102 protein-coding genes, 5 tRNA genes and 1 pseudogene (1 of these 108 only partly in view) are annotated in these 113,712 nt (G+C 68.0%); 63 read left to right on the top strand and 45 right to left on the bottom strand.

The features are described 5' to 3' along the window. Positions 1–202: 202 nt before the first annotated feature. Complete coding sequence (locus ML01_RS08775; protein ID WP_058555032.1) at positions 203–2,359, bottom strand: ATP-binding protein; 2,157 nt, start codon at positions 2,357–2,359, stop codon at positions 203–205. Positions 2,360–2,591: 232 nt separating this feature from the next. On the opposite strand from ML01_RS08775, the gene ML01_RS08780 reads away from it, so the two are divergent. From ML01_RS08780 to ML01_RS08850, 15 genes are all read left to right on the top strand, one after another. Continuing rightward, a complete protein-coding gene (locus tag ML01_RS08780) occupies positions 2,592–3,482 on the top strand; it encodes a phosphoribulokinase (protein ID WP_058555033.1) in 891 nt (296 codons plus the stop codon). Between the two features lie 271 nt (positions 3,483–3,753). Next, complete coding sequence (locus ML01_RS30145) at positions 3,754–4,128, top strand: hypothetical protein (protein ID WP_216819144.1); 375 nt, start codon at positions 3,754–3,756, stop codon at positions 4,126–4,128. Positions 4,129–4,641: 513 nt separating this feature from the next. After that, positions 4,642–5,160 carry a Na+/H+ antiporter subunit E gene (locus ML01_RS08790; protein WP_216819145.1) on the top strand — a complete coding sequence of 173 codons (519 nt, stop codon included), beginning with the start codon at positions 4,642–4,644 and terminating at the stop codon, positions 5,158–5,160. Then, the gene (locus tag ML01_RS08795; RefSeq protein ID WP_058555035.1) at positions 5,153–5,413 is read left to right on the top strand and encodes a monovalent cation/H+ antiporter complex subunit F; all 261 of its coding nucleotides are present in this window, start codon (positions 5,153–5,155) and stop codon (positions 5,411–5,413) included. Before ML01_RS08790 ends, ML01_RS08795 begins: the two co-directional genes overlap by 8 nt. Then, on the top strand, positions 5,413–5,766 hold the full coding sequence (mnhG, locus tag ML01_RS08800) for a monovalent cation/H(+) antiporter subunit G (RefSeq protein ID WP_058555036.1): 354 nt from the start codon (positions 5,413–5,415) through the stop codon (positions 5,764–5,766). Before ML01_RS08795 ends, mnhG begins: the two co-directional genes overlap by 1 nt. Beyond that, positions 5,763–6,020, top strand: a complete 258-nt coding sequence (locus ML01_RS08805; RefSeq protein ID WP_216819146.1) for a hydrogenase subunit MbhD domain-containing protein — start codon at positions 5,763–5,765, stop codon at positions 6,018–6,020. The genes mnhG and ML01_RS08805 overlap by 4 nt, the downstream gene beginning before the upstream one ends. Then, positions 6,013–6,714: a hydrogen gas-evolving membrane-bound hydrogenase subunit E gene (gene mbhE / locus ML01_RS08810; RefSeq protein ID WP_058555151.1), complete on the top strand. Its 702-nt coding sequence runs from the start codon at positions 6,013–6,015 to the stop codon at positions 6,712–6,714. The genes ML01_RS08805 and mbhE overlap by 8 nt, the downstream gene beginning before the upstream one ends. Then, positions 6,714–7,082 (top strand): sodium:proton antiporter, encoded by a 369-nt coding sequence (locus ML01_RS08815; RefSeq protein WP_058555037.1) that lies wholly within the window; start codon positions 6,714–6,716, stop codon positions 7,080–7,082. The genes mbhE and ML01_RS08815 overlap by 1 nt, the downstream gene beginning before the upstream one ends. Further along, positions 7,076–10,201, top strand: a complete 3,126-nt coding sequence (locus ML01_RS08820) for a proton-conducting transporter membrane subunit (RefSeq protein WP_058555038.1) — start codon at positions 7,076–7,078, stop codon at positions 10,199–10,201. The genes ML01_RS08815 and ML01_RS08820 overlap by 7 nt, the downstream gene beginning before the upstream one ends. A gap of 2 nt (positions 10,202–10,203) precedes the next feature. Then, positions 10,204–11,109: a respiratory chain complex I subunit 1 family protein gene (locus ML01_RS08825; RefSeq protein WP_058555039.1), complete on the top strand. Its 906-nt coding sequence runs from the start codon at positions 10,204–10,206 to the stop codon at positions 11,107–11,109. A 4-nt stretch (positions 11,110–11,113) separates the two neighbouring features. Further along, complete coding sequence (nuoB, locus tag ML01_RS08830) at positions 11,114–11,782, top strand: NADH-quinone oxidoreductase subunit NuoB (RefSeq protein WP_082674085.1); 669 nt, start codon at positions 11,114–11,116, stop codon at positions 11,780–11,782. Positions 11,783–11,795: 13 nt separating this feature from the next. Next, complete coding sequence (locus tag ML01_RS08835; RefSeq protein ID WP_058555040.1) at positions 11,796–12,326, top strand: NADH-quinone oxidoreductase subunit C; 531 nt, start codon at positions 11,796–11,798, stop codon at positions 12,324–12,326. Between the two features lies 1 nt (position 12,327). Then, entirely contained in the window at positions 12,328–13,503 is a 1,176-nt protein-coding gene (locus ML01_RS08840; RefSeq protein ID WP_058555041.1) for an NADH dehydrogenase subunit D, read from the top strand. Further along, complete coding sequence (locus tag ML01_RS08845; RefSeq protein ID WP_058555042.1) at positions 13,500–15,308, top strand: FAD-dependent oxidoreductase; 1,809 nt, start codon at positions 13,500–13,502, stop codon at positions 15,306–15,308. Before ML01_RS08840 ends, ML01_RS08845 begins: the two co-directional genes overlap by 4 nt. After that, positions 15,305–15,808: a ferritin family protein gene (locus tag ML01_RS08850; protein ID WP_058555043.1), complete on the top strand. Its 504-nt coding sequence runs from the start codon at positions 15,305–15,307 to the stop codon at positions 15,806–15,808. The genes ML01_RS08845 and ML01_RS08850 overlap by 4 nt, the downstream gene beginning before the upstream one ends. 445 nt (positions 15,809–16,253) lie before the next feature. On the opposite strand, the gene ML01_RS08855 is transcribed toward ML01_RS08850, so the two are convergent. From ML01_RS08855 to miaB, 11 genes are all read right to left on the bottom strand, one after another. Next, entirely contained in the window at positions 16,254–16,646 is a 393-nt protein-coding gene (locus ML01_RS08855) for a type II toxin-antitoxin system VapC family toxin (RefSeq protein ID WP_082674105.1), read from the bottom strand. A gap of 5 nt (positions 16,647–16,651) precedes the next feature. Further along, positions 16,652–16,867, bottom strand: coding sequence for an AbrB/MazE/SpoVT family DNA-binding domain-containing protein (locus ML01_RS08860; protein WP_058555045.1), 216 nt, complete (start codon positions 16,865–16,867; stop codon positions 16,652–16,654). 426 nt (positions 16,868–17,293) lie between these two features. Next, entirely contained in the window at positions 17,294–17,434 is a 141-nt protein-coding gene (locus ML01_RS31300) for a PEP-CTERM sorting domain-containing protein (protein ID WP_371258200.1), read from the bottom strand. 28 nt (positions 17,435–17,462) lie between these two features. Further along, the gene (locus ML01_RS31025; protein ID WP_256363629.1) at positions 17,463–17,591 is read right to left on the bottom strand and encodes a hypothetical protein; all 129 of its coding nucleotides are present in this window, start codon (positions 17,589–17,591) and stop codon (positions 17,463–17,465) included. A gap of 63 nt (positions 17,592–17,654) precedes the next feature. Then, a complete protein-coding gene (locus ML01_RS08865) occupies positions 17,655–18,158 on the bottom strand; it encodes a PIN domain-containing protein (RefSeq protein WP_058555046.1) in 504 nt (167 codons plus the stop codon). A 5-nt stretch (positions 18,159–18,163) separates the two neighbouring features. Then, positions 18,164–20,653 carry a class I SAM-dependent DNA methyltransferase gene (locus tag ML01_RS08870; protein WP_058555047.1) on the bottom strand — a complete coding sequence of 830 codons (2,490 nt, stop codon included), beginning with the start codon at positions 20,651–20,653 and terminating at the stop codon, positions 18,164–18,166. After that, complete coding sequence (locus ML01_RS28520) at positions 20,650–21,171, bottom strand: hypothetical protein (RefSeq protein WP_156427615.1); 522 nt, start codon at positions 21,169–21,171, stop codon at positions 20,650–20,652. The genes ML01_RS08870 and ML01_RS28520 overlap by 4 nt, the downstream gene beginning before the upstream one ends. An 869-nt stretch (positions 21,172–22,040) precedes the next feature. Beyond that, the gene (locus tag ML01_RS08880) at positions 22,041–22,898 is read right to left on the bottom strand and encodes an HlyC/CorC family transporter (protein ID WP_058555049.1); all 858 of its coding nucleotides are present in this window, start codon (positions 22,896–22,898) and stop codon (positions 22,041–22,043) included. Beyond that, positions 22,888–23,412 carry an rRNA maturation RNase YbeY gene (gene ybeY, locus ML01_RS08885; protein WP_058555050.1) on the bottom strand — a complete coding sequence of 175 codons (525 nt, stop codon included), beginning with the start codon at positions 23,410–23,412 and terminating at the stop codon, positions 22,888–22,890. Before ybeY ends, ML01_RS08880 begins: the two co-directional genes overlap by 11 nt. Positions 23,413–23,474: 62 nt before the next feature. Then, positions 23,475–24,467: a PhoH family protein gene (locus ML01_RS08890; protein WP_058555051.1), complete on the bottom strand. Its 993-nt coding sequence runs from the start codon at positions 24,465–24,467 to the stop codon at positions 23,475–23,477. Next, entirely contained in the window at positions 24,464–25,846 is a 1,383-nt protein-coding gene (miaB, locus tag ML01_RS08895) for a tRNA (N6-isopentenyl adenosine(37)-C2)-methylthiotransferase MiaB (RefSeq protein WP_058555052.1), read from the bottom strand. The genes ML01_RS08890 and miaB overlap by 4 nt, the downstream gene beginning before the upstream one ends. A 532-nt stretch (positions 25,847–26,378) precedes the next feature. Between miaB and ML01_RS08900 the strand changes: the two genes are divergently transcribed. After that, positions 26,379–27,089 (top strand): DUF3800 domain-containing protein, encoded by a 711-nt coding sequence (locus ML01_RS08900; protein WP_058555053.1) that lies wholly within the window; start codon positions 26,379–26,381, stop codon positions 27,087–27,089. Positions 27,090–27,465: 376 nt separating this feature from the next. Here the strand turns inward: ML01_RS08900 and ML01_RS08905 are convergent, their stop codons facing one another. Genes ML01_RS08905 through ML01_RS08915 form a run of 3 tightly spaced genes read right to left on the bottom strand, consistent with a single transcriptional unit; the run spans position 27,466 to position 30,528 of the window. Further along, positions 27,466–28,506, bottom strand: a complete 1,041-nt coding sequence (locus ML01_RS08905; RefSeq protein ID WP_058555054.1) for an MlaD family protein — start codon at positions 28,504–28,506, stop codon at positions 27,466–27,468. Positions 28,507–28,555: 49 nt separating this feature from the next. After that, complete coding sequence (locus ML01_RS08910) at positions 28,556–29,386, bottom strand: ABC transporter ATP-binding protein (RefSeq protein ID WP_082674088.1); 831 nt, start codon at positions 29,384–29,386, stop codon at positions 28,556–28,558. Then, complete coding sequence (locus ML01_RS08915; protein WP_058555055.1) at positions 29,383–30,528, bottom strand: ABC transporter permease; 1,146 nt, start codon at positions 30,526–30,528, stop codon at positions 29,383–29,385. The genes ML01_RS08910 and ML01_RS08915 overlap by 4 nt, the downstream gene beginning before the upstream one ends. Before the next feature lie 850 nt (positions 30,529–31,378). Between ML01_RS08915 and ML01_RS08920 the strand changes: the two genes are divergently transcribed. Beyond that, complete coding sequence (locus tag ML01_RS08920; protein ID WP_058555056.1) at positions 31,379–31,609, top strand: DUF1902 domain-containing protein; 231 nt, start codon at positions 31,379–31,381, stop codon at positions 31,607–31,609. Between the two features lie 1,753 nt (positions 31,610–33,362). On the opposite strand, the gene ML01_RS08925 is transcribed toward ML01_RS08920, so the two are convergent. The 6 genes from ML01_RS08925 to blaOXA all read right to left on the bottom strand — a co-directional run bounded on the left by ML01_RS08925 (position 33,363) and on the right by blaOXA (position 38,765). Further along, positions 33,363–33,731 (bottom strand): hypothetical protein, encoded by a 369-nt coding sequence (locus tag ML01_RS08925; protein ID WP_058555057.1) that lies wholly within the window; start codon positions 33,729–33,731, stop codon positions 33,363–33,365. After that, positions 33,728–34,672, bottom strand: a complete 945-nt coding sequence (locus ML01_RS08930) for an alpha/beta fold hydrolase (RefSeq protein ID WP_058555058.1) — start codon at positions 34,670–34,672, stop codon at positions 33,728–33,730. The genes ML01_RS08925 and ML01_RS08930 overlap by 4 nt, the downstream gene beginning before the upstream one ends. A 98-nt stretch (positions 34,673–34,770) precedes the next feature. Next, complete coding sequence (gene nhaR / locus ML01_RS08935; RefSeq protein ID WP_082674090.1) at positions 34,771–35,736, bottom strand: transcriptional activator NhaR; 966 nt, start codon at positions 35,734–35,736, stop codon at positions 34,771–34,773. A gap of 240 nt (positions 35,737–35,976) precedes the next feature. Further along, positions 35,977–36,690 (bottom strand): phosphoribosylglycinamide formyltransferase, encoded by a 714-nt coding sequence (gene purN, locus ML01_RS08940; protein WP_058555060.1) that lies wholly within the window; start codon positions 36,688–36,690, stop codon positions 35,977–35,979. Continuing rightward, a complete protein-coding gene (purM, locus tag ML01_RS08945; RefSeq protein WP_058555061.1) occupies positions 36,687–37,742 on the bottom strand; it encodes a phosphoribosylformylglycinamidine cyclo-ligase in 1,056 nt (351 codons plus the stop codon). The genes purN and purM overlap by 4 nt, the downstream gene beginning before the upstream one ends. Positions 37,743–37,967: 225 nt before the next feature. Beyond that, positions 37,968–38,765 carry a class D beta-lactamase gene (gene blaOXA, locus ML01_RS08950; protein ID WP_058555062.1) on the bottom strand — a complete coding sequence of 266 codons (798 nt, stop codon included), beginning with the start codon at positions 38,763–38,765 and terminating at the stop codon, positions 37,968–37,970. A gap of 90 nt (positions 38,766–38,855) precedes the next feature. Between blaOXA and ML01_RS08955 the strand changes: the two genes are divergently transcribed. After that, positions 38,856–39,113: a hypothetical protein gene (locus ML01_RS08955; RefSeq protein WP_058555063.1), complete on the top strand. Its 258-nt coding sequence runs from the start codon at positions 38,856–38,858 to the stop codon at positions 39,111–39,113. Positions 39,114–39,134: 21 nt separating this feature from the next. Continuing rightward, complete coding sequence (purL, locus tag ML01_RS08960) at positions 39,135–43,067, top strand: phosphoribosylformylglycinamidine synthase (RefSeq protein WP_058555064.1); 3,933 nt, start codon at positions 39,135–39,137, stop codon at positions 43,065–43,067. Between the two features lie 123 nt (positions 43,068–43,190). Here purL and ML01_RS08965 read toward each other — a convergent pair whose 3' ends face one another. Continuing rightward, on the bottom strand, positions 43,191–44,714 hold the full coding sequence (locus ML01_RS08965; protein ID WP_058555065.1) for a YdiU family protein: 1,524 nt from the start codon (positions 44,712–44,714) through the stop codon (positions 43,191–43,193). A 241-nt stretch (positions 44,715–44,955) separates the two neighbouring features. On the opposite strand from ML01_RS08965, the gene ML01_RS08970 reads away from it, so the two are divergent. The 3 genes from ML01_RS08970 to ML01_RS08980 all read left to right on the top strand — a co-directional run bounded on the left by ML01_RS08970 (position 44,956) and on the right by ML01_RS08980 (position 47,194). Beyond that, entirely contained in the window at positions 44,956–45,654 is a 699-nt protein-coding gene (locus ML01_RS08970; RefSeq protein ID WP_058555154.1) for a pirin family protein, read from the top strand. Positions 45,655–45,796: 142 nt separating this feature from the next. Then, the gene (locus ML01_RS08975) at positions 45,797–46,447 is read left to right on the top strand and encodes a CDGSH iron-sulfur domain-containing protein (protein ID WP_058555066.1); all 651 of its coding nucleotides are present in this window, start codon (positions 45,797–45,799) and stop codon (positions 46,445–46,447) included. Positions 46,448–46,663: 216 nt separating this feature from the next. Continuing rightward, positions 46,664–47,194 (top strand): hypothetical protein, encoded by a 531-nt coding sequence (locus ML01_RS08980; RefSeq protein WP_156427616.1) that lies wholly within the window; start codon positions 46,664–46,666, stop codon positions 47,192–47,194. On the opposite strand, the gene mtaB is transcribed toward ML01_RS08980, so the two are convergent. Genes mtaB through ML01_RS09000 form a run of 4 tightly spaced genes read right to left on the bottom strand, consistent with a single transcriptional unit; the run spans position 47,188 to position 50,165 of the window. Beyond that, a complete protein-coding gene (gene mtaB / locus ML01_RS08985; protein WP_254045183.1) occupies positions 47,188–48,561 on the bottom strand; it encodes a tRNA (N(6)-L-threonylcarbamoyladenosine(37)-C(2))-methylthiotransferase MtaB in 1,374 nt (457 codons plus the stop codon). The two genes, ML01_RS08980 and mtaB, sit on opposite strands and share 7 nt — an antisense overlap. Before the next feature lie 3 nt (positions 48,562–48,564). Beyond that, complete coding sequence (locus tag ML01_RS08990; RefSeq protein WP_058555068.1) at positions 48,565–48,960, bottom strand: nuclear transport factor 2 family protein; 396 nt, start codon at positions 48,958–48,960, stop codon at positions 48,565–48,567. Beyond that, entirely contained in the window at positions 48,957–49,631 is a 675-nt protein-coding gene (locus ML01_RS08995; RefSeq protein WP_058555069.1) for an Hsp20/alpha crystallin family protein, read from the bottom strand. Before ML01_RS08995 ends, ML01_RS08990 begins: the two co-directional genes overlap by 4 nt. Before the next feature lie 57 nt (positions 49,632–49,688). Continuing rightward, positions 49,689–50,165, bottom strand: coding sequence for a hypothetical protein (locus tag ML01_RS09000; RefSeq protein ID WP_058555070.1), 477 nt, complete (start codon positions 50,163–50,165; stop codon positions 49,689–49,691). 243 nt (positions 50,166–50,408) lie between these two features. Here ML01_RS09000 and ML01_RS09005 point away from each other — a divergent pair, with 243 nt between their 5' ends. The 10 genes from ML01_RS09005 (at position 50,409) to tsaB (ending at position 64,494) form a co-directional block, all read left to right on the top strand. Further along, positions 50,409–51,488, top strand: a complete 1,080-nt coding sequence (locus ML01_RS09005; protein ID WP_156427618.1) for a hypothetical protein — start codon at positions 50,409–50,411, stop codon at positions 51,486–51,488. Positions 51,489–51,592: 104 nt separating this feature from the next. Further along, entirely contained in the window at positions 51,593–54,436 is a 2,844-nt protein-coding gene (gene prsT, locus ML01_RS09010; protein ID WP_082674091.1) for an XrtA/PEP-CTERM system TPR-repeat protein PrsT, read from the top strand. Between the two features lie 207 nt (positions 54,437–54,643). Further along, positions 54,644–55,030, top strand: coding sequence for a hypothetical protein (locus ML01_RS09015; protein WP_058555073.1), 387 nt, complete (start codon positions 54,644–54,646; stop codon positions 55,028–55,030). A 184-nt stretch (positions 55,031–55,214) separates the two neighbouring features. Further along, positions 55,215–56,159, top strand: coding sequence for an ABC transporter ATP-binding protein (locus ML01_RS09020; protein WP_058555074.1), 945 nt, complete (start codon positions 55,215–55,217; stop codon positions 56,157–56,159). Then, the gene (locus ML01_RS09025) at positions 56,156–56,956 is read left to right on the top strand and encodes an ABC transporter permease (RefSeq protein ID WP_058555075.1); all 801 of its coding nucleotides are present in this window, start codon (positions 56,156–56,158) and stop codon (positions 56,954–56,956) included. The genes ML01_RS09020 and ML01_RS09025 overlap by 4 nt, the downstream gene beginning before the upstream one ends. Positions 56,957–57,116: 160 nt before the next feature. After that, on the top strand, positions 57,117–59,546 hold the full coding sequence (gene mrcB, locus ML01_RS09030; RefSeq protein ID WP_058555076.1) for a penicillin-binding protein 1B: 2,430 nt from the start codon (positions 57,117–57,119) through the stop codon (positions 59,544–59,546). A gap of 3 nt (positions 59,547–59,549) precedes the next feature. After that, the gene (locus ML01_RS09035) at positions 59,550–60,491 is read left to right on the top strand and encodes a tetratricopeptide repeat protein (protein ID WP_082674092.1); all 942 of its coding nucleotides are present in this window, start codon (positions 59,550–59,552) and stop codon (positions 60,489–60,491) included. 25 nt (positions 60,492–60,516) lie between these two features. Next, positions 60,517–62,490: an ATP-dependent DNA helicase gene (locus ML01_RS09040; RefSeq protein WP_058555078.1), complete on the top strand. Its 1,974-nt coding sequence runs from the start codon at positions 60,517–60,519 to the stop codon at positions 62,488–62,490. A 362-nt stretch (positions 62,491–62,852) separates the two neighbouring features. Then, entirely contained in the window at positions 62,853–63,806 is a 954-nt protein-coding gene (locus ML01_RS09045; RefSeq protein ID WP_058555079.1) for a hypothetical protein, read from the top strand. Between the two features lie 13 nt (positions 63,807–63,819). Further along, on the top strand, positions 63,820–64,494 hold the full coding sequence (tsaB, locus tag ML01_RS09050; protein WP_058555156.1) for a tRNA (adenosine(37)-N6)-threonylcarbamoyltransferase complex dimerization subunit type 1 TsaB: 675 nt from the start codon (positions 63,820–63,822) through the stop codon (positions 64,492–64,494). A 231-nt stretch (positions 64,495–64,725) separates the two neighbouring features. On the opposite strand, the gene ML01_RS09055 is transcribed toward tsaB, so the two are convergent. Then, positions 64,726–64,980 (bottom strand): hypothetical protein, encoded by a 255-nt coding sequence (locus ML01_RS09055; RefSeq protein ID WP_058555080.1) that lies wholly within the window; start codon positions 64,978–64,980, stop codon positions 64,726–64,728. A gap of 205 nt (positions 64,981–65,185) precedes the next feature. On the opposite strand from ML01_RS09055, the gene ML01_RS09060 reads away from it, so the two are divergent. After that, positions 65,186–65,992: a ferritin-like domain-containing protein gene (locus ML01_RS09060; protein WP_058555081.1), complete on the top strand. Its 807-nt coding sequence runs from the start codon at positions 65,186–65,188 to the stop codon at positions 65,990–65,992. Positions 65,993–66,218: 226 nt separating this feature from the next. Here the strand turns inward: ML01_RS09060 and ML01_RS09065 are convergent, their stop codons facing one another. Together ML01_RS09065 and ML01_RS09070 are read right to left on the bottom strand one after the other, a co-directional pair. Then, positions 66,219–66,983: a UDP-2,3-diacylglucosamine diphosphatase gene (locus tag ML01_RS09065; protein WP_058555157.1), complete on the bottom strand. Its 765-nt coding sequence runs from the start codon at positions 66,981–66,983 to the stop codon at positions 66,219–66,221. Positions 66,984–67,045: 62 nt separating this feature from the next. Beyond that, positions 67,046–67,537 (bottom strand): peptidylprolyl isomerase, encoded by a 492-nt coding sequence (locus ML01_RS09070; protein WP_058555082.1) that lies wholly within the window; start codon positions 67,535–67,537, stop codon positions 67,046–67,048. Between the two features lie 263 nt (positions 67,538–67,800). Between ML01_RS09070 and cysS the strand changes: the two genes are divergently transcribed. Then, a complete protein-coding gene (gene cysS / locus ML01_RS09075) occupies positions 67,801–69,192 on the top strand; it encodes a cysteine--tRNA ligase (RefSeq protein WP_058555083.1) in 1,392 nt (463 codons plus the stop codon). Between the two features lie 4 nt (positions 69,193–69,196). After that, positions 69,197–70,273 (top strand): SGNH/GDSL hydrolase family protein, encoded by a 1,077-nt coding sequence (locus ML01_RS09080; RefSeq protein WP_058555084.1) that lies wholly within the window; start codon positions 69,197–69,199, stop codon positions 70,271–70,273. A gap of 36 nt (positions 70,274–70,309) precedes the next feature. On the opposite strand, the gene folD is transcribed toward ML01_RS09080, so the two are convergent. Continuing rightward, positions 70,310–71,158, bottom strand: coding sequence for a bifunctional methylenetetrahydrofolate dehydrogenase/methenyltetrahydrofolate cyclohydrolase FolD (gene folD / locus ML01_RS09085; protein ID WP_058555085.1), 849 nt, complete (start codon positions 71,156–71,158; stop codon positions 70,310–70,312). Positions 71,159–72,053: 895 nt separating this feature from the next. Here folD and ML01_RS09090 point away from each other — a divergent pair. The 3 genes from ML01_RS09090 (at position 72,054) to ML01_RS09100 (ending at position 73,969) form a co-directional block, all read left to right on the top strand. Then, positions 72,054–72,512 (top strand): hypothetical protein, encoded by a 459-nt coding sequence (locus ML01_RS09090; RefSeq protein WP_058555086.1) that lies wholly within the window; start codon positions 72,054–72,056, stop codon positions 72,510–72,512. 245 nt (positions 72,513–72,757) lie between these two features. Next, complete coding sequence (locus ML01_RS09095) at positions 72,758–73,273, top strand: hypothetical protein (protein ID WP_156427620.1); 516 nt, start codon at positions 72,758–72,760, stop codon at positions 73,271–73,273. Positions 73,274–73,501: 228 nt separating this feature from the next. Further along, complete coding sequence (locus ML01_RS09100) at positions 73,502–73,969, top strand: hypothetical protein (RefSeq protein ID WP_058555088.1); 468 nt, start codon at positions 73,502–73,504, stop codon at positions 73,967–73,969. A 227-nt stretch (positions 73,970–74,196) separates the two neighbouring features. Here ML01_RS09100 and ML01_RS31030 read toward each other — a convergent pair whose 3' ends face one another. Continuing rightward, entirely contained in the window at positions 74,197–74,331 is a 135-nt protein-coding gene (locus ML01_RS31030) for a hypothetical protein (RefSeq protein ID WP_256363631.1), read from the bottom strand. A 516-nt stretch (positions 74,332–74,847) separates the two neighbouring features. Between ML01_RS31030 and ML01_RS09105 the strand changes: the two genes are divergently transcribed. Together ML01_RS09105 and ML01_RS09110 are read left to right on the top strand one after the other, a co-directional pair. After that, positions 74,848–75,489, top strand: a complete 642-nt coding sequence (locus ML01_RS09105) for a C39 family peptidase (RefSeq protein WP_254045184.1) — start codon at positions 74,848–74,850, stop codon at positions 75,487–75,489. Positions 75,490–75,603: 114 nt separating this feature from the next. Then, positions 75,604–76,749 (top strand): transporter, encoded by a 1,146-nt coding sequence (locus tag ML01_RS09110; RefSeq protein ID WP_156427621.1) that lies wholly within the window; start codon positions 75,604–75,606, stop codon positions 76,747–76,749. A gap of 234 nt (positions 76,750–76,983) precedes the next feature. On the opposite strand, the gene ML01_RS09115 is transcribed toward ML01_RS09110, so the two are convergent. After that, on the bottom strand, positions 76,984–78,591 hold the full coding sequence (locus tag ML01_RS09115; protein WP_156427622.1) for a hypothetical protein: 1,608 nt from the start codon (positions 78,589–78,591) through the stop codon (positions 76,984–76,986). A gap of 442 nt (positions 78,592–79,033) precedes the next feature. Between ML01_RS09115 and ML01_RS09120 the strand changes: the two genes are divergently transcribed. From ML01_RS09120 to ML01_RS09140, 5 genes are all read left to right on the top strand, one after another. Beyond that, positions 79,034–79,110 (top strand) — tRNA-Pro (locus tag ML01_RS09120). 132 nt (positions 79,111–79,242) lie between these two features. Continuing rightward, a tRNA-Arg gene (locus ML01_RS09125) sits at positions 79,243–79,319 on the top strand. Positions 79,320–79,420: 101 nt separating this feature from the next. Beyond that, positions 79,421–79,496 (top strand) — tRNA-His (locus ML01_RS09130). A 31-nt stretch (positions 79,497–79,527) separates the two neighbouring features. Further along, positions 79,528–79,603: transfer RNA gene (locus ML01_RS09135), tRNA-Lys, on the top strand. A 329-nt stretch (positions 79,604–79,932) separates the two neighbouring features. Beyond that, positions 79,933–80,439, top strand: a complete 507-nt coding sequence (locus tag ML01_RS09140) for a hypothetical protein (RefSeq protein ID WP_254045185.1) — start codon at positions 79,933–79,935, stop codon at positions 80,437–80,439. 553 nt (positions 80,440–80,992) lie between these two features. On the opposite strand, the gene ML01_RS09145 is transcribed toward ML01_RS09140, so the two are convergent. The 6 genes from ML01_RS09145 to pqqB all read right to left on the bottom strand — a co-directional run bounded on the left by ML01_RS09145 (position 80,993) and on the right by pqqB (position 88,448). Beyond that, positions 80,993–81,307, bottom strand: a complete 315-nt coding sequence (locus tag ML01_RS09145) for a hypothetical protein (RefSeq protein WP_058555091.1) — start codon at positions 81,305–81,307, stop codon at positions 80,993–80,995. 196 nt (positions 81,308–81,503) lie between these two features. Beyond that, positions 81,504–82,472: an Rpn family recombination-promoting nuclease/putative transposase gene (locus tag ML01_RS09150; RefSeq protein WP_156427623.1), complete on the bottom strand. Its 969-nt coding sequence runs from the start codon at positions 82,470–82,472 to the stop codon at positions 81,504–81,506. A 2-nt stretch (positions 82,473–82,474) separates the two neighbouring features. Continuing rightward, positions 82,475–85,885 carry a helicase-related protein gene (locus tag ML01_RS31165; protein WP_216819147.1) on the bottom strand — a complete coding sequence of 1,137 codons (3,411 nt, stop codon included), beginning with the start codon at positions 85,883–85,885 and terminating at the stop codon, positions 82,475–82,477. 588 nt (positions 85,886–86,473) lie between these two features. After that, a complete protein-coding gene (pqqD, locus tag ML01_RS09165; protein WP_058555094.1) occupies positions 86,474–86,764 on the bottom strand; it encodes a pyrroloquinoline quinone biosynthesis peptide chaperone PqqD in 291 nt (96 codons plus the stop codon). Then, positions 86,764–87,522 carry a pyrroloquinoline-quinone synthase PqqC gene (pqqC, locus tag ML01_RS09170; RefSeq protein WP_058555095.1) on the bottom strand — a complete coding sequence of 253 codons (759 nt, stop codon included), beginning with the start codon at positions 87,520–87,522 and terminating at the stop codon, positions 86,764–86,766. The genes pqqD and pqqC overlap by 1 nt, the downstream gene beginning before the upstream one ends. Continuing rightward, on the bottom strand, positions 87,519–88,448 hold the full coding sequence (gene pqqB / locus ML01_RS09175) for a pyrroloquinoline quinone biosynthesis protein PqqB (RefSeq protein ID WP_058555096.1): 930 nt from the start codon (positions 88,446–88,448) through the stop codon (positions 87,519–87,521). Before pqqB ends, pqqC begins: the two co-directional genes overlap by 4 nt. Positions 88,449–89,029: 581 nt before the next feature. Between pqqB and ML01_RS09185 the strand changes: the two are divergent. Then, a pseudogene (locus tag ML01_RS09185) lies at positions 89,030–89,841 on the top strand (alpha/beta fold hydrolase). Between the two features lie 27 nt (positions 89,842–89,868). On the opposite strand, the gene ML01_RS09190 reads toward ML01_RS09185, so the two are convergent. Next, positions 89,869–90,807 (bottom strand): DNA ligase, encoded by a 939-nt coding sequence (locus ML01_RS09190; protein ID WP_082674095.1) that lies wholly within the window; start codon positions 90,805–90,807, stop codon positions 89,869–89,871. A 301-nt stretch (positions 90,808–91,108) separates the two neighbouring features. Between ML01_RS09190 and ML01_RS09195 the strand changes: the two genes are divergently transcribed. The 3 genes from ML01_RS09195 to ML01_RS28525 are packed head-to-tail and all read left to right on the top strand — an operon-like array spanning position 91,109 to position 93,144. Further along, positions 91,109–91,615, top strand: coding sequence for a hypothetical protein (locus ML01_RS09195; protein ID WP_058555099.1), 507 nt, complete (start codon positions 91,109–91,111; stop codon positions 91,613–91,615). Beyond that, complete coding sequence (locus ML01_RS09200) at positions 91,612–92,934, top strand: hypothetical protein (RefSeq protein ID WP_058555100.1); 1,323 nt, start codon at positions 91,612–91,614, stop codon at positions 92,932–92,934. Before ML01_RS09195 ends, ML01_RS09200 begins: the two co-directional genes overlap by 4 nt. A gap of 36 nt (positions 92,935–92,970) precedes the next feature. Then, complete coding sequence (locus ML01_RS28525; RefSeq protein ID WP_156427624.1) at positions 92,971–93,144, top strand: hypothetical protein; 174 nt, start codon at positions 92,971–92,973, stop codon at positions 93,142–93,144. 636 nt (positions 93,145–93,780) lie between these two features. Here ML01_RS28525 and ML01_RS30510 read toward each other — a convergent pair. Together ML01_RS30510 and ML01_RS09205 are read right to left on the bottom strand one after the other, a co-directional pair. Beyond that, a complete protein-coding gene (locus tag ML01_RS30510) occupies positions 93,781–93,894 on the bottom strand; it encodes a DUF4160 domain-containing protein (RefSeq protein WP_371258199.1) in 114 nt (37 codons plus the stop codon). Between the two features lie 767 nt (positions 93,895–94,661). After that, a complete protein-coding gene (locus ML01_RS09205) occupies positions 94,662–95,495 on the bottom strand; it encodes a Uma2 family endonuclease (protein WP_082674108.1) in 834 nt (277 codons plus the stop codon). A gap of 463 nt (positions 95,496–95,958) precedes the next feature. Here ML01_RS09205 and ML01_RS09210 point away from each other — a divergent pair, with 463 nt between their 5' ends. The 5 genes from ML01_RS09210 to ML01_RS09230 all read left to right on the top strand — a co-directional run bounded on the left by ML01_RS09210 (position 95,959) and on the right by ML01_RS09230 (position 102,404). After that, positions 95,959–97,293, top strand: coding sequence for a (Fe-S)-binding protein (locus ML01_RS09210; protein WP_058555102.1), 1,335 nt, complete (start codon positions 95,959–95,961; stop codon positions 97,291–97,293). 35 nt (positions 97,294–97,328) lie between these two features. Next, on the top strand, positions 97,329–97,910 hold the full coding sequence (locus ML01_RS09215; protein WP_058555103.1) for a DUF3501 family protein: 582 nt from the start codon (positions 97,329–97,331) through the stop codon (positions 97,908–97,910). Positions 97,911–98,002: 92 nt separating this feature from the next. Then, positions 98,003–98,809, top strand: a complete 807-nt coding sequence (locus ML01_RS09220; RefSeq protein WP_082674109.1) for an HAD-IIA family hydrolase — start codon at positions 98,003–98,005, stop codon at positions 98,807–98,809. Positions 98,810–99,230: 421 nt separating this feature from the next. Then, positions 99,231–101,246 (top strand): ExeA family protein, encoded by a 2,016-nt coding sequence (locus ML01_RS09225; protein WP_058555104.1) that lies wholly within the window; start codon positions 99,231–99,233, stop codon positions 101,244–101,246. A 33-nt stretch (positions 101,247–101,279) separates the two neighbouring features. Further along, positions 101,280–102,404 (top strand): general secretion pathway protein GspB, encoded by a 1,125-nt coding sequence (locus ML01_RS09230; protein ID WP_058555105.1) that lies wholly within the window; start codon positions 101,280–101,282, stop codon positions 102,402–102,404. A gap of 63 nt (positions 102,405–102,467) precedes the next feature. On the opposite strand, the gene ML01_RS09235 is transcribed toward ML01_RS09230, so the two are convergent. Further along, a complete protein-coding gene (locus tag ML01_RS09235) occupies positions 102,468–102,653 on the bottom strand; it encodes a hypothetical protein (protein WP_058555106.1) in 186 nt (61 codons plus the stop codon). 105 nt (positions 102,654–102,758) lie between these two features. After that, positions 102,759–103,424, bottom strand: a complete 666-nt coding sequence (locus ML01_RS09240) for a Bax inhibitor-1/YccA family protein (RefSeq protein ID WP_058555107.1) — start codon at positions 103,422–103,424, stop codon at positions 102,759–102,761. A 289-nt stretch (positions 103,425–103,713) separates the two neighbouring features. Here ML01_RS09240 and ML01_RS09245 point away from each other — a divergent pair. The 5 genes from ML01_RS09245 (at position 103,714) to ML01_RS09265 (ending at position 107,604) form a co-directional block, all read left to right on the top strand. Continuing rightward, positions 103,714–103,801: transfer RNA gene (locus ML01_RS09245), tRNA-Ser, on the top strand. 232 nt (positions 103,802–104,033) lie between these two features. Next, positions 104,034–105,299 carry a serine hydroxymethyltransferase gene (glyA, locus tag ML01_RS09250; RefSeq protein WP_058555108.1) on the top strand — a complete coding sequence of 422 codons (1,266 nt, stop codon included), beginning with the start codon at positions 104,034–104,036 and terminating at the stop codon, positions 105,297–105,299. 36 nt (positions 105,300–105,335) lie between these two features. Then, positions 105,336–105,866: a transcriptional regulator NrdR gene (gene nrdR, locus ML01_RS09255; protein ID WP_058555109.1), complete on the top strand. Its 531-nt coding sequence runs from the start codon at positions 105,336–105,338 to the stop codon at positions 105,864–105,866. Positions 105,867–105,892: 26 nt separating this feature from the next. Further along, complete coding sequence (gene ribD, locus ML01_RS09260) at positions 105,893–107,029, top strand: bifunctional diaminohydroxyphosphoribosylaminopyrimidine deaminase/5-amino-6-(5-phosphoribosylamino)uracil reductase RibD (RefSeq protein ID WP_082674110.1); 1,137 nt, start codon at positions 105,893–105,895, stop codon at positions 107,027–107,029. A gap of 239 nt (positions 107,030–107,268) precedes the next feature. Beyond that, on the top strand, positions 107,269–107,604 hold the full coding sequence (locus ML01_RS09265; RefSeq protein WP_058555110.1) for a DUF1244 domain-containing protein: 336 nt from the start codon (positions 107,269–107,271) through the stop codon (positions 107,602–107,604). Positions 107,605–107,613: 9 nt separating this feature from the next. Here ML01_RS09265 and ML01_RS09270 read toward each other — a convergent pair whose 3' ends face one another. Continuing rightward, positions 107,614–108,177, bottom strand: coding sequence for a Uma2 family endonuclease (locus tag ML01_RS09270; protein WP_082674096.1), 564 nt, complete (start codon positions 108,175–108,177; stop codon positions 107,614–107,616). Positions 108,178–108,399: 222 nt separating this feature from the next. Between ML01_RS09270 and ML01_RS09275 the strand changes: the two genes are divergently transcribed. Both ML01_RS09275 and ML01_RS09280 read left to right on the top strand, forming a co-directional pair. After that, complete coding sequence (locus ML01_RS09275; RefSeq protein ID WP_058555112.1) at positions 108,400–108,744, top strand: hypothetical protein; 345 nt, start codon at positions 108,400–108,402, stop codon at positions 108,742–108,744. Positions 108,745–109,114: 370 nt separating this feature from the next. Then, positions 109,115–110,041 carry a porin gene (locus ML01_RS09280; RefSeq protein WP_254045186.1) on the top strand — a complete coding sequence of 309 codons (927 nt, stop codon included), beginning with the start codon at positions 109,115–109,117 and terminating at the stop codon, positions 110,039–110,041. Between the two features lie 12 nt (positions 110,042–110,053). Here ML01_RS09280 and ML01_RS09285 read toward each other — a convergent pair whose 3' ends face one another. Beyond that, positions 110,054–111,826, bottom strand: coding sequence for a cation:proton antiporter (locus tag ML01_RS09285; protein WP_058555113.1), 1,773 nt, complete (start codon positions 111,824–111,826; stop codon positions 110,054–110,056). 755 nt (positions 111,827–112,581) lie between these two features. Between ML01_RS09285 and ML01_RS09290 the strand changes: the two genes are divergently transcribed. Further along, positions 112,582–112,833, top strand: a complete 252-nt coding sequence (locus tag ML01_RS09290) for a TMEM165/GDT1 family protein (RefSeq protein WP_254045187.1) — start codon at positions 112,582–112,584, stop codon at positions 112,831–112,833. 239 nt (positions 112,834–113,072) lie between these two features. Further along, positions 113,073–113,712, top strand: partial view of a class II glutamine amidotransferase gene (locus ML01_RS09295; RefSeq protein WP_082674097.1) — the 5' portion only. Its footprint extends 245 nt past the window's final position; the window shows 640 of its 885 coding nt (coding positions 1–640); the start codon lies at positions 113,073–113,075; the stop codon falls past the right edge of the window.

The following is a 113,712-nucleotide window of genomic DNA, read 5'->3' on the forward strand; positions in this document are numbered from 1 at the left end:
AGTTGCTTCAAGGACTCTAGCGAGGCTTCGCCTCAGACCGACGAGTCGTGTTCATCGCTATCGAAATCGCTATCGGGATCGGTTGGCACTCCGTTCGATTTCGATCCCGATCCCGATCACCGATCCCGACGCACCGCGCGAGTCCGACGCCCCGTCGAAACCTGACTCATCTGCACGCATTCGGCGCCGTCACGGCGACGCCCTAGCGCGACACGAACTTCGCCACGGCGCGCGCCAGCGCGTCGGGCGCCACCGGCTTGGTCAGGAAGGCGTCCATCCCCGCCGCGAGACAGCGCTCCTTCACGTCTTCGGCGGCGTTCGCGGTCAGCGCGACAATCGGTAGCCGCCGCTCGGCGTCCTCCTTATCGCGCACCCGGCGGGTGAACTCGATGCCGTCGATCTTCGGCATGCGCAGATCGATGAAGGCAAGGTCAAAATCCGCCCGCCGCACCGCGTCCAGGGCCTGCTGGCCATCGGCGACCAGCGTCACGGCCACGGCTTGTTCCCTGAGCAGGGTGGCGATCACCGTCGCGGCGATGTCGTTGTCCTCGGCGACCAGCACCCGTGGCGCGTCCGGGGCCGGCTGTGGCATTGGGAGCGCCGATACGCTGTCGGCGTCCGCGTCGCTCGGCCGCGGTGCCGCCGCTGCATCCTCTAAGTCCGCTGCATCCTCTGCATTCTCTGTCGTCGCCACGCATCCTTCGTGCGCAGCCCGCCGGCTTGCCAATGCCGTTGCCACCGCATCGATGAGATCCTCGCGCAGGAAAGGCTTGGTCAGGCAATATCGGCAATGCGCGGCTAGGGCGTCGCGGCGCTGGCCGTAGATCAGGAGCAGGTAAGGAATGCCCGGGCGCAGCAGGCGGTGGAAGCTCTCAAGCAGCTCGGGCAAATTGATGGGCTCGGGGCTGTCCGCGACAATGAGCAGATCGATGTCGCCGGCGCGCTGCATCAGGGCGCCGAGGCGGCCGATGTCGCGCTCCGCGAAGCACTGCATGCCGAGGTCGCGACAGGTGGCGTGGATGATCTCCCGTTGCGCCGCGTTGCGCTCGTAGATCAGCACCCGGCAGCCATCGAAGCGCGGTCGTGGCGCCGGCGACGGGGCCGGGCAGTCCTGGCCCAGCAGCGGCAGCCAGACGCGAAAGCAGGTGCCGCGGCCGGGCTCGCTGTCCACGGCGATGTCGCCCTGCATGAGGCGGATCAGGTCCCGGGCGATGGTGGTGCCGAGGCCGGTGCCGCCGTAGCGGCGCGTGGTGGAGTCGTCCGCTTGGCGGAAGCTCTCGAAGATGAGATCGAGCTTGTCCCGCGAGATACCGATGCCCGTATCCGCCACCTCCAGCAGCACGCCGACGCGCCCGTCCGGTGCCGGTGTTGCGGCGACGCTGGCGCGCACGACGACCTCGCCGCGCTCGGTGAACTTGACGGCGTTGCCGATCAGGTTGAACAGGACCTGGCGCAGGCGCAGGGCATCGCCGACGACCCGTGCCGGGATGTCCGGGGAGACGTCGCAGACGAGGTCGAGCCCCTTTGCCAGGGCCTGCGTGTGTATGATCTCGCAGACCTCCATCACGGGCTCACGCAGATCGAAGGTACTGTGCTCCAGCAGGAGCTTGTTCGCGTCGATTTTGGATAGGTCCAGGATGTCCCCGATCAGCGCCTGCAGCATGCTCGCGGAGCTCGCGATGGCGTCCAGGTACTCGCGCTGCTGCGTGTCGAGCCGGGTGCGGCGCAGCAGGTTCGCCATGCCGAGCACGCCCGTCAGCGGCGTGCGCAGCTCGTGGGTCATGTTGGCGAGGAAGGCGCCCTTCGCCTGGTCGGCACGCTCGGCCGCATTGCGCGCCTCGCGCAGCTTGACCAGCAGGGAGTCCTGGTACAGCGGCAGCAGCACCAGGACGAGGAGCCGAAACACCGCGTCCGTGGGGCTCTGCGTCCAGCCGCCGAGCACCGCCAGCGTCACGTTGTAGGACACGACAGCGGCCCCCGCGGCGACGGCCAAGTGCAGGCGCCCGTAACGCGTGCCGGCGGAGATGAAGATCCAGATGTAGACGAGATAAAACGGGCTGCCCGGATCGCCCGTGAGGAAGATCGCGAGGCTGACGGCAAGGGTGTCGAAAAAGAGCGTTGCGAAGCGCCGCGCTTCCCAGACCGGGCGGACCAGAACGCTCAGCAGGATGCTGGCATACAGAACCAGATAGACCGAGAACAGCGACAGAAAGGCGGCATAGTCGACCGCGAACACGTCCAACTGTGCAGCGATGCCGATGTAGAGCAGCCCGAACAGCCAGAGGCCGATGCGCACAACGGCGGACTGGAACTCGGGGTTGGCCCGCAGCGCGGGCGGGATGCGGCGGATCTGGAACATGGCGGGCTCCCTTCGTGCGGTCGGCCGGTGGCGGCCGGCGTCAAGGTCCAACGGCCTGGATGCCGTGATATATTAGAACTCCTGCATTTTTTCAGCGCTTCGACACCGGCCCCGTGCGCTTGAGCTTAGACACAAGTCCCCAGGTGGGGCTGGTGCTGCGCTGGTGTCGCGTGATAACCGCAGACCGGCCCGAGCGCCGGCGCCACACCTCATAAGACGGGGAGCCCACACAATGTCAAAGAAGCATCCTGTCGTTGCCGTCACCGGTTCCTCCGGCGCCGGCACGACCACGGTCAAGCGCGCCTTCGAGCACATTTTCTATCGCGACGGCATCAATTCCGCGGTTATCGAGGGCGACAGCTTCCACCGCTACGACCGCCAGGAAATGAAGGCCGAGATGGCGCGCGGCGCCGACGAGCATCAGAATCTGAGCCATTTCGGGCCGGAGGCCAACCGCTTCGATCTGCTGGCAGAGCTCTTCGCGACCTACGGCGAGTCCGGCGGCGGCAAGAAGCGCTACTACATCCACAGCCAGGCCGAGGCCGATCACCACAACGCGCGCCTAGGCACCAGCTTGGAGCCCGGCCAGTTTACGCCCTGGGAAGATGTGCCCGCGGGCACCGATCTGCTCTTCTACGAGGGCCTGCACGGGCTCGTCGTCACCGAAGAGGTGGATGTCGCCCGGCACGTTGACCTCGGCGTCGGCGTCGTGCCCATTGTGAACCTGGAGTGGATTCAGAAAATCCACCGCGACAACCTTGAGCGCGGCTACTCCGCCGAGGCCATCGTCGACACCATCATGCGCCGGATGCCGGACTACATCCGCCACATCACGCCCCAGTTCTCGCTGACCGACATCAACTTTCAGCGCGTGCCGACAGTTGACACGTCCAACCCGTTCATCGCCCGCGACATCCCGACCCCGGACGAGAGCTTCGTCATCATCCGCTTCAAGGAGCCCGAGGCGCTGGATGTAGACTTCCCGTACCTGCTCAGCATGATCCACGACTCCTTCATGTCGCGCCGCAACACCATGGTGGTGCCCGGCGGCAAGATGGGCTTCGCGATGGAGGTCATCCTCCAGCCCATCATTGAGCGCATGATGGATGCTCGCCACGTCTGAACCCGCGTCGCCGCCGCCGCGGGCCAGCCGGCCCGCGGCGCTCACCGGTCCAATCGGGACCGTTCTCGGCATTTCCCCCCAAGGCTGCACGGTCTGCCGACGCCGTTCGCCTTATGCCGTCAGTAAACTGATGCAGATCACTGCGAGGAACGGTTCATTAACAAGTTACTCGTCGGCCCCCACCTGAAATCTCCGCTATCTGCGCTAACTCTATGATTTGGTAACCGGCTAGCGCGAGTATCTCGGCTGACGATCGCGGAGGGGTGACAGGATGGGTACGTTTGCAGGCTACGGTGCGGAGCACGAAAAGACGATGCGTTTGTACTGCGCGTCGCTGCCGGAGGACCACCGCCGACGCTATGCCGCGATTGAAGCACTGAAGATCGGGCGCGGCGGCATCATGTATGTCGCGACCGTCTTGGGCATGAGTCGGCGCACCATTTACACCGGCATCCGCGAGCTGGCGGCGATGGACCTGGGCGACGGCTCGCCGCCGCAGCGCCCGAGCGGTGACCCGCAGCGCATTCGCCGCCGCGGCGGCGGGCGGCCGAAGGCCGGCGCGCGCCAGCCGGGCCTGAAATCGGCCTGCGAGCCGATCCCGGAGGCGCACGGCACCGGCAATCCGACCGATCCGGATGTGGCTTGAACCCACCTCAGGCCGATGTACTTGGCGGCCGAGTTGGTGCGGTGCGGTTGAATGGAACTGCCTCGTCGACGCCCGCGACGTCAATCCGTGATGGGTGTAGCTCGTTTGGGCGTGTTACCGGGCTTCTTCGCCTCGGCGGTCTGAGCTGCTGTCACTCCTTGCTCCTTCATACCTGTGCTCGGATGAGCGGATCGTTCAGCGATTGGAGTGTGTTGCTGCTTAGGTGGCGGCATTGCTCCTTGGTTTGGGTCTTCAAGCTCTCCGCGCCAGCGTCCTAGAGCTTGCCGGCACTGAACACGGCGTTCAGCACAGTCGGCGCGTGCGGACTTTTCTGCCAGCGCTGGCCGACCGAGGTCGGCAGCCCACCCATCTTTGACCGGGCGCATGGCATCCCGCGGCGCGAAACGCTAGCTTGGCAGTGCCTGCTGGGCTGGCCGCGTTTCGACCGATAGCGCCAGTTGAAAGAAACGAGCGCTAAGAGCTCGATGCAAGGCATTTACCATGGAGACACCGGTGGAAGCAAAAGTCCGAGCCATGGCGCGAACGAGAAGCACGGCTGTGATGTTCGCGACCCTCCTGCTGTTCTGGCTCATGTTGATAGGCAACCTGACGCTCGATGCCCTCATCGTCGGTGTCCTCGCCTCCCTGGTCATCGCGGTTCTGTACCCCAACGGCATCTCTTTCTTTACCGAGCTGCGCGCGACGCCCGAGGCCTTCGTGGCGGGCTTGCGATACTACGGTTACTTTTTCAAAGAGCTGGTGAAGTCCAACCTCAGGCTCACCGCCATCGTTCTGTCCCCATCGCTGCCGATCAGGCCAGGCATTGTCAAGGTGCGCACGCGCCTGAGGAGCCGGATGGGACGCCTGATGCTCGCCAACTCGATCACCCTTACGCCGGGCACCCTGACCGTCGAGATGGACAGCGAGTGGTTGTATGTCCATTGGACCAACGTCGAATCCGACGACATTGAGGCGGCGACCGGCGCGATTGTCGCCGGGTTCGAGCGCTATCTTGAGGTCATTTATGGCTGACGTTCTGGTCTATCTCGCCGCGACGCTGGCGGGGGTGGCGTTCGTGCTCGCGTTGATCCGCTTCATCCTCGGCCCGAGCTCTGCCGACCGCATCATCGCCTTCGACTCCCTGACCATCATCAGCATAACCGGAATCGTCCTGGTGGCGTTGGCCGAGGGACGGGGCATTTATCTCGATGTCGCTCTGGTCTACGCGCTGCTGTCCTTCCTCGGGGTGATCGTCGTCGCCCGCTACATCGAACGGGGGTTTTGATGTCGTCGCTGCTTGCCGTCGTCGGCGGCATCCTGCTGGTTGGCGGCACGGCCTTCCTGCTGTTCGGCGCGATCGGGCTGGTGCGCATGCCCGACGCCTACAACCGGCTCCAGGCTGGAACCAAGACGACGACGCTTGGCACCCTGCTGAGCCTCGCCGGGGTGGCCTGCCTGCACCCGGAATGGGCCTTGAAGCTGCTGCTGATCGGCATCTTCCTGCTCTTCACCAACCCACTGTCGTCGCAGGTCCTCGCCCGCGCGGCCCACCGCATCGGCGTGAAGAAGGCCCCGCAGACCGTCGTCGATCGGCTTGAGGAAGACCTGGCCGAAAAAGATCTAGGAGCAAGACCATGACCCCAATGCTGATCGGGATGTCGCTGCTCCTGGCCGTGACCATGGTGGTTGCGGGGGTGCTCGCGACGCGGCCGAGCCAAGCCTTGTCGATCTCGATTCTGGCTGCCGGCCTCGTGAGCCTGCTGGCCTCGGTCCAGTTCCTGCTGCTGGCCGCCCCGGATGTGGCGATGACCGAGGCGGCGATCGGCAGCGGACTCACCACCTTCCTGTTCTTCTTCGTCCTCGGACGGATCCGCGGAGGTGATCGTGATTAGGCGCCTGTTCGTCATCCTGCTGCTGCTGGGGCTCGGCGGCGTCTTCGCCGGGCTGGTCGCTGGCTACAGCCCCGATGACACACTCAATCTCACAGCGCGTTATTACGCCGATCACACCGCTCAGGACATCGGCGCGGCGAACATCGTCACCGCCATCATCGTCACCTACCGTGGGCTCGATACCCTGGGCGAGGTCACCGTTCTATTCCTGACCGCGGCCATCGTCGGGCTGGTACTGGCCCAGAGCCGCCGCAAGGCCGATGCGCCCCAGCGGCCGCTGCCACCCTCAGGAGAACTGCTGACCACGGGCACACGCCTGCTGGTGCCGCTGATCCTTCTGCTCGGCGTCTACGTCTTCGTCAACGGCCACCTGACCCCGGGCGGCGGATTCCAAGGTGGGGCCATCCTGGCCTCAGCCGTCTTGATGCTGCTACTGACTGATCCGCTGCTGCGGATCGGCCACGGCCTCATCGCTGCCATCGAGTCCACGGCGGGGCTGCTCTTCGTCGGCATCGGCGTGCTCGGCATCGTCCTCGCCGGCGGATTCTTGGACAACCGCATCCTGCCCATAGGCGACCTCGGCAACCTTTTCTCGGCCGGGGCGATTCCAATCATCTACTCCATCATCGGACTCAAGGTCGGTGCGGAGTTCTCGTCGATGTTGGCGACCCTCGCCGAGACTGAGGATCTCTGATGGCACCTCTGATGGCCTATATCGCGCTCACCACGGGCTTCGTCCTGATCCTGATCGGGCTCTACGGGGCTCTGACCAACCGCAACATCCTGCGCATGATCGTCGCCTTCACGGTGGCGAACACCGGCGTCAACCTGGTCATGGTCGCCATCGGCTATCTGCACGGGCGCACGGCGCCGATCCTGGACGCGGCGGTCCCGGTGGAACAGGCGGCCGCCCTGATCATCGATCCATTGCCCCAGGCCCTGGTGCTGACCGCCATTGTCATCGGCGTCGGCGTGACCGCCCTGATGCTCGCCTATGCCTACCGGCTCTACGAGACCAAGCGCACGCTGGACATCTCCCAATACACGGAACTGAAATGGTAAGCGCCATTTACATCATTGCGGTCGGCCTGGGCGCCGCGTTCCTGCTGGGATTGCTGCGCGACGACTGGCGGGCCGCCGCCTATGGGCTGACCAATGCGGCCCTCGTCTGCATGGGCTTGGTGTCCGCCGGCTGGGTCTGGGGCTTGGCCTCCGGGAATCTGGCGCCGGTCGAGATCATCACCGCCGGGACGCAGCCGCCGTTCGCCATCGCGCTGCGCATGGGGCTCGCCGAGGCGGTGCTAACCTTATTGATCAACCTGACCGGCCTGCTGTCGGCGATCTATCTTCGCGACACCATGCACAAGCACGGCCGCCGGGCCATGGCCGTGCTGTTGATCTTCACGATGGCCGCCTGCGGCATCGTGCTGACCCGGGATCTCTTCAACCTGTTTGTCTTCTTTGAGCTGGTCGCCATCGCCACCGGCGGCCTGATCCTGCTGTCGCGGGACCAGCGCGCCCTCGGCGCCGGCTTCAAGTACCTGGTTGCCTCGCAGGTGATCACGATCCTGATGCTGGTGGGCATTATCTTCACCTACCACGCGGCCGGCACCTTGAGCATCGACGGCCTCGCCGAGCTTTCACCGGTGGTGCTGAGCGGCGGTGCGCTGGCCTTCTTCCTGATGTTCATCGCCGTGATCATCGAGCTCAAGCCCTTCCCCGCCAATGGCTGGGCACTGGACGTATACGAGTCGGCGCACCCGGCGTTCTCGGCGATGCTCTCGGCGGCGGCGGGGTCGGCGGCACTGTTCGCGACGGACAAGCTGCTGCTGATCGGCGGTCCTGAGTGGCTCCCGGCAGCGACCGGGATTGGCATCCTCGGCTTCGTCGGTGCCAATCTGTTCGCCTTGGCCCAGGACAACGATCGCCGGCTGCTGGGCTACTCCTCGGTGGCACAGATCGGGCTAGTCCTGGCCGTCATCGGCCAGCGCGATATCCTCGGCGAGGACTATCTATTCATCGCCGGCGGCATCCTGCTCGCCCATGCCGTCGCCAAGGCCGGGCTCTTCTGGCTGTCGGGGCTGGTCGAAGGACGCCAGTTGACCGCCTGGACTGCGCTGCAAGGTCATCCGATCCTGGTCTTCGCCTTCGCCAGCCTCATTGCGCTGCTGATCGGCTTGCCGCCGTTTCCCGGCTTTTATGCCAAGTGGGAGCTGTTGCATGCCCTGGCGGGCGAGGGTCGACTGGCGCTGCTGTGGCTGATCCTGTTCGGTGCACTGCTTGAGGCCGGTTATCTATTCCGCTGGTTCGGCTCTGCGATCAAGCGCGAGCCCTCGTCGGCGCCCGTCGCGACTTCGCCGTTCAAGCGGTTGGTCATTCTGGCCGCCGTCGCGGCCGGATGGGGGCTCGGTTATGTTTGGGGCGGGCTCTCGCCGAACGGCAACCTGCTCCTTGCCGTGCCGCTGCTGTTCGCCCTCGGGTTCCTGTTCCTTGAATGGCTGCCTGTCTGGGCCAAGAACAGCATTGCCATTGCCGGCATGGTCTTCTGGTTCTTGCTGAGCCTCCCCGGCTACGATCCGCTACAGCTCATTTTCGCCGCCGTCATGCTGATCGGCGGCCCCCTGATCCTGCTCGCGAGCTACCAGATCCGGGGCCGCCGCATCGGCTTCTACCCGTCGGCGATGCTGATGTATGCGGGCCTGGCGATGCTCATCGTGGCCGAAGACTCCTTCAGCTTCTTCGCCGCGTGGGAATCCCTAACCGTCGGCTCCTACTTTTTGATCCTGCGCGGCAAGCATTCAGAGCCCCACGCCCTCTCCTACATCGTCTTCTCCCTCGGCGGCGCGTTTCTGATCCTGGCCGGCTTCGCCCTGGCCGCCGGCGGTGACCCGCTGTTCCAGCTTGCGGGCCTGGGGCAGGTCGCCGCGCCGCTAGCCCCTTGGGTGTTCCTGCTCCTGGCCATTGGCTTCATGACCAAGACCGCCGCCGTTGGCCTGCATATCTGGCTGCCGGGTGCCCACGCCGAAGCCGAGACCGATGTCTCGCCGATGGTGTCCGGCATCCTGCTCAAGGCCGGCTTGTTCGGGCTCTTCGTGCTGTGCATGGCGATGGGCAAGCAGCAGCTCTACGGCGTCGAGCTAACCCACCTGCTGCTGTGGATCGGCGCCCTGTCGGCGCTGATCGGCAATCTGATGGCGGTGTTCCAGGAAGATGCCAAGCGCCTGCTGGCCTACTCGTCGATTGGGCAAATGGGCTATGCGCTGTTTGGTATCGCGATGATGAACCACCTCGGCTGGCTCATGGCGCTGATGTTTGTCATCAACCACTACATCTACAAGTCGATGCTGTTCCTGTCGGTCGGCGGCATCGCCAAGCGCACCGGTACCCGCGACATGTATCGAATGGGTGGGCTGATCACCCTGATGCCCTTGTCGTTCATCGCGGTGCTGATCGGCATCATTGCGATGTCCGGCGTGCCGCCGCTGTCGGGCTTCGGTGGGCGTTGGATCTTCTATAACGCCATCATGACCGCCGATTATCGCCTGCCGATGATCCTGATCTTCATCTCCGGGCCGATCGCTTTCCTCTATCTCTTCCGGCTGATCCACACGATCTTTCTGGGGCAGATGAAGGACGAGCACCGGCGCGTCAAGGAGGCCCCGTTCTGGCTGGTCCTACCGCAGATGATCTTCGTCGCCTGCCTGATGGTCTTCGCGCTAGTCCCGGGTCTCGCCCTGCGTCGCGTCGATGCCTACATCAGCGAGTTCTTCCCCGCTGGCGCGCTCGGCTGGGAGGGGCTCACGATCACGAGTGACTTCGGCTATTGGAGCCCGATCTCCATTATGATCGTCGTCGGCGTGATCTTCGCAACCCTGTTCGCCTGGCTGGTGTTCGTGAACCGCAAGGCGCAGAAGGTCAAGCAGTTCAACATCGCCTTCGCGGGTGAACGGCCGTATCGCCCGGAGACCACGCATTTTGGGTGGAATTTCTTTGCGCCCTATCGCAAGGCGCTGGGCTTCATGACCGAGCCCGTGGTCGAGCGCTTCTGGTCGTCCATCATCGATGTCCTGCACGCCGGCGCCGACCTGCTGCGCCGGTTCTACACGGGAAATGGGCAAACCTATGCGATCCAACTGCTCGCATTCGTCGTCGTCGTCTACCTGCTAAGCTCGGGGCTTTGATCATGCAGTTCGAGTGGATCAAAATCCCGTATTCGCTGCTGACCCTGTTCATCGTCGCGAACTATGGCTTCCTGCTCACCGCGGTCATGGCCAAGATTGCGGCGCGGGTCGGGCGCCGGCACGGGATACCGGTGTGGCAGAACTATATCGATCTGCTCAAAAACTACGGGCTGCGCAGCTCCATTACCCACGGGGTCATGTACTATTTGGGCCCCGTGTTTCGGCTCACCGGCGGCGTCGGCTTGCTGCTGTTCGTGCCGACGATCTACGGCACGGAGATGTTCTCGAATATGTCCTTCGCCGGCGACCTGATCCTGGCGCTGTATTTCGTCTTCTTCGGCTCGCTCGGCATGGCCCTTGGTGCCGGCGAGAGCGGGCACCCCTACGCGGCGATTGGCGTTTCTCGGGGACTGTCGCTGGTGACGGCGGCCGAGCTGCCGTTTGCCCTTGCCGTATACGCGGTGGCGGTCCAGTACCAGACCCTCTCCGTCACCGAGATCGTTGCCGCGCAGCAAGGCGGCATTCTGAACTGGACACTGTTCACCAACCCCATCGCGGTCGCCGCGGCCATGCTGTCTTTCTTGGGCTCGATGATGCGCCCGCCGTTCGATGTCGTGCTGGCCCCGCAGGAGATCCCGATCGGGCCGCCGACCGAGTATCACTCGTCCTATCTCGCGCTGATGCAGACCAATCGCGCCATCTTCCCCATCGCGAAGATTGTGATCTACATGAATCTCTTCTTCGGCGGAGCGGCGAGTTGGCCGGTCTTCTTCCTCAAGGTCTTCCTGATCTACCTGGTGTCGGTCATCGTGGGTGTAGCCTTCCCGCGCTTCCGGGTGGAGCAGTCGATCCGCTGGTTCCTGGTCTGGGCGGTGCCGCTCGGCGTTGTTGCCATCCTAATGGTGTAAGCCCATGAAAGACGATTTTCCAAAGCCGCCCGTCAGGGTCGAGCTGAGAAAGCGCGTCGTCGAGACGCCCGACGGCCAGACGATCGAGATCGATCCGCTGCAGGACTATTTCTGCCAGTCCGCCCCCACGGTCATGCCGGCGGCCTACAGCAAGATCGTCGAGGGCCTGTTCAACTGGGCGCGGGCCGAATCCCTCTGGATCCTCGGCTTCGGCACCGGCTGCGGGGCAATCGAGATGCGCCCGCTGATGACGCCGCGCTTCGACGCCTATCGCTTCGGCATCCAGTGGCGGCCGACGCCGCGCCAGTCGAACCTGTTCGTGATCTCCGGATACCTCTCGGTAAAGACCCTGAAGCGGGTGATCCGCTGCTACGAGCAGATGCAAAACCCCAAGTACGTGGTGGGCTTGGGCTCCTGCACCATCAATGGCGGCATGTACTTCGACTCGTACAACACGATCACGCGCCTGGACCAATACCTGCCGGTGGATCTTTATATCGCCGGCTGCATGCCCCGTCCGGAGGCGCTATTGGCCGGCTTCGAGGAGCTGAAACGGATCATCCGGGCGGGCCAGGCAGAGGGGGCCAACCAGTACGCCGAGAATTTCGATTGGTACAAGGCCAACCAGAAGCGGGTGATCCACGACTGGGATATGCCGGACTACAACTGGTGAGCGGCCGCTAGCCATGCGCGATCTGTACGAAAGACTGAGCAGAATCTTCCCGCTGGGGGAGCTGACCGAGCAGCGGCCGGACTTGACGTTCGTCACCGTGCCCAAGGCGCAGCTCCACTCGCTGTTGCTGCATCTGCGCGACCGGGAGGGCTTCACGCATCTGGTGATCCTCACCGCGGTGGACTGGCTGGAAGATGGCACCTTCCAGCTCACCTATCTCATGAACAACCGCCTTGCATGTCGCGATTTGGGCGTGCGCGTGATGCTGCCGCGGGACGCGGCGTCCATGGACAGCATCCATGACCTGTGGCCCACCGCCGCCACCTACCAGCGCGAGCTGCGGGAAATGTTCGGCATCGACTTCCCGGGAAGCCCCGGGGTGGACGAGGACTTCATCCTCGAAGGCTGGATCAGAACCCCGCCCTACCGGCGCGACTTCGACACCCTGAGGTTCTCGGACGAGGTGTTCGCGCCGCGCCCCGGACGCGAGTCGAGCGATCCCGCCCAGGTCATGAAGAAACAGCTCTACCCGGACGGGACCTGAGATGCCGTATCAACCAGACCGCAGTCAATACCCGTCCAGGAGGCCCGATGGCAGCCTGGACATCGACCTCGCCTCGGGCAAATACCTCAAGCTTTGGCAGGGGCCGCAGCATCCGGGCATCACCGGCAACATGTCGGTGGAGCTGACCGTCTGCGGCGACGAGGTGGTGGAGGGCAAGACCCACGTCGGCTATCTGCACCGCGGCTTCGAGAAGCTGATGGAGCGGCGCACCTTCATCCAGTGCTTCCCCATTGTCTGTCGGATCTGCGTCCCGGAGCCCGACTTCAACGAGTACTGCTACGCCGCCGCCGTGGAGGAGCTTGCCGGTTTGGAGGTCCCGGAGCGGGCCAACTGGATCCGCACCCTGATCCTCGAGATGGGGCGCGTCAACAGCTACCTGATGTATCTCGGCGGCCAGGCCGGCGCCCTGGGTCAGGGGGTGATCGGGCAGTGGACCACCTACGTGCGCGACCTGATGCTCGACCGTTTCGAGGAGCTGACCGGGGCGCGCATCTACCACATGTTCATCCTCCCTGGCGGGGTGCGCGATGTGCTGCCCGACGGCTTCGAGCAGCGCATGGAGGAGACCCTGCGGGAGATCGAATCCACGCTGGCCGATGTCCGCGACGTCATGTTCAAGAACGCCGTGTTCAAGAAGCGCACGGTGGGGCTCGGCTACATCGACCCGGCCATCGTCGATGCGTACGGCGTCACCGGCCCAACCGCCCGCGCCGCCGGCGTGGCCAAGGACGTGCGCAAGGACCAGCCCTATCTGGTCTACCCCGAGCTCGACTTTGCGCCGGTGGTGGGCAAGGACTCCGACGTCTACACGCGGGCCGACGTGCGCCGTCGCGATCTCCTGATGTCGGTGGACCTGATCCGCCAGATTCTCGCCAAGATGCCGCGGACGGGTCCGGTGATGACGCCGCTGCCGAACGTCCTGCACTGGAAGATTCCGCGCGGGGAGACCTATATCCGCGGCGAGTGCTCGCGCGGCGAATACGGCTACTACCTGGTGACCGACGGCAGCGGTTATCCGCGCCGGGTCAATGTCCGCGGGCCGTCCTACACGCACGCGATGGCGCTCCTAGAGCGGTTGATCGTCAACTGCAACATCGCAGATGTGGCGGCGCTGATGGTCTCGCTGCATACCTACCCGCCCGAGATCGAGCGATGAGCATGATCGACGTCCTCTCCCCGTTCACGGCCTGGAAGAACCTCTTCCGGGACCCGGTCACGATCCGCGATCCGCTCAACGATCGCCCCGGTGCACCGCGCTACCGCGGCTTCCACCAGAACGACATCGAGAAGTGCATCGGCTGTGGCACCTGCGAGGCGATCTGCCAGAATGCGGCCATCGATATGGTCCCGGTGGAGGGGCTGGCCGCCAAGGACGGCGACTCGGGCCTACGCCCGCGCATCGATTACGGGCGCTGCTGCTGGTGCGCCCTATGCGTGGACGTGTGCATGACGAGCTCGCTCGGCATGTCCAACGAGTACAAATGGGTGGACCATGACCCGGATGTCTTCTGCTTCACCCCCGGTGTGGACATCAAGTCATGGGATGGCGCTGAGCTCGGCTATCGTCGCCCGGAGGGGCATCGGCTCACCGGCGCCGAGCGGGTGGCCATGGGCGAGCTGGAGCCCGGAGTCCGCCGCGACTCCTTTGCCGAAATCGTCGCCGGTTACAGTGTCGAGCAGGCCAGGGCCGAGGCCGACCGCTGCGTCGCCTGCGGTCTCTGTGTCGCCACCTGCCCGACCCATATGGCGGTCCCGGCGTACATCGCCGCCATCCGCGACGGGGACTACGAGCAGGGGGTGAGACTCCTCTACCAGACCAACCCGTTCTCGCATATCTGCGGCCGGGTCTGCACACACAGGTGCGAGAGCAGTTGCGCCGCCCGCCATGAAGGGGACCCCATCGCCATCCGTTGGCTGAAGCGCCACATCATCGACCAAGTGCCCCACGCGCGGGTCCGGGAGATTGCCGCCGAAGGGAAGGCGAGCTCGCCGAGCGGCAAGCGAGTTGCGATCGTCGGTGCCGGCCCGGCCGGCCTCACCGCCGCATACGACCTTGCCAAGGCGGGTCACGAGGTGCGGGTGTTCGAGGCCATGTCCGCCGCCGGCGGTATGACGCGCTATGGCATCCCCTATTACCGCCTGCCCGCGGACAAGCTCGATGAGGACGTCGACGTCATCACGTCGCTCGGCGTCGACATCCGCTACGAGACGCGCATCGGCACCGACATCGCCATGCAGCAGTTGCGCAATGACTACGACGCCGTGCTCATCGCGGTCGGGTTGTGGGTGGGCCGCTCCACCCGCATCCAGGGCAGCGATGCCGACGGCGTGCATCGGGCCGTGGACCTGCTGCGCGACGTCGCGGACGGCAAGACCATCCCGGTGCCGGAACGTGCTGTCGTCATCGGCGGCGGCAATGTCGCCATGGACATCGCCCGCACCCTGGCCCGCTTGCAGAAGCAGACGCAGGGCCAGGTGGCGGTCACCGTCACCGCGCTGGAGGATATCGACCATTTTCTCGCCGATCCGGACGAGATCAGCGAGGCCCGTGAAGAAGGCGTCGTCATCCTTGACGCCCGGGGCCCGCAGGAGGTCTTGCTCGGCGACCAGGGCCGCGCCGTCGGCTTGCGTACCCTGCATGTCCGCTCCATCTTCGACGAGCAGGGCCGGTTCGCCCCCAAGTACGATGAAGCCGACGAGTTGATCCACGACGCAGACATGGTGGTTGAGGCCATCGGACAGGCCGCCGACACGAGCCTGCTCGGCGAGGCGCTGACCGAGGAGCTGGCATGGAACCGAGGTCGCCTCGCGGTGGACGGCCAACTGCGCACCTCCGCGGACTGGCTGTGGGCGGCCGGCGACGCGGTACGCGGGCCGGACGTGGTCTCCGCGGTGGCCGACGGGCATCGCGCCGCCGCCAGCATCAGCGAGCATCTGTCCATTCAGGAACAAGTCCCATGAAAGAAGGCGAGTCTTCGAGCTACGAAAAGATCCGGTCCATGACCACGCTGAAGGACGTGCTCGCGGTGGCCACATCCTTCGAGGAGAGCGCGCGCGACTTCTACACGGCCCTTATCCCGAAGGTCAGCAAGAAATTCCGCTGGCTGGTGGAAGAGCTTGCCCAGGAGGAGCAGGGCCACTACCGGCTTTTCACCGACCTTGCGGAGCGCGGTGACATCGCAGACGCCATTCACGCCGAGATCGAGCGCCCGGTCACCGACGGCAAGTTCGCCGATGCCGTCATGACGCCGGACCTGGGCGAGGCCCCTGATGACCAGTCCGTACTGCAATACGCGATGGGTCGCGAGCACCTCGCCATGACCCACTATCGCTCGCTGGCCGACAACACCGGGCCCGGGCCGATTCACGACCTCTTTGAGTACCTCGCCAACGAGGAGACCAAGCACAAAGAGGCCTTGGAGAAGCTGTACTACGAGACGATTCACAGCGGCGGCGTCTAACGCCCACCGGCATTTCTCCTTTGCCCCTTAGATCGTAAGCAGACGAACGCTCGGATCAGCGTCCGGACAGATGGACAGAATGGTCGTGTCGAGTAGGTAACCAGCCATCGGGACTAGTCCACATAGTCGCGGAACAGCGCGATCTGATCTTCGGGTAAGGGCCGGAAGACCTCCCAGAGGCAATTTCATCGCCTCCGGTGTCTCGGCTTCGCCCCCTGTTGCGGTTACAGTCCTACAAGGTGGAGGCGACAACTAGCCTGATACAGGGGTAAGCACTCGGTCGGCCTTAAGGCGATTTCTGTCAAAAAACATACCGCCTGGCTTGTCTTTTCGCCCGCCTTCTGCGTCGCGGCAGCGGGTGCATAGTTCAACGATGCACCCGCTGCCGCTCCTTGAAGGCAGACGAAAATCCTGCGCCATTCGGTACGTTTTTTCCGGCAATCGCCTAAGCGCCGCGCTTGACCTTGACCTTGGGAAAATACCGCACGCCCGGCAGGTCGCGAAAATCCTCGTCCTGAGTCCAGACGATCGCGCCGCGGGACTGGGCCGAGGCGTAGACGATGCTGTCGGCGGTGGGCAGACGATGGTTTCGAGCCGCTCGCGCCGAAGCGATGGCGAGATCGGAGTCCAGATCGATGACGATCCCGGTCTGCATGGTCGCCATGGACCGGCTCGCGGCCGACTCCCCGCCTTCACGGTCGGCCCACCGGTAGACCTCGTGCAGCACGATGGTCGGTACCAGCAGACTCGAAGTGTCGTCCACGACGGGGGCGAACCGCTCCGCGTTGGGGCCCTCGGCGAAGTACTCGATCCAGCCTGAGGAATCCAGCAAGCTCAATTGGCTCATACCCGCTCGTCTCGCTCGCGGATGTCGTCCATGTCTGTGTCCGCCCCCGCCAGGAAGCCGCGCAGGGCGTTCGGCGGCGCGCAGGGCACCAGCTCGATCCCGTGCTCGCTCGGTCTCACCAGAAAGCGTTGGCCGGGCTTCAGGCCCAGGGGCTCGCGGATCGATTTGGGCAGGACGAGCTGGTACTTGCTTGAGAGGGTGGTGGTTTCCATCGTTGGTCCTTGCGGGGCAATCGATTCACCGAGGTAAGTCGCAGTCTAGTCGATGTCAGGGGCTAGGCGAAACCTGGCCGCGACCAGGTGCCTGTCGCGGCAGTTCCGCGTCCTACGTGGGCGGGCGTTGCCAGCCCGTCAGCCCATTTTGCCGGTGCCTGCCGGCGGTTCTGTCCCGCCGGTGCCCCGTTTTACATCGTCTGGGCAACGTTTCAACCCGAAAACCGTGGTCTGTCCCGAATGGCGGTCCGAATGGCGGTCCGAATGGCGGTCCCGAATGGCGCGGAATGGCGCGCTGCGGGCGGCGCAACCCGAAAAAGGTAGCCTGTCCCGGACGGCGCTGCGAGTGGCGCTGCGAGTGGCGCTCAAATGGCGCTCAAATGGCGCTGCGAGTGGGCGGCGGCGGGGCGACCGGGTGCGCCAGCGTCAGCCGGTCGTGGCGGGCGGCCTGGCCACGCTCCGGCGCGCCGCCGCCGCCAGTCCGAGCCCAAGCAGCAGACAGGCCAGGGTGCCGGGTTCAGGGATGCCGGATGGGACCTGCTGAAAATCGGCGTCGGTCAGCGAAATGGGACCGACCCCGCCCGGCGCGCCGCCATTACCGGCAAAAAGTGCCCATGTCGCCGAAGCCGAACCCCGCGGCGAGCTCGATACTGTCCGAATTGTGCGCTCCCTGATACTGGATGCCGAGGAACTCCAGATCGCCGGAGTCGTAGAGCCAGGCCAAGGCGCTGGTCGTATCGGCGAGTTTGTCCGCGTCTCGGATAGGCAGCCCGGAAGCGGATGCGCGTTAGATCGTAAGCAGACGAACGCGGGGATCAGCGTCCGGGATGCGTTGCATACGCCGGTCGGCGGTCACGACGACAAGATCTCGCTCCTTGGCCTGCGCGCACATCCAGAGGTCGTTTTCGTCGATGCCGAGCTTCCGTCCGGTCGCCTTGTCGACCCATTCCTCGATGTATTTGGGACGGTCCTTGCGTAAGGTGTTGGCCAAGTACTTCAGGGCAATATTCGCCTTGAGCTCCGCGTAGACCGACGCCGTGTGGTGCGTGATGTCCAGGACTGCATAGGATCTGGCCTGGACCAGCATCGCTTCGAGGTCGGGCAGCTTTGCCTTTGCCAGTGCCGACGCGAGTCGAACACCGAAGTCCAGTTCGGCGAGCGCAACCGCGGAAACATACTCTGTTCTGTCGGCAGGAAGGGTGTCGAGCGACTTGCCCTTTTCGGCGTGATGGGGGTGCGTAGGGTCCAGATAGATGGACAGAATGGTTGTGTCGAGTAGGTATCCATCCATTGCGACTAATCCACATAGTCGCGGAACAATGCGATCTGATCTTCGGGTAAGGGTTGGAAGACCTTTCTAACCCAGTCTCCAGCAGGATTGAAGCGGCCGGATAGGCGCTCTGCGAGGTTAAGGCCCGATACGGGATATTGAATGTCCCAATGCTCCCAGGGATGGGCAACGGGGCGTTCGGCACCTTCGAAGAAGGCTAGGAGCTGGCGTTCCAGTCGGAAGGGAAGATCATAGGCCTCCAGAACGGCAGCATCGATTTCCGCCAGGATGCGTGCCAACCGCGCCTCGGTGTCTCCCCACATGGGCGGCGTGTGCAGAAGCTCCGTGTAACGACCGGCCAATTCCGCAAGCTTAGGAGGCAGTTGTGTCGGGATCGGGATGTCGCCGACCACTGACGCCCGGAGTCCTCTCTTCGGGGAGTTGACCGCGAGAAACGCGTTGGCGACCGGTCCGTTGAGGACTGTGCAGATCGCGGCAAGCTGGTCCAAGTCCAGCGGGACTACCGGCCGAAGCCCGAAGAACTGCTGGGAGCACAGCAAACCCTCGGGGTCGACAAAAGCCCCGATGCACCACGGGCCCCGTCTCAGCCGAATGGCACTCGCAATAAGCTTCGGTTGGATCCAGTCGTGCCCTCGGCCGCAGCGGAGATGGTCGGGCCGGAAGTCCAGCCACAAGGGCCGGGGGGCAAGGTATTGCTTGAGATGCCGAGAATTCAGGAATCCCAGCCGATACCCTGGTTCGGCGACATCACTGGTTGCTTGAGTTTGGCTGTAGGTCCATTCCAGACCGCGCTTTGGCTCAAGCACCGAGCCGAGTCTTGGGGAGCTGCGGAGATAGTCCCACAGCGCGTTCAACTCCGGTATCCACAAGCGTCCATCCGGGGGATTTTCCACCGTCTTGGTGGAATCGCGGTGAACGGTCGTCCGCCCGGTCGTGAGAAAGGATGAGCGGTCGCGCTCGGCGACTTCGCTCGAACGCAGCTTGATCGAGCCGATCGCCGGGGGCCGCGGATCACGGGCGATGAGCGCGGAAGTCTCGACGTCCGAGGCGCCAAAGATTCCGTCGGGAAGTTTGAGGATCTCGACCGAACCGTAGAGACGTTCGATGCGACGCCGCTGCACGGAAAATTGGCGATCGAGGACGAAAGATCGCGGCAGGACGAAGCCCAGAGCCAGCGGCTCTGCGTCGAGAGCCGCATTCAGTGCGGCGATCGCTTTGGAATGCGTTTCGCCGGCAACGGCATGGCGATCCTTGCCAGCGTGGTCGAAGGCTTCGAACGGCGGATTGCATAGGATCACATTGTTCGCGGCCATCCGGCGAGCCAGCGTGTCATCCGCGAAGAGATCCGCCTCGTCGATATGCCAGCCGTTGTGATTGGGATAGTCGGCGAGGATAAGCGATAGGGTCGCAACCTCGCAGGCGAAAGGATCGATCTCGTCACCTGAGATGTGTCGGATGAGGAAGTCATGTCGCTGCTGGTCCGACCAATCTACGGGAAGCAGGTCGCGTAAATGACGCAGCGCTGATACCAGGAATACGCCGGACCCGGCAAACGGCTCGTAGACTCTGATGTCCTCGGGCCTGTGCTCGTGCAGCGCGAGCCGCTGAACGACGTATTCCGCCACTTGGCGGGGCGTGCTGTGCGTGCCGAATAGTTTTCGCGTCTCGGGTGTGACCAGGGTGTTCTCGTAGACGAAGGCGAGATCGTCGGACGAGATATTCGAGAAGCTGATCCCACTGCGCAGATGACGCCACGCCGCATCGAAGACCGTCGTCAGCGGGGTGTTGCCATGGCCGCCGAGCTGTCCGAGCGAGTAATAGGTTTCGATGCCGGCGAGCACGGCTGCGAGATCGTCTGCGTCCCATCTCTCCGCATAGGGGTGACGCCGGTCCTGTAGGACCTTGGCGGCGAGCAGGCGAAAAAGCACGCGAAACAAGACGCGCGGGTCAAGCCTGTCGCCACCGGGCGACTTGCGAGACATTTCGAGGGTCTCGACGAGTAGGCGGTCGAGTTTGATGTGGATCTCCCCCTCGATCGCCGGCAGCAATCCAACATCGACGAAATCGAGCTGGTAGCCAGTCCCTGTGGTGCCGAGCGACTTGGCCCGATGGATTGCGTCGGGATGCCACTGGGAACGGTTGCGCGCGAACAGATCGAGAACGTCGGCAAGCTTGGCCTTGTCGATTGCTCGCGGCGGGGCGTCGCTCCGGACCTGCCAGACGGTCACTTCGTCAATCTCGATAACGAAGAGGACAGGGGCGCCCAAGGCGCGGTGCTTTTTCACAAGGTTGAGGGCACAGCGACCCTTGCCATTCACGACGGCCAGCGCCGCCGACCGGTACGATGGAGGCGTGCGCGTGAAGGCGGCGAGCTGGACGGTCCTGGTCGGATTGGCGTCGGCCAGTACGTCCGCGAAGGCGTAATCGCACACCACGGCTTCGGAGCGATACCCCGTGTCGCGGAAGGCCTGAGCAAGACGCTCGACGGCGTTCATTGGCGGCCTCCGCGAGCGATGGCCGGCGCACCGCCGACTGGCAACGGAGGGAAACGAAGCGAAGTCTGCTCACGGCTGTCGCTTTCAGCGAGCAGTTGCTCGCGAAGTTCGGCCATGATCGATCTCAAGGGGATTGTGATCGATGGCCTGTCGCTTAGGGTCTCCGTCAGCTCGGGGCTGAGCTCAAGTCGCGCACCGGGAAGATCGACAATCAGTTTGCTGCGTTCCAGGATGGGCCATGTCGCACGATTGCAGAGCTCGAAGAGCGGCTCGCCGATGGGCGTCAAAGCACCGATGCGGATACCCAGATCGAGCGTCAACGAGCGGATCAGGGCTACGGCGACCAGATCGCCCGCGCTGAAACAGGGGCTGTGGCCGCTGGCCCGGCGCAGGGGCTCGAGCGTCTTTTTCCAATGGCGGTAGGTCTCCGGAGTGATGGAGACCGCTCTGCGGAGCTGGCCCGGTGTGTAGAGCATGGTTGGCGGAACACCGTGCAGTCTTGTTGCTTGCAACAACATGGACTGTTCTGCGGGACTTTGCAAGGAGACGATGCGCGCAATTGTTGGTTGCGGCTCGCGCGAAGCTCCTTAAGCAGCACGTTGAGCCGCTTGCTCTCGGGTACGGACACGGAAGCGCGCAGATGATCGCGGATGTTGAAGGCGGCCTGGCGGCGGCTCTCGGTGTAGTCGGCGACCGGAGTAAATGGCGCCGAAGCCCCTAAAGCCGGCGAGGATGGCCAAACGGCTTTGACGCCGGCTTTGACCCCTTCTCCGATGTCAGAGGCAGCAAGGCGCCGGTCGAAGCCGAAGGGCTCGGCTTCGGTCGCGGCGGCGACTGTGCCGAAGTGCGGATCGGCGGGAGATGAGCAGGGTGTCCTCGCGCAAAGGCGTTGGCGGACGTCGGGCACTCTCGGCTGCTGTAACCATATGAGAATAAGCACAGGCTCAGATGGAGCCTCTGCAAGCCGGCCCGGTCTCAGGACGCCACCCGATCCGCGTCCACGGCGACGCTCAGTGTGTGCACGCGCGCCGCTGTAGAAGAACCCGCGCACGGGGCTCACGCCCTAATAGCCGCGGCCGACGGCGGTTGTGATCTGCTGCTCGTGGATGAGGCAGTCGTTGGTTGGGGCGAAATCGATCCAGCCGTCGCCTGGGTGGCTGGGGGCAGAAACAGCCCGAACCAGGCCTGGGAGGCGTCGGCCCCGCGCACCTTGGACTGGCCCGGCGACGGCAGGTAAGAAACGCTTCCGATGCACGCCGCGCGATCGACCGTCGCACGCACTGCAACTGGTTCACGCTCTCCTTGGTAACCGGTTGCCGCCCAATAGTCTGGACCGCGCGTCTCGCGGGGTGCGGCGCTGGCCGTCGGCGCCCTTTCTCGCATGAGATTAGTCAGGCGTTGCCGCCAGCGGGCGCACCGTCAGCAGATGCACCCGGCGGCTGTCCGCGCGCATGATGGTGAAGCGAAACCCTTCGATCTCGACGCGCTCGCCGCGGGCCGGGAGTCGGCCGAAGGCGTTGACGACGAGTCCGCCGATGGTGTCGAACTCGCTCGCATCGAGATCGCTGCCGAAGTACTCGTTGAAGTCCTCGACGCTGGTGCGGGCCTTGACCGTGTAGTCGCCCTGGCCGCGCTTGAAGATGAAGGCGCCTTCGTCGTGGTCGTGCTCGTCCTCGATGTCGCCGACGATCTGCTCGAGCACGTCCTCGATGGTGACGAGCCCGGCGGCGGCGCCGTACTCGTCGACGACAATGGCCATGTGGTTGCGGCTCGCGCGGAACTCCTTCAGCAGCACGTTGAGCCGCTTGCTTTCAGGCACGAACACGGCGGCGCGTAGGTGATCGCGGATGTTGAAGGCCGACTGGCGGCGGCTCTCGGTGCAGTAGGCGAGCAGATCCTTGGCAAGCAGAATGCCGACGACTTCGCCCTTGTCCTCGCCGGTGACCGGGAAACGCGAGTGCGCCGACTCCACGGCGATTTCCAGAATGCGCTCCAGCGGGTCGTCGCGCCGTACGCTGACCATCTCGGCGCGCGGGATCATGATGTCCTCGACGCGCAGGTCGGAGACCTGCAGCACGCCCTCGATCATGCCGAGGCCGTCGCGATCGACGATGCCGCTGCGTTCTGCGTCCTTGAGGATTTCCAACAACTGGTCCTTGTCGTTTGGCTCGCTGCCCAGTATCCGTCGTAGGCGTTTCCGCCAGTCTAGGGGCTGCGAGCCGGTAGTAGATCGATCACTCGTCATGGGGGGCCTGTATGGGGTGCTGTGTCGGGTCCGTTGAGACCTCGTAGGGTGGCGGAAAGCCTAACGCGGCGAGGATGACGGTTTCCAGCGCCTCCATCCCGGCGGCGTCGGCCGATTCAAGGTGGTCGTAGCCGAGCAGGTGCAGCGTACCGTGCACCAGTAGGTGTGCCGTATGGGCGGTGAGGGGCTTGCCCTGCTCGGCGGCTTCGCGCCGTAGCACCGGGGCGCAGATGGCGAGGTCGCCGAGCTGGCCGGCGAGCTCGGCGGCGGCCTCGGGCGGCAGCCCGGGTGGCGCCTCGAACGGGAAGGACAGCACGTTGGTGGGGCCTGGCTTGCCGCGGTAGCGCTGGTTGAGCGCCGCGCCCTCGGCGTCGTCGATGATCCGCAGGCCGAGCTCGGCCGCGTCCGATGGTGCGCTGTCGGCGTGGGCAAGGGCGACCTTGACCCAGCAGGTCAGCGTTGCGTCATCGGGCAGTCCGTCCGCCGCGCAGGCACGCTCGACATGCAGCAGCACGTCGGGCGCGTCGGCGCCGGGACGCTGCCCGCCGGGCGGGGGAGGTTCTTGGCTTGCTTCGCTCACTTGCGCTCGGCCTTGCGCTCGACTTGGCGATCGTGGGCGTCGTAGGCGTTGACGATGCGCTGCACCAGCGCATGCCGCACCACGTCGCGGGAATCGAAGTAGGTGAGCCCGATGCCGGGCACGCCCTTCAGCACCTCCAGCGCCTGCTTGAGCCCGGACGGCTGCCCGCGCGGCAGGTCGATCTGCGTCACGTCGCCGGTGATGACGGCGGTGGAGCCGAAGCCGATGCGGGTCAGGAACATCTTCATCTGCTCGGGCGTCGTGTTCTGCGCCTCGTCCAGGATGATAAAGGCATCGTTCAGCGTGCGCCCGCGCATGTACGCCAGCGGCGCGACCTCAATGACGTTGCGCTCGATGAGCTTGTTGACTTTCTCGAAGCCGAACATCTCGAACAGTGCGTCGTAGAGCGGTCGCAGGTAAGGGTCGATCTTCTGCGCCAGGTCGCCGGGCAAGAAGCCCAGGCGCTCGCCGGCCTCCACCGCCGGGCGCACCAGCAAGAGCCGGCGCACGCGCTCGCTCTCCAGCGCCTCCACGGCGCACGCGACAGCCAGATAGGTCTTGCCCGTGCCGGCGGGGCCGACGCCGAAGCTGATGTCGTGCGTGACAATGGTGTGCAGATAGGACTGCTGCGCGGCACCCCGGGCCTTGACCAGACCGCGCTTGGTCTTGATCAGCACGTCCGGCAGCCGCTCCGCCGCGGCCTCTGCGGCGCCGTCCGCGTCCGCCCGGGTCAGCTCCAGGTGCACGGATTCCGGCGATAGGCGCTCGGTCTCGGCGGCGTCGTAGAGCTCGCGCAGCACCTGCTCGCCGACGGCCGCCGCCGCGGGCTCGCCGACGATGCGGAAGCTCACGCCGCGGTTTGCGATCTCGATGCCCAGGCGGCGCTCGATGAGCCGTAGGTGCTGATCGAAGGGGCCGCACATGCTCGACAGCCGCGCGTTGTCCGCGGGCGCCAGCTCCAGATCGATACTGTAGGGCTCGGTGGTCAAGCGGCGTCGGCACCCAAGGCGAAGTCCCGAGCGGCCACTGCCGCGGCGGGCGAGGCCGCCACCGGCTCGCCGCGCAGCGAGTTCGGCAGCGCCTCGGTGATGCGCAGATCGACGAAGGCGCCGACCAGCGAGGCGGGACCGGCGAAGTTGACCACCCGATTGTTCTCGGTGCGTCCGGCGAGCTGGCGCGGGTCCTTGCGCGACGGGCCTTCCACCAGCACGCGGTGCACCGCGCCGACCATGCGGCGGCTGATGACCTGCGCCTGCTGGTTGATCTGCTGCTGCAGCCGCGCGAGCCGGGTCTGCTTCACCTCCCGGCCCACGTCGTCCGGCAACGACGCCGCCGGCGTGCCGGGGCGCGGGCTGTAGATGAAGCTGAAGGACTGATCGAAGCCGATGTCCGTCACCAGCCGCATGGTCGCCTCGAAGTCCGCATCGGTCTCACCCGGAAAGCCGACGATGAAGTCCGACGAGATGTCGATGCCCGGACGCGCACGCTTGAGCCTGCGCATCTTCTCCTTGTACTCCAGCACCGTGTGACCGCGCTTCATCAGGGACAGAATGCGGTCGGAGCCGCTCTGCACCGGCAGGTGCAGGAAGCTCACCAGCTCCGGCACGTCCGCGTACACCTCGATCAGGCTGTCCGAGAATTCCACCGGATGCGACGTGGTGAAGCGGATTCGGTCGATGCCGTCGATGGCGGCGACGTAGCGGATCAACAGCGCCAGGTCGGCGATGTCGCCGTCGTGCATGACCCCGCGGTAGGCGTTGACATTCTGCCCGAGCAGGTTGACCTCGCGCACGCCCTGTTCCGCCAGCGTCGCGACCTCGGCAATGACGTCGTCGAACGGCCGGCTGATCTCCTCGCCGCGGGTGTAGGGCACGACGCAGAAGGTGCAGTACTTCGAGCAGCCCTCCATGACGGACATGAAGGCCTTCGGGCCGTCGGCGCGGGGCTCCGGCAGGCGATCGAATTTTTCGATCTCGGGGAACGACACGTCGATCTGCGGTGCCCGCTCCGCCAGCAGCGCGTCGAGCATCTGCGGCAGCCGGTGCAGCGTTTGCGGGCCGAAGACGATATCGACGTACGGCGCGCGCGCGCGGATGGCCTCGCCCTCCTGGCTCGCGACACAGCCGCCGACGCCGATGACGAGCCCCGGCCGCCGCACCTTCCAGGGTCGCCAGCGCCCGAGCTGCGAGAACACCTTCTCCTGCGCCTTCTCGCGGATGGAGCAGGTGTTGAGCAGCAGGATATCCGCGTCCTCGGGCCGATCGGTCAGCGTGATGCCGTGCGAGACCCGGAGCACGTCCGCGATGCGCGCGGAGTCGTACTCGTTCATCTGGCAGCCCCAGGTCTGTATGTAAAGCGTTCTCGTCATGTCAGCGGAAGATGGCGGCCGAACCCGGGCGGGGCAATGGCTGGATGCCGAAGCGGCCCGCAACCCGTGCGGCCCGAGTGGACCGTGCGGCAAACCGCGCACAATGCAAAATCAGAAAGTTAGTGTCAAGGGATGGCACTGAACGCGACACCCAGCGGGCAGAGGAGAAGGAACACCTTTGGGGAGACGCAGCCGCAGCCGAGCCGCTGTTGTGCCGTGTCAACTTTGGGAGAAAATCCTTGAGCCTCCCAGTGACGGAACCTATGCTGACGGCGACAGACCCGCCACGCCTCTTCCGGCCCGGAAACGCCTCCGGCAAGGTGATGCGCAACGCCGGTTGGAGTTTTTTGCCCGCGCATCGCCCCTCAGCGTCCCCGCGCAGCTCGCGCTGCCGCGCGAGCGCGGCATCAAGATCACGGACCCCGACGCCTTGCAGGTCGTGCTGTGACCGGTCAGCGACTACCGTCTCTCTGGTGATCTTTTCACCGTTCAACACAAGAACGCCTACCACAGCTTCACGCAACGTGCTCGAATGCCCGAGAACTTGCCCGAATTGGAACGTGGGCTGACGCATGCCGCCATGCGCGAGTGTGTGTACACCTTTCTGGACGAGGGCGGGAATTTCGACTTCAGCCCAGGCGGGACGCCCTACTTCACGCTGACGGCAGTCACGACGCGCCGGCCTTTCCTGCTGCACAACGCGCTGGACGAGCTCCGGCATCAGTTACTCGAACAAGGCCGAGAATTGCTCGGATTTCATTGCAGTGAGGACAGGGCAGCGATTCGGAAGCAGGTGTTCGACTGCATCGTGACGCACCTCGATCGGCTGCAAATCGTTGGCGTCGTCATCGAGAAAGCACGGGTTCGGTGCGAAGACCGGGCACCTGAGCGGTTCTACCCGCTGGTCGCAGAGCACCTGCTGGAGCAAGTCTTCCGGCAATCACCCTCCTCGAGCGGGCTACGCCGTGTGATCATCACCGACAGCTTGCCCATCAAGAAAAAACGCAGAGCCGTAGAAAAAGCGTTGAAACAGGGCTTGGCTGCCCGGCTACCGCAGGAAGCGGCGTATCACCTGCTGCATCACCCGTCCGCATCCCACTTCGGCTTGCAGGTGGCCGACTACTGCAATTGGGCCATCTTTCGCAGGTTTCAGCAAGGCGAGCGGCACTACTTCGAGCGGTTGGGCCTTGAGGTCGTGGGAGGGCGGACGGACGCTTGGCTGATCTCTAACCGCGGGCGCTAGGACCAAAACCAAGGGCGCAACAAAAAGACCCCCCCGACTACTCCTTGCGGAGAGAGCCCCCTGGGCTCTTGTCATCGGAGGGGTACCTTTGCCTGCAGCTTATTACCGGGTGCAGCGGCTGACCAGAGCCGTCATGCAAACCACGGTAAACTTTCCGACCGACGGCATGATGCTCCGTGCGGAGCAGGTCGGTGACCCTCTCCCCCTGCCGCGAAGGCCTCGACGCCAAGATTTCGTCCTTTCGGGTGCTGGAGGCGCTCGGCTGCATCTACCCGCCGCCGGCACAGGTGCTTCACGCTCCCGTCGGCCGAACCGATCAGGTGGTGTTGACGGCCGTGCTGCGGCCCTGGCTGGAGGACAATCCGCGGCACCCGGCTCAGCGCTTACCCTGCAACAGCGCCTCCGGATGCCGCTCCAGGTAATCGGCCAAGGTGCGCAACGACTGCGCCGCTCGGGTGGCCTCGGTGAGCAGTTGCGAGAGCTCGTAGCGCGTGGAGGAGCCCTCGCCGGCGAGGCTCGCCACGGCGCGCATGGCGGCGCGGGCCTCGTCCAGCGCGGCGGTGGCGGCGGTGGCCACGGGGGGGATGCTCTGGTCGAGCGTCTGGGCGACGTCGGAGACGTCGTCGGTCAGCGTCGTTACGCGCTCGCTCAGCAGATCGGCAAGGGGGCCGACGCGGGACTCGATGGTCGTCGCGAGCTCGCTGTAGCGGGCGAGCGTCTCGTTCACGCGCTCCAGCATCGGTGCGAGGCTCCCTTGGAGCTCGGTGGTCAGCTTCTCGGTGCTGCGCAGCGTGCCGTCCAGGCTCCGGAGCGCGGAGCGGAGCTCGCCGGAGGCCAACAGGGTTTCGAGCGCCTGCAAGGAGCGCGTGGCGGAGGCGACCAGCTCGGTCAGGTCGATGTTGGCGAGGATTGCTTCGACTTGGTCGCGCGTGGCCGGGGTCGGCGGGATGCGCACCGGGCCGCGGGGCTCCGGCTCGAAGTCCGGCGGCGGCGCGTCCGGTTCCAGGCCGAGCGTGACGACATACTGGCCGGTGACGAAGCTGACGGATTCGAGCTTTGCGCGCAGCCCGCCCTCCTGCACCAGCTCCTGCAGCAGCTCGCGCATGCTGCCGCCGTCGGCGACATCGACGATCTGCAACTGTCGCGGCCAGACCTCGTAGGACACCCGAATGCGGAAGCGCTCCGGGGCCGGCGCATAGTCCACGCCGATGTTGGTCACCTGGCCCACCGGCACGCCTTGGAACAATACCTGCGAGCCGACGTTGAGCCCCTGCACCGTGGTGCTGAAGTCGGTGACGATGGGCACCCGCTCGCGCATCCAGGCGCCGCTGCTGAACACGAGCACGGCGACAACCGCCAGCGTCAGCGCGCCGAGCACGAAACCTCCGATGACGGTGGGATTGGCCTGCTTGCTCATGCCTGTCTCCTCGGCCCGGGCGCCCGAGCGTCGCTGCGCGCCGTGGCGTTCATCCGCGGTCCATGAGCCCGGGCTCGCGGTTCAGGAAGGCGCGCACCCGCGCAATCGGGCTGTGGTCTCGGAGCTCGCGCGGGTTGCCGGTGGCGAGCATGGTTTTGCTGTCGGCGTCCAAGAACACCGCGTCGTCGGCGATGGTGAAGATGCTGTCGAGCTCGTGGGTGATGACGACCATGCTGGTGCCGAGGCTGTCGCGCAGCTCCAGGATCAGCTCGTCCAGGCGGCGCGCGGAGAGCGGGTCGAGCCCGGCGGAGGGCTCGTCGAAGTAGAGCGTGTCCGGGTCCAGCGCCATGGCGCGCGCGACGCCGACGCGCTTGCGCATGCCGCCGCTGATCTCGGCCGGATAGTAATCACCGTAGCCCGCGAGCCCCACCAGCGCCAGCTTGTAGTCGGCGATGGCGCGGATCTGCGCCGGCGCCAGACTGGTGTACTGCTCCAGCGGCAGGCAGATGTTCTCCTCCAGGGTCATGCTGCTCCACAGCGCGCCGCCCTGGTACATGACGCCGTTGCGGCGCATGACAGCGCTACGGGCGTCCGGCGGCAGCTCCCACAGGCTCTCCTCGCCGATCAGCACGCGCCCGCTGCGCGGCGGCAGTAGCCCCGTCAGGCAGCGCATGACGGTGCTCTTGCCGCAGCCGCTGCCGCCCATGATCACGAAGACATCGCCGCGGCGGATGTCGAAGGTTAGGTCCTGCTGCACCAGCGTGTCGCCGTAGCCGAGGGCGATGCCCTGGAGCCGGACGTGCGGCTCGCCGCGCGGAACGCTCCGGGCGAGGTCGGCCGGCGCCGGGGCGGCCTGGTCCGGTTGGTCGGCGCTGCTCATGACAGGCCGATCGCGTCGAAGATGATGGTGAGCACCGCGGCGGCGATGACAATGAAGACGATGGCGGTCACCACCGCGGAGGTGGTCGCGTCGCCGACGGCCGCGGCGCTGCGCCCGCACTGCATGCCGCGCAGGCAGCCGGAGGCCGCGACGATGGCGCCGTAGACCGTCGCGGCGATGAGCCCCTGGATGATGTGGTTCCAGCCGATGGCCTGCTGTGTCTGCGTGAGATAAGCAGACAGCGTGATGCCGCCGACGACGGTGCCGACGAAGGCGCCGCCGAGGATGCCGAGTAGGTCGGCGTAGATCGCGAGCAGCGGCGTCATCGCGATCAACGCCAGCATGCGCGGCAGCACCAGGAACTCCATCGGCGAGATGCCGAGCGTGCGCAGCGCGTCGATCTCTTCATTCACCTGCATGCTGCCGATGCGCGCTGCAAAGGCCGCGCCGGTGCGCCCGGCCAGCACGATGGCCGTGATCAGCGCGCCCATCTGGATCACCGTGGCGAGCCCGACCAGGTCCGCGACGTAGATCTGCGCACCGAACTCGGCGAGCTGCTGATCGCCGATGTAGCCGAGGATCACGCCCACGAGAAAGCTCACCAAGCCGACGATGGGCAGCGCATCCGCGCCCGCCTCCTGCACGATCACCCAGAGGTCCGACTGGCGGAACCGGGCGCGGCCGTGCAGGAAGCGCTTGAACGCGATGACGCCTTCGCCGAAGAACTCCATGATCTCGCCGGTGGACTGGACCAGGTCCATGGTGTCGCTGCCGAGCCGCGCGAGGAACGACGGCGAGGCGTCCATCTTGTGCGCGCCGGTGCCCGTCTGCGGCACGGTGCGGGCCATGGTCAGGAGCTTGGTGAGCCCCTGCGGCAGGCCGGATGCATCGCACTGGAGGTTGCGCTCGCGGCACACCTGCTCCAGCCCGGCGATGTAGGTGACGAGCCCCGTGTCCCAATCATCGAGCGCCGAGCCGTCGAAGGCGAGCCGGTCGATGTCCGGCGCCTCGTCGATAAGCCGGCGGGCGGCGTCGAGCCGCGGCAGCCGCTCCGTGAGCCGCCAGGTGCCCGCGAAGGCCAGCGTCGCCTGCCCCGCGCGGGTGCGCAGGTCGAGGGTCGGCGGCACGGTGGGCTGGGTCATGGGGTCGGTCGCTGGGCCGTGGCGGCGGGCGGCGGCCGGGTCGCGGTCGGCGGCCCTGCCGAGCGCGGCGTTCGGAACTGGGCCGATTGCCGCGCGGGCTCGCCAGTATAGGCCGAAGCGTGTCTGCGCCGGCACCCGCGCCGGTCAATCCCGGCAGGGCCCGATGCGGGCGGTTCCTGCGGGGGAGAGCGTCAGCAGCAGCTCGTCATAGAGGCGGCTCGGACAGGGCGCGTCGCCGCAGTTGCAACCGCCCACGGTTTCCTTGATTGCATGCGAGCAAAAGACAACTCCCGACCCCGTTGCTGCGCAAACCCCGTTACCCTGAGCCTGGATCGGCCGCTTCGTCCAGCAGTGGAGGTTCAGGCACATCGTGGGATCACCGGGCCGCGGGCTCGAACGACGCATCATCCGGGGCGCGACGGAGCGCCGCCGTACCCGGCGCGGAGTTCCGTTTCGACATGGCGCATCGCGCCTGACGCCCCCAAGCGCCTGTCATCGACAGGGACGAGGAAGCTCGGCAACCGCCAGCGCGCCGGCCCAGCCTGAGCTGCGGTGTCCGTGACGGCGCCCGCCGGGATCAGACACGAGCCCCGGCCCGCGCCGCCCCCGCGACCGCGATACCCTGGTCGCGCCGCGCAAGGCAAGGTTGGTCTAACATGGCCGCATGGGTGCGCGCTGCGTGCCGCAAGTCAAAGGTTCGAGAATCACCTGAATACAGTAGAGCGCATAAGCGAATCGCATCCGCCGGCGCTCGCAGTGGTGTCTGCGGTACGCTGATCCACCCTGCGTCAGCCATGTGTCGGATGGTCTCGAATCCTCCGTTGAGCGCAATGCGCAAGACGCAAGTTTGATGAACCACGAGATCGAGATCCGGTGGGACGACGAGGCCAAGGTGTGGTTCGTGGCGGACAGCACCGTGCCGGGCTTGGTCGGGGAGGCCCCCTCGATGGACGCCATGCTGTCCCTGCTGAAACGGCGCGTGCCTGAGATGCTGTCGGAGAACGGATGTCCAATCAGTGACGACATCCCACTGCGGCTGTTGACCAACACGAGCCTCGGTCAGATGCGTGCCGTCGGCTGAATGGGTGCCAACTTCAATCCGGAGCTGGTACGCAAGCTCAGGGCAGCGGGGTGCCGCTTCGTGCGCCAGGGCGGCCTTGATCATCACTCCGACCAGCGCGCGGGGGCTGCTACGGAGCGCGGCGGCTGTAGGGCCGAGGGCCGAGGATGGCTCCCTCGGCCCTTCCCCCAGGAGTGGTCGTACACTTGACTCATCTGCAAACTCTCAAACTGAGGTATGCCCGACAAGCGGGCTCGATAGCGCGCCGGCGCCGACTGGGAGCGCCGGCTTTCAGCCGGCTTCGCGTGCCGGGGGCTCGATGCCCCCGGCGCGCGATCTGCGGCGCGGGAGCCGGGCGGTTGCCCATGCCGCGCGGCCGGGCGGACGAGCGCGCATGTGCTCTCTGATCGGCCAGGACGCCGCCGACGCGGCATTGAGCCGCGCCGGCGGCGAGCCGGCTGGAAAGCCGGCGATCCCAGCGCAGTAGTGTCCGCTGTGCGAACCGCTTGCGTGCGGCAGGCGATGTGGCCGGCACGATGATCGAGGCCCGCCCGCGTCAGCGGCGGCACCGTAGCGGGCGATCGGGCCGAGTCGTTTGTTGGACAAGTTTTGGTTAAATCGGATAGACTCCGGTCCGCGCGAAGTCTAGCAATTCTGGAATGCAAAGGTCGTATCGCCTGATTTTTCCGTTCAACACTTCAAAGAGGGCTACTGCTTGAATGCTCTCGCCCTTCCCTTGGGCCATGAAGACGCAATCTCTGCCAGAAAATCCAGAGCGAGTGTTTCCGAGTTCTGCGTATACCTTGCTTCCAGATCTCTTCACTGTTTGCATTTTTTCGGTTAAATAATCCGCGATCGCATTCTTGCTTGTCAGTTCATCGAACACCCATTGCGATGCGTAATGCGCATCTTCGTCAAGCAGTTGAAGAAACTCGCTTGCGTTTAATCTGTTCCACGCTTTCGCAAAAGCGATCGCCGCATCCTTCTCTGTTAAATCTATCGTTTCAGCCCCTCTTCGTCCAAGTTAAGCGCCGCCCGCGCCTTGGAGCAGCCCGAGCGATAGCGAAGGCTGCTCCAAGGCGTCGGGCTTGCGCGCTAGTTGGGCCACTTCATCAGTCTTGACTCGCAAGGACAAGTCCGGGGAACAAAAAATGGGGCTACCGAAAACGTACACGCAAGAAACGTGGTCTGTCCCCTATTTCCCCTGTCCCCTATTTCCCCCAAGAAACGTGGTCTGTCCCCTATTTCCCCTCTATTTCCCCTCTCCCAAGAAACGTGGTCTGTCCCCTATTTCCAGAAACGTGGTCTGTCCCCTATTTCCCCTGTCCCCTATTTCCCCTCTGTTAAATCCATCGTTTCAGCCCCTCTTCGTCCAAGTTAAGCGCCGCCCGCGCCTTGGAGCAGCCCGAGCGATAGCGAAGGCTGCTCCAAGGCGTCGGGCTTGCGCGCTAGTTGGGCCACTTCATCAGTCTTGACTCGCAAGGACAAGTCCGGGGAACAAAAAATGGGGCTACCGAAAACGTACACGTAAGAAACGTGGTCTGTCCCCTATTTCCCTTCTATTTCCCTTTTCCCTTGTCCCCTATTTCCCTGTTTCCTCTTGTCCCCTATTTCCTCTATTTCCTGTCGTCCCCTATTTCCTGTCGGCGACATCAAGTGGCGTCGGATGCAGCCGCAATCCGCGCTCACACCTCAAACCCGCGCACCTGCTCGTCGCTCGGCGCGTCGAGCAGCGCGGCCAGGCGCTCGCCGGCACCTGCGCCGGTCAATCTGATCAATCCTGGCCAGGCCCGATCTTGGCGCGGCCGTCAGGCGCAAGCGTCAGCAACAACTCGCAATAGAGGCGGCTCGTGTAGGGCGCATCGCCGCAGCTGCAACCGCCGACGCTTTCCTCGCAGCAGACGCCGATGCGGAGCTCCGTATTGCCATCGCCCGCCGCGCGCTGCCCGAGCAGGCTGATGCCGATGCTTCCCGGGTCGATGCGCCCACCCTGCTCGGTCGCCGCGACGAGCGCGGGGTGTGTCGCGAGCAGCGGCGGCAGCTCCCGGGCCAGCGTTGCGGCCAGCGCGTCCGTGCCGAGCGCCGCCGCCGTTGCGGGCAGCGACAGCGGCGACTCGGGACGGGCGGGCGCGGACGGGCTCATGGCCCGGCGCGGCGGGCGAAGTCGCGGATCAACGCGGCGATGTCGTCGGTGGCCACATGATGCAGCCCGTGGCCGATGCCGGGCAGGCGCACCAGCTCGGCGAACGGCGCCTGGTGGATCAGCCGCTCGGCATGGTTCCAGGCCGGTACCACGCCGTCTGCGTCGCCGGTGATCAGGAGCAGCGGCCGGCGGATGTACGCGTAGTGCGCGCTCTGGCGCTCCAAAAAGGGGCTTAGGCGCCGGATGTCCTCGGCGTTGGCGAGGAAGGTGCGCGGGCGCAGCGCCAGCTCGACGCCGGTGCGGCGCAGGTAATCAGGCGGCGGCGGGTTCGGCGCGAAGGCGGAGCGCAGGCCATCGGCCAGCGCGAGCCGGCCCAGTGTCAACGGCAGCGTGTGGGCGAAGAGCTGGCCGAGCAGCGGCACGCCGGCGACATCGTTGTACCAGGCGACACCCCCTTGCCAGGGATGGCTGCCGCCTGCGAGCAGCACGCCGCCGGCGGCCTCGTCCGGGTAGGCGAGCAGATAGGCGAGCACCACGGCGCCGGCGAGCGAGTGTCCCACCAGCACCGGGCGCTCCAGGCCCAGCTCAAGCAACAGCTCGTGCAGCAGCCGTGCTTGCTCCGCCGGGTCCGGCCAGCGCCCGGCGGGGCGCTCGCTGTAGCCGTGGCCGGGCCGGTCCACGGCGACGACGCGATGGGTCTCGGCCAGCGGCGGCAGCAGGCTCGCGTGAAAGTCGAGCAGGCTGGTGCTCGCGCCGTGCAGCAGCACGATGGGGGGCGCTGGCGCGTCCGCGGGGCCGGCGATGCTGTAGTGCAGGCGCACGCCGTCAAGCTCGGCGAGCTCGCCGACGGGCGGGTGGCGCGCCTCCAGGCGGCGCGCCTCCAGTTGCGTGACGCCGGCGAGCACGGCCAAGGTGAGGGCGATCAGCGCGAGCCAGGGCATGGGGTGGGGTGGCGGGCTCGGTCTGGTGGGCGAAGGGCCAATGCGGGCGGGTTGGCGACGTCGGAGCATCCGCCGGAACGCGCCTGAAAAGACGTCTTTCAGCCGGCCGACTGGAGCGGTTGCACGGAGCGCGGGTGCGTCGGCACGGCCTTCAGCGGCCGTTCGGGTGAGAACAGCCCGTTGCGTGCCCGCTCCGTGATCACGGACACCGCCGGGTGCTTGATGCGCCGCTCTGCGGAGATGGCGTAGAAGCGCTCGAGGATCTCGTCGCTGCGACCGATGATCTCGACGTCGTACTTTCGCAGCACATCGTCGGCGACCGCCTCCGGTGCCGTGAACACGCCGGCGCCGGCCTCGCCGAAGGTCTTGATCAGCGCCCGGTCCTCGATCTCGGCGACGATCCGCGGCTTGATGCCCTGGCGTTCCAGCCAATGCTCCAGCGAGCGCCGCAGGGCGCTGTGCGCGCTCGGCATCAGCATCGGCGCACCGTCCAGCGACTGCGGAAAGCCGGCGCGGTAGCGCGCCGCCTCGGCGCGGGCGGCGCAGAACACGCTGGCCGTTTCGCCGAGCGGATGGTTGTAGGCACGGATGTTGAGCGCCGGGTTCAGCGGGCTGTCGGTGAGCACCAGGTCCAGCTTGTGCACCGACAGGTCCGCGAGCAGGTCCACGAGTGGGCGCTCGATGCACAGGAGCCGCACCGGCTCGTCCATCGTGAGCGCGGGGGCGAGCACCCGGTGGGTCAGCAGCTTCGGCACCACCATGGCCACGCCGACGTTGAGCGTGACGCCGCCGCCCGGCGTGCGCCCGGCCAGCACGTCCTGGAGCTCGTCGCCGATGCGGAACATCTCGTCCGCGTAGGAGAACACCAGCCGCCCGGTATCCGTCAGCGTCAGCGAGCGGCCGGACTTGGCGAACAGCTTGCCGCCGACTTGGTCTTCCAGCTCGCGCAACTGGCCGCTGATGGTCTGCGGCGTCAGGTGCAGGGCGTCCGCCGCCCGGGCGATGGAGCCGTGGCTGGCGACGGCCCAAAAATAGCGCAGGTGCTTGAGATTCAGGTGGGCCACTGGTTGTCCGGGGGGCGCCATCGGGGCGCCGTTGCAACGGAAATCTCGGAACGGACGGGAAGCATCTAAAGAAAAAACCGATGGGTCAAGCTTTCTCTGATCCTAGATTGCTTGCCGGCGCCAAATGTTTGCCCCTCCTCGGCCCTCGGCCCTCGGCCCTTGTTTCACGCGCCAACGAGCGGGCTCCGCAAGACGGCGCTCCTTGCCGGTCTGAGGCTTGGCCTCGCGCCGTGCCGCTGCCTATCCGGCTCGATCGGCCGGCGTCGGGGCGACGGCATCGATCTGCACCGGCGCCGTCAGCGGCGCGCCGTCGAGCATGGCCTGGCCGTCGGCGCCGAGGCAGAGCCGCCCGGTCGCGAACCAATGCACCGCCAGCGGATAGATCCTGTGCTCCTGCGCCAGCACCCGGGCGGCGAGGCGCTCGGCGTCGTCCCCCGGCAGCACCGGCACCCGCGCCTGGAGCAGGCCCGGGCCGCCGTCCAGCTCGTCGGTGACGAAATGCACGGTGGCGCCGTGCTCCGTGTCGCCGGCGTCCAGCGCGCGCTGGTGCGTGTGCAGCCCCGGATACCTCGGCAGCAGCGACGGATGGATGTTGAGCATGCGCCCGTGGAAGCTCGCGACCAGCTCCGGCGTCAGGATGCGCATGAAGCCGGCGAGCACCACGAGCCCCGGCTCGAAGCCGCCGAGCAACAGGGCCAGCGCCGCGTCGTAGGCGCTGCGGGTGGGGAACTCCCGATGGCTCAGCACGCGGGTCTGGATGCCGGCGCGCTCGGCGCGGGTCAGCCCAAAGGCGTCGCCGCGGTTGCTGACCACCACGCGGATGTCGATGGGAAGCTCGCCCGCCTGTTGCGCGTCGATGAGGGCCTGCAGGTTGCTGCCGTCGCCGGAGATGAGCACGGCGACGGGCAGCGGGGCGGCGCCGTCGCGCCCGGCGACATCACCCGGCCGCGTCATTTGCCACCCGCGTACTCCACGCGCGGCTCGCCGTGGTGCGGCTCGACGCGGCCGATGATCCAGGCCTGCTCGCCCGCGGTGCGCAGCAGGCCGCAGGCGCCGGCGGCGCGCTCGGAGGCGACGCAGGCGATCATGCCGACGCCGCAGTTGAAGGTGCGCAGCATCTCGGCGTCCGTGATGTTGCCGGTGTCCCGCAGCCAGCGGAACACCGGCGGCGGCGCCCAACTGCGCAGGTCCACCACCGCCTTGGTGCCGGCGGGCAGCACCCGCGGCAGGTTCTCCGTGATGCCGCCGCCGGTGATGTGCGCCAGCGCGTGCACGCCGCCGTTGCGCGTGAGCGCCAGCACCGGGCGGGCGTAGATGCGGGTCGGCTCCAGCAGCGCCTCACCAAGCGTGACGGGGTGCTCGGCGCCGGGCTCCAGCGGGTCGTCCAGGGACGCGCCGCTCACCTCCAGCACGCGGCGGATCAGCGAGAAGCCGTTGGCGTGCGGGCCGCTCGCCGCGAGCCCGATCAGCGCGTCGCCGGGCCGCACCCGGGCCGGGTCCAGGATCGCGTCCTTCTCGACGATGCCGACGCAGAAGCCCGCCAGGTCGTAGTCGCCGTCGCCGTACATGCCCGGCATCTCGGCCGTCTCGCCGCCGATGAGCGCGCAGCCGGCCTTGCGGCAGCCCTCGGCGATGCCCGTGACGACGCTGGCCGCGACGTCCACGTCCAGCTTGCCGGTGGCGTAGTAGTCGAGAAAAAACAATGGCTCGGCGCCGCAGACCACGACGTCGTTGGCGCACATGGCCACCAGATCGATGCCCACACCGCCGTGCCGCCCGGCGGCCACCGCGAGCTTGAGCTTGGTGCCGACGCCGTCGGTGCCGGACACCAGCACCGGCTGGCGATAGCCCGCGGGCAGCTCGAACAGCCCGCCGAAGCCGCCGAGCCCGGACAGCACGCCGGGCCGGTGCGTGGCGGCCACCGCGGGCTTGATGCGCCGGACGAGCTCCTCGCCGGCATCGATATCGACGCCCGCGGCGCGGTAGGTCATGGATTCGCTGGTCATCGCGGACGGCCTCGGCTGCGGCGATTCGGTGGGATGGGAGTCTGCCCGGCGGGAGCGCCGCCGCAGCGGCGTATTCTCGCACGCGAGCCCGCCGCGGCAACCGGTCGCGGGGAAGGGCCGAGGGCCGAGGGCAGAGGGCCAAAGAACCCTGCGCGGCCGTCGGCCCTCCGCGACTGGCTCACCTGCGACAGGAGCGGGCTGTGCAGGCCGCTCTGCCGGCCCCTATCAGTCCGAGGCGCTGCCTGGCCGCTCGATGATGCCCTTCGCTTGCAGCGCGGCGCGCGTCAGTTGCCGGCGCAGCGGCAAGTCCTGCTCGTTTCGCACGTCCATGTTCATCGCGAAGAACCAGACTTCCGCGGGTGTCTCGACATAGCCCACATACCAGCCCACCTGTGGCTTCACGCGCGCCGCCCAGCCCGTCTTGGCCCACAGTGCATGGTCCGGGGTCTGCTCCGCCAGCATGATCTCGCGCAGCGTCGCGTACGCATCTGCGCTGAACGGCAGCTCTCGCTGGTGGAGCTTGTTCAGAAACTCCACTTGCTCGACGGCGCTGATGCGCAGGGCGCCGTCGAGCCAGAAGGTCGTCCCGTCGAAGGGCTCGGTCAGCTCCCCGAAGGCCAGATCGCGCAAATAAGCCCGATAGGTGTCAGCGCCAACCCGCCGCGCCAGCGCCTGATAGCACCAGACACAGGAGACCTTGAACGCACTCTCCAGGGTCTGATCGCGATTCCAATCCGGGAAGTCGTGAACCTGCCCGTCCCACGTCAGCACGGCGTCCTTGCCGGCGATTGCCCCTTCTTGCACCGCGATCAGCGTGTTCAGGATCTTGAACGTCGAGGCGATCGGAAACCGTGCGTTCGCGCGGGGGGCGTTGTGGATGAAGGTCTGCCCGCCGTTCAGGGCGGCAATGATCATGGTCCCTTCGACGCCCTGCTCCGCGAACAGCCGCGTGAGGTCTTGGTCCTCGGCGCATGCCGGAAGCCACCAGAGCAGGCATAGGATAGCGAACAGGATTCGGCGCATGGCTGGATTCCCCCGGGTAATGCGCGAGCGTCAAAGGGTTGCGTCGCGATCAGCGGCGGCCTCAACCGTCCGCTGCATCGCTTGGCTCGGATGGCCTTCCGCTGGTCAGCCCCGCGCACGCTCGCCGATAGCGGGCAGCAGCTCGGGCCAATCGTGCAGAGTAGCCGGATCGACGGCGGGCGCAAACTGCGCGGGCGGGTCGTGGCAGGACAGATGGCCGCTGACGCAGGTGGGACGGAGGACTCGGTCGATGCCCTGCTGGGCAAGGCAAGCGATGCCGACGTTCGTTGGCCGACCGACGTCGGCGTACCCGGACGGCTCACGTATCATGCCGGCATCGAAATCTAAAGTCCCCCGGAGATTGCCGAGATGCTCTGTCTGCGCGGCGCGCCCGCCCTGTCCGCCTTTCGCCTGGCCAAGCTGGAGCAGCGACTGCGCGCGGGCGGCCTGCCGGATGCGCGCCTGACGGCGGTGCTGATGCACTTTGCGGACCTCTCGCGCGACTTGGCCGCAGGCGAGCTGGCCGTGCTGGAGCGGCTGCTGCGCTACGGCCCGGCGGCCGGTGTCGACGCGGAGCCGGCGGGCCGGCTGCTGCTGGTGGTGCCGCGGCCCGGCACCATCTCGCCCTGGTCGTCGAAGGCGACGGACATCGCTCAGCATTGCGGGCTCGACGCGGTCCTGCGGCTGGAGCGCGGTGTCGCGTTCTACCTCGATGCGCCGGCGCTCGACGACGACGCCGTCGCAACCGCCGCCGCCCTGTTGCACGATCGCATGACCGAGGCGGTGCTGTTCGACGTCGCGCACGCGGAGCGCCTCTTCGCCCGGGCCGAGCCCAGAGCGCTGACGCGGGTGGACTTGCTCGCCGGCGGCCGGGATGCGCTGGCGGCGGCCAACGCCGCGCTCGGGCTCGCGCTGTCCGCCGACGAGATTGACTATCTGGTGGACAGCTTCGGCGCCCTCGGCCGCAACCCCACCGACGTCGAGCTGATGATGTTCGCGCAGGCCAACTCCGAGCACTGCCGGCACAAGATCTTCAACGCCGATTGGGTCATCGACGGCGAGCCGCGGCCGAGCTCGCTGTTCGGCATGATCCGCCACAGCACCGACGCTTCCCCCGCCGGCGTGCTGTCCGCCTACAAGGACAACGCCGCCGTCATCGAGGGCTCGCCGGGCCGGCGCTTTTTGCCCGAGCCCGGCACCGGCCTGTACCGCGCCAGCGGCGAGCCGGTGCACATCCTGATGAAGGTCGAAACGCACAACCACCCCACCGCCATTGCACCGGACCCGGGCGCCGCCACCGGCGCCGGCGGCGAGATCCGCGACGAGGGCGCCACCGGCCGCGGTGCCAAGCCGAAGGCGGGGTTGTGTGGCTTTTCGGTGTCGAACCTGCGCATCCCGGGCTGCGAGCAGCCCTGGGAGGCGGGGCAGGACTGGGGGCGGCCGGGGCGCATCGTCTCGGCGCTCGACATCATGCGCGACGGCCCCATCGGTGCCGCCGCCTTCAACAACGAGTTCGGCCGCCCGAACCTGGCCGGCTGGTTTCGCACCTACGAGCAGCGGGTGCCGACGGCCGCCGGCGGCACGGAGCTGCGCGGCTATCACAAGCCCATCATGCTCGCGGGCGGGCTCGGCAGTATCCGCGCCGAGCACGTCGAGAAGACCGCCTTCTCGGCCGGCACGGCGCTGGTGGTGCTGGGCGGGCCGGCGATGCTCATCGGCCTGGGCGGCGGGGCGGCGTCGAGCATGGCGAGCGGTGCGTCGGCGGAGGATCTGGACTTTGCCTCCGTGCAGCGCGCGAACCCCGAGATGCAGCGCCGCTGCCAGGAGGTCATCGACCGCTGCTGGGCACGCGGCGACGCCAACCCGATCCTGTTCATTCACGACGTCGGCGCCGGCGGACTCTCCAATGCGCTGCCGGAGCTGGTGCACGACGGCGCCGATGGCGGGTCGGGCGGCGCGAGCTTTGAGCTGCGCCGGGTGCCGAACGCCGACCCCGGCATGGCGCCGATGGAGATCTGGTGCAACGAGGCGCAGGAGCGCTATGTGCTGGCCGTGGACCGCGCGCAGCTCGGCGACTTTGCGGCCATCTGCGAGCGCGAGCGCTGCCCCTATGCGGTGGTCGGCGAGGCCGAGCAGGACGCCCGGCTCAAGCTGACGGATGCGCACTTCGGCGATGCGCCCATCGACATGCCGATGCAACTCCTGTTCGGCAAGCCGCCGAAGATGACCCGCGCCGTGGCGCGGCTGCCCGATCCTGCCGAGCCCTTCGACCCCGCCGGCATCGACCTCGGCGAGGCCGTGCGGCGCGTGCTCAGGCTGCCGGCCGTGGCGTGCAAGACCTTCCTCATCAGCATCGGGGATCGCACCGTCACCGGGCTCGTGGCGCGGGACCAGATGGTCGGCCCCTGGCAGGTGCCGGTGGCCGACTGCGCCGTGACACTGACCGACTACGACGGCCGCACCGGCGAGGCCATGGCCATCGGCGAGCGCACGCCGCTCGCGCTGCTCGACGCCCCGGCCGCCGGGCGCATGGCCGTGGCCGAGGCGGTGCTGAACATCGCCGCCGCGCCCATCGCGAAGCTCGGCGACATCAAGCTCTCCGCCAACTGGATGGCGGCGGCGGGGCATCCGGGCGAGGACGCGCGGCTCTACGACACCGTCCACGCCGTGGGCGAGGTGTTGTGCCCGGCGCTCGGCATCGCCATCCCCGTCGGCAAGGACTCCATGAGCATGAAGACGGTCTGGCAGGGGCAGGGCGGCGAGCGGCACGCGATGGCCGCGCCGCTGTCGCTCATCGTCTCGGCCTTCGCGCCGGTGACCGATGCATCACGGAGTCTGACCCCGCAGCTCCAGGCGTCGCCGAATGGCTCGTTGGAAGAGACGGCGCTGGCGCTGGTGGACTTAGGCTCCGGCCAAGACCGGCTCGGCGGCTCCTGCCTGGCGCAGGTGTTCGGTGTGCTCGGCAGCACGCCGCCGGATCTGGATGACGCCGAGCTGCTGCGCGGGTTGTTCAACGCGGTGCAGCAGCTCAATGCCGAGGGCAAGCTGCTCGCCTACCACGACCGCTCCGACGGCGGGCTCTTGGTGACGCTCGCGGAGATGGCCTTCGCCGGGCGCTGCGGCGTCGACGTGGACCTCGCGCTGTTGCCGCAGGGCGGGCGGGAGCCCGTCGCGGCGCTGTTCAGCGAGGAGCTCGGCGCCGTGCTCCAGGTGCGCGCCGCCGAGCGCGACGCGGTGCTGGCCTGCCTCGCCGAGCATGGCCTCGGCGAGTGCGCCGCCGTCATCGGCCGGCCGACCCGCGCGCAGCGCATCGTCGTGCGCAGCGCCGGCGACGTGCTCATCGACGCCACCCGCGCCGAGCTGCAACGGCTCTGGTCCGAAACGAGCTGGCAGATGCAGCGCCTGCGCGACAACCCGGACTGCGCCGATGAGGAGCATGCCCGCATCGATGCCGACGACGACCCCGGGCTGCATGCGGCGCTCGGCTTCGCGCCGGCCGACGACGTGGCGGCGCCGTACATCAAGACCGGCGTGCGCCCGCGGCTCGCGGTGCTGCGCGAGCAGGGCGTCAACGGCCAGGTGGAGATGGCCGCGGCCTTCCACCGCGCCGGCTTCGACTGCATCGACGTGCACATGTCCGACATCATCGCCGGGCGCGCGGACCTCGCCGGCTTCAAGGGGCTCGCGGCCTGCGGCGGCTTCAGCTACGGGGACGTGCTTGGCGCCGGCGCCGGCTGGGCCAAGACCATCCTGTTCAACCCGCGGGCGCGGGAGCAGTTCGAGGCCTTCTTCGACCGCGAAGAGACCTTTGCGCTCGGCGTCTGCAACGGCTGCCAGATGCTCGCGAACCTGCGCGAGCTGATCCCGGGCGCCGGCCACTGGCCGCAGTTCGTGCGCAACCGCTCGGAGCAGTTCGAGGCCAGGCTGGCGCTGGTGGAGGTGCTGGAGACGCCATCGGTGCTGCTCGCCGGCATGGCGGGCTCGCGCCTGCCCATCGCCGTCGCCCACGGCGAGGGCCGGGCGGAGTTCGCCGATGCCGGGCAGCTCGCCGCCGCCGCGCCCTATGTCGGCGTGCGCTATGTCGAGCACACCGGCGAGCCGGCCGAGCGCTACCCCGCCAACCCCAACGGCTCACCGGGCGGCATCACCGGGCTCACCACCACCGACGGGCGCGTCACCATCCTGATGCCGCACCCGGAGCGGGTGTTCCGCAGCGTTCAGCACAGTTGGCACCCGGACGGCTGGAGCGAGGACGCGCCCTGGCTGCGGCTGTTCCGCAATGCGCGGGTGTGGGTGGGGTGAGGGCGCTGCGGCAGCGTGCGTAGTCCGGCCCTCCGGGGCGGATCGAAATCGCTATCGAAATCGAAATCGAACCGAGTGGCGACCGATCCCGACCCACCTGGCCAGTCCGAACGCCGCCGCCTCTCAAGTTCCGCAGAAGGTCTGCCGCACCACCTCGTGCTCCTCGGGCGGTCTGCGGTAGTCGATCAGGTCCGGATGCTCCTCGTAGGGTCGCGAGACGACCGTCAGCAGCGGCTCCAGCGGGGCCAAGTCGCCGCGCTCCACGGCGGCGGTGATGACCTCCTGCACCCGATGGTTGCGCGGGATGTAGGCGGGGTTGCGTGCGCGCATGCGGGCCTGGCGCTCGGCGTTGGGCTCCTGTTGGGCGGCGAGGCGCGTGCGCCATCGCGTGGTCCATTCGTCGAAGGCGTCGGGCTTGCCGAACAGGGCGCGGACCGGCTCCAGCGTGGCCGGAGCGTCCGGGTCAGCGTCGCTCAATAGCCTGAACGTGTTGGTGAAGTCGGCACGATGCTGGGCCATGCGGCCGAGGAGCTCCGTCACCAGCTCGTCATCGGCGGACTTGTCGGACTGCTGCGTGTCGAGGAGCCCGAGCTTGGCGCGCAGGCCGCCGTAATAGGCGGGCTCGAAGGCCTTGCCGTAGGCGTCGAGCGCGGATCTTGCCTTGGTCTTGGCCTGCTCGGGGTCATCGTCCAAGAGCGTCAGCAGGCTGTTGGCGAGCTGGGTCAGGTTCCACAGCCCGATACTCGGCTGCTGGCCGTAGGCATAGCGCCCGTAGCGGTCGATGGAGCTGTAGACCTGATTCGGGTCGTAGGCGTCCATGAAGGCGCAGGGGCCGTAGTCGATGGTCTCGCCGGACAGCGCCATGTTGTCGGTGTTCATGACGCCGTGGATGAAGCCCACCAAGAGCCAGCGCGCGATGAGCTCGCCTTGGCGCGCGGCGACGGCGGCGATGAGGGCCGCATAAGGGTTGTCGTCCTCGGCGAGCTCCGGGTAATGGCGCGCGATGAGATAGTCCGCGAGCCGCTGCACGGCCTCGCGGTCGCCGCGGCGCGCGAAATACTCGAAGGTGCCGACGCGGATGTGGCTCGCGGCGACGCGGGTCAGGATGGCGCCGGGCTCGGCAGCATCGCGGAACACGGGCTCGCCGGTGGCCACCATGGCCAGTGCCCGCGTGGTCGGGATGCCCAAGCCCTGCATGGCCTCGCCCAGGATGTACTCCCGCAGCACGGGCCCAAGCGCGGCGCGGCCGTCGCCGGAGCGCGAGAAGGGCGTGCGCCCGGCGCCCTTGAGCTGCACGTCGCGGCGGCGGCCCTGGCGGTCGTTGACCTCACCGAGCAGGATCGCGCGCCCGTCGCCCAGGCTCGGCACGAAATTGCCGAACTGATGCCCGGCATAGGCCATCGCGATGGGCCGCACCCTGTCCGGCAGTCGGTTGCCGGCGAGCATGGCCACACCGTCCGCGCCGGCGAGCCAGTCCGCATCGAGCCCCAGCTCCGCGGCCAGTGCTTGGTTCAGCCGCAGCAGCGTCGGCTCACGCACCGGCGTCGGCGGGATCTCCGCGTAGAAGTGCCCGGGCAGCCCTGCGTAGCTGTGCTCGAAGGGCGGGACGGGCGCGGCGTCGGGCGCGCGGTTAAGGGCGATAGGCATGACGGATCCTGTAGGCGGGGCGGCCGGGTATGTCCGACCGAGAAACCGAGGCTTTGCCGATAAGGTACGGGCGGCGCACCGATGGCACAACGCGCATGCTGCTGTTGCGCCCGGCTGCACGCGCAACCGACCGACGCGGCGTAGCGCCGACGGCCATCGTGTTACGTTTTCGGTGCTCGTGCTGCGGACCCGCAGCCCTCACATTGCTGGCCAGTCGTTCGACAAGCTGCCGGAGGCTGACATGCTCACCATCCGCCGTGCCGAGGACCGCGGCCACGCCGATCATGGCTGGCTCGACACCTGGCATACCTTCTCGTTCTCCAGCTACTACGACCCGGCGCACATGGGCTGCTCGAACCTGCGCGTCATCAACGACGACCGCATCGCACCCGGTGGCGGGTTTCCGACCCATGGGCACGAGGACATGGAGATCGTCACCTACGTGCTCGACGGCGCCCTGCAGCACAAAGACAGCATGGGCAACGGCTCGGTCATCGCGGCCGGCGATGTCCAGTACATGGCAGCGGGTCGCGGTGTGCGCCACAGCGAGTACAACGCCTCCAGCACCGAGCCCGTGCACCTGTTGCAGATCTGGCTCGTGCCGAACCAGCAGGGCGTTGAGCCGCGCTACGCGCAGCAGGCATTCTCCGACGCGGCCAAGCGCAACCGGCTCCTGCTGCTGGTGTCGCCGGACGGGCGCCAGGGCAGCATTGCCACGCATCAGGACGCGCTCCTTTACGCGACGCGGCCCGACGACGGCACCGCGGTGACCCATCAGCTCGCCGCCGACCGTGAGGGCTATGTGCACGTGGCCCGCGGTTCGGTGCGCGTGAACGGCGCCGAGCTCGATGCCGGCGACGGTGCGCGCCTCGGCGCCGGTGAGCAGTTCGGCATCGAGGGTATCGCGGCCGGCGAGGTGCTGTTGTTCGATCTGCCCTGAATCATCGCACCCGCCGCCGGTTGCCGCGCCCCGCAGCGCCCGCATCTGTGGGAGCTGGCCGGCAGTTCGGCCGCGCCCGATGCCGCGTGCCCGCGGCCATCCCCCTCCCCGCAGCCAATCCATCAGCCAACGCGGAGCCACGATGAGCGACAAGCCAATCCACGATTTCCCCGGCAGCGAGATCGACGTGCACTGGGACGAGCGCCTGTGCATCCACATCGGCGAGTGCGGCAACGCGGCCAACACCCTGTTCGAGGGCGGGCGCGACCCCTGGTGCGTGCCGGACGAGGTAAGCCGCGCCGAGGTGCGCGATGTCTGCGAGCGCTGCCCGAGCGGTGCTCTGAGCTACGTGGACAAGACCGGCGAGCCCGAGCAGGCGCCGGCCGAGAACACCGCGAGCGTCACCTACAACGGGCCGCTCTACCTCACCGGCGACCTGCACATCGACGACGCGGCGCCGGACATGGCCGGCACCCGCTTTCGCGCGGCGCTGTGCCGGTGCGGCGCCTCCGCCAACAAGCCCTTCTGCGACAACAGCCACCTCAAGGCCGGCTTCGAGGACTTCGGCGCCGTCGGCGAGACCGGTCCGGGCCGGAGCGCCACCGGCGGCCCGCTCAAGGTGCGGCGCATCCCGAACGGGCCGCTCATGGTCGAGGGCAACCTGACCATCCGCGCCGGCACCGGGCGCATCGCCTGGCAAGGCGAGAAGGCCTTCCTGTGCCGCTGCGGGGCGTCCAAGAACAAGCCGTTCTGCGACGGCTCGCACAAGGCGGCTGGGTTTACGGACGAATAAGGCGGCTTGGGCGGAGGGCGGTGGGCGGAGGGCCAAGGGCCAAGGGCCGAGGCGGGCTCCCTCGGCCCTTGGCCCTGCGGGCCCTATCGGTCGGCTCCGCCGCCAGCCCCTAGCCCTGATGCGTTATCCTGCCGCCCCCCTCGGCAACCACGGCGGCATGATGCGATGACCCAGCAGCGGCAATCGGGCCTCTCGATCCTCGCCTTGCGCCATCGCTTGCCATCTGTCGCAGTGCTGCTGCTGACGCTCTGCTGGGCCGGCCTCGGCGTCGCTCAGCCGCAGCCCTGTCTCAAGCTCGTCTTCAACAAGTACTGCCTCGGCGGCGACGTGAACGCGCTGGCCCAGCAGCAGCCGCCGGCGCTGCGGCAGGATCAGGGCGAGCGCGTGGCGCTGATCTACTACGAGAGCCGCGATCGGGACTACGTGCTCGCCTGGCGCGGTAGCGTGTACAAGGTGCTGCGTGAGCACCGCATCGCCTCGCAGCTCCAGTACGAGGACCTGTACCGGCTGTTGCGCGAGAAGTACGGCGAGGGGCAGGACCAGAGCAGCTTCCCGGCCTACGCCCGCACGCCGGGGCGGAAGCAAATCTCCATCCGGCGCGGCGAGGGCCGGGCGGTGCATGTGTGGGCGACCAGCCTCGGCTGGCGCATCGAGCTGAGCTGGACGCGGGAGACGGGCCTCGCGCTCGCGTACATCGCCGACGAGTTGGACAACCAACAGTCCGCGACCCAGCGCGGCGGCTACTGACGGTCCCCCTTGTGCGACAGCGCTGCGGCGGGCGGCGCCAGGCAGGCCTCCAGCGCCGCGTCGTCGGCGCTGCGGGCGAGCAGCCGGGCCGGCGCGATGCGGCCGACGAGCTCCGGCGGCGCATTGCGCAGCCGCACCGGCAGGTAGTCGGGGGTGAAGCCCCCCGCGTAGCGCCCGGCGGCGTCTTCCTGCTCGCCCTCGATCAGCACCGGCAGCGTGCGGCCCACCCGGGCATCCAGGCTCGCCGCCCTCAGCACGGCGCCGAGCTCGGCGAGCTGCCGCGCGCGCTCGCGCTTGACGGGCTCCGGCACCTGCGCCGGCATGGTTGCCGCCCGGGTGCCGGCCCGCGGCGAGTACGGAAAGATATGCAGTTGCCCGAAGCCGAGCTCCGCTACCAAATCCATGGTTGCTTGCCATTGCGCGTCGGTCTCGCCCGGAAAGCCGACGATGATGTCGGTGCTGATGCCGATGTCCGGGACCGCGGCGCGGGCCGCGCCCACCAGCGCTCGAAACTCGGCGCTGCGACAGCGCCGCGCCATGCGCGTCAGCACGCTGTCGGCGCCACTCTGTAGCGGCAGGTGCAGATGCGGCATGAGCCGTGGGTCCTTGAACAGGCGCCAAAAGCCTGCCGGCAGGTCCCAAGGCTCCACGGAGCCCAAACGGATGCGCGGCACGTCGGTCTCCGCGAGCAGCGTGTGGATGAGCCGGGCGAGGTCGAGCCCTGCCACCCCTTGGTCGCGGCCGTAGCCGCCGAGCTGCACGCCGGTCAGGACGACCTCCTGCACGCCGGTGTCACCGCCCGCCACGGCGTTGACCTCGGCGACGATGTCCGCGAGCGGGCGGCTGCGCTCGGCGCCGCGGGCCACCGTGGTGATGCAGAAGGTGCACTGGTAGCGGCAGCCGTCCTGGACCTTGACGAAGGCGCGCTGGCGCCCGCGGGCGAACAGCGTCTCGGCGGCGTCGGCATCCGGGTCCGGTCCCGGCAATCCCGGGGGCAGCAATTGCGCCGCGGCGGCCAGCTCCACGAGCCGGTCTTTGTCCGCGTTGTCCACCACCAGATCGATGCGCGCGTCGCCCAGGTCCACGTCCGCCAGCGAGGCGGCACAGCCGCTCACCACCAGCCGCGCCGCCGGGTGCCGGCGCTTGAGGCGTCGCAGCAGCCCGCGCGACTTGCGCGTGGCCTCCGCCGTGACGGCGCAGGTGTTGACGACGACGAGGTCGGCCGGCTCATCGGCGCCGGCGATGCGGCAGCCGCGGCCGCGGAACTGTCGCGCCCAGGCCTCCAGCTCCGCCTCGTTCAGGCGGCAGCCGAGGGTTTCGAGGCGGACCGACAGCGGCGCGGCGGCGGGCACGGGGCGGGCGGCCAAGCCTCAGCGCGCCGGCGGGGGCGGTGGCGAGTTCTGGTGCAGGATCATGCTCCAGCCCGCCTCCCCGCGGCGGCGGAACACGTTGGTGGCGTAGATGCCCGGCGCGTTCGCCGGCGTCCGGGCCGCGTTGTTGTGCTCCTCCAGGTAATGGATGGCGACATCGCCGAGCTCCACCCAGCGGATGTGCGTGACCTTGATGTCCAGCGGCACCTTGCTGCGCAGCAGATCCCGCATCATGTTGCGCACCTGCACGCCGTGGACGATGGGCTGCATCGGCAGCATGCAGGCGACGTCCGGCGAGTCGTCCCAGACCCGCGCCATCAGGTCCGCGTCGCGCTCCTCCAGCGCGTCGTAGAAGGCGTCCTCGGCGGCCTGGGCGGTGGCGAAGGGCGTGCTCATTGCCCCGCCTCGGGTGCGGCAGCGGCCGGTGCCGGCGGCTGGCCGGACAGGGCCGGCGGCAGCGGTTCGCCCGGCATCGGCACGGCGCCCGGGCCCATGCCGCGACGCGGGATGCGGATACTGATGGCGTCCTCGGTGGCCTGGCGCTCCATGGCCGCGAGGTCCGCATCCGGCGGCGCCGGCAGGCGCTTGGCGCGCTGGCCGCTCGCGTAGGACCAACTGCGCCGGTAGCCCTGGCCGTCGGCGGCGGTCTCTTGCCGGGTCGTCTCGGCCGTGCGCCGCACCGCGAGCAGGAGGCCCTGGCCCAAGGGCCGGATCTCCACCTGCTCCGGCGGCAGCCCGCGGAGATCGATCTCAAGCACGTAAGCGTCGTCGGTGCGCTGCTGGGTAAGGCCAAGCCCGGCGAACTCGAAACTGATGCGGCCCGTCTCGGGGTCGTAGTCGGCGCCCGCCGGAGCGCCAGCCGCGGGGCCGAAGCCCGGCGCGGGCGGCATCCGGCTGCGCATCTGCGGCGGTGCCGGGTAGCCGGGCAGCGGCGCCTCGGCGGCGGTGCCCGCCGGCAACGGCGGTGCCGCGGACGGCTGCCAATCGCCGGCGCCGGCGGCCGTGCACCAAAGCAGCGTGCCGCAGCCGATGAGGGTGGGAATCCGAAGTAACCGGGTTGGGACCATGCGCTTTGCCTCCGCGGGTGCAGCCTGAATGACGGGGGCAGTATAAATGCGTCAGGGTCAGCGGCGGCAGCGCCAGGTCGGCGTGCCGTCCGGCGTGACCAAGCCCCAGTCCAGCAGCAGCGCCCGCGCATCCTCGGCGTCGTGCCGGTACCAGGCCCACGCCGAGCCCAGGCGAAAGGAGTAGCCCCAGGCGTCCATGTCTCGGCACAGCCGCTCGGCGCCGACGCCGGGCAACTGCTCGGCGATGCGGATTTGCAAGTAGCACACCGCGTTCTCCTCCGCGTCGTCGCCGCCGGCGTCGGTGTGCAGCCGCTGCCTGCGCGCTTCGGTCATGCAAATGTAATGGCAAGCCTCGTGCAACGCCGAGTGCAGGGGGGTATCCTCCCGCACGAACAGCCGATTCCCGATCAGGCCGGCCTCGGGCTCGCCCCAGTGGCTGCCGGGGATCTGCTCCGCGCCGGGCACGGCGACGACCTCGAGCCCGGTGCGCCCCAGCATCTGTCCGAGGCCGACTGCGGCCTGGTCACGAAACATCGTCAAATCTCCGGGTCGTGTCGTCTAGCCGTGTCGCTCGGCGCCCGAGCGCGAATCTGATCGGTCAAGCGGCGCTGTCTGTCAGGAAACTTTACAGCTTTCAGGGGATCGCTGATAACCTACCTGCGGGTTTCGCACAATTCCTTTAATCAAAACAAGTAGCTGGGGAGGGTCGGCATGTTCTTTGCTGGAGATACGCCCAAGCGGGGTTTCTCGACCCGAAAGTGTAAAGAGTCTGCGCGTATGGCTTCTCTGACAATTTCTTCAGCGGCTGAGCGGACCTTGGTTTCCGGGTCGTCTCGTGTAACCGCCGCGGGCGAATCTCGGCCGACCGGCCGGAGGATTGATCTGCGCACTGCGGTCTTGGCGTTCGTCATAGTCGGGCTTGGCGTTGCCGGCACGTTGCCGTCGGCGGTGTACGCAAAAGCCTTGGCTAGTGCTTCGCTCAATATCGTTGACTTCTCCTGGTATCGCGTGGGGGGCGGCCCCTTGGGCGAAGACATCGTCCTGACCTCGCTCGTGCTGGGGGGGCCGCCGGGGCCGCAACAGGACACGGTGCTGCGTGGGGGCAGTGACGAAGTTGCGCTGATGGGCGCGCTCAACGGCGTCGCGGTCCCGGCACCGTCGCCGCCCACGACTCGGTCCCATCTCGCTACTGGTGGTCTGGGACCCCTTGAGGTCGGTCCGGCTTGCTCGAACGGCACCGGTCCTGGCTGTACGGCAAACCTTAATCCGATCGGCACTTTGGGAAGTCAGGCCGTCAGCGGTTATTCGGAACTCGACGGCTACTACGCGGCTGTGCCCGGCGATAAAGCGGGTCTGTCCGGCGGTTTGCGCTCGGATGTGTCGCTGCTCAGCGGGTCGACCACCGGCACAGCTAACGGTGAGTGGACGAGTGTCACGTCCCTGCGTCCAAACGTAACTGTGGACACATACTTCAGGGTGGAGTTCGCCGCCCAGGCTCTCGCGCGTCCTGACGATGTATCGGATATGGCAGAGGCGCGCGTCCTACTGGAGGTGAGCCTGAGTGGTAGCGGCATTACGTTTGGTTCGCAGGAAATCTTGAATCTCCAGACGACCGATGGGGACCTCCAAGACAACCGAACGGTCTTCATCTACGCGAATACCGGCAATGATCCGTTTACGCTCGTTGCGGGCGCGAACAATGACTACACGCTTTCGGTTACGGCAACGACGATGGCCAGCGCAGGAACAGGGCCCAGCAACGTGCCGGTTCCACCTGCCTGGAGCTTGGTGCTCGCCGGGCTTGTGCCTCTTGTTTGGCGTCGTCGCAGGACGCCTGCCACTCGGCTCCCGCTGTAAGCGAATCGCGATATCCCTGTGCTGGCCGCTGTTCTGCGCCTAACGGCGTGCGGGCCGACCGCACAGCGCGCGGGCACGCTCGCTCTGGTCCTTGCACGCCGTTCATGCCGAGCGCCAGCACAGTAGCGTTCCGGCATGGGGTTCGCCCCGGCCTTCTGTTTCCGGCGCTGTGTCTCTCCGTCGCCCTCGCCGCTTGTCATCCAGCGCCGCCGACGACCCCCGAGGATCAACTCCTCAAGGCCAATGTCTTGGTCGAACAAGGTCGCTCCGTCGAGGCTGTTAACCTATTGTTGGCGGCCCTTGGCGAGACCCCTGATCATGCCGGCCTGCGCTGGCGCGTGGGCGAGCTACAACTGGAGGCGGGCTTCACCGAGCACGCCATCTCTCACCTGAAGGCCGCACTCGCTGCCGGTACTAGCCCCTCTTCGGTCTTGCCTGTGTTGGCCAAAGCTTTGCTGGTATCCGGCGATACGGCCGAGCTTTTGGCTATGGACCTGCCGCCCGCGCTGTCGCCGTACGCCGAGGCTGCGGTCATGGCCCTGCAAGCCCAGGCGCACGCACAGCGAGAGGACTTCGCTGCCGCGGAGCGACGCTTGCAGGAGGCGGCGCTTGCGAGCCCGAACAGCGCGGCCATCGGCGTAGCGCGTGCCCGGATTCTTGTCGCCCAAGGCCGTCAGGATCGGGCGCGCCTGGAGTTGCAAGGGCTAGTCGAGGCCTTTCCGGACGACGCCGACGCCCTTGGCTTCCTCGCCGACCTGGAGCGCCACCGTGGCGACCTGACGCAGGCGGAGGCGCTCTACAGCCGCGCCCTGGAGAACGCCACCTTCAAGGTGCAGGTACGCTTCCTGCGCGCCGAGGTGCGCCTCGACCTTGGCGATAGTGACGGTGCCGCGGACGACACCGCGCGCCTGGAGGCGGCGGTGCCAGAGACCTTCGCGGCGCTGTATCCACGGGCACGCCTGCTGTTGCTCGCAGGCGACGCCGAGCAAGCCCTGCAGGCGTTCGAGGCGGCCAACCAGTTGCAACCGGCTCATGCGGCGACGCTGCTCTTCGGCGGCATCGCGGCCTACAGCATCGGCCGCACCAGCCATGCCGAGGACTGGCTGGCGCGGGTGCTGACACTGGCGCCGGGTAATGTACAGGCTCGCCTAGTGATGGGGGCGATTCGCTTCAACCAGGGCCGTTACGCGGAGGCCGAGCGGTTGCTGCGCCCCTTGCCCTCGGTGCTGCCCGGCAATCCGCTACCGCGGCGGCTGCTGGCGGCCGCTCTGGTCGCACAGGACAAGGCCGCCGACGCGGTGCCCTTGCTCACCGCCTTGGTGGATGCGCGCCCGGACGACCCGCGTTCGCAGTTGGACCTGTCCGTTGCCCTGGTGCTGAGCGGCGCAGACACGCGCGGTGCCATGGCATTAGGCGCTCTGGTGTCCGCGCATCCGGACTACCGTCCGGCCTATCAGTACCTCATCGCCTACTACGTTCGGACACAGGATTGGACGATGGCGCTGGACTGGGCAGAGCGTTTCAGCGCGCGCTATCCAGACGATGCGCAGCCGGGCTTCTTGCGCGCCGAGGTGCTGCTGGCAGCCGGGCGCAGGACGGCGGCACAGGAGGCCTTGGCGGAGGTGCTGGCGATGGCTCCCGGGCACCGGCGGGCGCATCTCAAGCTGGCCGCTCTCGCCCTGGAAACGGGAGACGCGTCGAGCGCGGAGGCGCACTACGCAAGCGTCTTGGAACAAGCGCCGGATGATCTGGACGCACTGATGGGACGCGCTGCAATGCTTGCGGCGCAGGCCCGACCGGATGAGGCCGTGGCGTTGCTGGAGCAGGCGATCATGGCGCACCCGAGCGCGCTTGAGCCGCGGATGGCACTCGCCCGACTCTGGCTGGCGCAGGGCAACCCACAGCCGGCCGTGGCAGCCTTGCGCGAGGGTGCCGAGGCGAGCTTTCGGCGCGACGCGGCCTATGTGCGCTTGCTCGCAGAGGCACTGTTGGCAAACGAATCGCCGCAGCTCGCTGCGGATGCAGGGCGCGATCTTGTCACCCTGTTGCCCAAATCGCTGGATGCCCATGGTCTGTACGCTCAGATTCTGACCCGATTGGACGACAAAGCGGCATTGCAGCGAACCTTGGAGCAGATGCTGAGCATCGATCCGACACATGAGCCGGCGCTGTTGGAACTGGTGCGTCTGCACATTGCGACGGGCCTCTTCGAACAGGCGGAGCGGCTGCTGGGTCCGGTGCTGGCGGATCTGGACCGCCCGCCGCTGGCGGATTTCCTCTTCGGCTTGATCTTGACGGCGACGGACCGGGCCACCCAGGCGGTCGCGCCGCTCAAGCATGCCTATCGCACGCTGCCGTCGGAGCGCACGCTGCTGGCGCTGGCGAACGCCGAGGCGCAGTCCGGGCGGGTCGAGGACGCCATCGGCCGCACGGCCGAGTGGCTCGACGCGCACCCGGACGATGTCGAGGTGCGCGTGACGCGCGCGGGGCACCTGGTGCAGGCGGAGCGGGTGACGGAGGCGATTGCCGAGTACGAACGCGCACTGGCGCTGGCGCCGAACCACGCGGTGGCGCTGAACAACTTGGCCTGGTACGCGCTCGCGCAGGACCCGCGGCGCGCCATGGAGTATGCGCAGCGTGCGCTGGAGGTCAAGCCGGACTCGGTGGAGGTCGCGCATACGCTGGTGAGCGCGCAGGTGGAGGCGGGGGAGTGGCGCGATGCGGAGCTGACGCTGGACCGCGTCCTGCCGCTGCATCCCACCGACACGGGGCTGATGTGGCTTTCGGCCCGGGTGCTGCACCAGAAAGGCAGAGCGGAGGAGGCGCTGCGGCGGCTCGAGCGCATCCTGAATGCCGATCCGCCCGACGCGGAGCGCGAGCGCGCGCGGGCGCTGCTGGTGCAGATCGAGGACGAGATCCGCGCCGAGGAAGCCAAGAAGCTCTGGTAGCCACTGATCCGCCCGGCAGTCGGGCTAGAGGCGGCGACGGTATCAGCACGGGACAGCGCCGTGCGGATGCGCTAGCCTGCCGTGCCAACCATCTGCTTGCCGGAGGCACCCATGGCGCGACAACTTTCAGCAGAACAGGCAGTACCGGCACCGCCGGTTGCAACCGAACCGGCCCCGCGGCCTGCATCCGAGCTACTGCAAGGACCCATGGCGGCGGCCATGCTCGCCGCGGCCGTCGTGCTCGGGGCGGGCGTCGGTGTGGCTGCCGTGCTTGCGCTCGCGGCGCCGGTCGGCCGGGAGCCCGCGCTCGTGAACCTGCTGCATGCGATGGTCGGCATCAAGGCGCTGATCTTTGCCGCTGCCGCAACGCTGGTGGCGCTACGCCTGCGTGGCCCGGTCTCGCTTGGGTCCATCGGCGGCTATTGCACGGGGCTCGGCATGTCCGCGGCAGCACTCGTGTGGCTGTGGGGGTTGTCCGGACTGCTATTGGGCTCGGCGCTGTTTTACGGCGGTCTCGTGGCCACCTATCTCACCGCGTCGAAAGACCAGGGCCTTGCCGACGGGCTGCGGCGGGCGCTGCCGGGCCGGCGCTGAGCGGCCGCAGCTCGGCGCGCCAAGCGCTTGTCGCCGGCGGCGGGCGCCCCGCGCTGCCGGCCCCGATCCGGCCCCGATCCGACCTCGCCCGCGCCCTTGCAATGCACCGGGGCAGCGTCCAGCATACGGGCGCCCTGCCGCCGGCGTTGGTCGAAGCGGCCCTGACCCGCACCTTCACCACCCCATGCATGCGCTCGCCGTCGAACAACTTCGCAAGGTCTACAGCACCGGCTTCGAGGCGCTGAAGGGCGTCGATCTGAGCGTGCCGGAGGGCGACTTCTTCGCGCTGCTCGGCCCGAACGGCGCCGGCAAATCGACGCTCATCGGCATTATCACGTCGCTGGTGAACAAGACGTCCGGCTCGGTGCGGGTGTTCGGTCGCGATCTGGAGCGGGAGCCGGAGGCCGTGAAGGCGGCGCTCGGCGTCGTGCCGCAGGAATTTAACTTCAATCTGTTCCTGCCGGTGGCGGAGGTGGTTATCAACCAGGCTGGCTACTTCGGCATCCCGCGCCGAGAGGCGAAGGTGCGCGCAGAGATGCTGCTGCGGAAGCTCGATCTCTGGGATCGCCGCCGCTCGGAGATGCGGCTCCTGTCCGGCGGCATGAAGCGCCGGCTCATGATCGCCCGCGCGCTGGTGCACCGCCCGCGGCTGCTGATTCTGGACGAGCCCACCGCGGGCGTGGACATCGAGATCCGCCGGACGATGTGGGACTACCTTCGGCAGCTCAACGCCGAGGGCACGACCATCATCCTGACGACGCACTACTTGGAGGAGGCCGAGAGCCTCTGCCGGCATATCGCGGTCATCGACCGCGGCCGCATCGAGGCGGTCGCCGAGACCGGCGCGCTGCTCGCCAAGCTCGACACGGAGATCTTCGTCTTGAACCTCAAGCAGCCGCTTAAGTGCCTGCCGAGCCTGCCCGGCTTCGCGCTGACGCAGTGCGATGCGACGACACTGGAGGCGGCGCTGCATCGCAGCCAGTCGCTGACGGAGCTGTTCGCGGCGCTCGCGCGCCACGGCATCGAGGTGGGCAGCATGCGCAACAAGCAGAACCGGCTGGAGCAGCTCTTTTTGGAAATGGTCCAGCGCGGACGCGGCACCAGAGCGGCCGCAGCACAGGCCGCATGAGCGCCCGGGCGGGCCTGGCGCTCGCGCGGTGGCACCGCTACTGGATCACCTTCGCGACGCTGCTCAACAAAGAGGTGCTGCGCTTCTCGCGCATCTGGGTGCAGACCATTCTGCCGTCGGCCATCACGACGACGCTCTACTTCGTGGTGTTCGGCCGCCTCATCGGCGAGCGCATCGGCACCATGGACGGCTTCGCGTACATGGACTTCATCGTGCCGGGGCTGGTGCTGATGGCGGTCATCACCAACGCCTATAGCAACGTGGTCTCGTCGTTCTACTCCAGCAAGTTCTCCCGCTATGTCGAGGAGCTGCTGGTGTCGCCGGCGCCGCCGTGGGTGATCCTGGCGGGCTATGTGGCGGGCGGGGCCATCCGCGGCGTTACTGTCGGCGTGGTGGTGATGCTCGTGGCCATGCTGTTTACGGACCTGGCGCCGCACAGCCTCGGCATCACGCTGCTGGTATTCGTGCTGACGGCGGTGCTGTTTGCGCTCGGCGGCTTCATCAACGCGGTGTATGCAAACAGCTTCGACGATATCTCCATCGTGCCCACCTTTGTGCTCGCACCGCTCACCTATCTCGGCGGCGTGTTCTACTCCATCGATCTCCTGCCGGGCTTTTGGCAGACGCTGTCGCTGCTGAACCCCGTGCTGTACATGGTGAATGCGTTCCGCTACGGGCTCCTCGGCACATCGGACATCCCGCTCGGCATGGCCTTCGTCATCATTCTGGCCTTCATCGGCGTCTTCACGTTGGTGAGCCTCAGGCTGCTCGCGCGCGGCGTGGGCATCAAGCATTGACCGGCGGGGGGCTGTCATGCGTCCGGAGCGTGTTAGAATTCAAATGCAAATAGGCATTTAAGCCACTGACGTGCAACGCGGCTCGGGCCAGACTGAGCCGGTACCCGGTGGCCTGCCTTCACCCGAAGTCGGCTCGCGCCGCCGCAGACGAATCCCGCCCATGGCCAGACAGACGCTCCGTACCCCCAACACCCGCCGTCGGCCGCGCCGGCGCCGAGAGGGCATCAGCCTCATGGGCCTCGCGGTGCGCGCGATGGTGCTGCTGGCCCTCGGCGGCGGCCTCGCGCTCGGGCTCTACGGCGTGCATCTGGACAAGGTCGTGCGCGCCAAGTTCGAGGGCAAGCGCTGGGCGCTGCCCGCACGCGTCTATGCCCGCCCGCTGGAGATCTACACCGGCCGCACGCTGTCGGTGGCAGGCCTGGCGGGCGAGCTTGCGCGTCTCGGCTACCGCAAGGACGCGCGGCTCGCCCGCGCCGGCAGCTATTACATCGATGGCGAGCGCGCGGCCATCCGCACGCGCGCGTTCCGCTACTGGGACGGCTACGAGCCGGAGCGCTATATCAGCGTCGATTTCACCGGCGGCGTCGTCAACGAGGTCGCCGACGGCGGCGATGCGACGCCGCTCGCGCTGGTGCGGCTCGACCCGGCGCTCATCGCGAGCATCTACCCCACCCACAACGAGGACCGCGTGCTGCTGCGGCGCGAGCAACTGCCGCCGCGGCTGGTCAAGACGCTCCTCGCCGTCGAGGACCGCAAGTTCTACCAGCATCATGGCGTGGACCCGCGTGGCATCCTGCGCGCCGCTGTCGAGAACATGCGCGCCGGGCGCACCGTGCAGGGCGCGAGCACGCTGACCCAGCAGTTGGTCAAGAACTTTTACCTGACCGAGGAGCGCACGCTGGAGCGCAAGCTGAACGAGGCCTACATGGCCGTGCTGCTCGACCTGCGCTACGACAAGGACGATATCCTGACCGCCTACGCCAACGAGGTCTACCTGGGGCAGGACGGTAATCGCGCCATCCATGGCTTCGGGCTCGCGAGCCAGTTCTATTTCGATCGCGAGCTGGACGAGCTCGACATCGCCCAGACGGCCATGCTGGTGGGCATCCTCAAGGGACCGTCCGAGCTCAATCCGCGCCGCAAGCCCGAGCAGGTGCTCGCGCGGCGCAACCTGGTCATTGACCTCATGGCCCGGCACCAGGTCATCAGTTCGGCCGAGGCCGAGACCGCCAAGCAGGAGCCCATCGGCCTGGTGGAGGGTGGAGCGAAGCCGCGCGGCGACTACCCGGCCTTCATCGACCTGGTGCGCCGCCAACTGCGGCGGGATTATCGCGACGAGGACCTGCGCTCCGAGGGGCTGCGCATCTTCACGACGCTGGACCCGCTGACGCAGGAGCAGGTGGAGGCGGCCGTGCGCGAGCGGCTGCCGCAGCTCGACCGCTCCCGGCGCCTGTCCGTGGGCACGCTCGAGACCGCCGCGGTGGTCACATCCGTGGCCCAGGGCGAGGTACTGGCGCTGGTCGGCGGGCGCGACCCGAGCTACGCCGGCTTCAATCGTGCGCTGGACGCCGTGCGCCCCATCGGCTCGCTGATCAAGCCGGTGATCTATCTCAAGGCCCTGTCGCAGCCGGAGCGCTGGTCGCTGGCGACGCCGGTGCGCGACGTGCCCGTCAACCTGCGCGTCGCCGGCAAGCTCTGGCAGCCGAAGAACTACGACCACAGCGTGCACGGCAACGTCCCGCTGTACCGTGCACTCGTGAAATCCTACAACCTGGCGACGGTGAACCTGGGCCTGGAGCTCGGCATCGATGAGGTCGCCGCCTTCCTCAAGGAGCTGGGTGCGGTGCGCGACATCGATACGGTGCCGGCGATGCTGCTAGGCTCGGTATCGCTGCCGCCGGTGGAGGTCGCGCAGGCCTACCAGACCATCGCGGCCGGTGGCTTCCGCGCGCCCCTGCGCGCGATCCGCGAGGTCCTCGACGCCTCCGGGCGGCCATTGAACCGCTACCCGCTGGCGGTGGAGTCCGTGGTCTCGGCGGAGGCCGCGTATCTCACGCAGTGGGCCATGCGCCGCGTCGTGACCCAGGGCACCGCCACCTGGCTGAACAAGCGCCTGCCGGCGCGGCTCGCGGTCGCCGGCAAGACCGGTACCACCAACGACATGCGCGATAGCTGGTTCGCGGGCTTCAGCGGCGACAAGGTCGTCGTCGCCTGGGTCGGCCGTGACGACAACAAGCCCATGGGTCTGAGCGGCTCCACCGGCGCGCTCCGGGTCTGGGGCGACATCGTCGCGAGCGTCGATACCGAACCGCTGCGGGATCTTGCGCCGGACGGCATCGTCGCTTCCGGTGCCTGCGGGCAGGCGTTGCCTTACATCGCCGGCAGCGGCGGCGCCTGCGGCGGCAGGACGCGCTCCGCGGTTGCGCGGCAGGGCGAGCCGAGCCGCAAGTCCCAAGCCCCGGCGGCGCCGGTGGTGGCGCAGGAGCAGACACGGACCGAGCGTGCGCCGCCGCGCGCACAGGCAGAACGCAAGCCCGAGCGGCCGAAGCGCGAGCCGAGCCCCTTTCTCAGCGATTTTTACGGGAACTGAGTCATGACCAGAGCAGCCTTGGCCCTCCCACTGGCACTGACCCTCTGCACGCTTGCCGGCTGCGCGGTGCCGGAGCGCACCGAGCCGCCGGCGCCCGTGATCGAATCCAGCCAGCGCCCGGCCGCCGCCCCGGCGGTGGTGGAGTCGGTTCCGGAGCCCAAGCCGGCGCCGCCCAAGCAGCCGGCAAAGCCGGCAGGCCCGCAGCCGACCAAGGTGTACGCCTACACGCCGCCGGAAAAGGTGCCGGACCCCGCTCCCAAGCCGCCCGAGCCGCCACCGGCCACCGCGCCGCGCGCGGCGTCTGCGGCCCAGCCCGCGCCGAGCGTGGCGCCCGCCGCCCAGCCCAAGCCGGCGCCCGCGCCGCCGGCACCGCGTGTCTCGACGGTGGACCCGCCCAAGCCGAGCCCGGCGCCGGTGACGCCTGCGCCGGCGCCGCAACCCGCGGCCGCACCCGCACCGCGGGTCGCCGAGGCTGCGCCACCGGCCCCTGCGCCCGCCGCACCGCCGACGCCGGCGAGCCCCCCGCCGGCGACTCAGCCCGCGCCGGCGCCGACGCCGGCAGCGCCACCGGCACCGGAGACGGTCGCACGCGCGGCGCCTACACCGGAGCTTGCGCCGAGCGGCATGCCGCCCGCCGTGGAGGCGCTGGCCGCCCGCGCCGAGCAGCAGCGCCAGTCCGGCGACTACGGCGGCGCCGCCGCGACGCTGGAGCGGGCGCTGCGCATCGACTCGCAGCAGGCCTACCTGTACAACCGCCTCGCCCGGGTGCGGCTCGAGCAGGGGCAGGGCACCCAGGCGCGGAACTTTGCCGAGCGTTCCAACGCGCTGGCCGCGGACAACGCCAAGCTGAAGCAGAACAACTGGGACATCATCGCCACCATTCGCCGCCAGAGCGGCGATGTTGCGGGCGCCGTCGAGGCGGAGCGCAAGGCCACCGGCGGCTGACGGTCTTCGCCGGGGGTTGCCGTCGATGCCGGACGTGGCGGCGGACCGGCTCGACCAGGTCTTCGGGCCCGGCGGCCTGTTGGCGCAGGCCGTGGACGGCTTCACGCCGCGGCCCCAGCAGCAGGCGATGGCCGAGCGGGTCGCCGCCGCGCTCGCCGACGGCGAGACCCTGGTCTGCGAGGCCGGTACCGGCACCGGCAAGACCTTTGCCTATCTGGTGCCGGCGCTGCTCTCCGGGCGCAAGGTCATCGTCGCCACCGGCACCCGCAATCTGCAGGACCAGCTCTTCCATCGCGATCTCCCGACCGTGCGGCGCGCCCTCGGCGTGCCGGTGCAGGTGGCGCTGCTGAAGGGGCGCGCCAACTATCTTTGCCGCCACCGCCTGGAGCGCGCCGTCGCCGAGCCGACGGCACTGCGCCCCGAGGTGCGCCGGGACCTGGGCGCCGTGCGCGACTGGGCCGCGGCGACCCGCCTCGGCGACATCGCCGAGATGGCGCTGCCGGAAGACGCTGCCATCTGGCCGGTGGTGACCTCCACCACGGATAACTGCCTGGGCCAAGACTGCGCACAATGGCAGCGCTGTCATCTGGTCGATGCGCGGCGGCGGGCGCAGGAGGCGGACCTCGTCGTCATCAACCATCATCTGCTCTGCGCGGACATGGTCCTGCGCGAGGAGGGCTTCGGCGAGGTGCTGCCGAGCGCCGACGCGGTCATCGTCGACGAGGCCCACCAGCTCGCGGATATCGCGAGCCAGTTCTTCGGCCAGTCGTTCAGCAGCCGGCAGGTGCTGGACTTGGCGCGGGAGCTGCTCGCCGCCTACCGGGGCGAGGCCGCCGACATGCCGCAACTGCGCACGCTCGGCGACGCCCTGGCCGCCGCGGTGCCGCGCATTCGGCTTGGTTTCGGCGCCCCGGAGCGCCGCGGTGCCTGGCAGGAGGTCGGCGGCATGGCGGACGTCGCCGACGGGCTCACGGAGCTCGACGAGCTGCTCGGCACGGCGGACGCCGTGCTGGAACCGCTCGCTGGCCGCTCGAAGGATTTGGATCAATGCAAGGCCCGCGCGGCCCTGCTGCTGCTGCGGCTGCGGGGCATCGTGGAAGGGGGCGACGCTGCGCAGGTGCGCTGGTTCGAGCTCCACGGCCAGGGCTTTCGGCTGCACCAGACACCGCTCGACGTGGCCGATGTCTTTCACAGCTACCGCGGGCGCCAGCACGCGGCCTGGGTGTATACCTCGGCGACATTGGCCGTCGGCGGCTCCTTCGCGCACTTCGCGGCCCAGGTCGGCGCCGCCGACGCCGCGACCGCCTGTTGGGACAGCCCGTTCGACTATCGGCGCCAATCGCTGCTGTTTCTGCCGCCAGACATGCCGGACCCCGCCGCCGCCGACTACGACGCCCGCGTGGCCGACGCGACGCTCAATGTGATTGCGGCAAGTCGCGGTCGCGCCTTCTGCCTCTTCACCAGCCATCGCGCGCTGCGCCGTGCAGCGGCCCATTTTGCGGGGCGCCTCGGCTATCCGCTGCTGGTGCAGGGGCAGGCGCCACGCGGGGAGCTTGTCGAGCGCTTCCGCCGGCTCGGTGACGCCGTGCTGCTCGGCACCTCGAGCTTCTGGGAAGGCGTGGACGTGCGTGGTGAGGCGCTGTCCTGTGTCATCATCGACCGGCTGCCCTTCGCGCCGCCCGGCGATCCGCTGCTGCAGGGGCGCATCGAGGCGCTGCGTCGGCGCGGCGGCAATCCGTTTCGGGACCTGCAATTGCCCAAGGCCGTGATTACGCTGAAGCAGGGCGCCGGACGCTTGATCCGAGATGCCGCCGACCGCGGCGTGCTGGTACTCTGCGATCCACGGCTCTTGCAGCGCGGCTACGGGCGGGTGTTCCTCGAGAGCTTGCCGCCGATGGCGCAAAGTCGGGATTTCGCCGACGTTGTGACATTCTTCAATGCGCCGGAGGCGTTGTCGAGCAATCTGTCTCGGATTGGTTGTGCGCCAGTCAGCACCTAGGAATGATGTTTTAAACTATAGTTGACGGCGGAAAAGAACAAAGCGGTTGGGATGCGCCACCTGGGTCGCATCCGCCTGGCCGGGGTCACGGGTCATCGGACGGCACCGCGCGTTGGGCGCCGTCGGCTCGCTGCCTACGACGCCCGCTGCGCCGCGGGCAGTCAAGTCCGCTGGCCTCCTAAGGAAAGAACCGCACGCTGCTGGGAAATGGGCCGGACGCGACGTATTTGCGTTCCGGCAATGTGCTTCGGTCCCGTGGGTCGTGCCAAGACCCGGTCCGGGGACCCCGATGCGCGCCCGCCGTATGACATCCGGCGGCGCCGCAACGGCGCGAAGCAGCGCCGGGCAGCTAGAGATTGCCGATGCAGCAAGAATTTTCCATAGATCCGCAGTCGCGGGCGGTGTCGGCACCGCGGATCGACAGCGCGCCGATGTCCGCGGATGCCGTTGCCGAGCGCCTGGAGCATCTGGGCGGCCTACCCTTGAAGCAGGCCCTGCCCATGCTGCTGCTGGAGCTGAGCCGGCTGCGCGAGGCGCGCATGGACGCCGAGGAGCGCGTCGAGCTGATGCAGGCCCTCAAGCGGCCGGTGCTGAAGGCCGCGGCGAGCCTGCCGAAGCCGACGCCGGGCTCGCGCACGGCGCTGCGCGCCGCCGAGGGCATGACATTGGAGCAGCGCCTGATCCACATGATGATCGGCAACCTGCGCCAGACGCTGTACGACTACGATCGTGCCCAAGGCAGCCGTTTGGTGGAGGACGACGGCCGGCGTGTGTGGTTGTTGCAGCAGGTGTTCCGATTCTTCGTCCGGCAAATGCGCTATGCCGTGGACTGGGAGCGTCCCTGGCCTGTCCACACGTGGCAGGACCTGCACGACCTCTTCGTTTACCTCGTCGTGCGCGGCTCGGTGCCGCTGGACTCGGCCTTCACCGTGGCCGTTTTCGACGATGAATTCGACGCCGCCGTCGAGTACAAGCGGCTCCTGCTGCTCGGGCTCGTGGACGGGCTGACCCAGCGGCGGGCCCAGACAGACGCGTATTTTCACCTGCTCAAGCGCTGGGCCGCCGACAGCAGCCTCGTCGAGCCGGAAAAGGCCATGGGACGGCAGGACGTGATCGCGGTTCAGGTCACCCAGGACGCACCACCGCAGTTGGTCCGGGGCAAGCTCACGATCTCCTTCCGTGGTTGGGTGCTGCGCCCGGCGGAGGGCTGCGTCAGCTTCATTGCACAGATGCGCCGCAGCGGCCGGGTTTCCGCGGCGGCGGGCGGGGGCGCAGAGGCCGCCCTGGAAGCGGGCGCGGCGCAGCGGCAGATCTGACCGGGGCATGATGATGCGAATCCTCGCCCTCGACACCTCGGCGGGTCATTGCTCGGCTGCGCTCTTGCAAGACGGGGAGCTGACGCAGCGCCTCGAAGCTGCCGCGCGTCGCCACGGCGACCTGCTGCTCGGCATGCTGCAGGAGCTGCTTGCCGCGGCCGGCCTGCGGCCCGCGGACCTTGATGCCATTGCCTTCGCTCGCGGCCCCGGCTCCTTCACCGGCCTGCGCATTGCCGCAGCCGTTGTCCAGGGCGCCGCGTTCGCGGCGCAGAAGCCCGTGGTCGGCGTCTCCACCCTGGCCGCCCTGGCGCAGGGCTGCCGGCGCACCGCCGGGGCGGAGCAGGTGCTCTGTGCCCTCGATGCCCGCATGGGCGAGGTCTACTTCGGGGCCTATGCCGCCGATGCCGGCGGCTTGATGCGGCCCATGGTCGAGGATGTCGTCTGTCTGCCCGCCGACATTCCGGTGCCCGGGCCCGGGCCCTGGTATGCGGCAGGCAGCGGTTGGGGAGCGCATGGGGCCGATCTGCTCGCCGCGCTGCACAGCGCGCCGCTGGCCAGCGACATCGAGCGCCCCTGCGAGGCACAGGACGTCGCCGTGCTCGCGGCCGATGCCTACGCCGCGGGTCAGACCGTGGACCCCGCCGACGCGGTGCCTGTTTATCTGCGGGATCGGGTCACCAGCGCCTGATCGGCGGAGCCGAATTTAGGGCCGAGGGCCGAGGGAGCCCGCCTCGGCCCTCGGCCCTTGGCCCTTGGCCCTAGATTCCTTGTCGGTATCGGGATCGGTCGCCACTCGGTTCGATTTCGATTTCGATAGCGATTTCGATAGCGATGAGCACGACTCGTTGGTCTGAGGCGAAGCTCGCTAGGGCCTAGGGCGCACTCCTCGGCCCTTGGCCCTTGGCCCTCGGCCGCCGCCCTAAGACTCCGATGTCGCCACTCTATTGTGCGGGTGCCCCTGGTGCCGGCAGTGCCGCCGCATGCAACTGACCACGTAATGCCATAGCGTCACCGCGACGGCGGCGGTGCCGGCGGCGGCGATGGCGGCGCGCGGCCCGAGCCCGAGATCGGACAGGCCGAGGGTGAGGTAAGTCAGAAAGCCGATGACGCCGGCGATGACCGCGATCATGATGAACGGCAGCGGCGATGATGCACACTGTGGGCAAAGCTTCATGGCTGTCCTCCGATGTTGTTGGGCATGCTCCCTCGGCCCTCTTGATTTCAGTTCTCTGTGGATTACCGATGAAGGTTAGCGCATCGGCTCGCGCGGCGCGATGGGGCGTGCGTGATATCGAGATGCACGGTGCCGTCCCGCGACGACCACTGCTGCCGTGTCTCGCCCATGTCGGCCCGCCGACGACGCTGCGGGGCGCCGGCCGATGACCGCCTGTGCCTTGCTCACCGCGGCGGCAGGCTGCCTCGCGGAGCCCGATCCCGATGCGAAGGTGGCCAGCACCCGGGCCACGGCGGCGCGCGTGCTGTCCGGCGAGCTCGTGCGCGGGCCTGCGGGCGGGCACCAGCCGGTCGCGCTGCCCGGACGACCGCAGCAGCCGGTGCTCGTGGCGCCGCGGGAGTTGCACCAGCGCGGGCTCGACCGGCCCGACGGGCGCGCCGCACTGATCCACGCTGTCGCGCATATCGAATTCAACGCCATCAACCTGGCCTGGGATGCCGTGCAGCGCTTTCCGGACATGCCCGCCGAGTTCGCTCGCGACTGGGCTAGCGTCGCCGATGATGAGGCCCGGCACTTCACGCTGCTGCGCCAACGGCTCCGAGAGCTCGGCTGCGACTACGGCGACTTTCCGGCCCACGACGGGCTCTGGCACATGGCCCGGGACACGGCGTACGACGTGCTCGCGCGCATGGCGCTGGTGCCGCGTGTGCTCGAAGCACGCGGGCTCGACGTCACACCGGGCATGATCAAGCGCCTGCGCAGCGTCGGCGACGGGGCCACGGCGGACTGCCTCGTCATCATCCTGCGCGAGGAGGTGCGGCATGTGGCCATCGGCAGCCGGTGGTTTCGCTGGCTCTGCGAGCAACGCGGGCTGCCGCCCCAAGAGACCTTCTTCCGGCTCTTGGCGGAGCACCTCGGCGGGCGGATGCGCTGCCCGCTGAACCGGCCGGCACGCCTGGAGGCGGGCTTCGACGAGGCCGAGCTGGCCCGTCTGGAGGCGCTCTGCGGATAAGTCGCCGGAGTCATGCCCCGGCGGCCGGAGTTGCCCTGCGCAGGTGCGCTTCACTCGTCTTCGGTCACATCCCGCGCCGCTGGGGGACGACGCGACGCCCACAGTCGCGTGACTTCGGCAGTGTTGCATTGGGGAAACGCCGAAGTATTCGGCGTTTCCGGCTGGGCATCCTGCCCAGCCATTGTCAGTGCCGTTACAAGGCACTGACAATGAAGGAGCCGGCTCCCTAGGGCAGGACGGGCTCGCGCGTGAGCCGTCCGTCTGCCGCCACCAGCACCTCGCCGCGCTCCGGGCGCCAGTCCGCGAGCACGTGCCGGTGGGCCGTATGCCCGTCCATGTCGATGCAGTGGTCCGCCGGCCGGTGCGTGTGGCCGTGGATCAGCCGGCGCACCCGGTGGCGGAGCAGCCGCTCCAGCACGGCGTCGGCATTCACGTCCATGATCTCCGCCGGCTTGTCCGCCATGGCCGCGGCGCTCTTGCGCCGGTAGTCCGCGGCGGCCTGCCGTCGGCGGGCCAGCGGACGGCGCAGAAACAGCCATTGCAGCAGCGGATTGCGCACCTTGCGGCGGAAGCGCTGGTAGGCGACGTCGTCGGTGCAGAGCAGGTCGCCGTGCATCAGCAGTGTCGGCTCGCCCAAGAGCGCGATGCGGGTGGGGTCGCGCAGCAGCGTGCAGCCGGTGCGGCGCGCGAAGCGTCGGCCAAGCAGGAAGTCGCGGTTGCCGTGCATCAGCAGGCAGCGCGTGCCGGTGCCGGTCAGCTTGGCCAGCGCCGCCTCGATGTCGCCGTGGCTGCTGTCGTCGTCGCCGATCCAGGCGTCGAACAGGTCGCCTAGGATGTAGAGCGCCCGGGCGCCTGCCGCGCGTCGTTCGAGGAAGCCGAGGAACAGCGCCGTGAGCGCCGGCGCCTCGGCACTGAGATGCAGATCGGAGATGAACAGGGTCTCAGCGTCGCGCGTGCCGCCGCGACGCTGAGCTGATGGGGGGCCGGCCAGGGGACCGGGCAGTGGGGCCGATGTCGACACCGCCCGGACCTGACCGCCGGATCGCGACGGCCTCAGCCTTCGACGACCTCGGCCTTCTCGAGCACGACATCCTGCATCGGCACGTCCTGGTGGCCGTGCCGGGAACCGGTCTTGACCCCCTTGATGGCGTTCACCACGTCCATGCCGTCCACGACCTTGCCGAACACGCAGTAGCCCCAGCCGTCCTGGCCTGGATAGTCCAGGAAGCCATTGTCGGAGACATTGATGAAGAACTGCGAGGAGGCCGAGTGCGGGTCGTTGGTGCGCGCCATGGCGACGCTGCCGGTGACGTTCTTGAGGCCGTTCTTGGCCTCGTTCTCGATGGGCGCGCGGGTCGGCTTCTGCACGAAATCCGTGCTCATGCCGCCGCCTTGGATCATGAAGCCGTCGATGACGCGGTGGAACAGCGTGCCGTCGTAGTGGCCGTCACGCACGTACTGCTCGAAGTTGGCCGCGGAAACGGGCGCCTTGTCGTGGTCGAGGGCGATGTGGATGTCGCCGTGGTTGGTGGTCAGCTTGATCATGCGGGGCTCCTGATTGGATGCGGTGATTGGATGCGGGTGATTGGATGCGAAATTCTTGGCGGCGCGCCGCAGGCGTGCTGACGTTGCCAAAAGGTGTTCGATACCGGGCCACCCTTGGCGCGGCATCCGCGACGATACAGGCGAGCATGCTAAGGGTTTTCGCCGCCAGGGCAAAACCCCTGACCGACCTCCGTCGTTTTTCGCTGGTATGCGCTTTGCTAACATCGCCGACTGTTCCGTCTTCCGCGCCCAGCCCAAGTGCCATGCTCCACATCTACAACACCCTGACCCGCCGTAAAGAACCGCTCCGCCCGTTGGAGCCCGGACGCGTGCGCATGTACGTGTGCGGCATGACGGTGTACGACTTCTGCCATCTCGGCCACGCGCGGGTGCTCGTGGTGTTCGACATCGTCTACCGGCACCTCAAGCGTCTGGGGCTCGATGTCACCTACGTTCGCAACATCACGGACATCGACGACAAGATCATCCGCCGCGCCGCCGAGAACGGCGAGGCCATTGAGGCGCTGACGGAGCGCTTCATCGGCGCCATGCACGAGGACGCGGACCGCCTAGGCGTGCTGCGCCCGGATGCCGAGCCCCGCGCCACCCTGCACATGGCCGAGATCCTGGCCATGATCACCCGCTTGCTGGATCAAGACCATGCCTACGTCGCCGGCAACGGCGACGTCTACTACGCGGTGGCGAGCTTTCCGGGCTACGGCAAGCTCTCGGGCAAGGACCCGCAGGACCTGCGCGCCGGCGCCCGCGTCGAGGTGGGCGAGGCGAAGCGGGACCCGCTGGACTTTGCGCTGTGGAAGGCCGCGAAGCCCGGCGAGCCGGCCTGGGCCTCGCCCTGGGGCGCTGGCCGCCCCGGCTGGCACATCGAGTGCTCGGCCATGTCCACCGGCTGCCTCGGCAACCACTTCGACATCCACGGCGGCGGCGCGGACCTGATGTTTCCGCACCACGAGAACGAGATCGCGCAGAGCGAGGGCGCCACCGGCGAGCCGTTCGTCAACGTCTGGATGCACAACGGCTTTGTGCGCGTGAACGACGAGAAGATGTCGAAATCCCTCGGCAACTTCTTCACCGTGCGCGAGATCCTGGCGCGCTACCAGCCCGAGGAGGTGCGGTATTTCATCCTGGGCAGCCACTACCGCAGCCCGCTCAACTACGACGACAGCCAGCTCGACGCCGCCCGCGCCGCGCTGACCCGGCTCTACACGGCATTGCGCGAGCTGCCGGCGGATGCCGAGCCCGCCGGCGGCGAGGGCTATCGCGAGCGCTTCGATGCGGCGATGGACGACGACTTCAACACCCCGGAGGCGCTCGCCGTGCTGTTCGACCTCGCGCGCGAGATCAACCGCCTGCGCGGCCAGGATGCCGTGGCCGCCGCCGCACTCGGCGCGGAGCTGCGTGCCCTCGGCGCCGCGCTGGGGCTCCTCGGCCAGGACGCCGAGGCCTATCTCAAGGCCGGCGCCGGCAGCGCCGCGGGCGGCCTGGCGGATGCCGACATCGACGCGCTGATCGCCCGGCGCAATGCCGCGCGCAAGGACCGGAACTTTGCGGAGGCGGACCGCCTCCGCGACGAGCTGACGGCCGCGGGCATCGTGCTGGAGGACGGCCCCGGTGGGACCACGTGGCGGCGTGGCTGAGGCGATGCACATCGATTGTCCGGCGTCGCGGCCAACGCGCCGCGCGCTGACGCAGGTCTGGCGCCTGGTGCGCCACCCGCGCAACGGCCTGCTCAGGTTCATCGCCGGGCGGCGCACCGAGTCCATGGAGCGCTTCCTGGCGCGCCTGGAGGCGGCCGTGGAGCCGGAGTGGATGCTGCGCCCCTACGTGGCCACGGCCATGGACGAGCACGCCAGCATGGACCCGCGCGCCGCACCGCGCGAGGGCCGCGTGGTGATGGACGCGGCCGAGCTCAGCCGCACGCTGGAGCTGCTCAACTCCTACTCCCGCCGCTTGCGCAGGAACCGCTACGCGGCGCGCATCGCATCCGGCTGGCGGGGCCTTCGCATCGTCTCCGAGGGTGACTCGTGGTTCCAGTTTCCGCTGCTGCTCGAAGACATCATCGACCATCTCGCCGCTCGTCATGCCGTCTTCAGCCTCGGCAAGGGCGGCGACACGCTGAGCACGATCTACGCTGAACGCCACGCGGAGATCTTTCCCGCGCTGGAGCAGGTCCAGCCGCATTGCTTTCTGATCAGCGGCGGCGGCAACGACATGGTCCGCGACGGCGGCCTGGCGGCCCTGGTGCGGGAGCTCATGGACAGCGTCGGCCCGGAAGACCACCTGCACGAGAATCTGGAGGACTTCATCGCCGATCTGCTGCGCTGTTATCGGCTCCTGTTCGAGGAAATCGCACAGCACTGGCCGAAGCTGCCGATCCTCTTCCATGGCTACGACCGGCCCATCCCGCGCGATGACATCTGGCTCGGGCAGCCGTTGGCGCATCGCGGCATCCAGGACGCCGCGATGCAGCGCGCCGTGATCGCCGCCATCATGGACCGCTACAACGAGGCGCTCGCCGAGCTGGCGCGCGAGCTGCGGCAGCGCCCGGAGCGCCCCATCGAGGTGCACCACGTCGATTGCCGCGGTGCGATCCGCGACCACGAATGGGCGGACCCGATGCACCCGGATGATTACGGCTTCGCTAGGGCCGCGTGCCTGGTCGATCGCAAGATCAAGCAACTGATCGACACCGGCGTGATCAGGCTCGCGACCGCTTGAGCGGCCCCGCCGGGTCCGAGCCGCGCCCGCACCGCGCTACGCGCGCACGCGCAGCGCCGCCGCTTGCAGCGTGTTCTCCAGCAGGCTCGCGATGGTCATGGGGCCGACGCCGCCCGGCACCGGCGTAATCCAGCTCGCGCGCTCCGCCGCGGCGGCAAAGTCCACGTCGCCGCAGAGCTTGCCCTGCTCGTCGCGGTTCATGCCGACGTCGATGACGATGGCACCGGGCTTGATCCAGTCGCCGGGTACGTAGCGCGCGCGGCCCATGGCCACCACCAGCACATCGGCCGCCCGCGCCTTGTCGGCCAGGTCCTTGGTGCGGCTGTGGCAGACGGTGATGGTGCAGCGCGCCGCCAGCAGCTCCAGCGCCATCGGCCGGCCGACGATGTTGGACTGGCCGATGATCACGGCGTCCAGCCCCTCCAAAGACTGTCCGGTGCGCGCGAGCAGCGTCATGACGCCCTTCGGCGTGCACGGGCGCAGCAACGGCATGCGCAGCGCAAGGCGGCCGACGTTGTAGGGGTGGAAGCCGTCCACGTCCTTCGTCGGCAGGATGCGCTCGATGACGGCCTCCGCGTCGATCTGCGGCGGCAGCGGCAACTGCACCAGGATGCCGTCGATGGCCTCATCGGCGTTCAGCCGGTCCACCAGCGCCAGCAGCTCGGCCTGTGTGGCATCCGCCGGCAGCTCATGCAGCTCTGAATAGAAGCCCACCTCCGCGCACGCCTTGCGCTTGTTGCGCACGTACACCTGCGAGGCCGGGTTCTCGCCGACCAGGACCACGGCGAGCCCCGGCGGGCGTTCGCCCGCTGCTGCAACCTGCTCCTTCACCCGCTTGCGGATATCTGCTGCCGTTGCGGTCCCGTCGAGGATCTGTGCGCCCATGCCATTGCTCCGGTCGTGATGCCGTCGGTCAGGTGAGCATCATCCGAGCCCCGCTTGCGCCGTGCAAGTGGTTGCTTGCGCCGAGCGATGTCATCGCGGCCGCACGGCGATCCCTGACACCGACCCTCGATGCCGGACGAACATTCACCGAGCTGACCGTTGCGGCATGCGACGAAACCGCTGCGGGCACAAGTGCCTGCTGCGCGCGCGCGTAGGCAATTGTGCCCGCCATGTAAACAGAGTGCTTCCATGCATCGTCATGCGGAAAAAGGTGAGCCCGCGTCATCCGGGGTAACCCGTAGTTAGGGCGAGGTCATTTGCTTATAGAAGCTATGAAGCGACATGCATGCATGCGGTTGGGGGGCTCCCGACGCAATTGTAGATGCGACCAAGTTATGCAAATTGCGTATATAGGATGCGGCTGGAGATCCTTGCCGCAAACGCTCGGTATGCCCTGGTTTCGGCGAGAGCCTAGGGGCCTCCTTGATTGCCTGGCGGTACTTTCGCCGGTGGTTGAGTAAACTCTTGGACCTAATGCCGGAAGTGCGTTCCTTACCGCCATCTAATGGTGTCCGCCACTGCTAGGGTATTCACCGACCATCGGCTTCGACGAAGTGCCCATATTCACGCGAATCGCCGCGTCTATACTGCGCACGTCGGCAGCGTTTCGCGCATGGATATCGGCGTCGCACAATCAGGAGCGTTCGCCGTAATCGACTTGCGTGATTGCCGATCAGCGCTGCTCGCTTCGGGGACGGGCGCGGCTTTCCAAATTGGAGTCGCAGTGCGGGCGCGAGGACGACATTGTGAGTGTGCCGATTAAACATTGCGACCAACCAGTGAAAAACCGGGGAGCATCATGAAGACCACGGGAATGAATCAACGAGGCCTGGCTATGTTGGGCCTGTTGGCGTGCATCGGTGGATCCAACGTCTACGCCGAGGCGTTCGTGCTCCGCGATGCCCAGTTGGATGCCGTCGTCGCCGGTCAGGCCGTGCGGCCCGAGGCAGTGACGGTTGCCGACGCGCGGGCGGAGGGGAGAAACGCCTTTTCGTATACGAGGACCTTCGCCGCCATCGACGTGTCGGAGGAAACCCCTGCGCTGTCTACGGCGCTCAGCTCCACCTATGTAACCAACTACGGTGTCGCTTATGCGACCGGTCGTGGTCCCGGCGCCAGTCACAATGCCGTCACGGCGGGGCTCAATCAGCAGGCGGGCCCGACCGCGGGCCCGGGGTTGCGCATCCACAACCATGTGGGCCGCCACAGCAGTTACTCGGTGGTCAGTGGTTCATCCGTGACAAGCCATGTGATCGACCGTCACGCCATGATCCAAAGGCACCGGCCCTGGTGAGGGTCTGACGGGCGAGGGCGCGGTGGCCCTTCCCGCGGAGGTCCCTCCTGCGGACGCTGAATCCGGGTCAGGCCGCGGCGGCGGTCCAAATCCCGGAGTGTCGTCCGAAACGAATCCAGTCGGCCGCTGGCGCGCAAACTGCGGCCGCCAAGATTACTCGACGGGCTAGCTCGGCACGTCGGGTAAGTACCGCCTGCCCTGCGCAGGCAATCGACGATGAAACCCAACCCGCTATGGAGATGATGATGAAGAAGCTGATCATTGCCGCAAGCACCGTGTCCCTGTTGGTCTTTGGTGCGTCCGTCAGCGCGGAGCAGCGCCTTAGCGCCGCCGAGATGGACGGCGTCACGGCCGCCGGCTTCGCGGAGTACTTTGCCAGCGCACGCGCCCGCGGCGTGGAGTCCGTCACCGAGGTCGAAACCTACGGCGATACCTACACGGTTGACACGGCCCGCGTCCCCGCTCAGGTCGGTGGTATCGATGTCGTTCGCTCCGAGGGTGGTGCGCGCACGTACGCGTACGCTCGCGGCAGCTTCGCCGAGGCCGACGGCTACGTCGAGGGTGATACCGAGGGCACATTGGCGTCGGACACCTACGGCGACTCGATGGCTGACGCCGACACCACGGGTGCTCTGCGCCCCGGCTCGCGCGTTTCCGCGTACTCCTACAACTACGGGGTGTCGAATGCTTCGGAAATCGTGCTCGGCCGCACCGCTTCGGCCAACAGCAGCGCCGGCTCGTCGGTCATCATCGGCAACTAAGCCTGCTTGACGCGTCTCGACCGCAAGGTTGATCCCGCGCGTCGCAGACCCTACGCGCCCGCGTAGGGTCTGTTTGCTTATCTGACATCAATGGAACAACGGGGCAATGGGACAACGGGGCATCGCTTGGGTCCCGGCGGTGCGCGAGATCGCTGGTGCGCTACGTCGCCCCCCTGCCCGACAGTCGATCAGTCACAGTCGATCAATCATGTTTCTGGAGGTCTCGTGATGAATCCTGGTTTCCTTGGCAAGCTGCTGTTCCTCGCCGCCCTCGTCGCCGTGCTGACGAGCGGAGTCGCGAGCGCTCAGCGCGGCGGCTTCGACCGTCCCGACTTCGGCTCCGGCGACTCCGACACCGGGCCGGCGATGGTGGTCCTGAAGTGCGCGGTGACCCACGGCAGCGTCCCGGCGGGCAGCGCGCCGAACGGCAACTGCTCGTGTTCGTCCTCCGGTGAGGGCAGTTCCTTCTGCAGCTGCTCCAGCGGCAGCGGCAGCGGCAACACGGCGCCCGCGGCCGCGCCGAGTCTGGTGGTGTCCGAGATCTATGCGAGCCCGGGCGTGGCGGAGGCGGTGCTGGCGGACGTGGCAGCGGCGGATAGCTGCCAAGCCGCGGTGTCTATGCTTAACGCCAGCGCTGGCAATCGCACCGGCAAGGCTTGCGATTTTTCCAACCTCTGGTGGAGTTGCGAGCTGTAACAGCGGACGCTGCACGCCGGTCAGTGCACCGACGATTACGGCAGGGCGGCTGAGTCGCCCGCCCGCGCATCGTCCTGTTCAGGAAGGGGCGTGCGCCGATCCGCCGGCGACATCCCACGCTTGTGCATCGGTACGAGCCTCATTTCGCCGCAACCCCATGACGTCCTGGACCAACCGCGACATGGGGGGCTCGAATCCATCCACGCCAGCCCTCCGCGCTTCGGACGTTACGCGGTGCGTAGCGCTCGTGCGCGGCCTTCAGGTCGGCAATCATCTTCGGCAGCAACGCGCGCCTGCTCGGGAGTGAGCGTCCGAAGGTAGTCGTCGTCGATCCGGCGCAGATCGCGCTCGCTCAGATGCATGCTGGTGCCGCAGCAGGTCCCCCGTCGTCGGATCTGCGGGTGATCTTGCCGCACCAGGCGAGCTTTACCATGAAAGTCGCGCGCAGCGCGCTCCTTAATCTTCCTCTCCCTCTGGGAGAGGGCCGGGGTGAGGGAAACGGCTATGGCGAGCAGCGCCTTTCATCCTCCGGGGTGGCGCTGGTCGCCATGGCCGTTCGTCTGCAACCCGCTGAGCGCACCCGAAGCGACGCTGCACGCCTATCGGTGATTTTAGGAGCGTGCTCACGGTAACGCACCGACGTTCACCTAGGGGTAGACCCCATTTTGCCTACTTGTACGGTCGGTTCCGCCACGGAGCGGATTCCATCGTGCACAATAGCCACATTGAAGTGCCCAGCGGACCTGATGGCCGACGACGTTTCCTATTCAAACCGCGTCTTCGCTCCGCGTCTCCTCGATGAACGCTTGCAAGCGGTAAGCAGATGTCCTCTGAAATGGCTCCGCGTTCCCGCGTTGACTGACTACGGGGCTCGACCTGTGAGCAAACTGATGAAAGAGACAACTGGCATGTTCCGCTTGTTCTGGCTTTATTGTGCTTTGCTGTGCGTGGACGGTGCGCATGCCGAGCCGGTCCGCTCCGTCCGCTCCCTCATCGAGCAACGCCACGAGAGTGTGGTGTTGCAGGAGTATGACCTGAGCTGCGGTGCTGCGGCGCTGACGACGCTGCTGCGCTACCAGTACGGCGAGCCCGTTACCGAGAAGCAGGTCGCCTTGGCGCTCATCGATCGGCCCGAGTATCTCCGCCAGCCCGAGCTTATCCGGCAGCAACAGGGATTCTCGCTGCTCGATCTGAAACGCTACGCTGACGCTCGCGGCTATACAGGGGTCGGCTTCGGCAAGCTGGATCTGCAAGATCTGGTTCGTCGAGCGCCGATTCTGGTGGCGATCCGAACCCATGGCTACAACCATTTCGTCGTCTTCCGGGGCCGCCTCGGTGATCGTGTTTTGCTCGCCGATCCCGCTTGGGGGAACAGGACGATGACCATTGCGCGGTTCAATAGAGCGTGGATAGACTTCCCCGGCATCGGGCGAGTGGGATTCGTGGTGGAGGCCCCGGCAGGGACACCCACGCGGAATGATCTCGCGCCGCGGGCGGATCTCTTCCCCACACTGAATTGAAAGCGCGGCATCAGGTGCTTGCCACGGCGTTTCGTGCGCGCGTCTTGGCGTCTACATTCTCGCATCAGTGAGTCTATCTCTCGCATAGTTGAGTTTAACTAAGGAGTAGCCGTGGTGATCCGTGCCGCCGAAGAACAATCCGCCCCATCTGCCCCGATGCGCACAGCGCTCGTGCTCGCGATTGCCGCCACGATCGGCGCCGCCGACGCTCTGGCGCAGTCGTCGGAGGCCGCGCTACGTGCAGAGCTGCGCGAGCGCGACCAGCTCATTGCCGATCTGGTGAAGCGCGTTGAGAATCTAGAGCGTCGCGTCAGTGCGGGCGACGCGGCCGGAGAAGCCGTACCGCCGCGCGCCGCGAGCACGGCAGCCGAGGTCGAGCCGGCGCCGCGTGCTGCTTCGGAGCCCGGGGCGCTGGATGTCGATGAGCTGGCCGCCGAGCGAGCCCTCGAGCGGACACTGACCGCGGAGGGTGTCCTGCTGCTTCCCAAGGGCCAATGGGAAGTGGAGCCCTTCTTCTCGTATGCGCGGCGCGAAACCGAGCGGCCTGCCCTCATCGTGACGCCGACGACGCTGGCGCCGGCCACTGCCGAGATCCGTCGGAACGAGTATGACGCAGGCTTGCGGGCGAAAGTCGGGCTGCCGTTCGACGCGCAGCTCGAGCTGGAGTTGCCGTACCGGGTCGTGAATCAGAAGCGCGTACTGCCGGAGGGCTCCGGGAGCTTCATCGCACCGCAGGGCACGGGCTCATCCTTCGGTGATATTCGCGTCGGCTTCTCCAAGACCCTGCTGCGCGAACGCGGCTGGCTTCCGGACTTGGTGGGCCGCGTTGTCTGGGACAGCGACACCGGCAGCCGCACCGACGACGACATCGGACTCGGCATCGGCTTCAACGAGCTGCGCGTCGGTCTGTCGGCGTTGAAGCGGCAGGACCCACTCGCCTTCAGCATCGGCGTCAGCTACGAAACGACGTTCGAGCGCGGCGGGGTCGAACCGGGAGACGAGCTCGCCCTGACACTCGGGACCTCGCTTGCGGTGAGCCCGGAGACGGCCCTGAGCGTCGCGCTGGCGCAAAGCTTCGCGGAGGAAACCAAGGTTAACGGCGTGCCGCTGCGCGACAGCAGCCAGGTGTCTTCGACGCTATTTTTCGGCGCGTCGTCCCTCTTGTCTCGCAACGCCCTGTTGTCTGTCGCGTTCGGGGTTGGTTTGACCGAAGGCGCCCCGGACTACACCGTCAGCGCATCCATACCGTTTCGCTTCTGACGGTCAGTCGTTCCGGACTCGGCGCCGGCCGTTTCCGACGCCGGCTCCTGCTCCGGCGCGACCGGTCGCCTGTGTTTAGCGTGGACGCAGGCGCCGGCCGCGCTTACCATGAAAGTCGCGCGCAGCTCGCTCCTTAGGTCTCCCTTCTCCCTCTGGGAGAGGGCCGGGGTGAGGGCAACGGCCATGGCGAGCAGCGCCTTTGATGCTCCGGGGGGGCGCTGATCGCCATGGCCGTTAGTCCAGGTCACGCGTTCTGCCGAGAGAACTCCCCGGCGCAGTTTCGATCGCGGCCCGGCTGCGCGGCTTTTGGAGCCAACGATGCCGCCGTTGCAGCAGCAAGGCCCAGCCGAGCACCATCAACAGGCTGCTCGCCGGGAGACTCACGGCCGAGCGAATGCCGCCGTCCGGTCCGGCGCCGGCACCGGCACCGGCAAGAGACAAGAGGCCGGTCACGCCCCGGGTGAATCGCTCGCTCCAGTTCAGCGGCGCGGCCGAAGGGGTGCCGAAGAAGAGGGCCGGCATCCCCGGCGTCGTGAAGTCGATTTGGCTCAGGAATGCGTTCAACCACGATGATGCAGTGACATCGGCGTCGATGACGGACATGATCGGCGCGAAGAACGTGAAGCCGTGCAGGTCTTCCAGGCTCGGGTCGTATACGAGCGTGGGCAGCTCGGCCGCCAGCAGCAGCCGGCCGCCCGCATCCTTGAGGCGGAATTGGTCCCCCGCGAAATAGTGCAGCCCCGCCGACATGCCGAGGTAGCCGAGCGGATCGATCTCGATGCTGCCGCCGGAGACTGGATCCTCTTGCATCTCAGGCCCGGCCAAGGCGTCGCCGGCGGCGTCCCAGAGCTGCGCCGCGGGAATCGGGTCGATGGTCAGCCGGCCGGTCGCGGGGTCCCAACGGACCTTCGGTGCCTGCTCGCCATCCTTCAGCACCACCGTGCCCAGCGCGCTGCCCCACTGCACGGTAGCGAAGGGCGGAACCTCCTGTGAGGACTCGCGGTGCTCGATGCGAACTTCGATGTTGAGTGTATCGTCCGGGCCGGTGACGGGCAGAAGCGGGATGCCCGCGCGAAGCGGCGCCGCCGGCTCGTCCCAGAGACCCAGCAGCACGCCGTCCGTCGCGAGGTTCGCCGCCAGCCAGCCGGCCCCCTCGAACGGCTTCGTCGCGCTGGACCGAACGGCGAGCTTCCCGTTCAGCATCTGGATTCCGAACTCCACCCGATCTCTGCGGGTGTGGTCGCCGACGCGCTGTTCGACGCTGATGCTGTGCCGAACGCTCCCGATGGCGTTGAAGGATTGGGTCGCGAGGCCGAGCAGGTCGAAGTCCCAATCGAACGCGAGGATCGGGCTGTCCGCCGTCGCGGTCGGCCACGTGCCGCTGGCGCTGGCTATTGGCGCGAGCTCCACCGCCCAGTCGATGTCGGATCGAGCGATGGCGCGACCGAAATAGGGCCCTGATTGCAGGGCTTCCGCTGCCGTCGCGTGCGTCGCGCGCACCCTAAGCAGCCGCGTCGCGGCTGCAGTCGCCGTTCGGTCGTTCTCGGGCGGGTACTCGGTTGCGCGCACCGAGGCCATGGCGTCCGCCACATGAGCGCTGGAGCCGACCGCGGGCAACAGCTCGGCACCCGTTGTCAGCGAGGTGCGCGATTCGCTCAGCGTGAACGTCGCGGCGGTCGTCTTCACACGCAGGCGCTCCTTCGGGGGCGCCCCCGCACCGATCGACGGCACGACGACGCCGATGTCACCCGGCGCCAACAACCCTACCTCAAGCAGGAAGCTGCTCTGCGTGCCGGCCCAGGGGAGGGGCGTCGCTGCCGCACCCGCCGACAGGCCGAGCAAGACCAGCATCGTAGCGCGGGGCGGCGGGAGCCGGCGGATTACCCGGCGAGTCTTGCGTCCCGCGCCCGGCCGCGGGGATCGCGGCTGGAGATCGGATACGAGAGATGCGGACGCGGCGCAAAGCCGTGCGGAAGTCGGGCTGTTCAACGGCGGAGCGGGGCCTGACGCCGGGTAGGAGGAAGAACCAACTTTATCGCACGCGAAGCGGCGGCCGCTGCATCCTCTCCTTGCCGAGAAACGGATAGGGATAAGCACTCTCCGGCCTGCGTCGGGTAAGCTCGGGTGCAGTAGCCTGCTGTGTGTTGGGCTACAGAGAGTCTGTAAAGCCCGCGCGGGGGTCGTTGCTGCATTCCTCGCCGAGGCTTGACTGATCGACCCCCCAGCGCTATCCTCCCACGGCTTAGATCGCTGCGCATCGCATCTAGGGGCGGTTCAGGCACTCCGGGGTATAGCGCAGTCTGGTAGCGCGCCTGCTTTGGGAGCAGGATGTCGGGGGTTCGAATCCCTCTACCCCGACCAACAAGCAGGCTCTCGCGGGAGCGGTGTCAAAGTAGGCCCCAACCGGCGGGATACGGTATCGGCACGGCAAGCCCGGGGGGGGCGTTAGGCGGGCGAGACAGAGGCCGGCGAGACAGAGCCCCGTGACACAGAGCCCCGATAGCTCAGGCGGATAGAGCAGGAGCCTTCTAAGCTCTTGGTCGGGGGTTCGAGTCCTCCTCGGGGCGCCAACCCGAACCGGCCGGTCACATGCAAGTCCGACGCGTGTGCCGCCGATGGGGATACGCTGACGCACGGCGCCGCAAGCCGACGTCAATGGCTGATTTCAATGGCGGACGTAGCTCAGTTGGTAGAGCACCTGGTTGTGGCCTAGGTGGTCGTGGGTTCGAGCCCCATCGTTCGCCCCAATTTCGACAGCGGCAGCGCCGCCCCTCTCAAGGGCCGTTAGCTCAGCTGGTAGAGCAGGGGACTCTTAATCCCTTGGTCCAAGGTTCGAATCCTTGACGGCCCACCAGCACGATCAGGGGGCTACGGGAAACCGTAGCCCCTTTTTCTTTGCCTTGGGGTACTGGTCGCGCACTGGTCGCCCAATGGCCATCAATCAATGGCGACAAATGCGCCTTGCCTTGGGCAGCGCTCGCGCCCCGAGAATCCTGCCTCGAAACGCTCCGAACCCACGGCAGCCCGCGCGCTTGTGGGAGCGGCTTTAGCCGCGAGCTTTGATGGCCGACGGGCCGTTCCTCTGCTGCTTGGCGCTGCTTCCCGGCCGTAGAGCCCGCGGCCCCAGCGCAGCCGGCCCCGCTGGAGGCTGGCGATGTTCCGGGCGATTGGTCGCGGACTGGCGTGGAGGCGGTGCTGCTGTGGGCGGTCGGATTGCTCTGGCATCGACCGGCGGCGCGCGAGGGCGGCGACGGCATCGGGCTGGAACGCAACTGCTCGGCGATTTCGCCGCGGATGTTGCAAGCGCGCTGGAGGCCAGCGATGAAGGCGATCATTAACACCGACTCCTGGGACAGCCTGCAAGCACGGGCGTTGGCGGTCGCACGGCAAGTCGATGCGGGCGAGACGCCCGCCGAGGTCGACTATCACCTGAGCTTCGCGGATGCCGCGCAGTTGTTTAGCGTGCTGACCCCGAGCCGCCTTGCGCTGCTGGAGCGGCTCAAGGGGCTTGGCGCAACCTCGCTTGAAGCCCTGGCCGAGCAGCTTCAGCGCGATCCCGAGGCGGTGCGCGCCGATCTCGCGCCGCTGTTGGATTGGGCGTTGATCGAGGAGGACGGCACCGGGCGGCTCTGCGTGCCCTGGGACGCGATCGAGCTGCATGTCACCCTTTGCGATGCTCAGTCGGCCTGATCGGATCAAGCTCCGAGCCGATCCCGACATCAGCCCCATGGACCGCAAGCACTACCAACTGGACACCTTGACGACGCTGGAGCGGTTCGCGCCACGGGCGCGGTAGGTCGGGCCGCACCTGGCCTTCTCCGAGACGGCGCCGGACGAGCCCGCCTATGCCGTCCAGGGCTTCGGGCTGACCCTACGTGTGTCTGCGGCTCCCCACCGGCGGCGGCAAGTCGGTGCTGGGCGCGGACGCGATCCCGCTGCTGCGCCGCTACGCCGAGCAAGACTGCCCGCCGGCTGCGCGGCAGGCTCGTCGAGCACGGCATGCATCTCTTGGCTGCGGGTCGCTATGGTTCAGCTAGCCAGGTTGGAATCCGCAAACGAGGCTCAGTTCGAATTCACCGACGCGCTCTGGTCGATGTCGAGATCTTTCAGCACCTGCGCCAGGTCGTTCTGCAATCCCGTTGCCGCGTCGGAAGCGATGTCCGCGGAGAGGCCTTGGCCGCATGCTTCGACACCACGGCAATCGGGAAGTCCACCTCGGCAAGGCGTTTGCAGTCCTTGGGGATCATGCGGACCTATCCGTGTCCGGTCTGCTGACCGTAGCGTCAAGCCCCGCATGCGGTTCATCGCGAGCGCCATAGAGCGCCGAAGCTAGCAGTGACACCGCCGTCTCCGGAAAATCCTCGCTCCTGAACATGACCTCATGAATCGGTTTCGCTCCCTCGCCAGCCCCGCGCTCGAAAACGCAAATGGACTGCTTGCCGGGCTTTTCAGGAAACCTGTACTCAAGGTGCAAGTTTTCTCGAACTTCCTCAACCAGCCCTTTCTTGATAAATGAGCCTTTGTTGAGGAGAAAAAAGCGGTGCTGCGTTATGATCATTGTCCGCTCTCTCAGGGTCAAAGTGCCGAAATCGCGACACAGGTAAACCCTCTCGTCAGCCCGCAAGAGCCACCGAAGCGGGGCTGCAATTCGCGGTCACACAATGCTGAAGCGCCGCCGCTTGCTTCCACGCTGGCCGTCGGCGGCAAGTCAGCACCGCGCCGGTTGTCAGCACCAAGCCTGTCCACCGCTGCGATCAATGACCTGTCGAGCCGTTCGTAAGCAGAGCGTCGAGGCTGTCCGCATCCAGAACCTTGTCCGCCAATGCATGCAGCTCGGCCTCGGTCGCCTGCGCGAGTTGCGGCTCCACCCAATCCGGGAGCGGCCCGAACCGACGAGCCATCATGCGCAGCAGCAGACGAGACTCACCTTCGAGCCGGCCCTTCTCGATCAGCTCGCGGTTCCATTGCTCAACACGTTGTTCAAGCACTGCGTGTACCTCTTGGTAGTCGTCGATGTCCGGGAGACGGATGCTCCGCCGTTTCTTCCGAACGAAGCTCTTGTAGATCCACCGGCCGAAGGCGCGCTTCAGGCTGCCGAGGGCCTGGCTGTCGAGCAGTCCGACCAGGCGCTCGTAGACTTTGAGCCAGGTGGCCTCGTCGCGGGCGTGCTCCAGTTGGAACAGCGCGGCGGCCAGATTGCGGACCTCCGCCGGGAAGGTCGGATCATTGATGATGGCACCCTCGTCGAGCAACAGGTAGCGGGAGCTTGGCCGGTAGGCGGCGAGCCCCCCCGGTACCGGCGCGATCAGCTCGGCCAGCTCCACGGCCGCGTTCCAGCGCGGCTCGCCGTTGTAGAGCACGATGGGCAGCACCGGGGGCAGGCGGCCGTCAGCGGCCAGGTGGCCTTGGGCAATCAGGTCCTGGTAGAGCAGCGTGACGTAGTTGGCGATGCGCACGGCCATGTAGCGGTCGATGCTGCTCTGGAGCTCGATCAGCAGATAGACGTATAGCCAGGCGTCGCCCCAGCGCAGACGCCAGATGATGTCGTCCTCGCGCTCGCGCAGGTCGTCGGTGATGAAGCTGCCCTTGACCGTCTCCAGGGAGTCGAGATCGGCCAAGGCCAACCAGTCCTGCCGAACGAAGCCGACGAGCAGATCGCGAACCATCTCGCGGTGCGAGAACAGGTCCTTGTAGCTGTGATCGTGGTGGGATTCGTTGGGCATGGTCAGCCTCCCTGGAATGTCTGCGGATCCTCGGCGACACCGAGCGGCCGATGCCGGGCGTCGACATCCAGCCAATAGTGCTGCACCTTCACCACTTCGTGCCAGTCGATCCGCGCCGGGTCCTTGATCGGCTCAATCAGCTTCGGCTCGGCGCTGCAATTGGTGACGACATAGAGCCAGTAGCAGTCGCGCCGGTCCTCGGCGACGCGGCGCTCGTTCGGGGTCAGCAGCACCCGGCCGCGGGCGGCACCGAGCCCCTTGACCTCGATGAGCCGCAGCTCGCCGGCGTTCGGGTCCAGGCTGGTGATGTCGTAGCCGAGGTTCTTTTCGTGTACGTCCACCGGCATTCGGCCCTGTGCGGTCTCGTAGGCCATGACGACGCGCATGGCGATGGCCTCCGTCTCCAGGCTCGGGCGCAGGTTGCGCAGCTCCGGGCTTTCGCGCTCGGGGTGCGGCAGCACGGCGACGCTGGTCAGGCGCTCGACGCCTTGCAGGGAGACGGCGCGCTGGCGCGAAAGATCCAGCCGGCGGCGCTCGCGGCGGGCAGTCAGCTCTGCGTGCCGGAGCTCGGCACGAGCGAGGCGGCCTTCCGCGCCTTGCACGCCGTCATCGGCATCCTCGGCGGCACGGCCGATCTCCTCGTCGGCCTTCTGCATCAGCTCGGTGAGGGAGAGGTTCACGTGCGCTCCGATGCGGTCGATCTCGCCGCGGCGCTCGGCGCGTACCTCGTTGACGAAGGGGCTGAGGGCGTGCTCATGGAGCCAGGCTTCGCAGTCGGGGAGGTCGGCCAGTTGGCCCGGGGCTGCCGGGTGCTGCGCGGGCGCCAGGTCGCCCAGGAGCGAGGGCTCCACCAGGCGGTGGCGTTGGTCCGACTTGGTCTCGACCGCGAACAGGCGCTCGTGGATGGTCTGGCCCAGGCCATCGACGGCGCGGGCGCGGTAGATGTCGATGCGGGCCGGGCGGTCGTGCTGGAGCGACCAGAAGGTTGCGCCGGCGCTCAATGTGTCGCGGGCGCGGGCAAGGACCTCGCGCCTCAGGGCCTCGAACAGCGGGTGTCCGGGCGTGACCCATTCCAGGTTGCGGGTGTCGGCGGTGTGCCGGTCCGTGGTGCAGCGCGGATAGCGCGCGGCCAGCGGCGGCAGGCGCCAGTGCGCAGCGTGCTCGTGGATGCGCAGCGCCGCCGGCGTGCGGCCGGGCTCGAAGGTGTGGGCAGGGGTGTGCAGACGCTTGAGCGCCAGGTCGCAGCAGTTTGCCGCCTCGGCAATGAATCGGGCGATGGTCTCCGGCACCACCCGGCGCTCCTGCGCGCGCGCACGCCGCTCCACCAGCATGCCGAGGTTGAGTGTCTTGGAGGCCAGGCCCTCCAGCGCGTTCTGGCAGATGGCGCGGAACTGGCGTTCGTCCACGTCCGTCAGCAGGCGGTCTTCGAGGTCAAGGTCGCCGAGGCGCCCGGCGTAGTAGTCCCGCAGCACGCGCTCCACGTGGGCGGCCGGCAGGACCTCGCCGACGACGTTGAACACGGCGTCGTCGTCCAGCGCGTCGCGGATGGCCTGGAGCTTGTCGAGCAGCCGGTGCAGCACGCGGCCCTCGATGGTGTTGGTGGCCACGAAGTTGAAGATCAGGCAGTCGCGGAGCTGGCCGTAGCGGTGGATGCGGCCCATGCGCTGCTCCAGCCGGTTCGGGTTCCACGGGATGTCGTAGTTGAACAGGATGTGACAGCACTGGAGGTTGATGCCCTCGCCGGCGGCCTCGGTGGCGACCAGGATCTGGATCCGGCCCTCGCGAAACTGCTGCTCGGCATAGAGCCGGCTGCCGGGCTCGTCGCGGGACCCGGGGCGCATACCGCCGTGGATGAAGCCGACGCGAAAGCCCCAGGCGTCGAGCTGCTCGATCAGGTAGCTGAGCGTGTCCTTGAACTCGGTGAACAGCAGCAGACGCTGGTCGGGACGGTCGAAAAAGCCCTCCTGCTGCATCAGGGCCTTGAGGCGGGACAGCTTGGCCTCGCAGCCGGCGGCCTCGACGCGCTCCGCCTGTTGGGCCAGCATCAGTAGTTGGTCGATCTCCTCGCGCACCTCGGCGGCGTTGGCGGCCAGCGTGACGGCCTCCAGCAGGTGCTCCAGCCGCTCGCGCTCGCCTTCTTCCAGCTCTTCCAGCTCTTCCGCCGTGGGCAGGTCGGGCGGCGCCGTCGCGGCAAGGTCTTGGGCGTGCTGTAAGCCTTCGCCGAGCCGGCGGGCGCGGTTCTCCAGGGAGCGCCGAAGGGCCTGGGTGCTGGAGGCGAGCCGGCGCTGGTAGAGGGCCATCAGGAAACCGACGGCGCGGGCGCGCGGGTCGTCCCGGGCGGCGGCGTTGGTGCTCTGGCGCTTCACGAAGCGGGTCACGGCGCGGTAGAGCTCAAACTCGTCGCCGTCGATCTGGAACTCCACCGTGTGCGGGATGCGCTTGGTAAAGATCGGTCGCGCGACCCATTGGCCGTCCGGCTGGCGCTCAGGGAAATAGACCATCGCCTCTTTCGTGCGACGCAGATAGAAGGGCGCGGTCTGGCGCTCCATGGCCTGGCGGATAGAGCTGACATCGGCGTAGGCGTCCTTGTCCAGCAACTGCAGGAACAGGGTAAAGCTCTCCGGGCAGCCCTTGTGCGGCGTCGCGGTGAGCAGCAGCAGATGGTCCGAGCTGTCCCGCAGCAGCTCGCCCAAGGCATAGCGGGCGGTCTTGCGCGCCGGCGGGCTCCAGGACATGCGATGCGCCTCATCGACGATGATCAGATCCCAGTGGGCCTGGCGCAGGCCCGGCAGGATGTCGTCGCGCTTGGCGAGGTCCAGCGACGCGATCACCTGGCGCTGTTTGAGCCACTGATTGACGCCGAATTGGTCGCGGATGTCGTGGCCCTTGAGGACGATGAACTCCTCGTCGAATTTCTCCTTCAGCTCGCGCTGCCACTGGAAGCCGAGGTTTGCGGGGCCGACGATCAGCACCCGCTCGGCGAGTCCGCGCAGCTTCAGCTCGCGGATCAGGAGCCCCGCCATGATGGTCTTGCCGGCGCCGGCGTCGTCGGCCAGCAGGAAGCGCACGCGGGCGAGCTTGAGCAGGTGGTCGTACACCGCTGCAAGCTGATGCGGCAGCGGATCGACGCGCGAGATGGACAGGCCGAAGTAGGGGTCGAACTCCCAGGCGATGCCGAGCGCGTAGGCTTGCAGGCCGAGGCGCAGCAGCGCTGCATCGCCGTCGTAGCCGCAGGCGCCGCCGACGACGGACAGTCCTTCCAGCTCGGCATCCGTCAGCGTGACGCTGTGAAATCGCTCGGTCTGCGTACCGACAAGCCCGAGCGTCCAGCGGCCGTTTGCGCAGTTGGCGGTGACCACGCGCATGGGCTCGTTGAACAGAGGGCCGGTCAGTGTGTGTCCGGGTTCCAGCACTGGGGCGTCTGCGTGTCCGTCGTTCCGGGTGGTCAAGGCGCCGAAGAAGGAAGATTAACGCATATTATGGACCGACGAACTGCAGGCAGTCGGTGGCTCCGTGTGCGAAGACGACTCAGCGCCGACCGAAGAGCCGCAGCGGGTAGTGGAAGCATGGCCGCGCTTGAGCAGGTCTTGGCTTTGCTCGACACCCGCATCGCGTACTTCTGGGTCTGGGCGACCCACGCCGGTGCCGAGCTCGATTTGCTGGTTACGGTCGGCGCCCGCCGCTATGGCTTCGAATTCAAGTTGGGCGATGCGCCCAGGGGGCCACGCGCTCAATGCGCGTCGCACTGGCCGACTTGGGTCTGGAGCACCTCTGGAACATGTGCCCGGGCTGCGATGACTTGCGCTGGATGAGCGCCTCTCCGTCTTGCCGCTGCGCGCGAGTGCGGACCTACCGAAACTGATGGCGCTCGGCTCTGCACGCGGTCACGTCTGAACCCTGCTTAAAGGTCTGGCGTTGCACGTGCCGCATGCCACGGCTCCAATCCAGCGCTGTCTCGCATCGGCGGCTCGCGGGCGCTCCGCGCTCCGCAGCGCGAGCCGTCAGCCGCCCGCCGTCGCCACCCGGCTCAGCCAGCCCTCGGCAGAGGCGGCGGTCACCAGCTCCAGCACGTCGTCGGCGAGGTCGGGGGCGCCGAAGGTCTGCTCCAGGTCGGCGATGACGGCGGATAAGGGCGTTGCGCCGTCGCAGCGGCGCAGGATCTCGGCGGCGCTGTCGTTCAGGCGCACCATGCCCTCCGGGTAGAGCACCACCCAGCACTGCTGGGCCTCCTCCCATTGCAGGCGGTGGCCGGGGGCGACGGTGTAGACGGCGTTGGGGTCGGCGGCCGGCATCAGGCGTGGTCCTCGTTGAAGTAGGGCGGCATGTGGAGCACGTAGGCCATGTACATGGCATCCAGCATGCTCCAGAGGATGTCGAGCTTGAGGTCCAGGATCTGCAAGGCCCGCGCCTGGCGCTCTGGCGTGTCGAACCAGGCCAGGGTCACGGCGAGGCCGTGCTCCACGTCGCGGCCGGCCTGGCTGACGCGCTTGCGGAAGTAGTCAAGGCCGCTCGGCTCGATCCACGGGTAGTCCCGCGGCCAGTTCTCCAGGCGCTGGCGGTGGATGCTGGGTGCGAAGAGCTCCGTCAGCGAGGCGCAGACGCCCTCGTGCCACTCGGCGCTGCGCACGAAGTTGACATAGGCATCCACCGCGAAGCGCACGCCGGGCAGCACCATGTCCTGCGACCAGAGCGTCTCGCGGCTCAAGCCGCAGGCCTCGCCCAACCGCACCCAGGCCTCAATGCCGCCCTCTTCGCCGTCGTAGCCGTCGTGGTCGAGGATGCGCTGGAGCCACAGCCGGCGGGTGTCGCGGTCCGGGCAGTTGGCCATCAGCGCGGCGTCTTTCCGCGGGATGGTGATCTGGTAGTAGAAGCGGTTCGCGACCCAGCCGCGGATCTGCTCCGGCGTCAGCTCGCCGCGGGCCATCATCTGGTGATACGGGTGGTGGATGTGATAGCGGCGCCCGCGGGCGCGGAGCTCCGCCTCGAACTGCTCGCGGGTCCAGGCGGTGCACTCGCTCGGCGTCGTGCTCACGGGTGCTCCGGTCGTCATAGGCTTAAGTCCATACCGTCCCGGGCGACTTCGATGCCGGCGGCGGCGAGTGCCGCGCGCTCGGGCGAGTCTTCGACCAGGATCGGGTTGGTGTTGTTGATGTGGATCAGCACCTTGCGCTGACGCTCGAAGGGCGCGAGGGCGTCGATCATGCCGCCGCCGTCGATGCCCTCGCCGGACTGCGGCAGGTGACCCATGGCCAGCGCACGGCGGGTGCCGACGCCGCGGCTGGCCAGCTCGTCGTCGCGCCAGCAGGTGCCGTCGATGAGGAGCAGGTCCGCGGCGGTCATGGCGGGGCGCAGGTGCTCCTCGATGTACGCCAGGCCGGGGGCGTAGAAGAGGCTTCGGCCGCTCGCGTCGTCGCGCACCACGAGCCCGATGTTGTCGCCGGGGTGGGGGTCCTCGCGGTGCGGCGAGTAGGGCGGTGCCTTGCTCGCCAGCGCGAGCGCGGAGAAGCTGAGCCCCTCGATGCCGTCGATGCGGAACCAGGCCCCATCGATGGGCAGCTCGTGCCAGTCCACGCCGCAGTAGTGGCCGAGCATGGGGATGATCGGGAAGCCCGTGCTGAGATCCTGGCGGACCATCGCTGTCGTGTAGAGCGGCAGCCTGCGGTCCAGCTCCCGGAGCATCAAGAGGCCGGTGGCGTGGTCGATCTGGCTGTCCACGAGCAGCACGGCGCGGATGCCGGTGTCGCGCCGCGCCCGCGCCGGTTGCAGCGCCGGGAAGCTTAGGATTTGCGCACGGATGTCGGGGGATGCGTTGATCAGCAGCCAGTCCGCGCCGTCGCCGCTGACGGCGATGGACGACTGCGTGCGCGGCGTCGCGTTCAGCGTGCCGGCGCGCACGCCGGCGCAGTTGTCGCAGTTGCAGTTCCACTGCGGAAAGCCGCCGCCGGCCCCGGCGCCGAGCACATGCACGCTTAGCACGGTCCGGCTCCGTGGGCTAGCGGGGTTGCCCTCGGCGCGGTCATGGCCGTGTTGTCCGACCTGGGCCTAAACCCCGGCGGCGGCGAGGGCGAAGCCGGCGATGCCGCCGACCTATACTGGCCCGGCAACCGGCGGCGCTTCGCCGCGCGATGCGCGCTGCGATGGCGGTGTCGAGCACGGCCTCGTCCGGGGCGCGCCAGCCCGGCGGCAGTTTCGACGGGGCGTCGGACTGGCCAGGTGCGTCGGGATTGGGGTTGGGATCGGTTGCCACTTGGTTCGATTTCGATAGCGATTTCGATAGCGATTAGCACGACTTGTCGGTCTCAGGCGAAGCTCCATTGGACATGCGTCTCGACGCCCTGCACCGCAAGATGCGCAAGCACGGCCTGGCTCAGCGGCGGGACTGACGGGTGCGCGTGGGTCCGGATTCAGCCCTGTACCCGGGCCGCGCGCCCGATCGCATCGACGGGCTCGATGTCGGCGACGGGCACAGGCTCTTCGTCGCTGAATTCGGCCCGCCGGACGCGGCCCCTGCGCTGTTCCTGCACGGCGGCCCGGGCTCCGGCTGCGACCCGTGGCAGGTGCGGCTCTTTCATCCGACCCGCTGGCGGCTGATCCTGCCGGACCAGCGCGGCGCCGGCGACTCCACGCCCGGCGGCGCCCTGCACGCCAACGACAGCGCGGCGCTGGTGGCGGACCTGGAGCGGCTGCGCGAGCACTTGGGGTCACGCGCTGGCTCGTCCACGGCGGCTCCTGGGGTGCAACGCTCGCCATCGAGTACGCCAAGCGCCATCCCGCCCGGGTGCAGGCGCTCGTGCTGCGCGGGGTGTTTCTGGCCAGAGCCGAGGACCTGGAATGGTTCGCCGGTACGGGCGGCATCGCCCGGCAACTGCCGCAAGCCTATGCCGAGCTGCACGGCGCGCTCGGGCTCCCGCCGGGTGCGGGGCTCGCGGGGCTGCTTGACGCACTGCACGTGCGCCTCGCCGAGGCGGACCCGCACATCGCCTTCGCCGCCGCACAGGCCTGGACGGCGTGGGAGGCGGCGGTCATGGGCATGGCGCCGCGCGAGGTGCCGCCCGACACGCCCGCGGGCCGAGCTCAGCGCGAGCGGCGCATCGGGCGCAACCGTATCCACGTGCATTACTGCCGCGCGGGCTTTTTCCTCGGCCCGCGCGGCTGTCTCGACGGCATTGAGGCCTTGTCCGAGCTGCCGGTGACGCTGGTGCACGGCGGCGCTGACCCGGTGTGCCGGCCGGAGGGCGCCCGGCTGCTCGCGGGGCTGCTGCCGAACGCGACGCTCAACCTCGTGCCCGGCGCCGGGCACCTTGCGCAGGACCCGGCGCTGGCCCCGGCGCTGCGCTACGCGCTGGACGCGGCGCTGGCCGCGGACTGAGCATCGCGCGGGCAGCCGCGGCGCCGTTCAGAAGTCGTCGTTGACGTGCAGAAAGCTCGCGAAGCGCGGCAGCCCGTGCCGGGTCAGCCCGTGGTGCTTGAAGCTCACGCGGCTGCCGACAGGTGGCGGCGCCTCGCGCTCGGCGTCGGTAAAGCCCGTGCCGATGCGAAAGCGCCTGCCGTCCGGCAGCTCCACCAGCAGCGCGCCGAGCCGGCCCGCGTGCTTGCCGCGGCCGGGCAGGTGCCCGACCACCCGCGCGTCGCCCTCCTGGAAAGCCTTCACCTTCAGCAGATCGTCGCTGCGCCCCGGCCGATACGGCGCGTCGATGCGCCGCAGCATCAGGCCCTCGCCGCCGGCCGCCGTCACCTCCGCGAGCCGCGCCTGCAATGCGGCGTCGTCGCTGACGGGCACCTGCTCCAGCAGCACCACATGCGCGTTGCCGGCCGCGGCGACGAGCCGTTCCAGCACCGCAAGCCTGGCCCGGAAGTCCCCCGCGCCGCCCGGCAGATCGAACAGCATGTAGCGCATGTCGCGCCAGGTCTCGGGGTCGGGCTCAAGGCGCCGGGCCGCGCCGGAGGCCTCCGCAAAGCGCCCGCGGCCGAGCCACAGCTCGCCGTCCAGCGGCACCGGCGGCAGGCCCGCCGTGAACCAATCCGGCGCCCGAATCAGATGCCCGCCGCGGGTGATGAGCCGCGAGCCGTCCCAGTAGGCCCGCACGCCGTCGAGCTTCTCGCTCATGAGATAGCCGCCGAGCCCGACGCCCGGCGCATAGACGTCCGCCAAGGCTAGCGCCGGCTTTGCGATGCCGACCCGCCGCTCGGCATCCGGCGGTGCTCCGCGCGCGGACTCGCCCGCCTGCAGGGCAGCGTCGTCGCCCGCCGCGGATTGGGTGCGCAGCAGCGACGCCAACAGCAACAGCCCGACGCAGGCGTTGTGGCGGCGCGCGGAAAAGACGCGATCTGTCATGGGCGGGGCTCCCCGGGGTGTGCGTGGCCACCCGCGTGTTGATGTACACGTGGGGACCTTGCGCTTGCGCCGGGTGCGATGCAACCCCCGTTCGTCGCCCGACCCTTGTGTCAGGCTGGATCAGCATCGCCGATGCCGCGCGACAGATTGCGACGTTCGCCGCGTCGCAAAACCACTGTCAGCGCCTCGGACATTCATCGGCGCGCTACACTGGCCGGACTGAGCCGGGCGTTGCCGCGCCTGCCCGACTGCCATCGACACTTGGGGGCAACGGCAGGCTCCCCGGCATGCAAGCCCCGCCATGAAGAAGCCGCGCTCACGCACCACCTTGCCACCGCGACAGTCCGACAACGATCATCGGCGACTGGACTCAGCCCCCGACCCCGCACGCATCCAATGGCTGCTCGGGCATGCACGCTATCGTGGCCGCGGGAAGCACAAGGGCAGCCCCGCGGCCTTCGGCCTGGAGCCGGAGCCGAAAGGCGACGCGACCTTGTGCGATGACCATGCCGGCTTCCTGCCGGATGCCGCGCCATCGATCCCGCGACTGCTCACGCGCGGCATCTCCGCAGGCCTGATCGGCCCCGGTGCCCGCATGCTTTGGACGGTCGGCGACGACGGTTGGATTTTCGAGGCTCGCATCACGAACAGCGAACAGTCGGAGTATCACGGCTATCCCGTGCGCCAAACCGAGGCCATCGCCGAAAAGGTGTACCAACGTTTTGTTGCTTGGGCAGCAGCGCACGGTGGCGCTGCGGATCAGCAGGCGGCGACACTATGTCAGCAGCTCTATGGGTTCAGAACATGAATACGCTCTCGCTTACAGTCGCCCCGCCTGAGGCGTGCTCGCCGGAGGAGCCCGGTCGGATCCGACTTGCGGTAGGCGACATCGTTCTCACGCGCCTGCTGCGGCAACCGGGCAGCCGGCTCGATGAGGCGCTGATTGCTGCACCGGACGCTCTGGCCTTCTGGCTCTGCGATCACTGGTGGCGGCTCCGCTGGGAGACGATCCCGCAAGGCAGGCAGCCCGCGGACTGGCGCTTGGCGCATGAGCTGACATCCGTGGGGGGCGGTTTTGCCTGGCCACGTATCTCCATCTGGGGCGATGCCGATCGGGTGGGACTGCTCGGTCGCGCCGACCCGGTCGGCGTCGTCGGACCGGTGCGCTATCTGACCGACGCGCTTGTCTATGTGGAGGCGTCCGGCTTCGAGGGCGAGGTCGACCGATTTCTGGACCGCGTCGCCGATGAGCACAGCGGCTTCGGCTCCGATCGCGTCGCGCTACGTGCCCTGATCACAGCCCTGCGACAGGAGCGGTGCGACCCGGAGGTCGCGCTCTGGCGCCGCCTGGAGGCGCGCTTGGGCTACGACCCGGACGCAGGTCCAGACGAAGTGGTCGAAGCCGTCGGCGAGCTTGCCGCCGAGTGCGGACTAGCGGGCGTCGAGGAGGCCGTCGCCGCGACGCCCGGGGCCGAGGCGCCGTCACTGCTGGTGGACGCAATCGCGCGGGCGAAGAGAACGGGACACGCCTGCGACTTCTCAGGTGTGCTCGCCGCCGTCTCGCCGGCGCGACCATTGGGCTCCGACCCCCCCTGGATGGCGGCGGAGGCCGCCGCGGCCGGGGTCCGCGCCGCGTTCGGTGTTGCACCTGGCCCCATCAAGCCGACAGACCTCGGCGAGATCCTCGGGACGAGCCGGTACAGCTTCCGGAATACGCCGCGCCGCGATGAGCGGCCCTATGGCCTGCGCGTCCACGCCAGCGGCAGCGTCGCGCGCCAGCGTGTATCGCTTCGGACCCGTTCGCCGCAGGCCCGTCGATTCGAGCTCTGCCGCGCGCTGGGGGATGCACTTTGGTCGCCGTCGGACACCCTTGGTCCCCTCGCGGATACGGCGACCGACAGGCAGAAATTCCAGCGCGCCTTCGCTCAGAGCCTGCTTTGCCCGTATGAGGACCTACGTGGGTTTCTGGCCACCGACCAACCCACCGAGGACGACATCGAGGCCGCGGCGACGCACTTTCACGTCAACCCGAGCGTCATTACGACCTTGCGTTGGAACAAAGGCCAGCGGGTGTCGGACAAGACAGGAGGCGCCGACGATGTCGCGGATCGCCTGGAAGCCGCCTAATGCAGCAGCGCCAAGGACGAACAGGCCGATCGGGTGTTGCACCTGCGGTTCGAGAACCCGGGCAACGACCAGATCCGCAGCTTCCATCTCACCGACGAGGGCGGGATGACGCGGCTCAACCCGAGACGCATCGACGAGGACTACGACATGCGCGGACACCTTTTTTCCAGAAAGGCGTCCATGCCGGCGGCGGTTGGCGTTCTTCGCTGATCCGTAAGGCAACGAATGGCCGCGCTCCAGATCCCGGGGCACCCGCCGCTGGTCAAGACGTCGCTTCCGTGTGCGGTGCGCCCTTCTGCTGAGCGGGGATGTGCTGCAACCGCATCGTAAGCGGCAACGATGGAAGCTTTGGCGCGGAAATCAGGACGCGGAAGACAGGGCAAGTACCGGGGCGAGTACCACGAGTATCCTCTAGCCGCGCCGTGCGCGGAGCGGCGGCGCGCCCCTCAACTCCGGAAAATCAGTAACCTGCCCCGGAGCTTCGAGCTCCCAAGTCAACTGTCCCCGGAGCTCGCTACCTTAGCTGGCCGCCGGAGCCCCGTGCGGCCTTGACCGCGCATCCTGAAGTCACTACGACTGTAGTTACCAGTAGTTACCATCGGACGGAATTCGCGTGTTCGAGTGGGATGAGCAGAAGCGGCAAGGCAACATCGCGCGGCACGGCATCACTTCATCGACGTCTTGCCGCTGTGCTCCATTTAGTGGACCCCAAGGGCTCGATTCGCTTGGGTTCGTTGCGACCTCGATAAAGCTCCCAATCTTCCAGCAGATCTTCTCCGTGAAGATCATGCCGCTCCGATACATGCCGGAGCGCTCGCTTTGGAAGCTTCCTCTGCACGACCCCCGTCATACCTCACCTGTGATCTCACACTCTCCATACTTCGCATGAAAGTGGCGCGGTGAGAGATCATTCCAGTACATGGCGATGATGATTCCAAGGAACCTGCTGATTGCTGGCATAGTTGCAGATAAGTGTTTGTGCGCCCAACGTTCAGGCCAGGGCAGCGCACGCCAGCGGTGACCCCGCAAATCAGCACAAGGCCCGTGGGGCGCGCTCGCTTCTTGGCCGAAAGTTAGGCATTCTCTATGCGTTCCTTGGTTCTGGAGTTGAGTAACCTGTTCCCGGAACTCACGATTCTGGCCGGTGTCACGTCTGAATTAAGTAAACTGTCCCCGGAATTCGCGCCCGAGCCGACCTACGGGCGCGGGCGGGTGCGACCACGGATCGAGCATGGCGCTCTCCTGGGATGCCTAGGTCGTCTCGAACCTCGGTTCCGAGCGCCGCGAGGGCACCGGCGACGGGTAGGTCGGCGGCGACAAGGCGCTTGAGGCGAAAGGGCCAAGCGCCGAGGGCCAAGCGCTGAGGGCCAAGCGCTGAGGGTCAAGTGCCGAGGTAGCCCTCCTCGGCCCTTGGACGTCGGCCCTTTTGTTTGCGGCAACGAGCGGCCGGCGAAAGATTAAGCGCCGTGCCCTGGTCGGTCTGAGGTTCTGCCTCGCTGGATTGCTTGACGTCGCTAAACGCTTGCAGACGAGTCAAGTTTGGAGCGGCGGACTGGCCAGGTGCGTCGGGATCGGGATCGGGATTGGGATTGGGACCGGTCGCCACTCGGTTCGATTTCGATAGCGATAGCGCTAGCGCTAGCGATGAGCACGACCCGGCACGGCATCTAGCTCGCCGACGTCTTGCCGCTGTGCTCAAACCCCGATGCCCTCCTGCTCAAGGCGAATCAGTCCTTCTCGGGGTCCACGCCGAGCGCCCGCAGCCGAGCTGCCAAGGCCTGCGCGCGTTGGCGCTCGACTTCCGCCTGCCGGGCCTCGGCCTCGGCGCGCGCCCGCTCCCGCTGCCACCCGGGGAACGCGAACTCGGCATAGACGGGGTCACCGATGAGCGCGGCATCCCCCGGCCGGCGCAGCAGATCAGCCACGCGGAAGCGAAAGCCCGGCAGCACCGCGGAGGCGATCACGCCGTCCACCTCCGGCAGCGGCTGGTAGAGCCCGGACGCGGCATCGCGACTGTAGAAGGCCCGCAGCCCCGGGTCCGCATGCAGGATGTAGTACTCGGGCACGCCGCCGGCGGCGTACTCGCCCTTCTTCTGCTTGGCGTCGCGGTCGATATCGGCCTGCTTGCGATCCGACAAGGCCTCGATGCAAAGGTCGTAGACGCCGCGGTAGGAATTGTCTTCGAGTCGCAGTGGTTGGGGATTGGCGTGGCACACCACGGCCATGTCGGGCCGGCGGATCACGGTGCCCGCGGGCAATGGCAGACGAAAGCCCATGTCCAGCCCGGTGAGATCGGCGATGGGACGACTGGCCAGGAAGGTCCGCAGCAGCGACAACAGCCAGGCGTAGATCAGAAAGGTCTCCTGATTCGACACCGGCTTCACCTCCAGCACGCCGTTGTTCCATTCGTAGCAGATGTCCGACTGGCCGTAGTAGTCGCGCCAGTAGACCTCCTCCGAGACGCGGCGGCCGGCCTCGCAGGGCGGTTCCGACACCGGTGCACGCGCGCGCCGTGGCGGCGGCCGGGCGGTCGAGGCGGGGACGAGGGTGTGGTCGGACATCGTGATCTCCGGGCGCGTCGCGGTGCCGGCTCGGTGTTGGATGAGCATAGCATGCACGCGGCCCGGAGCCCGCGCCGCGGCGGCGCGCCGACAGGCAAGCCGCGCTATCGGGGCTCAACATCAAGCCGTCCCTGCTGGCGGAGGCGATTGAGCAGGGGGAACCGTTGTTTCAGTGAGATCCCGGCCGGCCGTCGCCCTCGTGTGCTCGTGTGGCCGCGCTGCACGGGCAAGTCGCGTTGGTCCGGCGAGTCCGGCGTAACCGAGCGGGACCGTCGGCGGTTCGGTCTTGTGCTTGCTCCAACGCCCCCGCGTGGCGATGCCCCCGAACGATCGCGCCGATCCATCCGGACCATTGGCGCCGCTGCCTGCCTGTGGACTAAGCTTCGGAGGTTGCGATGCCAGCGCGCGGCCATGGCGTCCGCGGCGCTCCGACAGGCCACGTTAATGACCGAGGATCAGGACCATGGCAACCACGCGCGAGGGCAGCCTCGAGGCGCCGATTCGGCACCCCATCGACTGGCAGAGCCCGGAGTTCTACGACGAGGGCGCGCTGAACCAAGAGCTGGAGCGGGTGTTCGACATCTGCCACGGCTGCCGGCGCTGCGTGAGCCTGTGTCAGGCCTTTCCGACCCTGTTCGATCTGGTGGACAACTCCGAGTCTCTGGAGGTTGACGGCGTCGCCAAGGCGGATTACGTCAAGGTGGTCGATCACTGCTACCTGTGCGACCTCTGCTACATGACCAAGTGTCCCTACGTGCCGCCGCACGAGTGGAACCTGGACTTCCCGCACCTGATGCTGCGCGCGAAGGCCGTCAAGTACAAAAAGGGCGAGGTCAAGCTGCGCGACAAGCTGCTGACCAGCACGGACCTGGTGGGCTCGCTGGCGGGCATCCCGGTGGTGAGCGGGCTGGTCAACGCCGCGCTCAAGCACGCCGCCGGCCGCGAGCTGGTGGAGACCGTGCTGCAGGTGGACAAGACCGCGCGGCTGCCGGAGTACCACTCGGATACGCTCCGCAAGCGCCACAAGCACCTCATCGGCCGCTCCGCCCACGGCGAGCCCGCCGGCCCCACGACGGGCAAGGTGGCGCTGTTCGCGACCTGCTACGGCAACTACAACGAGCCCGGCGTCAACGATGACCTGATCGCCGTGTTCGAGCACAACGGCATCCCCGTGACCTTGGCCGACAAGGAGCGCTGTTGCGGCATGCCGAAGCTGGAGCTTGGCGACCTCGCCGCGGTGGACAAGGCGAAGCAGGCCAACATCCCGGTGCTGAAGGCGTTGGTGGACGATGGCTGGGACATCGTGGCGCCGGTGCCGTCCTGCGTGCTGATGTTCAAGCAGGAGCTGCCGCTCATGTATCCGGACGACCCGGACGTGCAGGCGGTCAAGGCTGCAATGTTCGACCCCTTTGAATACCTGATGCTGCGGCACAAGCACGGCAAGCTGAACACCGCGTTCGCGAAGCCGCTGGGCAAGGTGGTCTATCAGGCCTCCTGCCATCAGCGGGTGCAGAACATCGGGCAGAAGACCCGCGAGGCCCTGGCCCTGGTGCCGGACACGACCGTGGAGATCATCGAGCGCTGCTCGGGCCACGACGGAACCTATGCCGTGAAGGCGGAGTTCCACGCGGCGTCCATGAAGATCGTCCGCCCCGTCGCGACCCGCGTGCAGCAGGCCGCGGCCGACCACTTCGGTAGCGACTGCCCGATGGCCGGCGCGCACATCGCCCATGCCTTGGCGCGCGACGGCGAGCAGCAGCACCCCATCACGCTGCTGCGCATGGCCTACGGGCTCTGACCCCGGCCCCGAACCAAACCCCGGAGACACCCCCGATGCAAGCACTGACCCGCGACGACCTGATGAGCCTGGAGCTTTACGCCGAGCGACGTGCAGACTTCCGCGCCCGGGTGATGGCGCACAAGGAGCACCGGCGCGTGCCCGTCGGCGCCCACGCGACGCTGTACTTCGAGGACCGGCTGACCATGCAGTACCAGGTGCAGGAGATGCTGCGGGCCGAGCGCATCTTCGAGGCCGCCGGTATCCAGGAGGAGCTCGACGCCTACAATCCGTTGATCCCGGACGGCAACAACTGGAAGGCCACCTTCATGGTGGAGATCGAGGACGCCGACGAGCGTCGCGACGCCCTCGCGCGCCTGATCGGCATTGAAGACCGGATCTGGCTGCGGGCGGGCAACGGGGACCGCGTCTACGCCGTCGCTGACGAGGACCTGGAGCGCCAGAACGACGAGAAGACCTCGTCGGTCCACTTCGTGCGCTTCCAACTGGCCGACGCGAGCATCGCTGCGGTCAAGGCCGGCGCACCGATCCGCGTCGGCATCGACCATCCGGAGTACACCTTCGAGGCCGACCTCGACGAGGCCCAGCGCGCGGCCCTCGCGGCGGATCTGGACTGACTTTTCCCGACCCCGCAGCGCCGGCACCAGCGCCGCCTGCCGGTCTGCCCAGCCGCCGGCCGCGCTAGCGGCCCAGCCCAGCGAGATTGCCCTTGCCCCAGCGCCCCATCGCCGCCCTGCTGCTCGACATGGACGGCGTGCTGTTCCACGGCGTTACACCGCTGCCCGGCGCGGCGGCGTTCCTGGAGCGCATCGCGGACCTCCCGCATCTGTTCGTCACCAACAACCCGATCCGCCCGCCGGCGGAGGTCGCAGCGCGGCTCCATGCCATGGGGCTCGGCCGCCCGCCGGCGTCCAATATCCTGACCTCCGCCGAGGCCACCGCGCGCTGGCTCGCGCGGGAGCGGCCGGGCTTTCGCTACTTCGCCGTCGGTGCCGAGGGGCTGCATCTGGCGCTGGCGGAGCAGGGCGAGCCGGATGCGGAGTGCGCGGACTTCGTCGTGGTGGGGGAGGGGCCGGGGCTCGATTTCGAGAGCCTCACCACCGGCATCAACCTGATCCTCAAGCGCGGTGCCAGGCTCGTCGTGACCAACCCCGACAACAGCGTGGACGACAGCCGCAACGGCGAACATTGGGTACTGCCGGGCGGCGGTGCCCTGGTGGCGCCCTTCGCGGTCGCCTGCGACCGGCGCCCCGTGGTCATCGGCAAGCCCGAGCCCGCTCTCTATGAGATGGCCGTGGAGCGGCTCGGCGTGCCGGCGGCGGGCTGCGTCATGGTCGGCGACCGCCCGGATACCGACATCCTGGGTGCCAAGCGCGTCGGCATGCGCGCGGCGCTGGTGCGCACCGGCCGCTTCTTGCCCGGTGCGGACTGGCCGGCGGGGCTGCCGCGGCCGGATTGGGACGTGGATGATCTGGCCGGCTTGCTCGTGGCCTGGGGTGGGCTGCTGGCCGGGTGAGGGAAGATCTCGATTTGGATTTCGATTGCGATTTCGATCCCGATTGCGATCCCAGTTTCGATTCATCCCGACGAGGCGACGGCTGGACGTGAGCGTTGGAGGCGGTGGGATCACGCATCGATGAAGAGCCGGTGATTCATGCCGATACCGGTCCAGGCCCTGGTTAGGTCCTGGTTCGTGTCCGGTCCGCCGGTCCGTTTTTCCAGTATTCTTGCGAGGCAACGCCGCAGACCGACTAGGGCGGTGAGAGCCGGCTTGCGCCACCCGCCCCCGATGGCCGGCCGGTTGTCGCACAGGGCCGAAAGGCCGAGGGCCGAGGATGAGCCCCTCGGCCCTCCGCCCTGCGCAGACAGTGCCGCAATCCGGCCGCTGGTGCGGGTTCCCTTGAGCAACGGCCCGGGGCAACGACGACGAGGGCAAGGTGTACCCGAAATACTTCGGCCTCAAAGAGCCCAGTTTCTCCATCACGCCGGACCCGCAGTACCTGTTCCTCAGCGGCCAGCACCGCGAGGCGCTGGCGCACCTGCTCTATGGTGCCGGCGACGGCGGCGGCTTCGTGCTGCTGACCGGCGAGGTCGGCACCGGCAAGACCACCGTCTGCCGCGCCTTCCTGGAGCAGTTGCCGGATGGCGTGGACATCGCCCTGGTGCTGAATCCGGCGATGACGGCGGCCGAGCTGCTGCACGCCATTTGCGATGAGTTCGGGGTGGAGCTGCCGCCGGGCGCGCCGTCCGTGAAGTCCATGCTGGACCAGTTGAACGGCTTCCTGCTCGACGCGCACGCCCGCGGGCGACGCCCGGTGCTGATCATCGACGAGGCGCAGAACCTGCGCCCGAAGGTGCTGGAGCAGATCCGGCTGCTGACCAATCTGGAAACCGCAAAGCACAAGCTCCTGCAGATCTTCCTCATCGGCCAGCCGGAGCTGCGCGCGCTGCTCGCGAGCACGGACCTGCGCCAGTTGAACCAGCGCATCACCGCCCGCTATCACCTGCAGCCGCTCACGGCGCGGGAGACGGCCGCCTACGTGGACCACCGCATCGCCGTCGCCGGCGTCGAGCGGCCGCTGTTCACGCAGGGGGCGCTCAAGCGCGTGCACCGGCACAGCCGCGGTGTGCCGCGGCTGATCAACCTGCTCTGCGACCGGGCGCTGCTCGGCGCCGCCGTGTCGCGGCGCATGCAGGTGACGCCGGGCATCGTCGATGCCGCCGCCCGCGAGGTCATCGACCGGCGCGACGCGACGCTGCGCCGCCGCCCGGGCGCCGCCGGCGCCGTCGGCATGGCCGCGGCCGTGCTCGCGGCGCTGGCGCTCGGGATTTGGATCGGCCGTGGCGACCTCACGCGGGCCTTGCCGGCGCAGCTCGCCGAGCGGCTGCCGCCGGCGTGGGTCGGTCGCGTCGTGGGCACTGCAACCGAGCCGTCGCCCGCGCCGGCCGACCTGACAGAGCCGGACGCCGTCGCCCTCGCCGCCGCGGAGGACACGCCGCTCTCGGCCATGGTGGTCGTAGACGAGCGCGCGGATACCGATGCGTCGGATGCAGATGCGTCGGATAATACACCTGCCGTGCCCGCCGACGCCATCGCCGTGACGGACATGATCGCGGACGCGGGCGCCGTTGCCGGTGAGCTGGCGCCGGACGTGGGGGCGCTGCCGCTGTCGGTCGGCGACGAGAGCGCGGCTGCGGACCCGGATGCCGAACAGACCAAGACCCCCGCCGCGCTAGCGGACAGCGCCGCCGACGCCGAGCTCCAGGCGCCCCAGATAGCGCGCATCGCCACCACGCGGATCGCCCCCGCGGTGCCGACGCTGGACGCCGAGCGGCTCGGTGACGCCTTGGTGGCCGAAAACGCCGTCGTGGACGAGCTGTTGCGGCTGTGGCAGGTGGAGACCGCCCCCGGCGTGCGCCAGCTCGACTGCGCGGCGGTGCCCGCCTTTGCGCTCGCCTGCGAGCGCAGCGAAGGGCGCTGGTCGGACCTGCGCCTGTTTGACCGGCCCGCGGCACTGAAGCTGCGGCTGCCGGGCGACAAGACCGGCTTCGTCGTCATCGGCGGCATCGACGACGAGCACGCGCTGCTGGTCCGCGACGGCGCCGCCGCGCGTATCCCCATCGCCGTGCTGGACGAGCGCTGGTCCGGCGAGTACCTGTTCCTGTGGCGCATGCCACCCTACGGTGGGCGCGTCATCGGCGCCACCGACCCTGAGGACGCCATCGCCTGGCTGCGCGGGCGCCTCGCGCTCTTGCCGGGCAGCGAGCTCGCGGTGGACCCCGCGCGCTGGGACGCCGACGTCGCCGCCGCCGTGCGCCGCTTTCAGGGGGAGTACGGGCTGGACATCGACGGCATCGCCGGGCCGCGCACGCTGATCATGCTCAGCAATGCGCTCGCGGATCTCGACGTGCCGCGGCTGTCGCAGTCCGAGCAGTTGCGCGCGGCCCAGTAGGCCAAATAGCAGCGCAGCAGGCGGAATTCACGCGTGTCCTACATCCTGGAAGCCCTGAAGAAGTCCCAAAGCGACCGTGAGCTTGGGCAAGTGCCGCGCATCGAGGGCTTTGGGCGCGATGTGCCCATTGAGCCGCCGCGCAGCAACCTCGGCGCCTACCTCGCGCTGCTGCTGGCGCTGCTGGCGCTCGGCATCGCCGTGCTGCTGCTGCTGCGCACCCTCCTCGGCACACCCGAGACGGCCGGCGACGGGGTGCGCCTCCCGCCGCCGACGGCGGCGCCCGCGGAGCGCTTGCGCGAGCCGCCGCGGCCGGACGCGTCCGGGCTTGCAACCGACGCGTCCGCGCCGCCGCGCCCGCGTGCCGGCTTCACCGACCCGGCCGCGACGCCCGAGCCTCTGCCTGAGTTGTTGCTGCCGCCTGTTTCCGCGCCGGCGCCGGCGGCGGCACCGGCAGATGCTCTCGGCTCCGCACCATCATCGACACCCGCCGCCGTGTCGGCGCCCCAGCCCTCTGCGCCCGCACCGCAAGGCACCGCGGCAGCGCCGCCCGCGGCGCCCATGCCATTCGATGATCCCGCGGGCCTGAGCGTCGAGCCCGAGGTGCTGGTCGTGCCGGCGCCGGCGCCCCCGGGCGAGCCGCTGCCGCGCGGTGCCGATGAGCTGCGGCGCGCGCTGCTCGGCGACGGCGAGCGGGTGTCCGCGTCCGTGGACAGCGGCGGCAACGCGCCGCCGGCCCCGCCGCCGCCGTTGCGCGGCGGGCCTGCCGCGAGCGAGCAGACGCCGGTGCCGGAGGACCTCATCGCCGAGATCGAGGCCTTCAAGGAGCTGGTGCGCAAGCGCGACCCTGGAATTGACCGGCGCGCCGCCGCGCGGCCGCCGCCCCTGCCGGAGCCGCCGGGGTTGCCGCGTCCGCAGGCCGCGGTGCAGCGCGCAGAGCCGTTGCCGGCCGGACCATCACTGGACCTGCGCAGTCGGTTGCCCCCGATCTCGATGAATGTGCACGTCTACAACGCGGACCCAAGTCGGCGCTTCGTCTACATCAACGGGCGCAAGCTGACGGAGCAGGAGAAGAGCCGCGAGGGCATCCGGCTGGAGCGCGTCGTCGCCGACGGCGCGGTGCTGAGCTTCGAGGGCGAGGAGTTCTTCCAGCGGCGCTGACGGCGCGGCGTCGAGCATCGATCCGTGCGCCCCACTGGCGGCAGGCAGCAGCCTAGCTGTGCGTTATCGCACCAGCATCACCAGCAGAACCACCAGGCCGACGACGGCGGCGAGCGGCAGCAGCGCCGCCTGCCAGTCGCCCTTTTCGGCCTTGGGGCCGTGCTCCTGCCACTGCTTGAAGGTCGGCCACAGGTAGAACAGCAGCATGATCATGACGCCGGCGGCGGCGATCTTCAGGAAGAGCTCCATGGCTGTATTCCTCGCTCGTTTCGTGGAATCGGCGGCAAAAGAAAGCCCGGCGCCGGGGTGACCGGGCCGGGCTCGGTGCGCCTGACGGGGCAGGCGCGGGGCGCGCTACTCGTCGCCCATGATCCCCAGGATCTGCAACAGGCTGATGAAGATGTTGAAGATGCTGAGGTAGATGCCGTAGGTGGCCATGATGTAGTTGGTCTCTTGGCCGTTCTTGATCCGGCTGGTGTCGAACAGGATGAACCCGCTCATCAGCAGGATGATGGCACCCGAGACGGCCAGCGCCAGCGCCGGCATGTTCAGGAAGATGTTCGCGACCATCGCGACGACGACCACCATCATGCCGGCGAACAGGAAGCCGCCCATGAAGCTGAAATCGGTCTTGCTGGTCAGCGCGTAGCCGGAGAGGCCGAGGAAGATCAGCGCCGTGCCGCCGAACGCGGTGGCGATGATGCTCGGGCCGTTCGGCAGGGCCAGATACATGCTGAGGATGGAGCCGAGCCCGAAGCCGAGCAGGCCCGTGATGAGGAAGATGACGCCGACACCGGACGCGGACTGCGCCGTGCGCGGCAGCACGAAGATGCCGAGGACCATCGACACGATCACCGACGCCAGGTACACCCACGGCGGCATGGCGAGTGCCATGGACAGCATCGCGGTCATGGCGCTGAAGGCGAGCGTCGCGGCCAGCAGCAGATAGGTGTTCTTCAACACCTTGTTGGTTTCAAGCACGGCCTGCGGCGACCGCGCAATCGAGTATTGGTTCGCCATGGTCTGTATCTACTCCGTAAGTTCTGTTCAGAAGCGGCGCGGGGCCACCGCCTTGCGACGCAGCCCCAAACGATGGAAGCATACCCGACTGTCCGGCGCTTGCAACCCCGCGCAAGCCCTTGTTCGGGCGGGCAGCCGCCATGCATTGGCGGCGCGCGCGACACCGGGGCTGTTAAGCGGTTACCCGATTCGGGTAATCTATCGCGTTCATGTGGCCGACTCCGGCGTCTTCAATGGCCCTCCGCGCAGCGGGTCGGGCCGCGGCGCCGGTTGCGCCGCAGCCGCATCGGGAGAGGTGGCAGAGCGGCCGAATGCACCGGTCTTGAAAACCGGCGAGGGGCAACCCTCCGTGGGTTCGAATCCCACCCTCTCCGCCAACTTGCCGCCGGGCCCGTCGCCGAGCTGGCCTTGCACGGGCACCGATTCTGCCTCGTCGGCGCGGGCCGGCGACCACCGCTTGCCGAAACCCCATCATCGCGGTGCTGTCACAAGGGGCCTTGGCGCCCGTCCGTGCTGCCCAACCGATCGGCGGGAGCGGCCGGTCAGCCGGACAGCCCCAGATCCAGCTCAAGATCCAGCTCAAATCAGCGCCCCCACGGAGGCAGCACGATGTTCGATACCGATATGCAGATTGCAGGCTATGACGACGAGCTCGCCGAGGCCATCCGCGCCGAGGAGTGCCGGCAGGAGGAGCACGTCGAGCTCATCGCCTCCGAGAACTACGCGAGCCCGCGGGTCATGGAGGCGCAAGGCTCGGTGCTGACCAACAAGTACGCCGAGGGCTACCCGGCCAAGCGCTACTACGGCGGCTGCGAGTACGTGGACGTGGCCGAGCAACTGGCGATCGAGCGCGCGAAGCAGCTCTTCGGCGCCGACTACGCCAACGTGCAGCCGCACTCCGGCTCCCAGGCCAACGCGGCGGTGTTCATGGCGCTGTGCCAGGCGGGCGACACGGTGCTCGGCATGAGCCTCGCGCACGGCGGCCATCTCACGCACGGCGCCAAGCCCAACTTTTCGGGCAAGCTCTACAACGCGGTGCAGTACGGCATTCACGCCGACACCGGAGAGATCGACTACGAGCAGGTCGAGCGCCTGGCGCAGGAGCACAAGCCGCGCATGGTCATCGCGGGCTTTTCGGCCTACTCGCGGGTCGTGGACTGGCAGCGCTTCCGCGACATCGCCGACGGCGTCGGTGCCTACCTGCTGGTGGACATGGCCCACGTCGCAGGCCTAGTCGCCGCGGGCGTCTACCCGAGCCCGGTGCCCATCGCCGATGTCGTGACCACCACCACGCACAAGACCCTGCGCGGCCCGCGCGGCGGCCTGATCCTGGCCAAGTCCAATCCGGAGCTGGAGAAGAAGTTCAACTCCCTGGTGTTCCCCGGCACCCAGGGCGGGCCGCTGATGCACGTCATCGCCGCCAAGGCGGTCGCCTTCAAAGAGGCGCTGGAGCCCGGCTTCAAGGACTATCAGCGCCAGGTGGTGCTGAACGCGCAGGCCATGGCCGAGGTGTTCCTGTCGCGCGGCTTCGACGTGGTCTCCGGCGGCACCGACAACCATTTATTCCTGGTCAGCTTCATTGAGCAGGGCCTGACGGGTAAGGACGTGGACGCCTGGCTCGGTGCCGCCAACATCACCGTCAACAAGAACGCCGTGCCGAACGACCCGCAGTCGCCCTTCGTCACCAGCGGCATCCGCGTCGGCACGCCGGCCATCACCACCCGCGGCTTCGGCCTGGACGAGGCGCGGGCGCTCGCCGGCTGGATGTGCGATGTCATCGACGCCCGCGGCGACGCGGCGACCATCGAGCAGGTCAAGACGCAGGTGCTCGCGCTCTGCGCCCGCTACCCGGTGTACCGCGCGCACGCCGCGTAACGCGTCGAGCTTCGAGCCCCGCGAGCCGCCGCCTCGATGCGCTGTCCCTTCTGCGGCGCCCAGGACACCAAGGTGGTGGACTCGCGGCTGTCCGGCGACGGCGATCAGGTGCGACGGCGCCGGCGCTGCGTGGTCTGCAACGAGCGTTTCACCACCTACGAGAGCGCGGAGCTGAACCTGCCCCGGGTCATCAAGCGCGACGGCAGCCGCGTGCCCTTCGACGGGCGCAAGCTGCGCTCCGGCATCCTGCGTGCCGCCGAGAAGCGCCCCATCAGCACGGAGCAGATCGACGCGGCGCTGTCGCACATCAACCGCAAGCTGCTCGGCAGCGGCGAGCGCGAGGTCAGCAGTCGGCGCATCGGCGAGCTGGTGATGGAAGAGCTGCGCGAGCTGGACCAGGTGGCCTACGTTCGCTTTGCATCCGTGTACCGCAAGTTCGAAGACGTGGCCGCCTTCCGCGAGGAGATCGAACGCCTGGAGCGCCACCCGAGCGCCGCCGAGAAGAAGGCGCAGCTCGACCTGCTCGCGGAGCTGGAGCCCATGCCGCCCGCACCCCGCAAGCCGTGAGTCGGGCGCTCGACGATGCCCGCATGATGGCTCGCGCCATCGTGCTCGCCCGCCGCGGGCTCTACACCACGGACCCGAATCCGCGTGTCGGTTGCGTGCTGGTGCAAGCCGGCGAGGTCGTCGGCGAGGGCTTCCACCGCCGCGCCGGCGAGCCGCACGCCGAGCGCAACGCCATTGAGCATGCCGGCGCGCGCGCCCTCGGTGCCACCGCCTACGTCACGCTGGAGCCCTGCTGCCACTACGGGCGCACGCCGCCCTGCACCGACGCGCTGCTTGCGGCCGGCGTCGCCCGCGTCGTCGTCGGCATGGAAGACCCGAACCCGCTGGTGCGCGGCAAGGGCCTCTCAAGGCTGCGCGCCGCCGGCGTCGAGGTGACCACCGGCGTGCTGGAGGGCGACGCCCGCGCGCTGAACCCGGGCTTCGAGCAGCGCATGCGCGGCGGCCTGCCCTATGTGCGCTGCAAGCTCGCGGCGAGCCTGGACGGGCGCACCGCCATGGCGAGCGGCGAGAGCCGCTGGATCACGTCCGCGGACGCGCGGCGCGACGTGCACCGGCTGCGGGCGCGCTCCTCCGCCGTCATCACCGGCATCGGCACCGTGCTTGCCGATGATCCGCACATGAACGTGCGCTTAGGCCCCGAGGAGTTCCCGGCGCTGTGGCCGGACGAGCTGCCGCGCCAGCCGCTGCGCGTCGTGGTGGACAGCGCGCTCAGAATGCCGCTGGATGCCCGCATGCTGAGCCTGCCCGGCGCCACCCTCATCGCCACCTGCGAGGACAGCCCGCGCGCCATCGCGCGGGCCAATGCCGTCGGTGCCGAGGTGCGCGTGTTTCCGCCGGACCCGGCCGGGCGGGTAGACCTGCATCTGCTGCTCTGCTATCTGGCCGAGCGCGAGATCAACGAGGTGCTGATCGAGGCCGGCCCGACCCTGGCCGGCGCCGCGATGGATCTCGATATCGTGGACGAAATGGTGCTCTACGTCGCCCCGCACCTGATGGGCGATGCCGCCCGGGGCCTGTTCCACCTGCCCGGCATCGCGCGTATGGAGCAGCGCATCGGGCTCATCATCGCCGCGACGCACCGCGTCGGCGCGGACCTCAAGCTCGTGCTGCGCCGGGCACCGACCACCGACCAAGCCGGCCAGCCCGTTCTCCCTGGCCCCTAGCGCGTTGACGGTACCGAATGCGTGCAGATGAGTAACCTTTCACAACACTGCCGGGCGGGAAGGGCCGAGGGCCGAGGGAGCCCTCCTCGGCCCTCGGCCCTCGGCCCTGGTTTCACGTGCGCCAACGAGCGGGTTGCGCAGACCGCGCTCCCTGGCGTTCTCGATCTGAGGCTTTGCCCCCGAGCCCCTAGCCCCTAGTCCCTAGCCCCTAGTCCCTAGCCTCTAGCCCCTGACCCAAGATGACCGACCAAGAGCGCCTTGAGATAGAAGCAGCCGCGTTCCGCGGCCTCGTCGCCCATCTGCGCGCGCGCACCGACGTGCAGAACATCGACCTCATGAACCTCGCTGGCTTCTGCCGCAACTGCCTGTCCAAGTGGTACCTGGCCGCCGCTCGCGAGCGCGGCGTGGCGCTGACAGGCGACGAGGCGCGCGAGGCCGTCTACGGCATGCCCTACGGCGAGTGGAAGGCCAAGCACCAGCGGGAGGCGAGCGCGGAGCAGCAGCGGCTGTATCGGGAGACGGCGCCGCAGCACGCGGTCATTCCCATTCCCGAGCCCGGGGCGAAGTCCGGTTAGGCGCTTCGTTCAGGCGTAAAGCTCTGCCATTGTCACATCGAGCCCGACGGAGGCGAGGCGCAGCACGCCGTCGGCACCGGCAATGACGGCGTGGTCCCAACCCGCGTCGGTGCGTCGCAGCACCTCCACGCGCGGCTCGTCCTGCGCGATCAGCAGGTACTCGTTCAGCGTCGGCAGCGACTGATAGGCGAGGCGCTTGTCCCCGCGATCATAGCGCTGCGTCCGCGGCGATAGCACGTCGGCCACGAGCACCGGATCCCTCTTGAAGTCCGGGTCACCGCCCTCGTCCGCGCAGCGCACGAACAGGTCGGGGTAGTAGAAGGCATCATCGACGCGGACCTTGAGGTTGCCGGCATAGACCCGGCAGCGACTGCCGCGCAGGTGTGCATGCCGCGCGGCGGTCAGGTTCACCGCGATCTCCTCGTGCCGATCGCTGTTGCCGGTCATCGCGTACAGATACCCGTCCACCAGCTCGTGGCGGGTCTCGCTGTCACGCTCCAGGTTCAGGTACTCCTCCGGCGACAGCCGTGGCAGGGATTCCGGCGGGACGACTTGGTGGGCTTGCATAGGCATCAGGATGCGGTCCGGGTTATAGCGCAGCTTAGGTCAGCGCCCGGGATGCTGCCAGCGATCGGGCTCGGCCGCGCGGCGCAAAGCGCCTGTGTCCGAACGCGGTGCTCGTCCCCGGGGCGGGCGCTATCGCCCCACCGGCCGGGCAGAAGCCCGACCTGTTGACTCTGGAATGCTCGATCAGTATATTAGCAAAAGCTTAAATATGATCGATGGTGAACCCAGATGACCTTCAACCTCATTGCCCTGACCTTGCCCGTTGCCCTGTCGCTTGGTCTGATCACCTCTGCCGCGTTGGCCGAGCCGCCTGCAGAGTCCCTGGCCGAGCGCCAGCAGCGCGTCGCGCTGGAGCTCCAAGCCGAGGATCTGCTCGTGAAGCTCCACCAGAAGCCGCTCACCGCGGAGCTGGAGCCCTGCATCAATGGCGGCGTGTCGCCGAGCGGGCGCTTCGCGAGCGCCGAGATCGAGTCCGTCGTCGAGCGGCTCGCCGCCGGTGACCTGACCGAGCACCTCGCCGACAGCGGCTATTTCCGCGCGTTCAACGAGGGCAAAATCGAGCTGATCGACTGAGCCTCGCGCGGCCTGGTGCCGCGCCACTCCCAAAGCCCGCCCGGCTGTACAGCAGCCGGGCGGGCTTTTTTGTGCGTTTCGGCGGCTCTGCCGCCGAGCAGGCGCGCCGGGCCGGAGCCCCGAGAGCCGCGGCGCGGGCATCACCACGTTGCGCGGCCCCGACACGATGGGTCTGCAAACCCGATGCGTTTCCTGGAATCGCCGGAACCCAAAGGCCGCGCGGATGCTCCATACTTGCTGAGGGTGTCTGATTTCTGTCGCAAGCGGGGCTTGCGTGGTGGGCCGTCCGGCACCCGACTGTGGCCTTTTTGCATGGCGCCCGTGGGCTTTCTGAATGGCGCCTGCGGCCTCTCTAAACGGAGTCCTGCCTATGTTGCCGTCTGCCGGGTTGTTTCACCGTCGTCTGTTCCCATCGCTGCTGGGTGCGGCGCTGCTCGCCGCGGGCGGTGCCCAGGCGCAGCCACCTGGGCGGGCCGCGGGCCTCGGGCTTGAGGCCGGTGCGATATTCGGCCCAGACGCCGGACTCGACGGCGGCGGCGACTTGGCCATGGACGCCTGGTCGGTGCGCCTGAGCGGGCGGCGCGGGCTCACGCGGGATCTGCGGCTCGGCCTTGCCGGCGGGGTCGGCGAGCAACGCTACCGATTCTCCGGGGAAGGCGATTTCAGTAGCCTGCGGCCCTGGGAGGACGTGCGCGAGGCGCGGCTCAGCGGCTCGGTGTTCTGGGCGCCAACGGATCGCTGGAACCTGTTCGCGCTGCCGACGTTGCGCTGGCAGGCCGAGACTGGCGCGTCCTTGAGCGACGGACAGGTCGGCGGGCTGCTCGCCGCGGCGAGCTACCGCTTCAACGACCGTTTGAGTCTCGGCCCCGGCTTCGGCGTGTTCTCCGGGCTGGAGGAAGACGCCGACCTCTTCCCGATTCTCGCCGTGGACTGGCGCATCACTGACCGGCTGAGCCTCACCACCGGCCGCGGCTTCGCCGCCACGCGCGGCCCCGGCCTGGCGCTGAGCTGGGCCGCGAACGACCGGTGGTCCTTGAGCCTCACCGGCCGCTACGAGAAAGAGCGCTTCCGCCTCGACGACCGCGGCGTCGCCCCCGGCGGCGTGGGGCAGACGACCGCGACGCCGATCTACGTCGCCGTGACCCGCAAGCTCGGCAATCTCGGCTCGCTGAGCGCGGTGGCCGGCATGCGCTTGAACGGCTCGCTGCGCCTGGAGGACAGCGGCGGCGATCTGTTGGAGCGCACCGACGTGGACGATGCGCCCTTCGCCGGGGCGACCTTCGACCTGCGCTTCTGATCGGCGCCGCGGCTACGCAGGGCCGTCCGGCTTCGCGCCGGCCTCGGCGCGCGGCTTCGGTACGCTCGCCAGCACCTCCAGCTCCGAGCGCACCAGCGCATAGTCCTTGCCGCGGGCGTCGGTGAGCATGTGGTCGGTCTCGTCCTCCGAGATGCCGAGCGCGTTCAGGGTCTCCGCCGCGAGCTTGAGGCTCGCCTCCACGGCCTCCGGGAAGGCGCGGGTGGCCCCGGCGCGATTCAGTGCGTCGCAGGCGACGAGGTCCCGTGCACGCGCGACGATGCTCACCTGCGGCGAGCGGGCGCGGATCAGCCGCGTGGCCTCGACGGCCGCCTGCGGATCATCGATGGTGAGCACCACGAGGTCCGCGCGCTCCACGCGGGCGGCCTCGAGTAGGTGCGGATCGCCGATGTCGCCGTAGTACACCGGATAGCCTTCCTCCCGCCACTTGGACACCAGTGCCGGGTTCGGGTCGAAGGCGATGTAGTCGATGCCGTGGCTGGACAGGATCGTGCCGATGGTGTGCCCGACGCGCCCGTAGCCCGCGATGACGACACGCGGCCCGTCTTGGTTGCCGGCGGCGGGAGCGGGCCCGTAGTGGAAGTGCTCGTCCACGTCGTCCGCCGCGTCGCCGGCCAGGCGATTGCCGAGCCGAGTCAAAAGCGGCGTCGCCAGCATGCTGAGCGAGATGACGGCGACCGCCAGCACGAAGGTCCGGTCGTCGATGATGCCGAGCGCCTTCGCGGCGCCGAACAGCACGAAGCCGAACTCCCCCGCCTGCCCGAGCTGAAACGCGACCCGCAGCGCCACCGCCCGGGCGGTGCCGAACCACAGGCACAGCCGGTAGATCAGGGCCACCTTGATGAGCAGGAGCGCGGCGAGATGCACGGCGAAGGTGACGGGCGCCTCCAGCAGCACGCCCAAGTCCACCGACATGCCCACCGCGACGAAGAACAGGCTCATCAAGAGCCCCTTGTGCGGCTCGACGCTCGCCTGGATCTGCACGCTGTAGCGCGAGCCGGACAGCAGCATGCCCATCAGGAAGGCGCCGAGCGCCATGGACATGCCGGCCTCTTCCATGGCCCAGGCGGCGAGGAGCACGGCGGCGAGGGTGGTCAGGAAGAACGCCTCGCGGTTGTATTGCCGGGCCAGCCAGTCCAGCACCCGCGGCACCAGCACGCGCCCCGCCAGCACCACCACCGCCAGCATGCCGGCCACCACCGCGGCCTGCCGCCACAGCGCCTCGCCCGCCGGCAGCGGGCCGGCTCCCGCGAACAGCGGCAGAAACGCAATCATCGGCACCACCGCGAGGTCCTGCATCAGCAGGATCGAGAACGCCATCTGCCCGTGCCGGGTCGCGACCTCCTGCTGCTCGTAGAGCGTCTGCATGACGAGCGCGGTGGAGCTCAGCGCCAGTGCAAGCCCCATTAGCAACGCCACCGGCCAGTTGTCCAGGCTCGGGCGGAAGTAGAGCGTCAGCACCGCTGCGGTGATGAGGATCTGCGCCGAGCCGAGCCCGAACAGCGTCCGGCGCATCTCCCACAGCCGCCGCGGGTGCATCTCCAGCCCGATGACGAAGAGCAAGAGCACGACGCCGAGCTCGGTGAAGTGCCGCAGGTCGTCGACGTGACTCGTGATCGACGGCCCCGGAAAATGCGGGCCGATGAGCACCCCGGCCACCAGGAGTCCCAGGATGGAGCCCAGGCCGAAGCGGCGAAACAGCGCCACCGCGGCGGCGGCGACCACCAGCAGCACGACGGCGGAATGGACGAAGGATGACGGGTCCAATAGCGGCAACCAGGAACTAGGGGCTAGGGGCTAGGAACCAGGGGCTAGGAACCAGGGGCTAGGGGCTAGGGGCTAGGGAGGCCTCGACTCAGACCGACGAGTCGTGCTCATCGCTATCGAAATCGAAATCGAACCGAGCGGCAACCGATCCCGATCCCGACGCACCTCGCCAGTCCTACGCCCCGTCCAAACTTGACTCATCTGCACGCATTTGGCGCAGCTTACCCAGCAGCTTACGATACCTGAGCCGAGGGCCGAGGGCCGAGGGCCGAGGGCCGAGGGCAGAGGGCAGAGGGAGCCCTCCTCGGCCCTCGCCCCTTGGACCAGGCGCTCGTGCCCGCGGTGGCGCGGTCGCCGTGCGCGCTGTTTTAGACCGCCGCTGGGGCGTGGGGCTATCTTCACGGGCCGCGCTCGTCCATCATCGACGCCACAGCGACTGCGGTCGTCGTCGACGCCGGGGTGGATGTCTGCAACCGGTACACTCGTCAACCAGGTCAGCGTGGCGGAACCCGACGTGGGCCATCGCTATCGCTATCGACGCTGGGCGACCTTGCTCAACACAAGTGCTCTGGCCTGATGCGGGTAGGCGCAGATTACGATCCCGATTTCGATCCCGACGAAGGCGCGGCTGAACGTAAGCGTCTGGGGATCAGTTGTTTCTTGAACGGTTCCTAACGAACAGGGCGGCCTGAGCTGGATGCTCGACCGCGCCCCGATGCTTGCGGAGTCTGCGACCCTTGGACTGGAAGATCTTCTTGACCGTCTTCGCGACGGTGTTCGTCGCCGAGCTCGGCGACAAGACGCAACTGGCGACGCTGCTTTTCGCCGCCGATAAGGAGGTCGGCAAGTGGCTGGTGTTCATCGGCGCGTCGCTCGCGCTGATCGCCACCAGTGCGATCGGCGTGCTGGCTGGCGGGCTCGTGGCGCAATACGTGAGCCCGCGCATGCTGCAGATCGTCGCTGGCATCGGCTTCATCGCCATCGGGATCTGGACGCTATGGAAGTAGTTGAGGCGTATCAATTTCCGGTATGGTGGCCGTCGCCGCAGGAGGAACCAGGGGCCAAGGGCCAAGGAGTGCTCCCTTGGCCCTTGGCCCTTTTGCCTGCAAGCGCCGTGTCGTCGTGACACTTGACTCATCTGCAAACACTCGGCGCCGTCAGGGGTCAGCGGACGCCCGGCCGGTGCCCGCCGGCGGTCTCGGCGATCCCTGAGAATCAAACCATTTGAACCCCGGTCGGCCCCCTCATGTGTGAGCTCTTCGCGATGTCGAGCCGGATGCCGGCGACGCTCGGCTTCTCGCTGGAGCGGCTCGCCCGCCGCGGCGGTGCGGAGGGCCCGCACCGCGACGGCTGGGGCATCGCGCTCTATGAAGGCCCGGATTGCCTGCTGCTGCGCGAGCCGCGGGCGGCGAGCGAGAGCCCGCTGCTGCGCTTCATGGAGCACCAGGGTTGGCGCACCCGCATGGCGCTGTCGCACATCCGCCTCGCCACCTTCGGCGACCGGTCGCTGAAGAACACCCAGCCGTTCCTGCGCGAGCTCGGCGGGCGCATGCACGTGTTTGCGCACAACGGCGACCTGCCGGCGCTGCTCGCGATGCCCGATGATCCGCTGCAGCCGTTCCGGCCGGCGGGCGATACGGACTCGGAGCGCGCCTTCTGCGGCCTGTTGTCGCGCCTCGCGCCCCTGTGGCGGGATGCGGGCGGTGCGGTGCCGGCGCTCGCGGAGCGGCTCGCTGTCATTGCCGCCCATGCCGCCGAGCTGCGGGCCGTGGGCCCCGCCAATTTCCTCTATGCGGACGCCGATGCGCTGTTCGTGCACGCCGACCGCCGCACCCAGCGCGACGGGCGCCTGCAGCCACCGGGGCTGTACCTCTTGCAGCGCTGCT

Source organism: Thiohalocapsa sp. ML1 (assembly GCF_001469165.1).
Classification (GTDB): Bacteria; Pseudomonadota; Gammaproteobacteria; order Chromatiales; family Chromatiaceae; genus Thiohalocapsa.

What these genes read in the sequence shown, in the direction of transcription:
- ML01_RS09240 (WP_058555107.1), bottom strand. Translation starts at nt 103,424, where the DNA reads ATGGCGAACCAATACTCGATTGCGCGGTCGCCGCAGGCCGTGCTTGAA.
- ML01_RS30145 (WP_216819144.1), top strand. Translation starts at nt 3,754, where the DNA reads ATGGGTACGTTTGCAGGCTACGGTGCGGAGCACGAAAAGACGATGCGT.
- ML01_RS09025 (WP_058555075.1), top strand. Translation starts at nt 56,156, where the DNA reads ATGAGCGCCCGGGCGGGCCTGGCGCTCGCGCGGTGGCACCGCTACTGG.
- ML01_RS09235 (WP_058555106.1), bottom strand. Translation starts at nt 102,653, where the DNA reads ATGGAGCTCTTCCTGAAGATCGCCGCCGCCGGCGTCATGATCATGCTG.
- pqqD (WP_058555094.1), bottom strand. Translation starts at nt 86,764, where the DNA reads ATGCCGGCCGCCGACCCCAACGCCGTCTACACCGTCGCCCCCGGCCAC.
- ML01_RS09215 (WP_058555103.1), top strand. Translation starts at nt 97,329, where the DNA reads ATGCAAGCACTGACCCGCGACGACCTGATGAGCCTGGAGCTTTACGCC.
- ML01_RS09060 (WP_058555081.1), top strand. Translation starts at nt 65,186, where the DNA reads ATGACCGCCTGTGCCTTGCTCACCGCGGCGGCAGGCTGCCTCGCGGAG.
- ML01_RS09045 (WP_058555079.1), top strand. Translation starts at nt 62,853, where the DNA reads ATGCAGCAAGAATTTTCCATAGATCCGCAGTCGCGGGCGGTGTCGGCA.
- ML01_RS09280 (WP_254045186.1), top strand. Translation starts at nt 109,115, where the DNA reads ATGTTGCCGTCTGCCGGGTTGTTTCACCGTCGTCTGTTCCCATCGCTG.
- ML01_RS08860 (WP_058555045.1), bottom strand. Translation starts at nt 16,867, where the DNA reads ATGGAAACCACCACCCTCTCAAGCAAGTACCAGCTCGTCCTGCCCAAA.
- ML01_RS08915 (WP_058555055.1), bottom strand. Translation starts at nt 30,528, where the DNA reads ATGACCCAGCCCACCGTGCCGCCGACCCTCGACCTGCGCACCCGCGCG.
- ML01_RS09005 (WP_156427618.1), top strand. Translation starts at nt 50,409, where the DNA reads ATGGCTTCTCTGACAATTTCTTCAGCGGCTGAGCGGACCTTGGTTTCC.
- ML01_RS08840 (WP_058555041.1), top strand. Translation starts at nt 12,328, where the DNA reads ATGCCGTATCAACCAGACCGCAGTCAATACCCGTCCAGGAGGCCCGAT.
- ML01_RS09055 (WP_058555080.1), bottom strand. Translation starts at nt 64,980, where the DNA reads ATGAAGCTTTGCCCACAGTGTGCATCATCGCCGCTGCCGTTCATCATG.
- folD (WP_058555085.1), bottom strand. Translation starts at nt 71,158, where the DNA reads ATGGGCGCACAGATCCTCGACGGGACCGCAACGGCAGCAGATATCCGC.
- ML01_RS08990 (WP_058555068.1), bottom strand. Translation starts at nt 48,960, where the DNA reads ATGAGCACGCCCTTCGCCACCGCCCAGGCCGCCGAGGACGCCTTCTAC.
- ML01_RS09000 (WP_058555070.1), bottom strand. Translation starts at nt 50,165, where the DNA reads ATGTTTCGTGACCAGGCCGCAGTCGGCCTCGGACAGATGCTGGGGCGC.
- ML01_RS08995 (WP_058555069.1), bottom strand. Translation starts at nt 49,631, where the DNA reads ATGGTCCCAACCCGGTTACTTCGGATTCCCACCCTCATCGGCTGCGGC.
- ML01_RS09195 (WP_058555099.1), top strand. Translation starts at nt 91,109, where the DNA reads ATGAAGAAGCCGCGCTCACGCACCACCTTGCCACCGCGACAGTCCGAC.
- ML01_RS09150 (WP_156427623.1), bottom strand. Translation starts at nt 82,472, where the DNA reads ATGCCCAACGAATCCCACCACGATCACAGCTACAAGGACCTGTTCTCG.
- ML01_RS09210 (WP_058555102.1), top strand. Translation starts at nt 95,959, where the DNA reads ATGGCAACCACGCGCGAGGGCAGCCTCGAGGCGCCGATTCGGCACCCC.
- ML01_RS08815 (WP_058555037.1), top strand. Translation starts at nt 6,714, where the DNA reads ATGGCACCTCTGATGGCCTATATCGCGCTCACCACGGGCTTCGTCCTG.
- ML01_RS08825 (WP_058555039.1), top strand. Translation starts at nt 10,204, where the DNA reads ATGCAGTTCGAGTGGATCAAAATCCCGTATTCGCTGCTGACCCTGTTC.
- ML01_RS08920 (WP_058555056.1), top strand. Translation starts at nt 31,379, where the DNA reads ATGAACCACGAGATCGAGATCCGGTGGGACGACGAGGCCAAGGTGTGG.
- ML01_RS08850 (WP_058555043.1), top strand. Translation starts at nt 15,305, where the DNA reads ATGAAAGAAGGCGAGTCTTCGAGCTACGAAAAGATCCGGTCCATGACC.
- ML01_RS31030 (WP_256363631.1), bottom strand. Translation starts at nt 74,331, where the DNA reads ATGCATCTGAGCGAGCGCGATCTGCGCCGGATCGACGACGACTACCTT.
- ML01_RS09200 (WP_058555100.1), top strand. Translation starts at nt 91,612, where the DNA reads ATGAATACGCTCTCGCTTACAGTCGCCCCGCCTGAGGCGTGCTCGCCG.
- purN (WP_058555060.1), bottom strand. Translation starts at nt 36,690, where the DNA reads ATGACGCGGCCGGGTGATGTCGCCGGGCGCGACGGCGCCGCCCCGCTG.
- purM (WP_058555061.1), bottom strand. Translation starts at nt 37,742, where the DNA reads ATGACCAGCGAATCCATGACCTACCGCGCCGCGGGCGTCGATATCGAT.
- ML01_RS08905 (WP_058555054.1), bottom strand. Translation starts at nt 28,506, where the DNA reads ATGAGCAAGCAGGCCAATCCCACCGTCATCGGAGGTTTCGTGCTCGGC.
- ML01_RS08820 (WP_058555038.1), top strand. Translation starts at nt 7,076, where the DNA reads ATGGTAAGCGCCATTTACATCATTGCGGTCGGCCTGGGCGCCGCGTTC.
- ML01_RS09100 (WP_058555088.1), top strand. Translation starts at nt 73,502, where the DNA reads ATGAATCCTGGTTTCCTTGGCAAGCTGCTGTTCCTCGCCGCCCTCGTC.
- nrdR (WP_058555109.1), top strand. Translation starts at nt 105,336, where the DNA reads ATGCGCTGTCCCTTCTGCGGCGCCCAGGACACCAAGGTGGTGGACTCG.
- ML01_RS09080 (WP_058555084.1), top strand. Translation starts at nt 69,197, where the DNA reads ATGCACATCGATTGTCCGGCGTCGCGGCCAACGCGCCGCGCGCTGACG.
- ML01_RS09190 (WP_082674095.1), bottom strand. Translation starts at nt 90,807, where the DNA reads ATGACAGATCGCGTCTTTTCCGCGCGCCGCCACAACGCCTGCGTCGGG.
- ML01_RS08955 (WP_058555063.1), top strand. Translation starts at nt 38,856, where the DNA reads ATGGCCTTCCGCTGGTCAGCCCCGCGCACGCTCGCCGATAGCGGGCAG.
- blaOXA (WP_058555062.1), bottom strand. Translation starts at nt 38,765, where the DNA reads ATGCGCCGAATCCTGTTCGCTATCCTATGCCTGCTCTGGTGGCTTCCG.
- ML01_RS08870 (WP_058555047.1), bottom strand. Translation starts at nt 20,653, where the DNA reads ATGAACGCCGTCGAGCGTCTTGCTCAGGCCTTCCGCGACACGGGGTAT.
- mnhG (WP_058555036.1), top strand. Translation starts at nt 5,413, where the DNA reads ATGTCGTCGCTGCTTGCCGTCGTCGGCGGCATCCTGCTGGTTGGCGGC.
- purL (WP_058555064.1), top strand. Translation starts at nt 39,135, where the DNA reads ATGCTCTGTCTGCGCGGCGCGCCCGCCCTGTCCGCCTTTCGCCTGGCC.
- ML01_RS09035 (WP_082674092.1), top strand. Translation starts at nt 59,550, where the DNA reads ATGACCAGAGCAGCCTTGGCCCTCCCACTGGCACTGACCCTCTGCACG.
- tsaB (WP_058555156.1), top strand. Translation starts at nt 63,820, where the DNA reads ATGCGAATCCTCGCCCTCGACACCTCGGCGGGTCATTGCTCGGCTGCG.
- ML01_RS08805 (WP_216819146.1), top strand. Translation starts at nt 5,763, where the DNA reads ATGACCCCAATGCTGATCGGGATGTCGCTGCTCCTGGCCGTGACCATG.
- ML01_RS08965 (WP_058555065.1), bottom strand. Translation starts at nt 44,714, where the DNA reads ATGCCTATCGCCCTTAACCGCGCGCCCGACGCCGCGCCCGTCCCGCCC.
- prsT (WP_082674091.1), top strand. Translation starts at nt 51,593, where the DNA reads ATGCCGAGCGCCAGCACAGTAGCGTTCCGGCATGGGGTTCGCCCCGGC.
- ribD (WP_082674110.1), top strand. Translation starts at nt 105,893, where the DNA reads ATGGCTCGCGCCATCGTGCTCGCCCGCCGCGGGCTCTACACCACGGAC.
- ML01_RS08835 (WP_058555040.1), top strand. Translation starts at nt 11,796, where the DNA reads ATGCGCGATCTGTACGAAAGACTGAGCAGAATCTTCCCGCTGGGGGAG.
- ML01_RS09015 (WP_058555073.1), top strand. Translation starts at nt 54,644, where the DNA reads ATGGCGGCGGCCATGCTCGCCGCGGCCGTCGTGCTCGGGGCGGGCGTC.
- ML01_RS08795 (WP_058555035.1), top strand. Translation starts at nt 5,153, where the DNA reads ATGGCTGACGTTCTGGTCTATCTCGCCGCGACGCTGGCGGGGGTGGCG.
- pqqC (WP_058555095.1), bottom strand. Translation starts at nt 87,522, where the DNA reads ATGACGACCGGAGCACCCGTGAGCACGACGCCGAGCGAGTGCACCGCC.
- ML01_RS09265 (WP_058555110.1), top strand. Translation starts at nt 107,269, where the DNA reads ATGACCGACCAAGAGCGCCTTGAGATAGAAGCAGCCGCGTTCCGCGGC.
- ML01_RS08880 (WP_058555049.1), bottom strand. Translation starts at nt 22,898, where the DNA reads ATGACGAGTGATCGATCTACTACCGGCTCGCAGCCCCTAGACTGGCGG.
- ML01_RS08775 (WP_058555032.1), bottom strand. Translation starts at nt 2,359, where the DNA reads ATGTTCCAGATCCGCCGCATCCCGCCCGCGCTGCGGGCCAACCCCGAG.
- ML01_RS09070 (WP_058555082.1), bottom strand. Translation starts at nt 67,537, where the DNA reads ATGATCAAGCTGACCACCAACCACGGCGACATCCACATCGCCCTCGAC.
- ML01_RS08970 (WP_058555154.1), top strand. Translation starts at nt 44,956, where the DNA reads ATGCTCACCATCCGCCGTGCCGAGGACCGCGGCCACGCCGATCATGGC.
- ML01_RS08865 (WP_058555046.1), bottom strand. Translation starts at nt 18,158, where the DNA reads ATGGATGGATACCTACTCGACACAACCATTCTGTCCATCTATCTGGAC.
- ML01_RS08845 (WP_058555042.1), top strand. Translation starts at nt 13,500, where the DNA reads ATGAGCATGATCGACGTCCTCTCCCCGTTCACGGCCTGGAAGAACCTC.
- ML01_RS28520 (WP_156427615.1), bottom strand. Translation starts at nt 21,171, where the DNA reads ATGTTGTTGCAAGCAACAAGACTGCACGGTGTTCCGCCAACCATGCTC.
- ML01_RS08780 (WP_058555033.1), top strand. Translation starts at nt 2,592, where the DNA reads ATGTCAAAGAAGCATCCTGTCGTTGCCGTCACCGGTTCCTCCGGCGCC.
- nuoB (WP_082674085.1), top strand. Translation starts at nt 11,114, where the DNA reads ATGAAAGACGATTTTCCAAAGCCGCCCGTCAGGGTCGAGCTGAGAAAG.
- ML01_RS08930 (WP_058555058.1), bottom strand. Translation starts at nt 34,672, where the DNA reads ATGCCCTGGCTCGCGCTGATCGCCCTCACCTTGGCCGTGCTCGCCGGC.
- ML01_RS09020 (WP_058555074.1), top strand. Translation starts at nt 55,215, where the DNA reads ATGCATGCGCTCGCCGTCGAACAACTTCGCAAGGTCTACAGCACCGGC.
- glyA (WP_058555108.1), top strand. Translation starts at nt 104,034, where the DNA reads ATGTTCGATACCGATATGCAGATTGCAGGCTATGACGACGAGCTCGCC.
- ML01_RS08925 (WP_058555057.1), bottom strand. Translation starts at nt 33,731, where the DNA reads ATGAGCCCGTCCGCGCCCGCCCGTCCCGAGTCGCCGCTGTCGCTGCCC.
- miaB (WP_058555052.1), bottom strand. Translation starts at nt 25,846, where the DNA reads ATGACGAGAACGCTTTACATACAGACCTGGGGCTGCCAGATGAACGAG.
- ML01_RS09090 (WP_058555086.1), top strand. Translation starts at nt 72,054, where the DNA reads ATGTTGGGCCTGTTGGCGTGCATCGGTGGATCCAACGTCTACGCCGAG.
- ML01_RS09095 (WP_156427620.1), top strand. Translation starts at nt 72,758, where the DNA reads ATGAAGAAGCTGATCATTGCCGCAAGCACCGTGTCCCTGTTGGTCTTT.
- ML01_RS08910 (WP_082674088.1), bottom strand. Translation starts at nt 29,386, where the DNA reads ATGAGCAGCGCCGACCAACCGGACCAGGCCGCCCCGGCGCCGGCCGAC.
- cysS (WP_058555083.1), top strand. Translation starts at nt 67,801, where the DNA reads ATGCTCCACATCTACAACACCCTGACCCGCCGTAAAGAACCGCTCCGC.
- ML01_RS09040 (WP_058555078.1), top strand. Translation starts at nt 60,517, where the DNA reads ATGCCGGACGTGGCGGCGGACCGGCTCGACCAGGTCTTCGGGCCCGGC.
- ML01_RS09275 (WP_058555112.1), top strand. Translation starts at nt 108,400, where the DNA reads ATGACCTTCAACCTCATTGCCCTGACCTTGCCCGTTGCCCTGTCGCTT.
- ML01_RS08900 (WP_058555053.1), top strand. Translation starts at nt 26,379, where the DNA reads ATGCCCGAGAACTTGCCCGAATTGGAACGTGGGCTGACGCATGCCGCC.
- ML01_RS30510 (WP_371258199.1), bottom strand. Translation starts at nt 93,894, where the DNA reads ATGCCAGCAATCAGCAGGTTCCTTGGAATCATCATCGCCATGTACTGG.
- ML01_RS09205 (WP_082674108.1), bottom strand. Translation starts at nt 95,495, where the DNA reads ATGTCCGACCACACCCTCGTCCCCGCCTCGACCGCCCGGCCGCCGCCA.
- mrcB (WP_058555076.1), top strand. Translation starts at nt 57,117, where the DNA reads ATGGCCAGACAGACGCTCCGTACCCCCAACACCCGCCGTCGGCCGCGC.
- ML01_RS09270 (WP_082674096.1), bottom strand. Translation starts at nt 108,177, where the DNA reads ATGCCTATGCAAGCCCACCAAGTCGTCCCGCCGGAATCCCTGCCACGG.
- ML01_RS09145 (WP_058555091.1), bottom strand. Translation starts at nt 81,307, where the DNA reads ATGATCATAACGCAGCACCGCTTTTTTCTCCTCAACAAAGGCTCATTT.
- ML01_RS08975 (WP_058555066.1), top strand. Translation starts at nt 45,797, where the DNA reads ATGAGCGACAAGCCAATCCACGATTTCCCCGGCAGCGAGATCGACGTG.